Annotated in this window: 101 protein-coding genes, 1 tRNA gene and 2 pseudogenes (2 of these 104 only partly in view); 54 read left to right on the top strand and 50 right to left on the bottom strand. The window is 65.4% G+C overall.

Annotated features, from left to right (window positions below; genetic code table 11):
* From pgm to G6N33_RS04880, 3 genes are all read left to right on the top strand, one after another.
* Positions 1 to 51, top strand: partial view of a phosphoglucomutase (alpha-D-glucose-1,6-bisphosphate-dependent) gene (gene pgm / locus G6N33_RS04890; RefSeq protein ID WP_101528839.1) — the 3' portion only. The gene continues 1,581 nt to the left of window position 1, outside the view; the window shows 51 of its 1,632 coding nt (coding positions 1,582–1,632); its start codon lies beyond the left edge, outside the window; it ends in the stop codon at positions 49 to 51.
* Between the two features lie 92 nt (positions 52 to 143).
* Positions 144 to 1,313 carry an MFS transporter gene (locus tag G6N33_RS04885; protein ID WP_044513031.1) on the top strand — a complete coding sequence of 390 codons (1,170 nt, stop codon included), beginning with the start codon at positions 144 to 146 and terminating at the stop codon, positions 1,311 to 1,313.
* Positions 1,314 to 1,366: 53 nt separating this feature from the next.
* A tRNA-Ala gene (locus G6N33_RS04880) sits at positions 1,367 to 1,439 on the top strand.
* Positions 1,440 to 1,655: 216 nt separating this feature from the next.
* On the opposite strand, the gene fmdA is transcribed toward G6N33_RS04880, so the two are convergent.
* From fmdA to G6N33_RS27970, 3 genes are read right to left on the bottom strand one after another with little or no spacing between them, the layout of a single operon-like run.
* A complete protein-coding gene (fmdA, locus tag G6N33_RS04875; protein ID WP_044510402.1) occupies positions 1,656 to 2,903 on the bottom strand; it encodes a formamidase in 1,248 nt (415 codons plus the stop codon).
* A 14-nt stretch (positions 2,904 to 2,917) separates the two neighbouring features.
* A complete protein-coding gene (locus G6N33_RS04870; protein ID WP_231382585.1) occupies positions 2,918 to 3,145 on the bottom strand; it encodes a zinc ribbon domain-containing protein in 228 nt (75 codons plus the stop codon).
* Between the two features lie 4 nt (positions 3,146 to 3,149).
* Entirely contained in the window at positions 3,150 to 3,530 is a 381-nt protein-coding gene (locus G6N33_RS27970) for a hypothetical protein (RefSeq protein ID WP_456299194.1), read from the bottom strand.
* 617 nt (positions 3,531 to 4,147) lie between these two features.
* Between G6N33_RS27970 and G6N33_RS04860 the strand changes: the two genes are divergently transcribed.
* Together G6N33_RS04860 and G6N33_RS04855 are read left to right on the top strand one after the other, a co-directional pair.
* Positions 4,148 to 6,082: a putative alpha/beta hydrolase gene (locus G6N33_RS04860; RefSeq protein ID WP_044510404.1), complete on the top strand. Its 1,935-nt coding sequence runs from the start codon at positions 4,148 to 4,150 to the stop codon at positions 6,080 to 6,082.
* The gene (locus G6N33_RS04855) at positions 6,063 to 6,641 is read left to right on the top strand and encodes a hypothetical protein (protein WP_044510405.1); all 579 of its coding nucleotides are present in this window, start codon (positions 6,063 to 6,065) and stop codon (positions 6,639 to 6,641) included. The genes G6N33_RS04860 and G6N33_RS04855 overlap by 20 nt, the downstream gene beginning before the upstream one ends.
* 242 nt (positions 6,642 to 6,883) lie before the next feature.
* Here the strand turns inward: G6N33_RS04855 and G6N33_RS04850 are convergent, their stop codons facing one another.
* The 5 genes from G6N33_RS04850 to G6N33_RS04830 form a co-directional block, all read right to left on the bottom strand.
* Positions 6,884 to 7,834 (bottom strand): VOC family protein, encoded by a 951-nt coding sequence (locus G6N33_RS04850; protein ID WP_044510406.1) that lies wholly within the window; start codon positions 7,832 to 7,834, stop codon positions 6,884 to 6,886.
* A 13-nt stretch (positions 7,835 to 7,847) separates the two neighbouring features.
* The gene (locus tag G6N33_RS04845) at positions 7,848 to 9,194 is read right to left on the bottom strand and encodes an FAD-binding oxidoreductase (RefSeq protein ID WP_101528840.1); all 1,347 of its coding nucleotides are present in this window, start codon (positions 9,192 to 9,194) and stop codon (positions 7,848 to 7,850) included.
* A 340-nt stretch (positions 9,195 to 9,534) separates the two neighbouring features.
* Entirely contained in the window at positions 9,535 to 11,070 is a 1,536-nt protein-coding gene (locus G6N33_RS04840; protein WP_044510407.1) for a GMC family oxidoreductase, read from the bottom strand.
* Positions 11,071 to 11,211: 141 nt separating this feature from the next.
* Positions 11,212 to 11,913 carry a helix-turn-helix domain-containing protein gene (locus G6N33_RS04835; RefSeq protein WP_163771473.1) on the bottom strand — a complete coding sequence of 234 codons (702 nt, stop codon included), beginning with the start codon at positions 11,911 to 11,913 and terminating at the stop codon, positions 11,212 to 11,214.
* A gap of 313 nt (positions 11,914 to 12,226) precedes the next feature.
* Positions 12,227 to 13,420, bottom strand: coding sequence for a flavin-containing monooxygenase (locus G6N33_RS04830; RefSeq protein ID WP_101528841.1), 1,194 nt, complete (start codon positions 13,418 to 13,420; stop codon positions 12,227 to 12,229).
* Positions 13,421 to 13,991: 571 nt separating this feature from the next.
* On the opposite strand from G6N33_RS04830, the gene G6N33_RS04825 reads away from it, so the two are divergent.
* The 4 genes from G6N33_RS04825 (at position 13,992) to G6N33_RS04815 (ending at position 22,274) form a co-directional block, all read left to right on the top strand.
* Entirely contained in the window at positions 13,992 to 14,804 is an 813-nt protein-coding gene (locus G6N33_RS04825; RefSeq protein WP_044510408.1) for an alpha/beta fold hydrolase, read from the top strand.
* 338 nt (positions 14,805 to 15,142) lie between these two features.
* Positions 15,143 to 15,271: a hypothetical protein gene (locus G6N33_RS27720; protein WP_269473934.1), complete on the top strand. Its 129-nt coding sequence runs from the start codon at positions 15,143 to 15,145 to the stop codon at positions 15,269 to 15,271.
* Between the two features lie 329 nt (positions 15,272 to 15,600).
* Positions 15,601 to 20,670, top strand: a complete 5,070-nt coding sequence (locus tag G6N33_RS04820; RefSeq protein ID WP_163771471.1) for a WXG100-like domain-containing protein — start codon at positions 15,601 to 15,603, stop codon at positions 20,668 to 20,670.
* 1,394 nt (positions 20,671 to 22,064) lie between these two features.
* Positions 22,065 to 22,274, top strand: a complete 210-nt coding sequence (locus tag G6N33_RS04815) for a hypothetical protein (RefSeq protein ID WP_155945953.1) — start codon at positions 22,065 to 22,067, stop codon at positions 22,272 to 22,274.
* Between the two features lie 18 nt (positions 22,275 to 22,292).
* On the opposite strand, the gene G6N33_RS27965 is transcribed toward G6N33_RS04815, so the two are convergent.
* The 6 genes from G6N33_RS27965 to G6N33_RS04790 form a co-directional block, all read right to left on the bottom strand.
* Positions 22,293 to 22,415 (bottom strand): hypothetical protein, encoded by a 123-nt coding sequence (locus G6N33_RS27965; protein ID WP_456299189.1) that lies wholly within the window; start codon positions 22,413 to 22,415, stop codon positions 22,293 to 22,295.
* 251 nt (positions 22,416 to 22,666) lie between these two features.
* Positions 22,667 to 23,920 carry a hypothetical protein gene (locus G6N33_RS04810; protein WP_044510417.1) on the bottom strand — a complete coding sequence of 418 codons (1,254 nt, stop codon included), beginning with the start codon at positions 23,918 to 23,920 and terminating at the stop codon, positions 22,667 to 22,669.
* On the bottom strand, positions 23,917 to 25,263 hold the full coding sequence (locus tag G6N33_RS04805) for a condensation domain-containing protein (RefSeq protein ID WP_231382590.1): 1,347 nt from the start codon (positions 25,261 to 25,263) through the stop codon (positions 23,917 to 23,919). Before G6N33_RS04805 ends, G6N33_RS04810 begins: the two co-directional genes overlap by 4 nt.
* 21 nt (positions 25,264 to 25,284) lie before the next feature.
* A complete protein-coding gene (locus tag G6N33_RS04800) occupies positions 25,285 to 26,679 on the bottom strand; it encodes a condensation domain-containing protein (RefSeq protein WP_044510419.1) in 1,395 nt (464 codons plus the stop codon).
* Positions 26,680 to 27,319: 640 nt separating this feature from the next.
* On the bottom strand, positions 27,320 to 28,171 hold the full coding sequence (locus G6N33_RS04795) for a PNPOx family protein (protein ID WP_044510421.1): 852 nt from the start codon (positions 28,169 to 28,171) through the stop codon (positions 27,320 to 27,322).
* A 70-nt stretch (positions 28,172 to 28,241) separates the two neighbouring features.
* Positions 28,242 to 28,427 (bottom strand): hypothetical protein, encoded by a 186-nt coding sequence (locus tag G6N33_RS04790; protein WP_044510422.1) that lies wholly within the window; start codon positions 28,425 to 28,427, stop codon positions 28,242 to 28,244.
* Between the two features lie 197 nt (positions 28,428 to 28,624).
* Here G6N33_RS04790 and G6N33_RS04785 point away from each other — a divergent pair, with 197 nt between their 5' ends.
* The 3 genes from G6N33_RS04785 to G6N33_RS04775 all read left to right on the top strand — a co-directional run bounded on the left by G6N33_RS04785 (position 28,625) and on the right by G6N33_RS04775 (position 30,686).
* Positions 28,625 to 29,503, top strand: coding sequence for an HpcH/HpaI aldolase/citrate lyase family protein (locus tag G6N33_RS04785; protein WP_044510423.1), 879 nt, complete (start codon positions 28,625 to 28,627; stop codon positions 29,501 to 29,503).
* Complete coding sequence (locus G6N33_RS04780; RefSeq protein WP_044510424.1) at positions 29,500 to 30,306, top strand: SDR family oxidoreductase; 807 nt, start codon at positions 29,500 to 29,502, stop codon at positions 30,304 to 30,306. The genes G6N33_RS04785 and G6N33_RS04780 overlap by 4 nt, the downstream gene beginning before the upstream one ends.
* 173 nt (positions 30,307 to 30,479) lie before the next feature.
* Positions 30,480 to 30,686 carry a hypothetical protein gene (locus G6N33_RS04775; RefSeq protein ID WP_044510425.1) on the top strand — a complete coding sequence of 69 codons (207 nt, stop codon included), beginning with the start codon at positions 30,480 to 30,482 and terminating at the stop codon, positions 30,684 to 30,686.
* A gap of 46 nt (positions 30,687 to 30,732) precedes the next feature.
* Here the strand turns inward: G6N33_RS04775 and G6N33_RS04770 are convergent, their stop codons facing one another.
* The 3 genes from G6N33_RS04770 to G6N33_RS04760 all read right to left on the bottom strand — a co-directional run bounded on the left by G6N33_RS04770 (position 30,733) and on the right by G6N33_RS04760 (position 35,324).
* Positions 30,733 to 33,168: a glycogen/starch/alpha-glucan phosphorylase gene (locus G6N33_RS04770; protein ID WP_044513042.1), complete on the bottom strand. Its 2,436-nt coding sequence runs from the start codon at positions 33,166 to 33,168 to the stop codon at positions 30,733 to 30,735.
* A gap of 240 nt (positions 33,169 to 33,408) precedes the next feature.
* Complete coding sequence (locus G6N33_RS04765) at positions 33,409 to 34,473, bottom strand: NAD(P)-dependent alcohol dehydrogenase (protein ID WP_044510428.1); 1,065 nt, start codon at positions 34,471 to 34,473, stop codon at positions 33,409 to 33,411.
* Positions 34,474 to 34,592: 119 nt separating this feature from the next.
* Positions 34,593 to 35,324 carry a cysteine peptidase family C39 domain-containing protein gene (locus tag G6N33_RS04760; RefSeq protein WP_044510430.1) on the bottom strand — a complete coding sequence of 244 codons (732 nt, stop codon included), beginning with the start codon at positions 35,322 to 35,324 and terminating at the stop codon, positions 34,593 to 34,595.
* A 73-nt stretch (positions 35,325 to 35,397) separates the two neighbouring features.
* On the opposite strand from G6N33_RS04760, the pseudogene G6N33_RS27830 reads away from it, so the two are divergent.
* A pseudogene (locus tag G6N33_RS27830) lies at positions 35,398 to 35,550 on the top strand (alpha/beta hydrolase); the annotation flags it as partial.
* A 46-nt stretch (positions 35,551 to 35,596) separates the two neighbouring features.
* On the opposite strand, the gene G6N33_RS04755 reads toward G6N33_RS27830, so the two are convergent.
* Positions 35,597 to 35,920 (bottom strand): DMT family transporter, encoded by a 324-nt coding sequence (locus G6N33_RS04755; RefSeq protein WP_044510431.1) that lies wholly within the window; start codon positions 35,918 to 35,920, stop codon positions 35,597 to 35,599.
* A gap of 74 nt (positions 35,921 to 35,994) precedes the next feature.
* On the opposite strand from G6N33_RS04755, the gene G6N33_RS04750 reads away from it, so the two are divergent.
* On the top strand, positions 35,995 to 36,414 hold the full coding sequence (locus G6N33_RS04750; RefSeq protein ID WP_044510433.1) for a DoxX family protein: 420 nt from the start codon (positions 35,995 to 35,997) through the stop codon (positions 36,412 to 36,414).
* Position 36,415: 1 nt separating this feature from the next.
* Here G6N33_RS04750 and G6N33_RS04745 read toward each other — a convergent pair whose 3' ends face one another.
* On the bottom strand, positions 36,416 to 37,051 hold the full coding sequence (locus G6N33_RS04745) for an HD domain-containing protein (protein ID WP_044513046.1): 636 nt from the start codon (positions 37,049 to 37,051) through the stop codon (positions 36,416 to 36,418).
* 167 nt (positions 37,052 to 37,218) lie between these two features.
* Between G6N33_RS04745 and G6N33_RS04740 the strand changes: the two genes are divergently transcribed.
* Together G6N33_RS04740 and G6N33_RS04735 are read left to right on the top strand one after the other, a co-directional pair.
* Positions 37,219 to 38,019, top strand: a complete 801-nt coding sequence (locus G6N33_RS04740) for an SDR family NAD(P)-dependent oxidoreductase (protein ID WP_044510435.1) — start codon at positions 37,219 to 37,221, stop codon at positions 38,017 to 38,019.
* Positions 38,019 to 38,966 carry a phosphotransferase family protein gene (locus tag G6N33_RS04735; protein ID WP_044510436.1) on the top strand — a complete coding sequence of 316 codons (948 nt, stop codon included), beginning with the start codon at positions 38,019 to 38,021 and terminating at the stop codon, positions 38,964 to 38,966. The genes G6N33_RS04740 and G6N33_RS04735 overlap by 1 nt, the downstream gene beginning before the upstream one ends.
* Positions 38,967 to 38,978: 12 nt before the next feature.
* Here G6N33_RS04735 and G6N33_RS04730 read toward each other — a convergent pair whose 3' ends face one another.
* The gene (locus G6N33_RS04730; protein WP_044510438.1) at positions 38,979 to 39,236 is read right to left on the bottom strand and encodes a hypothetical protein; all 258 of its coding nucleotides are present in this window, start codon (positions 39,234 to 39,236) and stop codon (positions 38,979 to 38,981) included.
* 184 nt (positions 39,237 to 39,420) lie between these two features.
* Between G6N33_RS04730 and G6N33_RS04725 the strand changes: the two genes are divergently transcribed.
* A complete protein-coding gene (locus G6N33_RS04725) occupies positions 39,421 to 40,107 on the top strand; it encodes an MspA family porin (RefSeq protein ID WP_176234804.1) in 687 nt (228 codons plus the stop codon).
* A 22-nt stretch (positions 40,108 to 40,129) separates the two neighbouring features.
* Here the strand turns inward: G6N33_RS04725 and G6N33_RS04720 are convergent, their stop codons facing one another.
* From G6N33_RS04720 to G6N33_RS27355, 5 genes are all read right to left on the bottom strand, one after another.
* Positions 40,130 to 41,425 carry an acyl-CoA dehydrogenase family protein gene (locus G6N33_RS04720; protein ID WP_044510440.1) on the bottom strand — a complete coding sequence of 432 codons (1,296 nt, stop codon included), beginning with the start codon at positions 41,423 to 41,425 and terminating at the stop codon, positions 40,130 to 40,132.
* Between the two features lie 95 nt (positions 41,426 to 41,520).
* Positions 41,521 to 42,309 (bottom strand): enoyl-CoA hydratase/isomerase family protein, encoded by a 789-nt coding sequence (locus G6N33_RS04715; protein ID WP_044510442.1) that lies wholly within the window; start codon positions 42,307 to 42,309, stop codon positions 41,521 to 41,523.
* 2 nt (positions 42,310 to 42,311) lie between these two features.
* Positions 42,312 to 43,517 (bottom strand): acetyl-CoA C-acetyltransferase, encoded by a 1,206-nt coding sequence (locus tag G6N33_RS04710; protein ID WP_044513050.1) that lies wholly within the window; start codon positions 43,515 to 43,517, stop codon positions 42,312 to 42,314.
* A gap of 154 nt (positions 43,518 to 43,671) precedes the next feature.
* Positions 43,672 to 44,619 carry a glycoside hydrolase family 15 protein gene (locus G6N33_RS27360; protein ID WP_231382591.1) on the bottom strand — a complete coding sequence of 316 codons (948 nt, stop codon included), beginning with the start codon at positions 44,617 to 44,619 and terminating at the stop codon, positions 43,672 to 43,674.
* Entirely contained in the window at positions 44,595 to 45,371 is a 777-nt protein-coding gene (locus G6N33_RS27355) for a trehalase-like domain-containing protein (protein ID WP_231382592.1), read from the bottom strand. The genes G6N33_RS27360 and G6N33_RS27355 overlap by 25 nt, the downstream gene beginning before the upstream one ends.
* A gap of 187 nt (positions 45,372 to 45,558) precedes the next feature.
* On the opposite strand from G6N33_RS27355, the gene G6N33_RS04700 reads away from it, so the two are divergent.
* Entirely contained in the window at positions 45,559 to 46,515 is a 957-nt protein-coding gene (locus tag G6N33_RS04700) for an LLM class F420-dependent oxidoreductase (protein WP_044510444.1), read from the top strand.
* Between the two features lie 49 nt (positions 46,516 to 46,564).
* Here the strand turns inward: G6N33_RS04700 and G6N33_RS04695 are convergent, their stop codons facing one another.
* Entirely contained in the window at positions 46,565 to 47,533 is a 969-nt protein-coding gene (locus G6N33_RS04695; protein ID WP_163771469.1) for a helix-turn-helix transcriptional regulator, read from the bottom strand.
* Positions 47,534 to 47,837: 304 nt separating this feature from the next.
* On the opposite strand from G6N33_RS04695, the gene G6N33_RS04690 reads away from it, so the two are divergent.
* Together G6N33_RS04690 and G6N33_RS04685 are read left to right on the top strand one after the other, a co-directional pair.
* Entirely contained in the window at positions 47,838 to 49,019 is a 1,182-nt protein-coding gene (locus G6N33_RS04690) for an acyl-CoA dehydrogenase family protein (protein ID WP_044510446.1), read from the top strand.
* Positions 49,020 to 49,073: 54 nt separating this feature from the next.
* Positions 49,074 to 50,645, top strand: a complete 1,572-nt coding sequence (locus G6N33_RS04685) for an AMP-binding protein (RefSeq protein WP_101528516.1) — start codon at positions 49,074 to 49,076, stop codon at positions 50,643 to 50,645.
* 19 nt (positions 50,646 to 50,664) lie between these two features.
* Here the strand turns inward: G6N33_RS04685 and G6N33_RS04680 are convergent, their stop codons facing one another.
* The 4 genes from G6N33_RS04680 to G6N33_RS04665 all read right to left on the bottom strand — a co-directional run bounded on the left by G6N33_RS04680 (position 50,665) and on the right by G6N33_RS04665 (position 57,087).
* Positions 50,665 to 51,492: an oxidoreductase gene (locus G6N33_RS04680; protein WP_044513054.1), complete on the bottom strand. Its 828-nt coding sequence runs from the start codon at positions 51,490 to 51,492 to the stop codon at positions 50,665 to 50,667.
* 206 nt (positions 51,493 to 51,698) lie between these two features.
* Positions 51,699 to 53,204: an Hsp70 family protein gene (locus G6N33_RS04675; protein WP_044510450.1), complete on the bottom strand. Its 1,506-nt coding sequence runs from the start codon at positions 53,202 to 53,204 to the stop codon at positions 51,699 to 51,701.
* A gap of 37 nt (positions 53,205 to 53,241) precedes the next feature.
* A complete protein-coding gene (locus G6N33_RS04670) occupies positions 53,242 to 55,506 on the bottom strand; it encodes a carbon starvation CstA family protein (RefSeq protein ID WP_044510451.1) in 2,265 nt (754 codons plus the stop codon).
* A 42-nt stretch (positions 55,507 to 55,548) separates the two neighbouring features.
* Positions 55,549 to 57,087, bottom strand: coding sequence for an ATP-dependent DNA ligase (locus G6N33_RS04665; RefSeq protein WP_101528518.1), 1,539 nt, complete (start codon positions 57,085 to 57,087; stop codon positions 55,549 to 55,551).
* Between the two features lie 109 nt (positions 57,088 to 57,196).
* Here G6N33_RS04665 and G6N33_RS04660 point away from each other — a divergent pair, with 109 nt between their 5' ends.
* Together G6N33_RS04660 and G6N33_RS04655 are read left to right on the top strand one after the other, a co-directional pair.
* The gene (locus tag G6N33_RS04660) at positions 57,197 to 57,964 is read left to right on the top strand and encodes an SDR family NAD(P)-dependent oxidoreductase (protein ID WP_044510453.1); all 768 of its coding nucleotides are present in this window, start codon (positions 57,197 to 57,199) and stop codon (positions 57,962 to 57,964) included.
* Positions 57,965 to 58,089: 125 nt separating this feature from the next.
* Positions 58,090 to 60,255, top strand: a complete 2,166-nt coding sequence (locus G6N33_RS04655; protein ID WP_044510455.1) for an acyl-CoA dehydrogenase — start codon at positions 58,090 to 58,092, stop codon at positions 60,253 to 60,255.
* Here G6N33_RS04655 and G6N33_RS04650 read toward each other — a convergent pair.
* Positions 60,252 to 60,599 carry a Zn-ribbon domain-containing OB-fold protein gene (locus G6N33_RS04650; protein ID WP_408632764.1) on the bottom strand — a complete coding sequence of 116 codons (348 nt, stop codon included), beginning with the start codon at positions 60,597 to 60,599 and terminating at the stop codon, positions 60,252 to 60,254. The two genes, G6N33_RS04655 and G6N33_RS04650, sit on opposite strands and share 4 nt — an antisense overlap.
* A gap of 69 nt (positions 60,600 to 60,668) precedes the next feature.
* On the opposite strand from G6N33_RS04650, the gene G6N33_RS04645 reads away from it, so the two are divergent.
* The 3 genes from G6N33_RS04645 (at position 60,669) to G6N33_RS04635 (ending at position 64,475) form a co-directional block, all read left to right on the top strand.
* A complete protein-coding gene (locus G6N33_RS04645; RefSeq protein ID WP_044513055.1) occupies positions 60,669 to 61,862 on the top strand; it encodes a thiolase family protein in 1,194 nt (397 codons plus the stop codon).
* Between the two features lie 6 nt (positions 61,863 to 61,868).
* Positions 61,869 to 63,350: a FadR/GntR family transcriptional regulator gene (locus G6N33_RS04640; RefSeq protein ID WP_408632763.1), complete on the top strand. Its 1,482-nt coding sequence runs from the start codon at positions 61,869 to 61,871 to the stop codon at positions 63,348 to 63,350.
* 135 nt (positions 63,351 to 63,485) lie between these two features.
* Positions 63,486 to 64,475: a sensor histidine kinase gene (locus tag G6N33_RS04635; RefSeq protein ID WP_044510459.1), complete on the top strand. Its 990-nt coding sequence runs from the start codon at positions 63,486 to 63,488 to the stop codon at positions 64,473 to 64,475.
* A gap of 655 nt (positions 64,476 to 65,130) precedes the next feature.
* Here the strand turns inward: G6N33_RS04635 and G6N33_RS04630 are convergent.
* Entirely contained in the window at positions 65,131 to 65,313 is a 183-nt protein-coding gene (locus tag G6N33_RS04630; RefSeq protein ID WP_044510461.1) for a hypothetical protein, read from the bottom strand.
* A gap of 397 nt (positions 65,314 to 65,710) precedes the next feature.
* On the opposite strand from G6N33_RS04630, the gene G6N33_RS04625 reads away from it, so the two are divergent.
* The gene (locus G6N33_RS04625) at positions 65,711 to 66,133 is read left to right on the top strand and encodes a 2-isopropylmalate synthase (RefSeq protein ID WP_231382593.1); all 423 of its coding nucleotides are present in this window, start codon (positions 65,711 to 65,713) and stop codon (positions 66,131 to 66,133) included.
* Between the two features lie 30 nt (positions 66,134 to 66,163).
* Here G6N33_RS04625 and G6N33_RS04620 read toward each other — a convergent pair whose 3' ends face one another.
* A complete protein-coding gene (locus G6N33_RS04620) occupies positions 66,164 to 67,645 on the bottom strand; it encodes a cytochrome P450 (RefSeq protein ID WP_044510464.1) in 1,482 nt (493 codons plus the stop codon).
* A 147-nt stretch (positions 67,646 to 67,792) separates the two neighbouring features.
* Here G6N33_RS04620 and G6N33_RS04615 point away from each other — a divergent pair, with 147 nt between their 5' ends.
* Both G6N33_RS04615 and G6N33_RS04610 read left to right on the top strand, forming a co-directional pair.
* Entirely contained in the window at positions 67,793 to 68,434 is a 642-nt protein-coding gene (locus G6N33_RS04615; protein WP_044510466.1) for a TetR/AcrR family transcriptional regulator, read from the top strand.
* Positions 68,435 to 68,461: 27 nt separating this feature from the next.
* Entirely contained in the window at positions 68,462 to 69,385 is a 924-nt protein-coding gene (locus G6N33_RS04610; RefSeq protein WP_044510468.1) for an SDR family oxidoreductase, read from the top strand.
* A 61-nt stretch (positions 69,386 to 69,446) separates the two neighbouring features.
* On the opposite strand, the gene G6N33_RS04605 is transcribed toward G6N33_RS04610, so the two are convergent.
* Positions 69,447 to 70,499, bottom strand: coding sequence for a DNA polymerase IV (locus G6N33_RS04605; protein WP_044510470.1), 1,053 nt, complete (start codon positions 70,497 to 70,499; stop codon positions 69,447 to 69,449).
* 9 nt (positions 70,500 to 70,508) lie between these two features.
* Positions 70,509 to 71,120, bottom strand: a complete 612-nt coding sequence (locus G6N33_RS04600) for a TetR/AcrR family transcriptional regulator (RefSeq protein WP_044510472.1) — start codon at positions 71,118 to 71,120, stop codon at positions 70,509 to 70,511.
* Between the two features lie 92 nt (positions 71,121 to 71,212).
* Between G6N33_RS04600 and G6N33_RS04595 the strand changes: the two genes are divergently transcribed.
* Both G6N33_RS04595 and G6N33_RS04590 read left to right on the top strand, forming a co-directional pair.
* Positions 71,213 to 71,770, top strand: coding sequence for an NAD(P)H-dependent oxidoreductase (locus G6N33_RS04595; protein ID WP_231382594.1), 558 nt, complete (start codon positions 71,213 to 71,215; stop codon positions 71,768 to 71,770).
* Positions 71,771 to 72,306: 536 nt separating this feature from the next.
* Positions 72,307 to 72,546: a redoxin NrdH gene (locus G6N33_RS04590; RefSeq protein WP_044510476.1), complete on the top strand. Its 240-nt coding sequence runs from the start codon at positions 72,307 to 72,309 to the stop codon at positions 72,544 to 72,546.
* Between the two features lie 60 nt (positions 72,547 to 72,606).
* Here the strand turns inward: G6N33_RS04590 and G6N33_RS27350 are convergent.
* Positions 72,607 to 72,717 (bottom strand): annotated as a pseudogene (locus G6N33_RS27350) (hypothetical protein); the annotation flags it as partial.
* Here G6N33_RS27350 and nrdI point away from each other — a divergent pair.
* The 7 genes from nrdI (at position 72,669) to G6N33_RS04555 (ending at position 82,630) form a co-directional block, all read left to right on the top strand.
* Positions 72,669 to 73,148 (top strand): class Ib ribonucleoside-diphosphate reductase assembly flavoprotein NrdI, encoded by a 480-nt coding sequence (gene nrdI, locus G6N33_RS04585; RefSeq protein WP_044513057.1) that lies wholly within the window; start codon positions 72,669 to 72,671, stop codon positions 73,146 to 73,148. The pseudogene G6N33_RS27350 and the gene nrdI overlap by 49 nt on opposite strands.
* Entirely contained in the window at positions 73,118 to 75,283 is a 2,166-nt protein-coding gene (nrdE, locus tag G6N33_RS04580) for a class 1b ribonucleoside-diphosphate reductase subunit alpha (RefSeq protein WP_081662217.1), read from the top strand. The genes nrdI and nrdE overlap by 31 nt, the downstream gene beginning before the upstream one ends.
* Positions 75,284 to 75,583: 300 nt before the next feature.
* On the top strand, positions 75,584 to 77,071 hold the full coding sequence (locus G6N33_RS04575) for an FAD-binding oxidoreductase (RefSeq protein WP_081662218.1): 1,488 nt from the start codon (positions 75,584 to 75,586) through the stop codon (positions 77,069 to 77,071).
* A gap of 239 nt (positions 77,072 to 77,310) precedes the next feature.
* Positions 77,311 to 78,213: an SAM-dependent methyltransferase gene (locus G6N33_RS04570; protein ID WP_044510478.1), complete on the top strand. Its 903-nt coding sequence runs from the start codon at positions 77,311 to 77,313 to the stop codon at positions 78,211 to 78,213.
* A gap of 64 nt (positions 78,214 to 78,277) precedes the next feature.
* Positions 78,278 to 78,721: an MmpS family transport accessory protein gene (locus G6N33_RS04565; RefSeq protein WP_044510480.1), complete on the top strand. Its 444-nt coding sequence runs from the start codon at positions 78,278 to 78,280 to the stop codon at positions 78,719 to 78,721.
* Positions 78,722 to 78,798: 77 nt separating this feature from the next.
* On the top strand, positions 78,799 to 81,579 hold the full coding sequence (locus G6N33_RS04560) for an MMPL/RND family transporter (protein ID WP_408632785.1): 2,781 nt from the start codon (positions 78,799 to 78,801) through the stop codon (positions 81,577 to 81,579).
* 127 nt (positions 81,580 to 81,706) lie between these two features.
* Positions 81,707 to 82,630 carry an NADP-dependent oxidoreductase gene (locus G6N33_RS04555; protein ID WP_044510484.1) on the top strand — a complete coding sequence of 308 codons (924 nt, stop codon included), beginning with the start codon at positions 81,707 to 81,709 and terminating at the stop codon, positions 82,628 to 82,630.
* Here G6N33_RS04555 and G6N33_RS04550 read toward each other — a convergent pair.
* Positions 82,614 to 83,105 (bottom strand): alpha/beta fold hydrolase, encoded by a 492-nt coding sequence (locus G6N33_RS04550; protein WP_155945955.1) that lies wholly within the window; start codon positions 83,103 to 83,105, stop codon positions 82,614 to 82,616. The two genes, G6N33_RS04555 and G6N33_RS04550, sit on opposite strands and share 17 nt — an antisense overlap.
* Positions 83,106 to 83,221: 116 nt before the next feature.
* On the opposite strand from G6N33_RS04550, the gene G6N33_RS04545 reads away from it, so the two are divergent.
* From G6N33_RS04545 to G6N33_RS04525, 5 genes are all read left to right on the top strand, one after another.
* Positions 83,222 to 83,425 (top strand): hypothetical protein, encoded by a 204-nt coding sequence (locus tag G6N33_RS04545; RefSeq protein ID WP_163771467.1) that lies wholly within the window; start codon positions 83,222 to 83,224, stop codon positions 83,423 to 83,425.
* A complete protein-coding gene (locus G6N33_RS04540; protein WP_044510488.1) occupies positions 83,422 to 84,393 on the top strand; it encodes an AraC family transcriptional regulator in 972 nt (323 codons plus the stop codon). Before G6N33_RS04545 ends, G6N33_RS04540 begins: the two co-directional genes overlap by 4 nt.
* Before the next feature lie 111 nt (positions 84,394 to 84,504).
* Complete coding sequence (locus G6N33_RS04535) at positions 84,505 to 85,245, top strand: TetR/AcrR family transcriptional regulator (protein ID WP_044510490.1); 741 nt, start codon at positions 84,505 to 84,507, stop codon at positions 85,243 to 85,245.
* 165 nt (positions 85,246 to 85,410) lie between these two features.
* Complete coding sequence (locus tag G6N33_RS04530; protein WP_231382709.1) at positions 85,411 to 86,949, top strand: flavin-containing monooxygenase; 1,539 nt, start codon at positions 85,411 to 85,413, stop codon at positions 86,947 to 86,949.
* 122 nt (positions 86,950 to 87,071) lie between these two features.
* Positions 87,072 to 87,530, top strand: coding sequence for a universal stress protein (locus G6N33_RS04525; RefSeq protein WP_044510494.1), 459 nt, complete (start codon positions 87,072 to 87,074; stop codon positions 87,528 to 87,530).
* Between the two features lie 22 nt (positions 87,531 to 87,552).
* On the opposite strand, the gene G6N33_RS04520 is transcribed toward G6N33_RS04525, so the two are convergent.
* Positions 87,553 to 88,479: an SDR family NAD(P)-dependent oxidoreductase gene (locus G6N33_RS04520; RefSeq protein WP_044513062.1), complete on the bottom strand. Its 927-nt coding sequence runs from the start codon at positions 88,477 to 88,479 to the stop codon at positions 87,553 to 87,555.
* A gap of 101 nt (positions 88,480 to 88,580) precedes the next feature.
* On the opposite strand from G6N33_RS04520, the gene G6N33_RS04515 reads away from it, so the two are divergent.
* Entirely contained in the window at positions 88,581 to 89,165 is a 585-nt protein-coding gene (locus G6N33_RS04515) for a TetR/AcrR family transcriptional regulator (protein ID WP_044510496.1), read from the top strand.
* Here G6N33_RS04515 and G6N33_RS04510 read toward each other — a convergent pair.
* The 5 genes from G6N33_RS04510 to xsc form a co-directional block, all read right to left on the bottom strand.
* On the bottom strand, positions 89,155 to 89,694 hold the full coding sequence (locus G6N33_RS04510; RefSeq protein WP_044510499.1) for a helix-turn-helix domain-containing protein: 540 nt from the start codon (positions 89,692 to 89,694) through the stop codon (positions 89,155 to 89,157). The genes G6N33_RS04515 and G6N33_RS04510 overlap by 11 nt on opposite strands.
* Positions 89,678 to 90,124 (bottom strand): SRPBCC family protein, encoded by a 447-nt coding sequence (locus tag G6N33_RS04505; protein ID WP_044510501.1) that lies wholly within the window; start codon positions 90,122 to 90,124, stop codon positions 89,678 to 89,680. The genes G6N33_RS04510 and G6N33_RS04505 overlap by 17 nt, the downstream gene beginning before the upstream one ends.
* A 69-nt stretch (positions 90,125 to 90,193) precedes the next feature.
* Entirely contained in the window at positions 90,194 to 90,526 is a 333-nt protein-coding gene (locus G6N33_RS04500; protein ID WP_044510503.1) for a DUF202 domain-containing protein, read from the bottom strand.
* Positions 90,523 to 90,894 (bottom strand): YidH family protein, encoded by a 372-nt coding sequence (locus G6N33_RS04495; protein WP_044510505.1) that lies wholly within the window; start codon positions 90,892 to 90,894, stop codon positions 90,523 to 90,525. The genes G6N33_RS04500 and G6N33_RS04495 overlap by 4 nt, the downstream gene beginning before the upstream one ends.
* A gap of 73 nt (positions 90,895 to 90,967) precedes the next feature.
* A complete protein-coding gene (gene xsc / locus G6N33_RS04490; protein WP_044510506.1) occupies positions 90,968 to 92,767 on the bottom strand; it encodes a sulfoacetaldehyde acetyltransferase in 1,800 nt (599 codons plus the stop codon).
* Positions 92,768 to 92,954: 187 nt separating this feature from the next.
* Here xsc and G6N33_RS04485 point away from each other — a divergent pair, with 187 nt between their 5' ends.
* The 4 genes from G6N33_RS04485 to G6N33_RS04470 are packed head-to-tail and all read left to right on the top strand — an operon-like array spanning position 92,955 to position 97,085.
* Positions 92,955 to 93,788 (top strand): IclR family transcriptional regulator, encoded by an 834-nt coding sequence (locus G6N33_RS04485; protein ID WP_044510508.1) that lies wholly within the window; start codon positions 92,955 to 92,957, stop codon positions 93,786 to 93,788.
* Entirely contained in the window at positions 93,785 to 94,720 is a 936-nt protein-coding gene (locus G6N33_RS04480; protein WP_044510510.1) for an AAA family ATPase, read from the top strand. The genes G6N33_RS04485 and G6N33_RS04480 overlap by 4 nt, the downstream gene beginning before the upstream one ends.
* The gene (locus tag G6N33_RS04475; protein WP_044510512.1) at positions 94,717 to 96,393 is read left to right on the top strand and encodes a cobaltochelatase CobT-related protein; all 1,677 of its coding nucleotides are present in this window, start codon (positions 94,717 to 94,719) and stop codon (positions 96,391 to 96,393) included. The genes G6N33_RS04480 and G6N33_RS04475 overlap by 4 nt, the downstream gene beginning before the upstream one ends.
* Positions 96,394 to 96,410: 17 nt before the next feature.
* Positions 96,411 to 97,085, top strand: a complete 675-nt coding sequence (locus G6N33_RS04470) for a phosphonatase-like hydrolase (RefSeq protein ID WP_408632784.1) — start codon at positions 96,411 to 96,413, stop codon at positions 97,083 to 97,085.
* Here G6N33_RS04470 and G6N33_RS04465 read toward each other — a convergent pair.
* The 5 genes from G6N33_RS04465 to G6N33_RS04445 all read right to left on the bottom strand — a co-directional run bounded on the left by G6N33_RS04465 (position 97,059) and on the right by G6N33_RS04445 (position 102,530).
* Positions 97,059 to 98,453: an MFS transporter gene (locus G6N33_RS04465; RefSeq protein ID WP_044510516.1), complete on the bottom strand. Its 1,395-nt coding sequence runs from the start codon at positions 98,451 to 98,453 to the stop codon at positions 97,059 to 97,061. The genes G6N33_RS04470 and G6N33_RS04465 overlap by 27 nt on opposite strands.
* The gene (locus G6N33_RS04460) at positions 98,450 to 99,721 is read right to left on the bottom strand and encodes a hydroxyacid-oxoacid transhydrogenase (protein ID WP_044510518.1); all 1,272 of its coding nucleotides are present in this window, start codon (positions 99,719 to 99,721) and stop codon (positions 98,450 to 98,452) included. Before G6N33_RS04460 ends, G6N33_RS04465 begins: the two co-directional genes overlap by 4 nt.
* A gap of 221 nt (positions 99,722 to 99,942) precedes the next feature.
* Entirely contained in the window at positions 99,943 to 100,725 is a 783-nt protein-coding gene (locus tag G6N33_RS04455) for an IclR family transcriptional regulator (RefSeq protein WP_049919232.1), read from the bottom strand.
* A gap of 38 nt (positions 100,726 to 100,763) precedes the next feature.
* Complete coding sequence (locus G6N33_RS04450) at positions 100,764 to 101,573, bottom strand: IclR family transcriptional regulator (RefSeq protein ID WP_081662220.1); 810 nt, start codon at positions 101,571 to 101,573, stop codon at positions 100,764 to 100,766.
* 30 nt (positions 101,574 to 101,603) lie between these two features.
* A complete protein-coding gene (locus tag G6N33_RS04445) occupies positions 101,604 to 102,530 on the bottom strand; it encodes a LysR family transcriptional regulator (protein ID WP_044510520.1) in 927 nt (308 codons plus the stop codon).
* 116 nt (positions 102,531 to 102,646) lie between these two features.
* Between G6N33_RS04445 and G6N33_RS04440 the strand changes: the two genes are divergently transcribed.
* From G6N33_RS04440 to G6N33_RS04430, 3 genes are read left to right on the top strand one after another with little or no spacing between them, the layout of a single operon-like run.
* Positions 102,647 to 104,191 carry a 4Fe-4S dicluster domain-containing protein gene (locus tag G6N33_RS04440; protein ID WP_044510522.1) on the top strand — a complete coding sequence of 515 codons (1,545 nt, stop codon included), beginning with the start codon at positions 102,647 to 102,649 and terminating at the stop codon, positions 104,189 to 104,191.
* A gap of 14 nt (positions 104,192 to 104,205) precedes the next feature.
* Positions 104,206 to 107,034: a molybdopterin-dependent oxidoreductase gene (locus G6N33_RS04435; RefSeq protein WP_101528613.1), complete on the top strand. Its 2,829-nt coding sequence runs from the start codon at positions 104,206 to 104,208 to the stop codon at positions 107,032 to 107,034.
* Positions 107,035 to 107,041: 7 nt separating this feature from the next.
* Positions 107,042 to 108,166: an Mrp/NBP35 family ATP-binding protein gene (locus tag G6N33_RS04430; protein WP_044510524.1), complete on the top strand. Its 1,125-nt coding sequence runs from the start codon at positions 107,042 to 107,044 to the stop codon at positions 108,164 to 108,166.
* A 374-nt stretch (positions 108,167 to 108,540) separates the two neighbouring features.
* Here the strand turns inward: G6N33_RS04430 and G6N33_RS04425 are convergent, their stop codons facing one another.
* A complete protein-coding gene (locus tag G6N33_RS04425; RefSeq protein WP_081662221.1) occupies positions 108,541 to 109,869 on the bottom strand; it encodes an MFS transporter in 1,329 nt (442 codons plus the stop codon).
* Between the two features lie 334 nt (positions 109,870 to 110,203).
* Between G6N33_RS04425 and G6N33_RS04420 the strand changes: the two genes are divergently transcribed.
* From G6N33_RS04420 to G6N33_RS04405, 4 genes are read left to right on the top strand one after another with little or no spacing between them, the layout of a single operon-like run.
* Positions 110,204 to 111,274 (top strand): phosphotransacetylase, encoded by a 1,071-nt coding sequence (locus G6N33_RS04420; protein WP_231382597.1) that lies wholly within the window; start codon positions 110,204 to 110,206, stop codon positions 111,272 to 111,274.
* A gap of 15 nt (positions 111,275 to 111,289) precedes the next feature.
* The gene (sauS, locus tag G6N33_RS04415) at positions 111,290 to 112,711 is read left to right on the top strand and encodes an acylating sulfoacetaldehyde dehydrogenase (RefSeq protein ID WP_044510530.1); all 1,422 of its coding nucleotides are present in this window, start codon (positions 111,290 to 111,292) and stop codon (positions 112,709 to 112,711) included.
* 2 nt (positions 112,712 to 112,713) lie between these two features.
* The gene (locus G6N33_RS04410; RefSeq protein WP_044513068.1) at positions 112,714 to 113,868 is read left to right on the top strand and encodes a succinate--CoA ligase subunit beta; all 1,155 of its coding nucleotides are present in this window, start codon (positions 112,714 to 112,716) and stop codon (positions 113,866 to 113,868) included.
* Positions 113,869 to 113,871: 3 nt separating this feature from the next.
* Positions 113,872 to 114,786 (top strand): succinate--CoA ligase subunit alpha, encoded by a 915-nt coding sequence (locus G6N33_RS04405; protein ID WP_044510532.1) that lies wholly within the window; start codon positions 113,872 to 113,874, stop codon positions 114,784 to 114,786.
* 9 nt (positions 114,787 to 114,795) lie between these two features.
* Here G6N33_RS04405 and G6N33_RS04400 read toward each other — a convergent pair whose 3' ends face one another.
* On the bottom strand, positions 114,796 to 115,343 hold the 3' portion of the coding sequence (locus tag G6N33_RS04400) for a LysR substrate-binding domain-containing protein (RefSeq protein ID WP_044510534.1). It continues 352 nt past the right edge of the window; 548 of the gene's 900 nt are visible here — the last part of the coding sequence; its start codon lies beyond the right edge, outside the window; its stop codon occupies positions 114,796 to 114,798.

The raw sequence follows: 115,343 nt of genomic DNA, 5'->3' as shown, positions 1-115,343 counted from the left end.
GCCGAGGTGCAGGAAACCGCGCGCGAGGTGGTTAATAAAGTCATCGGGTGACTTGTTGCCTCCGTCTTGCCCGCGCGGGGGGCTGCGGGTCCGCCTCAGCCCGGTTGCCGCGCGAAGTTTGGATTCTCAGCTGGGCGAACATCATGATTGCGCTCGGCTACGGGGTGATCTCGCCGGCACTGCCGACCTTTGCCCGCACCTTCGGGGTCAGCATCAAGGCGGTGACTTTTTTGGTCACCGTCTTTTCGTTGAGCCGCTTGTGTTTCGCCCCGGTCAGCGGCGTGCTGGCGCAGCGGTTGGGTGAACGGCGAATCTATATCGGCGGTTTGCTGATCGTCGCCGTTTCGACCGCGGCGTGCGCGTTCTCGCAGGCGTATTGGCAATTGCTGGTTTTCCGGGTGTTCAGCGGCATCGGGTCGACGATGTTTTACGTCTCGGCGCTGGGACTGATGATCCACATCAGCCCACCCGACGCGCGCGGGCGGATCGCGGGGCTGTTCACCACGTCATTCATGGTGGGCGCGGTCGGGGGTCCGGCGGTCGGCGGCCTGGCGGCCGGGTGGGGCCTGACCGCGCCGTTCGTCGTCTACGGCCTCGCCATGCTGGGCGTGGCGACGGTGCTGTTCTATAGCCTGCGGAACTCTGCGCTGGCCGCGCCGCCACCGCCGACCCGCTCGACGGTGACGATGCGCGAGGCGCTGCGGATTCGGGCTTATCGGTCGGCGTTGCTGTCGAACTTCGCGACGGGCTGGTCGGCGTTCGGGCTCCGCGTCGCGCTGGTCCCGCTGTTCATCTCCGACGTGATGGGTCGGGGTGTGGGCGTCATCGGCGTCGTGCTCGCGGCGTTCGCCGGCGGTAACGCGCTGGCCGTCGTCCCCAGCGGCTACCTGTCGGACCGGATGGGGCGGCGCACGCTGTTGATCGTCGGACTGGTGACGTCGGGGCTGGCGACCGGCTGGCTGGGCTTCGTATCGACGCTGCCGACTTTTCTGGTCGCGGCCGCTGTGGTGGGCGCGATGACGGGTATCTTCATGTCGCCGCTGCAGGCGGCTGTCGCCGACATCCTCGGCAGCGAGGCGCGCGCCGGTCTTCCGGTGGCGACGGTGCAGATGATGTCGGATCTGGGCGCCATCATCGGGTCCCTGGTGGTGGGGTGGGCCGCCGAACAGTGGAGCTACACCTGGGGCTTTACCATCAGCGGGCTGGTTCTGCTGATCGCGGCCATCGGCTGGATGGTGGCACCGGAGACGCGGACGATGCTGGATGCTGACGAGGAATTCTTTGCGGGGGAGGCGGACGTCGAGCCGGTGTGACCTGCAACTTTGAAGGACAGGTAGCGGTGGTGTAGCTTCGATGGGCACGACTTGGGGCTATGGCGCAGCTGGTAGCGCACCACACTGGCAGTGTGGGGGTCAGGGGTTCGAGTCCCCTTAGCTCCACCCATTTGAATAGACGGTTCGCGACGATCGGGGCGTGATAATTCCGTCCAACCGTCGGTCTGACGACAGCATTGACGACAGTCCTCGTTCGAACGACGGCGCCACACTCGAACACTCGGTTGTGACGACACCGCGGGTCAAGCCTGGACTTAAGCGGATGCATTCCGCGGCTCGATGAAGCCGCCGTGCGCGGTGGTGAACACCAGGCCGCTCGTTTCAGGACGACACGGCACAGCTGCCGCGATCTGCTCGCACCGGACCACTCGCCGTCGGCCGGATGTCGAAATCGAAGATGGCAGTGGGCAAATACAACGAGCAGCAGGCGTTCGGGATGTCGACAACACCACTGACCCGGCCCTCGATCGGTGCCGCGCCGAGCAACAAGTACGCCTGCGCGCCCGAGTAGCCGAACTTCTGCAGGTATGCGACCGCATTCAGGCACGCGTTGCGATACGCCACCGTCGCGTCGTTGTACAACTGCGTATCGGTGCCGTGGTCAACGCCGATGCCGATGAAAGTCAGGAACTCCGAATAGCGCGGTTCGACGTTGCCCGGCATCAGAATCGGATTCGTCGTCACCCCATACGTTTCCATTCCGCCCTTGATCAGGTCGATGTGGAAGTCGATGAAGCCGCCCATCTCGATGGCGCCGCAGAAGGTGATCTCGCCGTCGCCTTGGCTGAAATGCAGGTCGCCGCCGGAGAATAAGGCGCCCGGCACGTGAACCGGATAGAACACCCGCGAGCCGCGGGTGAAATTCTTGATGTCGTGATTGCCGCCGTTCTCCCGGGCGGGCACGGTGCGTGCGCCATCCCGGGCGATCGCGGCCAGTGCTTCGCCAGTTGCGGTGCCACCCAACGTGTTTTCTTCTAGCGGCGGCAGTGCCAACGGCGGCACCCGGGTCGGATCGGTGTCGATCAGCGCCCGCTCGCGGGCATTCCACCTACCCAGCAGCTCAGGCGACGGCGCCGTGCCGAACAGCCCCGGGTGGGTGATCCCCGTGAACTCCACTCCGGGGATGTGCCGCGAGGTGCACTTCTGGCCCGCGAAATCCCAAATGGCTTTGTACGCATCGGGGAAGTGGTCGGTGAGGAACCCGCCTCCGTTGGCCTTCGCGAAGATGCCGGTGTAGCCCCAGCCCTGACCGGGAACGTCGCCGACCTCCTGCGGCACTGGGCCGAGGTCGAGGATGTCGACGATCAGTAGATCTCCGGGTTCGGCACCCTCGACGTAGAGCGGCCCGGACAGCATGTGCGCATGCGTCAGGTCGACGTCGCGCACGTCGTTGGCGGAGTCGTTGTTGCCGATCTGACCGTCCGTCCATTCCCGGCATTCGATTCGAACGTGTTGTCCGGGGCGGACATTGGCCGCTGGCGGGATATCGGGGTGCCACCGGTTGTGACCGGGCACCGCCTGGTCGCGCATCGAGCGTGCCTGGTCAACCGAGAAGACGACGTCGGGCATGACAACCTCCAGATTCAGGGACGGGGCAGACGGGCGTGTCGCGGGTCGGACGTGATAGGGGTGGCGCGCCGCGAACGCCCAGGCACCGACGAAACGACCTGCGGGGCCTCGGCGCTTCTCTCGCTGGCGTTGTGTGCCCGGCGTACGTCCGTGTCGAGCGCACGCAATGCAGGCGACCCGAACACCCTGCGGGCGGCATCGCCGCAACCGGGGCAGTCCGCCAGCGACCGCGCCTCGGCCATCGGCCTAACAAGGGTGAACGGCCCGCAGTCGCCACACTTGTAGCCGTACGTCGGCAACGCCCACCTCCGGAGACAACCCTGAAAGACCGGTGGCAGCGCTGCAGGCACCAGTCGTCATGGTAGCGATGCAACCTGGGTGACGCTTGGCAAGTCCTGGGGGCGCCGCCGGCCTCTGGCCGCCAAGCCTCCCGCTAAGACGGCTGATCTGGATCCGTTCGGTAGCGACCAGCCACTCATACCAATAAGCATGCGTCAGCGGCCAACTCAGCGACGCGTCAGCACGATTGGTCGCATACCCCGCTGAGAGCGCCACGATCCGCGCGACGCGCGCTGGGAACAGGGCCTCCACCACGTAGGCGGCGCGTGCACCCCAATCGTGGCCCACCACAACGGCATCCTCGACAGCCAGCGCATCCAGGAGATCTGCGAGGTCCTTGCCTAGTGCACCGATCTAGCCGCTGCGTGGCTTGTCGGCGCGCCGAAAGCGCGTCGAGCCGAAACCCCGCAACCAGGGCCGAAACACCCGGTAGCCGTCGTCATGCAGCGCCGGCAGTACACCGTCTCAGCAATGTGGTGTGTCCGGCCACCCATGGAGGGCAACCAACGGCCGCCCGCCCACGGATCCGCTGACTTCACCCGCCACCCCTAAGTCCGCGGTTGCAACCACTTCAGCCATACCAGAGCGCTGCCCGATAGCCATGTCGATAAACGTCATGTTCTCTATTGCCGGCGCGATGTCCGGACCATGGAACCGAAGTCGCTTGGCGATACCACGGATGTGCACCCGATGGCCGCCCGCTGGGATGCTGCAGCGGGCATGCCGCCGATTCCCTGACAGCAGCCAATTCTGCTCGTTCCCGGACGGTCTGGCAGGCCTCGTGAACGGCGCAGCGCGCCGTGAGGTGCGTCGCAGAACGGCAGTAGTAGCGTTGTCGCCAGCTCGGACAAGGGGGTGGCGATCTTGACCGGAAGCGCTTCCCCGTACCGGGGACGGGTGGGGCGGTGCAGCTGCGATACATAAGCGTCCCGGCGCTGATCGCTGAAGCCGGTGGCGATCCGTGGGCAATCAACCAGAGCCTTCAGGTTGGTCGTCCGGCGCAGATCGCCGATCTGGCGGAGGCGTTTCACGCCGCCGGCCGATACACGGCCGAGTCCAGTGCCGCGTTCGCCGAAGCGCGCCGCCGGTTCGAGGCGTCGTGGAATCACGAAGACGGCGTGCATCCGATCAATGACGCTGCCGAGGTGCAGCGGGTGACCAAGGCATTGGGCGCGCAATCCTCGCTGTTGCCCAAAATTGGAGTGGATCTGGAAAACATCGCGGCCGCCCTGGCCCAGGCGCAGCGAACCGGCACGGTGCTGATCTCGACGCTGGAAGCACAGCTGCAGCAGCTCGACGATGAAATCGGTCTGGCGGTGACTGCCGAGAAAGACGCAAACCTCACCGCCCGCGAACGAAAACTACTGGATACGCACATCACCGAGCTCGAAGACGAAGCCATCGAGGACACGAAATCGGCTCTGGGGCAGGTCGAGTCGGTACGCGATGGGTATTCCGATTACCTGGACAAGGCCCTCGCCACGCTGCGAACCGAGGGGTACGACCCGGGAATTCTGCAAGCGACCGATGCAAGACCGCAGATTCCGCACCCGGATACCAGTCCCGAGGAGGTGCACAAGTGGTGGACGTCTTTGACACCCGAGGAACGCCAGCAGCTCATCGCCGAGCACCCCGATCAGGTCGGTAATCTCAACGGCGTCCCGGTCTCGGCACGTAACAACGCCAATCTCGCGGTGATGACGCAGGACCTCAACCGGGTCCGCGATGCCGCCGGCCGCTTTGGCGTATCCCCGGACGACGTGATGCGCGACCCGGCGAAATACGGTCTGTCGGCCAGCGATATCACCCGCTACCAGAACGCCGACCAGACTAAGCAAGGTCTCGACCACGACGCCGATCATGGCCACAACCCGGTGTTCCTGTTCGCCTACGACCCGCTGGCCTTCGGGGGCAAGGGGCGTGCCGCGATCGCGATCGGAAATCCCGACCTGGCGAAGAACACCGCGGTGATCGTGCCGGGCACCAGCAGCAGCGTGAAAGGCGGCTGGCTGCACGAGGGCCACAACGACGCGCTCAATCTCTACGGCCAGGCCAACGCGGCCGACCCCCGAAATCCCACGGCGGTGATCGCGTGGATGGGCTACGACGCACCGAATGATTTCGACGACGTCCAGCGCATTTCCACGCCGGCACTGGCCCGCACGGGTGGTCAGGCTTTGGCGCAGGATGTCAACGGCCTGTGGGCCACCCACCTCGGTGGTGGCCAGCACGTCACCGTGTTGGGTCACTCGTACGGTTCGACCACCGTCGCCGACGCGTTCGCTTTGGGACATATGCATGCCAACGACGCGGTGCTCATCGGTTGCCCAGGAACCGATCTCGCTACCAACGCCGCAAGTTTTCATCTGGACGGCGGGCACGTGTACGTCGGAGACGCCTCGACGGATCCGGTGGGCATGCTCGGTCAGCTCAATGGCCTCAGCCATTACCTGAACCGGGACAACATTGGCGGTCAGGTGCTCGGCTTGGCCCCGGGGCTGGGCACCGACCCGGCCGCGGACGGCTTCGGGTCGGTGCGGTTCCGCGCGGAGGTGCCGGGTGCCGACGGCATCAACCCGCACGACCATTCGTACTACTACCACCCGGGTAGCGAGGCGTTGTACAGCATGGCCGACATCGCCTCGGGCCATGGCGACGCGCTGGAATCCGACGGCATGACGGCCGAGCATCGGTACCAGCCGGGCAAGGTCGACATCCCTGGCCTCGGTCCGGTCGGCATCGGCATACCCGGCACACCCGCCGTCGTCGACCCGGAGTGGGGCCGCCCGCCAGAATCTGTTACCGATGATCATGTCTTCGATGACCAACACCATCACTGAACGGCAACACGTTTCGTTCCGGCAAGTGCGCCTTGCGACGGTAGTGGCTGTCGTCGCGTTGCTGTTAGGAGGGTGTTCGCTGATGTTCCCCAAACCGCATTCCTCGGGTCCGGCCAACCCATTTGATGATTCCGCGCATCCGATGACTGACGATCAGACCAAATCACAGGTGATCGAGCCGGCCAAGCAGATCGTCGCCGTCGCCGGCCTGCAAGGCGTCGACGGCGGTTTCTCGTTCGCGTCGTGCAACGACCAAGGTGATCCGCCCTATCAGGGCAGGGCCACGATCGGCTTTCTGCTGCAGGGCGACCCGGACTCCTACTTTCAGCACGTGCGGTCCGCGATGCGCTCGAGCGGCTGGAGCGAGGGCGCCCCACCGGGGCAGCGCTATCACGGTGCAGCATTGAATAAGAACGGCGTGACCGCGACCATCGGCTTCGTGCCGTCTGATCACAGTCGCGGCCAGATAATTCTGTACGGCGAGTGCCGAAACACCAGCGACCACCACCACGACCCGGGCGCCGGATTCGATATCACCAACCAACTAACCGGGCGGTGAAGGTTCGAGGCGGTAAGAAGTCATCACCGCTGACGGGTAAGCGATGTGGCCCTTCCGTTCTACCGGCTTGCATCGCGGTGCAGTTCTTGGCCAAAGCAGCGTTCGCCATTCTATCGCGATGATGTGCGCCTGATTGGTGACCGCGCAGAACGGCCAAGACGGCGGATTGCCCAGCCGCACAACCAGATTGTCGGCGTCGTCACACGAATACCTCGTTCTGCGGTGCTCTTCAGCGCGGCACCTCACGGCCTGATTGGCTCGAGGCGGCCGATAATTTCCTCGCGGCGCGCCTCGAACTTGTCCGGCAGCTGGAATCGCTGGCCGAGTTCCCGCGGTGACTCATCGCAGTCCCAGCCACCCTCGCGGTGTGTCACAGCCAGCTCGAAAAGGGCACCGCCGGGCGATCTGACGTAGACCGACTTGAAGTACTTGCGGTCGCGGACTTCGGAGATATCTGTATAACCCGCCGCCTCGATCTCGGCTTTCAGTTCATCCTGGTTTTCGAGAGTGTCTGCGTTCCAGGCAAAGTGGTGGATAGTTCCGGCGCCGTAGATCCACGTGCCCGGCTCGTCGGCGCGGTTGACAACAAGTTCGACTGCGCCGCCGAGGCCGAACTTGCCGGCTTGCAGCGCGAACCGATCACGTTCCGTCAGGCCTGCCTGAGCGCCGAGGTGGCTGGCCGCGAATTCGACGGCGGTGTCGGGCCCCGTCACGTGGATGCCGACGCCGTAGATGCCATGGATGGCGTACTCCTCGGGTACGTCGCTGCCGCTGTAACCACGACGTGGGTCGTCATCGACCTCGACCAGCTGGTACTCGATGCCGCACGGATGCCGGAAGAGCACACGACGCCGATCGAATACGGTCGCGTCGCGGACGTCGGCGGCCCGCTGCCGCAACCTGGCGGACCAGTAGTTCAGTGACCCTGCCGGAACGGCGAGCAACACTTCCCGCGCTTGGTTGGTGCCGCGTCGGCCGTAGACGCCGGCCTGGGCGAAGGGAAAGGTGGTGAGCACCGCGCTCGGGTCACCGTCGGCGTTGCTGTAATACAGGTGATAAATCGGGATATTCCCGTCGAACAGCACCGTGCGCTTGATCAGTCGCAATCCGAGCAACTTGACGTGGAAGTCGACGTCTTCCTGGGCCCCGTTCACCGACATGGTGACGTGATGACTATCGACAATGTAGGACATTCTTTCTCCCCTTCTAACCGGAGTTGGGCAGCGGGATGGCGGTGAACAGCCCGTCCGGGTCGTAGTGATTTTTGGCGGCGATGAGTCGTGTGGCGTTGTCGCCGTAGGCGTTCTCGATCTGATCATGGTCGCCAGGCCCCAGCAGATTGGCGTATCCGCCGGGGAACGCATGCGGCGCAAGCGCTTCCGACAATGCCGCTGCCCAGGCCCGGTGAGTGCTGCCGTCGCCGACCGCCCAGCAGGCGCCGATCTCGACGACGAAATGCGGGTGGCGGTTCGCGAACGCGGTCTGATCGGTGGCCACGCGGGTCGATGCGCCGTGACAGTGGTGGATGGAAATCAGGCTCCGCGGCGAGGTCACCGTGCGTGCGGCCTCGACCAGCGCATCGATGACGTCGGGTGTGTACCCCGCGACCGTGCGAGTGTGAAACGCCCAGCGCAGTCCAGGGACACAGCCCGCGTCGAACAGGCCCAGCACTTCCCGGTAGGAAATGGGCCCAACCTGTGTGGTCAAGGGCGTCCCGAGCGTTGCGAGCAGATCGGCGGCCGCTTCGCCGCGACGAAGATCGCCGCTCCAGGCTGGCTGAAGATAAACTGCCAGATTGCCGTCCGGCCCGGACATCAGTCCGCTCTGCACCGTCAGCTCGTCCGGTGCTGTTGACAACAGCTCAGCTAGCCCGCGCCATACGGTCGCGGCCTGCGCCCACGGAAACATGATCATTCCGCCGATCAACCGATCCAACGGATGCAGCCGCACACGCATCGAAGTGACCACTCCAAAGTTGCCGCCACCACCACGCAGTGCCCAGAACAACTCTGGCTCCCGAGTCGCGTCGGCTGTGACGATTCGGCCATCTGCCAACACAACCTCGGCGCTGAGCAGGTTGTCCAAGGCAAGGCCGAACCTCCCGTTGAGTGGTCCGTAGCCGCCGCCGAGTGTCAGACCGATCATGCCAACACCACCGCAGTTGCCGGTGGCGGCAACCAACCCGTACCGCGCGACCGCGTCGATCAGTTCGCTCGCTACGAGCCCGCCGCCGACTGTTGCGACCCGCGTCCCGGGATCGACGGCGGCACTTCGCAGCCCGGACATGTCGATCACCAGACCGCCGTCGCGCACGGCGCGGCCCGCCCAGTCGTGGCCGCCGCCGAGCACCGAGAGCGGTAGCTCGTGGTCGCACGCCACGCGGATTGCTTCGCGTACGTCGCGTGGTGACTCGGCCTGCACGATCAGCGCCGGAAGATGTTGCACCGCCGCGTTCCAGATCGACGGCGCAGCGTCGGGCACACGCACCTGAGTAGCCTTGATCCGGCTAGCCAGGTCGTTCGCTGCCGCGGTTGTCACACCGGTTGTACTCACTTGTCTCCTATGGGTTTACGACCGTGTCGAGCAAGACGTCGGCGCCGAGGTGAGAGCTTCTGGCGCGTTGTGGCGCGGCCCGCAGTGGCGGGCGTGAGTTCCGGGCAGCGCTTTGGCTGGCGGCGCCGTCACGGCGATCGAGACGCGAAATGCATGGCACGCCGTAAGATTTCATCCGCGCTATCCGCGGCAGCATGTGCTTCGGTCACCCTTGTGACGTTAAGAAACGACGAAACTAACTGCGAGTCCGCGCCCACTGAGTGGGCGGTTGCCCTTGCCCGCTAATTCGCGGGCATGACAGAAACAATCCAGGGACAGCCGACAAAACCGCGCCGCGTTGTTACCTATGCAGCAGCAGATCAGCTGCGTGCTCACCGATCATGATGGCGGGTGCGTTGGTATTGCCGCTGGTGATCGCCGGCATGATCGAAGCGTCTGCGACTCGCAAACCCTCCACGCCGCGGACTCGAAGGTCCGGCTGGACAACGGCATTCGGGTCATCGGCTGCTCCCATCTTGCAGGTGCCGACCTGATGGTGGTACGTGCCCACCGCCCGGCGGACGAAGACGCGTAAGGCGTTGCGAGTCGCAGCCGCGGGTCCTGGAGTGACTTCGGCCTTGCGCCACGGCGTGAATGCCGCTGCCGCTCCGATGTCACGACAGATTTCGACCGCATCGACCATCGCTTCGAGATCGGTGGGGTCGGCCAAAACATTGGGATCTGCCAGCGGCGGGTCGCTTGGGTCGGCGGAAGCCAGCCGCAGCGTTCCGCGCGCTTTCGGCGCCACCAACCCCGCGGCGATCGCATATCCATGCTCGGGGACGGGGCTCGCGTCCGCGGCGTAGGGAATGTGTATGAACAGCGGCTGCAGGTTCGGTGCTGCTCCTTGCCACCCGCTGCTGCGCGCGTACAGCTGTGCTTCGAGCAGGTTGTTAGCACCGACCGCCACCGACTCTTTGGCCGCATAGACGTTGCTAACCAACAGATGATCGTGCAGATTATTTCCGACTGCAGGGAGGTCCACGATCGTGGTAATACCGACCGATTGCAGATGGGCACTCGGTCCGATCCCGCTGAGTAGCAGTATTTGTGGTGAGCCCAAAACACCTGCGCTGAGCACCACCTCCGCGCGGGCGTACGCACGCTGGAGGGGTTGGTTTCCTTGCGAGTACTCCACCCCCACGGCTTGACCCTTGCTCAGGAGCACCCGATGAACGAGGGCCTTAGTGGTCACCGTCAACCGAGGATGAGCCTGCATCGGCGCGACGAAGCTCTTCCACGCACTCATTCGCTCGCCGCGCAACGCAGTGATGTGGTTGTATCCGACACCGACCATCTCCTCGGCATTGAAATCGTCGATCCATTTGTGGCCGAGGGCTAATGCCCCCTCGACGAATGCTTCGGAGAGTGGGTGCGGGTCAGAGATGGTGGAGACCGGTAGCGGTCCAAAAGCACCGTGGTATTCGTCGCCGCCCAGTTGGTGTGCCTCCGAGCGCTTGAACAATGGCAACACCTTGTCCCAGCCCCAATTGGGATCGCCGGTAGTTTGCGCCCAACCCTCGTAATCGCTGGCATGTCCACGTATGTAGATCATCCCGTTCAATGAACTGCTTCCGCCCAGGACTTTGCCCCGAGGCCAAAACAGCCTGCGGTTGTTGGCATGTCGCTGCGGCGTGGTGAAGATGCCCCAGTCCTGCGGGCCGCCCAGTAACTTCGGCCAGCCCTGCAATGAGTGGATCGCGGGGTCGGTATCTGGCGGGCCAGCCTCGATGACGTGCACACTGCGGTCAGCCTCGAGCAGCCTGCGGACAACCACACTCCCGGCCGACCCCGCACCTACCACGACATAATCCGCCACCGTGGACGCGAAATGCATTGGCGTTCCTCCCTTTACGTCACGTCGGGGTGCCGTCTTTGGTGGATTGGTGGCTGTCACCGCGATGACGATGACGCTGAGAAGCCGCGCGACCAACGGCCAATCTGTGCCTACTCGGCGGGTTTTCTCGCTGCTCGCCGGTCACGGTGCGCGAAGGAGGCCCGCGATGCGGGCACCGGTAGCTTTGGTGGCAGCCAACAGCCCAAACGGAGGATGCGGCCCAGCGACAAGAGCCGAAACCGCTGCCGCCGCATTGTCCCCCAGTGGAATCGCTACCGCGACACAACTCACGCCTGCGATCACCCCACCGGCGTCCACGATCGGTGTCGCGGCGCCCAACGCCTTAAAGGCACGCGAGGAAGCACATTCCGGCGGTACCCGCGTTCCGGGTTCAACGAGGAATCCCAGTGGACTTCGACCCTCCACGGCGTCCAGATAAACCGCATCACCGCCGATCAGTGCAGACAACTGCACCGCGGCTCCGGTGGCGGTAGCGAGTTCGGCGATCGGCCGGCGGGCGGCCACCCGCAGTCGACGCTCCGGGCTTACCCGTGAACCCAACCCCAGCAGGCTCGCGCCGAGCCGATAGCGGGTACCGTCGCGGCTGACCGCCCCAACGGCGATCAACTGCTGCAGTAGTCGACGCACCGTCTCCCGCGGGATCCCGCTGGCGTTCGCCAAGTCCAGCAGCCGTACGGGCTCCAACGCACTCACGTGATCTAGCAGCTCAAACGCGCTCTCGATGACTCCGCGACCGTCGTTGCGAACCGAGCCGCGCTGCGCGCCCGCACGCCTGCAGCCGGCCTTACGGTCGGTCAATCGATCCAACTCGGCTTGGTCCACCATCGACCCCTTCATGCTCTGATGCCGACACCGAAGTCACGAACATCCCCGAGCTGATCGCGCAAACACAGCAAAATATTCCGAATAGCGAAAACAACACCCTGTTGTTCACGGGGCGACGCATTCGCTTTGGAGCAGATGCGGCCGAAGTGTTTGGGCATACCTGAACACAGTGGTCTGCGGCCTGAACGGCACCGTGTCCGACTGACCCGCGATTTGACGTGCCGACGCGACGATCGATCGTGTGACCTGCCCGTGGACGCCGTCAGCAGGCATGCCGGCAACTGCATCCGTGTTGCTATGGCGTAATCGATTAGGTGCCGTATTGCGGTTGTTGGGTGCGCGATGCCTCGGCCAGTGCGGCGGGCCGGCACAGGCAGTACGGCGGCGGGCAGCCCTGCGCGATGCGCTTGGCCAGCTTTCGGGATTGTTTGGCTACATGGCCAAGCAGCGCGGGGCGGCTGAGCAGACCATGGAAGTAGAGGCCGTCGGCAGCGGGGAACGGTGCCAGCGCGGTGGGTGCGCCTTCGGGCGTGAGCACGTCCAAGTGTCCGACCAACGGATGCAGGCCGGGGCGATATCCAGTGGCGCAGATCATCACGTCCGGCTGCACCCGTGCACCGTCGGCCAGCGCCACCATGGCGCCCTCGAGTTCGCTGACCGCTCCGACGACCTCGACGGACCCGTCGCGCACCGCGTTGATGACGTCGGGGTCAACGACGGTGGGTGCGGCCCGCAGCCGGTGGGCTCTTGTGAACGGGCCCTCAGCGGGAACGGGCAGACCGAATTCCTCGAGGTCGCCGAACGCTCGGTGGCGGGCGACGGCAGCGATCCGGTCGGCCATCTGCGCGGGCAGGTGAAACAATGGGACTGATACGACGTCATTGGGCAGTCCGGCAGGGCCTCTGCGCGGCATGATGTTTGGCGGCGTTCGCACCGATAGCCACACTTTGCTTGCTGCGCTCGTGGTGAGGTTATGGGCAATTTCCATACCGGACGAGCCGGAGCCGACGACCAGCACGCGCTTGTGCGCGTATCGCGCCGGGTTTCGATAGCTGCTGGAATGTAGCAACTCGCCGGTGAAGATGCCCGGCCAGCTCGGGATAAACGGAGTGTGCTCGTAACCGGTGGCGACCACTACGATTCGGGCGTCAAGGTCCCCGTTCGACGTCGTCAATCGCCAGCCCGGGCCATGGTGGTCGATGCGGTCAACCGTGGTATTGAGCAGGAGCTGGATACCATCCTCGCGAGCATGCCGGTCAAGGTGAGCGACAACTTGGTCACGAGTCGGATAGACCGGAGTGCCTCTCGGGTAGCGCCGCCCGGGCAGGTGGGAGAACTGTCGACCGGTGTTGAGCCTGAGCCCGTCGTACCGACCGCGCCACGACGCCGCCACCACGTCGGCTCGGTCGACGAGTAATGACCGAATTCCCTTGTCTCTGAGGCTTAGTGCGGCAGATATGCCGGCCGGGCCGGCGCCGACAATCACAATTAACCGGTCAGGCATCCGTTGGTCACCTCTCGCTCGATTGGCACGGACGATTCGTGTTCGACAAAGCCGCTGCGCCGCAACGGTCGGCGATACCGGTAAGCGCAGCGTTGTGCCTGCCCATGGTCTACGACGTTACGAAGGGGCGGGCCGTGCAGCGAAACGTGCGCCCACTGAGTGGGTTTCCCGATGACTGACAATTCGGGGCACTTGACCTGCATGACCTGCTAGGCCGTGTGGCGGTCAGGCCATCAGCGGTCCACCGAACCCTGGGACGGCACCGATTGGGAACAGCGCAAGCGCGATGACCAGAAAGTTGCGCCTGGTCGCCAATTCATGGTGAAGGAACGTTCCAGGGGAAGAGGCACAATCGCAACACGTTGTTACCCATCGAGCAGCAGATCAGCTGCGTGCTCACCGATCACAATGACGGGTGCGCTGGTGTTGCAGGGTCGCGATCGTCGGCGTTGGCAATCTCTGATGTCAGGTAGTGCACCAGCACCCCGAAGGCAATCGCAAATCGCGTATACAACTACGGTGCGGGGAATCACCGCCCAGCACCGACGTGCGACGCTCAGTTAGGACGGGTATGCCCACATTCACGCACGGTTCAGCGACTATTTCCTACTCGGACACCGGAGCACCGCCGGGACGCCCTGACGCGCCGACCGTGTTCTTCGGCCATGCCCTGCTGTTCGGAGGCTGGATGTTCAATCCACAGATCGCCGCGCTGAAAAGCCAATACCGCTGTGTAGCAATCGATTGGCGCGGCCAAGGCGACAGTCCTGCCACGAACGACGGCTATGACATGGACACGCTGACCGATGACGCTATCGCCCTGATCGAGTCGCTCGGTGTGGCGCCCGTACACTACGTCGGATTGTCGATGGGGGGATTCGTCGGCCAGCGCATCGCCGCCCGCCGTCCGGAATTGATTCGCACGCTGGTGCTTCTAGACACCAGCGCCGGTCCCGCGCGCGACGCCGCCAAATACAAATTGCTGAGCACAATCTTCCGGTTGACGGGCATTGGGATGCTGCGAAAACCGGTGCTGCCAATGGTATTCGGTCCCACGTTCCGCGCAGATCCTTCAAACAAGCCGGTGATCGAAGGATGGGAGCGGGCGCTGCGCCGTAGTCGACGCTCGGGTATCAGCAAGGCCACCATTGCTGTTGCAGACCGACTGCCGATGGAGAACGAGATTGGACGCATTCAGGCGCCCACGCTGGTCATCGTCGGCGCCGACGATGTCGCTACGCCGCCTGACGAGTCACAACGCATCGTCGAGCTCATCCCGGGGGCCCGCCTGGTGACCATCCCGGACTCCGGCCACTCCACCACGCTCGAGCGGCCGGACATCGTTACCGAACTGCTCCGCAGCTTCCTGACGGCGGCCACCTAGAGACCGCCGACCCCGTCGGGGTTGTCTCCGAACCGAGCGGGTGAGATGCCCGGTGCGGATTGCATGGATCGGCTTATTTCGCCAGGCAGCTCGTCGCGGTAGTACGCCTGTCGGTTGAGGCCGTCGATGTTGGGATCGACGATGCGTTTTCGCCTCAGTGATCGGCACTTTTTCGGTGTAGCAGGTTGGCAAACTCACCTGCGGCCGGTAGGGGGTCGGTTTGGTGTTGGGGGTGGCGTGGTGGGGCGGTGTTTGTGGCGTGGGTGTTCTAGCGGTGGGGGTGGTGGGCGGTGATGCTGGCGGCGGTGGCTCGTGAGCGTGGTGCGAATAGTAGGGGAATGAGCACTATGGGTGCGGTGGGTTTTGTGGTGTCGTCCGGTGGGGTTGCTGGGCCGCGGGATCGATTCTCCGTGCCGGGACCGCAGGTCGAGTTCTTGTGCACCGGTGGGTTGCGGCGCGCGCGGTGACCGGTGGGGCCGATCAGGGGTGTTGAGGTCGGTGGGGGGTGACTGCGCACGGGGTGACCGATCGCGTCGCGGGGAGTTCGCATCCGGCAGCTGTGCGGGCGACGGGGTCGTTGATGCGGCTGTCCTCGCGTGGAGAGCTGTGCTGGCTTGGTGTGGTGGGTTGCGCCGGTCTGCTGGTGGCGGGATGGGCGACGCGGTGATGGTGGGGCTCGTGGTGGAAACGCCTCTGTGGGGTGGGGGGGTGTGGGGTGGGTATTGAGATTCCGCCGGAGTTGCAGTGGGTTGCGTATTTGACGGGTCAGCAGTGGCCTCAGGGTGATGAGACGGCGATGTTTGCTCTTGCTGGCGATTGGAATGGTGCGGGCGAGCAGTTGTCGGATGTGGTGTCGGGGTTGGAGCAGGCGCAGTCGCAGGTGTCCTCGTCGTTGACCGGTCAGACGGCGAATGCGGTGGCGGGGGTGTTTGCGTCGTTGTTGTCGGGGGATTCGTCGGTGTCGTCGGTGGCGGGGTCGATGACGTCGTTGGGGAATTTGGCTGAGCAGACCGGGACGCAGATTCAGTACACCAAACTGCAGATTTTGAGTTCGTTGGCGATTGCGGCGTATGAGATTGCGACGGCGTTGTGGGAGGCGGATTTTACGTTTGGTGGGTCGTTGGCGTGGATTCCGGCGATTGAGGCGATCACGGTGGCCGCGGTGCGGGAGTTGGTCGAGCAGTTGTGGGATCGGATCGCGGCGTTGTTGTCGCAGGTGGTGACTAAGGAGGGGTTGGCAGCCTTGGGTAAGGCTGCGTTGGTGCAGGCGGGGCATTTGCTTCCCGGTATTGCCGAGTCGGTGGCTGAGGGGGTGGTGCAGGGTGTGGTGCAGGATTTGTTGATTCAGGACTTTCAGATATTGGAGGGGGTTCGTAACGGTCTTGATGTGCAGCAGACCATCGACATTGGGGTGAGTGGGCTTGTCGGTGGGGTGGTGGGTCCGGTTGTGCATCATGGGTTGGCTCATGTGGTGGGGCAATCGAGCAGCATTGTGGGGAAGGCGCTCAGCGGGGTGGGGACCCATTTCGGGGTGGGGGTGGTCGCCAATGTCGCGGGGACGGTGGCCACGGGGGGCAGTGTGGATGCGGCCGATATTTTTGGGGGGGCGGCCGGGGGAGCGCCGTCGGGAGGAATCCGCAGTTTCGAACACGGCGGGGCTCACGGCGCAGGGGATGACGAGGCCCACCCGGTGGCGGTGCCCGACACCAAGCCCACCACCCCCCACACCGACACCGACTTCCCTGCCGGTGGTGGGGGGTCGGGTGATCGGCTATTCCGGCCACCGCCAGACGAGCAGGCCCCGTCGAACACCTCGAACACCTCCGACGAGGGCGCTGGTGCTGATCCTGCTGGGGCGCAGGGAATTTCGACTGACATCAACGGGGCCGGCTCACTAGCGCAGACCAATACCACCCCGACCGCCAAGGGCCCAACACCGGCGGGCACGGCATCACCCAACGGTGCCGGGTCGTCCGCGCGTGGGGAGGTATCGGCTGAGACTGGCGGGTCGGCGGCCGGTGCCGGGTCGGGCTCGCAGCGTGATCTGTCGGCTGTCGGCGGTACCTCGGTGGCTGGTGCCGGACACGATGCCGGTGGTAGTAGCGGGGTGTCGGCGTCCTCAACGGTGGCGGGTGGGGGAGAGAACACCTCCACCTTTACTCATGGTGCGGGGCAGGGCAGTGTGGGGCAGTCCTCGGGCCTGGTTGCCGATGCGGCGACGACTGCTGGGGTATCCAAGTCGGCGACGACTGGGTCGGTGTCGTCGGGTCGGGGGTTGGTGAGCGGGTCGGCAGGGGCGGCGGCCAGCACGTCGGTGGCCGATTCCTCCCACCATTCGTCGGCGGCGGGGTCGGCATCGTCCTCGGCGTCGCGGTTGGCCCATCAGCCCGCGGCTGCCCCGTCCGCGACATCGGGTGTGGCCCAGTCGTTTACCCACACCGCAGGCCGCGCCGAAGGTGGGGCCGCTGCGGCGGGGGGTCAGCACTCTGAGGGTCATGCTGTGTTGGGTTCGGTCAGTGCGGGCTCTTCGACCGCCGCCTCGTCGTCGGTGGCCGCCGACCCGCCGCCCCCGGCGCCCGCGGCGGTGGATGGTGGGACGGGTGCACCTGATGCGGGTCCGGGTGTGGTGTCGGCGTTGGGTTCTGATCAGGGGGATGCCGCGTCGCCACCGCCCGTTCAGTTTTCCCTCGGGCATGCGGCTTCGCCCGCTAATGCCCAGGGGTTGGCCACCCCCAACGGGGATGGCGCCGGGGGTCTGTCGGATCGGCCGGGAAGTGTGGGGTCGGATAGTTCGGCACCGGCGGTGGTGTCCTGGGAGCAGCTGGCTGGTGATACCTCGCCCGCCGGCGCGGCGGGGGCCGCGACGGCCTGGGCAGGCTTCGGCGTCGCGGGTGGTGGTGATGGCGGTGTTGAGGGTTTCTTGGTGTCTGACGGTGCTCAGCAGCGCGAGGAGCACCTCGATACAGCGATGGCGGTGCCGGATGCGGGATTGTCCGTTCCGGGGGGCAGCGGTTCGGGTGTCCTGGACGGCCCCGTTGTGGGGGGTGGCGCGAGTGTGGCTGGCGGCAAGCCGGATTCGGAAATCCTGCAGGTGCGGGGTTTGGTCGGGTTGTCGGAGTCGGGGGCAGCAGGTGGTGAGGCGCGGGTGTCGGGGTCGGCGACCGAGGCCGCCGGTGGTGGGTCGCGGGGGACGCCGGCGGACAGGCCTAGTGGTTCGTCGGCGGTTCCCGGTGGTGCTGGGCGGTCGTTGCGGTCGGAGCCGGTGGTGGTGGCGCGGTCTGCTCAGGGGCCGGTGGCGGGGGCGGGTAAGGCGTCGTCGGAGGGTGGTGGGGGGTCCCATGCGGGTCGGGGGTCCACGACCGAGCACCTCGGTGATGACACCGAGGCGGTCGGTGCCGGGGACGGTGCCACCAGGTCCATGGCGGGCGCCCCGCCGGCGGGGACTGACCATGTGCAGCGAGCAACCACCACTGTTAAACCCCCGCACGACAGTGCGAACGGTGTTAAACCGCCGCGCGACAGTGCGAACGGTGTTAAACCGCCGCGCGACAGCGTGAACGGCGATGACGTACACCCGTTCCCCGGCAACGACAGTCATCGTTCAACCGAGGGATCATCGACTGCTGGCGACCACGACCACGACCACGACAGCCAAGACAGCCAAGACAGCCAAGACAGCCAGGGGCACCAGGGCGGCCATGATCCGGTCGAGCGATCCGACACCGCACATCCCCGCTCCATCGAGCCCGTGGCCACCCACGCGACCGACGGTGGCGGGGAGGGGGTGGGTCGTGGCGGCGAGCCGGACTCGGAGTGGGTGGAGCAAGGCGACTCTGGTGTGGATTCTCATTGGGCGGCTTTAGCGGGGCAGGGCAGCGGGGCTGGTTTGCCGGTGGCGCGGGCGGTCCATGACGACGACGGTGGGTCCCACCAGTCCGTTGATCGGGGGGCTTTAGCACCGCACAGCAAGAAAAGCGATTCTTCTGTTGAGTCTGATTCGGTGGCTTCTGCGGGTGGGTGGCGGGGGGTGAGGACGCCGTTTGATCAGTGGCAGCGGTTGGTGCGGGCTGATCCTGAGCGCGCTGCGGCGGTGTTGGCCGATGCCTCAAAGATGTTGGAGGCCACCGGGATCGAGGGGGAATGGGTTCAGCGGGCTTATGGCGGGCTTAGCGAGGGTGAGCGTCGGCTCAATACCCGGGCGTTGGCTCAGGTGTTGGTCCACCGAGTGCTCACCGGTGAGTCCTATCCCGGCGGTAAAGGAGGCGCCCGAGACCAACACGGCCACCACGACGATGCCGAGAACCCCGACCACGAACCCGGACCCAGTGACCACGGCGATGCCGAGAACCCCGACCACGAACCCGGCCCCAGTGACCACGGCGATGACCCCGGCAATGTAAGCATCCGGGACTTCACGGTCTACGAGCAAGGCCAAATCGCATTCCGGTTGTACAACCAGAGTCATTACGTGTATGTCGGTGTGGAACACGCCAACACAACGGTGTGGGTGCGGTTTGTTGAAGATCATGACGTTGACGATCATGCCGTTACCGTCGTGACGGTCTTTACTTCCGCGGCAAACCCGATAGGTCACTCTGTCACCATCGATCCCCGCAGCGACAAGACCTATCACACCACCCGTGATCCAAACACCCGGGAGTTAATAGTCAACCCCCACGGCGTGATCTCAGTCTCGTTGAAGGGGCAGCCTCATTACGTGGGTGTCGGTAAGAAACACGCCGGCACAGAGGTGCGGGTGGAGATTGTTGAGGATCATGACGTTAGGGTCGTGACGGTTTTTGACTCTGCGGGAAACCAGATAAATGAGTCTGTCACTATCGATCTCAACAGCGACAGACGCAGCCACACCACCCTCCCGCCCCGTGATCTAAGCACCCGGAAGTTAACGGTCAACCGCTACGGCCAGATCTCGCTCTCGTTGCACGGACAGCCTCATCGAGTGGGTCTCGGTATCGACAACGCTGACACAGAGGTGCGGGTGGAGATTGTTGAGGATGATCACGGCGTTGCGGTCGTGACGGCTTTTGACTCTGCGGGAAACCAGATAAATGAGTCTGTCACTATCGATCTCAACAGCGGCAAGACCAGCCACACCACCCTCCCGACCCGCGATCCAAGCAACCGGGAGTTAAAGGTAAGCAAGGGAGGCAAGCTCTCACTCTCGTTGCACGGACAGACCCACAAAGTGAGTGTCGGTAAGAAACACGCCGGCACACACGTGCGGGTGGAGATTGTTGAGGATCATGACGTTAGGGTCGTGACGGTCTTTGACTCTGCGGGAAACCGGATACGTACGGTCACTATCGATCTCAACAGCGGCAGGACCAGCCACAGCGACCTTCCGCCTCGGGGCGGCGCGGCGGGCGGTGGCGCGGTGGGTGAGGGCTCGGATGTGGTGGTGGGTGAGGGTTCTGGTGTGAAGCGGGAGCGGCCGGGGTCGCCGCTTGTGGAGCCGGTGGCGGGGGTGGGTGCGTGGCATGAGCAGCCGCTGGATCAGTCCCGGACAGGGTTTCAGCGTCTACTCCCATGGCATGGCGATTTGACCGGTGATACGACCCAGTGGGAACCACCGCGTTTTGATGTGGATAACCAGTTGATTGTTCATCATCGGATGGAGCCGATCCCGTGGTTGGATGACGTGTTTCCGCTGCGGGATCTTGATGATCCGTTGGGGCGGGTCCATCGTGATTTTGCTGATGTCGACGGGTCAGTTCATCCGCGTGTGCAGGTGCAAAGTGTGCAACTGGGTTTCTCCGTTCGCGAGACGCAGCAACGACTGCGTGGTCTGCCGGCGGAGGCGGTGGAGGCCTTGCCCGCGGTGGTGCGGGCTGAATGGAGCGGTTGATCAACAACTCGCGGCGGGGGGCGCCGCCTCCGCCGCCGGGAGTCAGGCGTACCGAGGTGCGCCAGTTGACGGCCGCCGACGTGCAACCCCATGAACAGGTTCTGATAGGCCAGTACGGTTTGTTCGCTACGCCTCAGGTGGGCACCGGGGGCCAGGGACAGATTTTGGGTATGTATTTGGGGGCGTTGCTTCATGGACCGGACGACCTAGAGCGAGCAGAGGACCTTCACCCGGGTGCCAGCCAGTACATGATGGATGTCGACGGTGGCTCCAGTCGCCGGGTGTCGTCCTATTCTGCTGATGGGGGCGGTAATAGCACTGCTTTTGCTAATACCGCGGTGTTGCCTTTTAGATCAGGCCAGACCCCTGCCCTGGATCGTGGTCGGGTTAATGCCGCGTTTGTTTCGTTTCGCGTCAACCTCACCGATAACCAGGGCAATCTCACCCATGAATATGTTCCGGTGCTGGTGGGATTTGACAACCTGCGCCCCGGGGACCAGGTGATTGTCAACTACGGTAACCGGTTCCAACTCGAGCCTTCCGCTCGTGCGCAACGCGCTGCACGGCGTGCAGCCGAGCCGGAACGCAAACGCATCAAAACAGAACACCCCGCCACCGACTCGATGGACACCGACCCCCCACCCCCACCACAGCCCCGACCCCGGCCAGCCCCAGACCCGGCCCCGGCCCCGGCCCCGGTGGCAGGGCCCTCCCACCCTCGGGGCCTCCCGCCGCAAGCACCTGCCGCCTCCTCACAGCGGCCCCCGGCCCCGGCGCCGTCGGGGGGTGGGCTGTTTCGGCGACCCGCCCCGGCACCGGCCGCGGTGGCAGGGCCTTCCCACCCCCGAAACCTCCCCCCAGCACCGCAAACACCGGCCGCCTCCTCGCACCGGCCCCCGGCCCCGCCGCCGTCGGGGGGTGGGCTGTTTCGGCGACCCGCCCCGGCACCGCCTCCGGCCGCGGGGCCCTCTCACTCCCGAAACCTCCCACCGCAATCTGCCTCCTCCTCGCACCGGCCCCCGGCCCCGCCGGGGGGTGGGCTGTTTGGGCGACCCGCAGCGCCACCGGCACCGGCCGCGGGGCCCTCCCAGCCCCGAAACCTCCCACCGCAATCTGCCTCCTCCTCGCACCGGCCCCAGCCGCCGCCGGCGGCCGGGTTGTCTGGGCGACCCGCAGCGCCACCGGCACCGGCCGCGGGGCCCTCCCACTCCCGAGGCTTCCCCCCGCAATCTGCCTCCTCCTCGCAGCGGCCCCAGCCGCCGCCGGGGGGAGGGTTGTTTGGGCGGCCCGCAGCGCCACCGCCTTGGGTCGCGGACCTAGCCCACCAATTCAGCCAGCCTGGTGGCCCCCCGGCAAACGTCTGGGCGCAATTTACCCGTCAGGCCCTGCAGCCGGTGCCCTTCACCACCGCATTCATCGATCAGTTTTCGGAAAACATCCGCAGGCAAATAGGTTCACAAAGGCCCGAAGACCAGCCCGACGCACTGGTGCAGTACCTGCGGGACTGGCTGGAACGTTCGCAACAGTATCCTGAAGTGTCCGCAGTCTTGCGGCGCTTACTCGACGCGGCTAGAGATCTGCGCGCCAACATCCCACGACAATGAACACCCACAACGAACTCCTCACACCATCTCCACATGAGCAGCCCCCCACACCAGGGTGGTCTTCTCGGCGCCGTGCCCACGACATGTCGGTGGACTGAAAACCGCAATTCCCTTGTCCTGCAGGCCCAGCGCGGCAGACATCCCTGCCGGGCCGGCGCCGATAATCACGACCGGTCAGGCGTCCGTGGTTACCTCTCGCTCGATTGGCACAGACGGATTCGTGCCAGACGAAGCCGCTGCGCCGCAACGGTCGGCGATACCGGTGAGCGGCGCGCTGTATTTGTCATGGCGTACGACGTTAGGAAGGACCGGGCCATGCAGCGAAACCTGCGCCGACTGAAGGGGTTCCTGACGCCGGAACTTCGCAGGTCTACTGACTGAAAATGCGGCGGTTACGTCATCAGCGGTCCGCCAAACCCTGGGACGGCACCGATCGGGATTAGCGCCAGCGCGATTACGAGAAAAGCGAAGAGACGCAATGTCTTCGGGCCGCGCTGTTGCTCGATCTCCGGCCTCCCTGCGGCGAAGAGGATGAACACGATGCCCACGTCGAAGGCAAGGATGGTCAGCCAGCGCGTCCAGTCGTAGCCGGTGAGGAATACTGGGACGATCAACATCGCCCCCGCCAGCCCCCACGTCGTCCGGCCCTGCAGCGTCTCGGCGAACGCGCGCAGCGGCACGCCGGACACCGCGCTGATACCCCACAACGTCACGACGAGCCCGGCAACGCCGAACACGAACGACGCCGTGAGGCCGACCACCCCGATATGGCCGACGCTTCGGAGCGCATCGACGATCCCGTGGTCGTAGCTCGGCATCACGTTGCGGCAGACCCAGTCGTGGTAGTCGGTGTGACGCGGCCGCCCGTCGATCACGTAGCCGACCAACGTCGACGGTGAGGTGATCGTGGCGAATGGATTGGGCAGCATGCGATGCGGAACCGACGCACACAGTTGGGGCGCAATGTCGTGACGGCCGAACACTGCCACGGCGGCAGTAGTCAACACACCCGGTACCACCGCCAGCAGCGCGCCGGTACCCTGGCTGGCTGAAAGCACACCGCCGAGGACGAGCACCGCCAGCACAGCCCCCAACGTAAATTGCAGCCCCACCGCCTCGTGCACCAGCGTCAGTGCCGCGGTCGCGACGCCGTAGACCAGGCACAGGCCCATCGCCGTCGGACGGGAACGTGCGAACGTCAACCCCGTGGCGAACAGCGCCAGGGCCGCCCCGCCGAACAGGTCGGGTCGAGCGGAGTAGGCGGCGAACGGAATGCCGAAGGGCAGCAACGGAATCAGCATTACAGCCATCAGGCGACGTTCGGACCGGTGCCGCCGCACCAGCGCCCCGGCGGCGACAGCCGCCAGGCCGCACAAGTAAACCGCGGTGGACATCCACCGCAGACCGAGGGTGACTGCGAAGTAGCGGCCGGGAAACATGCCCACCAATTGACCGGCCAGACCGCGCCGGACGAATCCGTGTGCGTAGCTGGCCGAGTAGTACGACATCCAGTACACGTCCAGCGGCACGACGGCTATGGCGAACCACAGCACCACCGCCGCCCACAGCGCTAAAACCACGCCGAGCCCGACATAAAGTCGTTGGCGGGCAGGGGGATTCACGCGGAGACGCGGGTTCGTCGTCAGGACTCCTCCCCATACACGGCAGTGGTGCCCAGGCCAAGGTCCGCGAGCGCATCACAGGCGAGCTCGCGGGTGGCGGCAGCACTGTTGTCGACGGCACACTGATAGGCGGCGACGGCGATGAACCGATCGCCGTTGACAGTCCCAGTAGCGCCGAATAATTGGCCGCCGACCTGCTCGATCCGGTGGCAGGTGAGGCCCGGCTCAACGAGCCGGATCGACATGTTGGTCGCCGCGTCGCCGTCGATGCGGGCGATGGCGGCATCGAACCTGCCCATGTTGGAGCACCCCACCGGCAGTCGGTCGGCCGCCATGGCGATGCATTCGGCCCGCCGCGCCAGCCATCGGGGCGTGAACGGGACGAGCGGCAGCCCCGCCAGCATCTCGTGGGGCTGGGTGCCCAACGAGATCAGCCGGTTCCTAATGTCCGCACGCACGGCGGTCAGGTCCTCGTTCACCCGCCGGCCGTCGACGGTAAGTGTGATCGAGGTCAGCGCGTTGGCGCGGTCGTCGTCGACCCCGCGGTCGCTGACCGGCAGGACCACGGTCACGGACTTTCCGTCAGCGTGCACTCGGCCCATCCGCTGCGCCAGTGCGGCCATGTAGGCGACGAAAAGGCTGTTGCCGCTTCCGTTGAGGCTGCGCGCCCGGGCCTCCCACGCCGCAGCGTCGGTGTGCAGCGTCACCGCGGGCAGCGCGGTCAGGTCATCGTCGACCCGTATGGGTGGCCGGCGCCCCCGCGGCGGGCCCTGCTGACTCGACTTAGCCTCGATCGCTACCCGCAGGGTGGCGATCAGCGCGCGAATGGCCGCGGGCAGGGCCGCGACGGCGTCGACCAGATCCTCGACCACTGCACGATATTGGGTGCGCGAATTCGGTTGTGGATAACCAAGATTGCGCCGTGTTCCGCCAACCGCGTCGGTGATGGCCGTTGCCAACCCGAGTCCGTCGACGATGCAGTGTGATGTCACCAGTGTGACGGCCGCGCCCCCGTCCTCCAACGGCAGCACGCCCAGATGAAATGTGGGCCCGTGCTCCGGGTCGACGGGAATTCGCGCACGGGTCTCCATCCACGAACCGACCTGCGATCGTGGCCGTCGCGTCTCGACGACGATGTCCGGGGAGCGGTGGTCGACCACCCAGCGGTGGCGCCCGAACGGCAACCGCGAACGCTCGATCCGCCGTCCGAGCAAGCCGGCGCCGAGGAGGTCGTTGAAGCGCTGCAACGCATCGAGGTCGACGTCGCGGTCGTACACCCAGGTGCATTGCACCGCGCTACCTTGGCCATTGGCCCGCAGCCGCAAAAAAGCCGCTTGATCCAGCAGCGCCAGCCTCGCGACGCTCACCCCGCGCCGGCCGTGCCTTCCTCAGCCATCGGTGTGCGGCTGGTCGCTGTCGCATACGCGGACGAACTCGGCTCGCATCGCCTCGACATAGCGGCGAACGGAACTGCGGGCCAATTCGGTGCCCGGGTAGGCGACCACCACCTGCGTTTTGCCGTGCATGCGATTGACCCACATGCACACCGTCTCCGGCAGCCGGTTATCACCCCAGATGCCGGCCCGCAGATCGTTGTAGTCGTCCCCAAAGGGCAGCTTGCGAATGTCGATGTAGGACAGCATCGGGACGGGACGTTCGGGAACCGAGATGCCACCCGACGATCCGTCCGGCGTCTCGAGCAGGTGATAGAACGGCACCCCGCCGAGGGCGGCGTTGGTGTCGAACGACGCCTGTGCGGCCCGGACAACCTCCTGGAACGAGGCGTCCGCGGTGGGAATCGTCAACGGGACGAAACTCGCCAGCCAACCGACCGTGAGGGCGTGGGCGGGCTCGCGGCGATTGTCGAACGGCGTGAGGCCGAAGTACGTCGCGGCGCCGGTCAATCGATGCTCGGCCAGGGCCGCGCAGGCGAACACACCGCCGCTGAATCGCGCGCCGGCCGCTCGGCACGCCGCCTCGAAACGTCGGCCCTGATCGGCATCGATGAGGTCGAACACGTCGATGGCGCCCGGCGTGTCCGGGGTCGCGTCACCAAGCTCCAACGGGAACTGGGGCAGCGCACCGTCGTTCGCGGCGACGAAGTCGCGCCAGGACTGAATTTCGGGAGAGGCCTCATCCAGGCCGGCGGTGTACGCACGTTGTTTCGCGCTGTACTCGCGGTAACTGGCCGCGGGTATCAGTGTCGCCTCCCCGCTCTGCAGCGCGCTGAAGTACATCGTCTGGATGTCGAGGAAAATCACACCGGCCGACATCCCGTCGGCTCGCAGGTGGTCGATCGCAATCAAGACGGTGAAGTGGCCGTTCCCCTGAATCACGCCGAACGTGAAGCAATCCCATTGCATCGGATCCGGAGTGTTCAGCAACAGTTTTCGGATCTGCGCCGCCTCCATCCGACCGAGATCCTTGGGCGCTAAGGTGATCGCCTCCGGCTCTGCGATCACGTAGCGATGGATTTCGTCGTTGTCGCAGAAAGAGAACCGGTCGTGATAGGTGTCGTGGCGGCGCACGTGGCCGTTGACCGCCTGCGTCATCGCGTCGATATCGCAGGTGCCTCCGATTTCCCACGCTCCGATGCACAACCGTGGAATATCGCGGCCGAGGCCGACCTGACGCCGGTAGTAGTGAAGATGTTGCGACTGCTGGTAACTCACCGGTGCGGGGTGTGGGTATGCTGCGGCCGCGCAGGCGTACGTCGACGCGGTGGGGCACCAGGACACGACCTCGCCCTCAGCCGTCCAGTCGTCAACTGTGCCCAAGAACACGCCCGCACGCCCTTCATGCCGACAATGAGCGACGCCACCCCCCGCTCGATAACGTGACGACCCTAACGTGACTGTGCAATTCGTGCAGACCAAGGTCCGGCCGGATGAACACTCGCTAAACAATCCCGTGTCCGCTTGACGGGTGAACCAAATGGCTACTCGCGCGCAAGATCTCGCAATCAGGCTGATTCGAGACCCGCGCCGGTCTGAGATCTACATCACTGATAGACACAGCCTCGCTGAGCTCTGAGGATGACGACGGCGAGCAAGGCGGGGTCGCTGTGTCTGGCCACGGCGGCCCACCCGATTTGGCTCGCGCCAGGGCTGACATGGGCCCCACCCACGGGTCAGCTCCGCGGCTGGACACCCCGATCGCCGACACGCTCGCAACCTTGGTGGTCTTCGTGCTCAGTCCGGCGTTTCGCGTTCGAGCTGCTCCGACACCGACGGTTGACCGACTGCGGTTCTAGCTCATAGCCGTCGTGGCCGTGCTGTGAGCGGTGCGGCTGACCGCACATTGAATTTTTGCGTTTCCGGGTCTGTCGCATGTGGGACCGGCGTTACCGAATGTTCAAGCAACGAGGGGGTGGGTGGCTTGCCTTCGTGCCGCGTCCGCCGCGAAAAGCCGAGGTGTGCAGAGTTACCCCGCCGATGACGACGTGACGACATCGTCGACCTCGAACACGACACCCCGTCCCGCGCCATCGTCGGCTTCGGGGATACTCCACTGCACTTGGGCGGATCCGGACAGCTGGATGCTGGCGCCGGTGGCGAAGTTGACGAACAGCAGAGCTGCCTCGTTGTCGACCGTCAAGTTGCCCAGGCTGTTGAACATGTTATTACCCGGGTAGTCCGGCCACCACAGCCTGGTGGGGGAGTCGACTTTCACGAATCCGGCGGTGCCTCCTCGGTGCGATGCATCGCTGCCCCGGCTCGGGTGCGTGGTGCCCAGGAAGAACGTATCCGCGGTCGCGATCATCGCCTGCTCAGCCGCGCTCAAAGTCGCTGCATGCCTTGATGCGCCGAACGGGTTGGCGATCGCGGGGACGTTGATATGGCGACGGTGGATGTACTGGGGGCAGTTCCCGTAGGCCTGGTCGACCCGGATCGACATGCCGGTGTCGCCGTTGACGAGCAGGGTGCCGTTGACGCGCATCCGCCGCCGGGTAGCGAAATCGATGGCGACCAACCCGACCTGTTGGCCGGCCGTAATTCGGTGCAGCGGATCCCCATCCCGCGGGGCCTGTGAAATCTGCACGATGTCATCGGCGCCGCGCAAGAAGCCCGGCGGCCCGGCCACCGGGGAGATCCACAGCACCCCCGCGTGATCGCGTCCGGTCAGCGCGGCGAAACGCTGCGTGGAAAGAAATTGTGTAGCGCCCGCGGATATGCGGTTTGCACGCAGCATATTCTCCAGTCGTTTTGCGGTGGCTTCGACGCCGGCACGCCGTTGCACCGCGACTTCTCCCTCGTGAAAGCCCGTTGGTGCCACGGATCGGACAACACCCCGGCCACGCCGAAACTTCCCGGTGACGTGATCGGACGACACGACCAGGGCAGGCTCAGTGCCTGCGGGGCTTGTGACCGCTCACCGCGTCCGCGACGACCAGTCCCAACAAGGCCGCTACGCACAGCGGCACGTACAGCCTGAAGTTGGATGAGGCATGGTCGTAGAGGGCGATGTAGGCGATGGTTCCGATCGCCACAATGGTGAGCAGGATGCCGCGGTTGATTTTTTCCGTGCTCATGCTTCGACCTAACTCTTTGCGGTCGGCACTATGCCGCGAATATCAGCATAAACCTCGCCGCGCCGTTTGCCACGGACCGATTTGAGGATGGTGGCAATTGCGCGATATATCCGCGAAAATCACGACGATTCCGCACGGAGCACCCCGATTATTGCCACCGAGGATTCGACGGGAGTGAGCTCCTCTACGCTATCGGCATGGCACCGACGCCGCGGCCGCGCCGATCCGCGCTCTACTTGCCCGGTAACAAAGATCGAGCACTCGAAAAGGCGAAGTCCTTACCGGCCGACGTGCTGATTTTCGACCTCGAGGACGCCGTCGGACCGGATGCGAAGGCCGAGTCGAGAGCCAGGGTGTGCAGCGCGGTCGCCTCGGCGGGATACCGGCCCCGGGAGGTCGTGGTGCGCATCAACGGCGCCGGGACCGACTGGCATGACGACGATCTGACGGCGGTGGCCGCCTCGGCCGCTGACGCGGTGCTGGTGCCGAAGGTGGAGACGGGACACGAGGTTGAGGCGCTGGCGAACACGCTCGACCGGCTCGGCGCACCGCGGTCGTTACAGCTGTGGGCAATGATCGAAACACCGCGGGCTATCTTGCGGGCGGAGGAGATCGCCTCCGCCAGCGAGCGGTTGACGGTGCTGGTGGTCGGAACCAATGATCTGGTGAACGATCTGCACGGACGGCACGTGCCGGGACGCGCGCCGGTTGCACCGGCGTTGTCGTGGGCGGTGCTGGGCGCCCGAGCGGCCGGTAAGTCCATCTTGGACGGTGTTTACAACGCGATCGACGACGAGGCGGGGTTCCGGGCCGAGGCTGCGCAGGGTCGCGAAATGGGCTTTGATGGCAAGACCTTGATCCATCCTGGCCAGGTTGGGCCCGCGAATGAACTGTTCGGCCCGTCGGAGAAGGAGTTGGCCGACGCGCGCCGAATCGTGTCGGCCTACCAGGAGGCGCAGGCGGCGGGGGCCAGCGTCATCACCGTGGACGGCCGCATGATCGAAAGCCTGCACGTGCGCGACGCCCAGCGAATCCTGGGCCTGGCCGACCTCATCTCCCAGCTGGAATCCCCGTGAGTGTCCGGCCGAGTCCGTTCCGGACCGATCTGTTGCAGGGGCAGGTGGCGCTGATTACCGGCGGCGCAACGGGCCTCGGTCTGGAGGTTGCCCGGGTTCTGGGCAGCCATGGCGCTCGGGTGGCGATCTGCAGCCGCAAAGAGCCCAATCTGCAAGCCGCGGTTGAGACCCTGCGCGGCGAGGGGATCGAGGCGGTCTACGGTGTCTGCGATGTCCGGCGGGCCGAAGAGGTCACTGCCGTCGTCGAGCAGGTGCTGAGCGCCTTTGGGCGACTCGACGTGGTAATCAACAACGCCGCTGGAAACTTTCCGGTGCCGATCAGTGAACTCAGCCCCAATGGATTCAAGGCGGTCGTCGACATCGACCTGGTCGGCACGTTCAACGTATCCAAAGCGGCATACGACCTTTGGCTGCGCGAACATGGCGGTTCCGTGGTGAACATCAGCGCGGCGATCCAATACCGCGGCATGGCGTTGCAGGCACACGTCGTTTCGGCCAAGGCCGGGGTCGACGCGTTCAGCCGCGCCTGCGCGATCGAGTGGGGCCCCGACGGGGTCCGCGTCAATGTGGTTGCCCCCGGCGCAATGTCGGGTACCGAGGGCGTGCGCCGAATCGCCGGCGACAAGCAACACCGGGCGATCCAGAACCCGCTGCGGCGTCCCGGCTCAACCACCGAGATTGCCGAAGCGGTGCTGTACTTGGCCAGCGACGCCGCTTCTTACGTGACCGGTGCGGTGCTGGTGGTCGACGGCGGGGGCTGGCTGACCGCCAGCGGGGTGCCTGATCTGCCCGGATATCGCTGAGCTACGGAAGCGCAACGGTCGTATCACAACCGAGGCTCGCACTCTGCCTGCGGATTAGGTGTTTTGCCCCAGTTCGCATTATTCTTGCCCGCGGCTCATTGTCGACTCAGGAAAAGCAGATGCTTATTCAGTCCACTCTGCGACGGGTGCAGTCGCCGCGCAGCTCTTCCCGTGTGACCTTTCCCAAGGTCGGTCAGTGCTTCGACGTCGAGATCACCCGCGAGACCGACGGGTGGCTCATCCGAATTCCGGAGATCGCCGCCATGGCCCGCGCCAGTCGCCGTGCAACGGTCGACCAGGTGGCCCGGGAATGCATCGCCGCCCGTACCGGAATCCCGATGGGCTACATCATCGTCTACGTCACGAAAGAGACCCGCTAACACCGCGATTCGCGGCCGCGCCGCCGGCGATCGAGCTGGCCGCGCCTCACAGGGTCACGGTCAGCGGCCACACCTTCCAGATGTCGTCGCAATATTCGGCGATAGCGCGATCTGACGAGAACTTGCCGCTGCGCGCGGTATTGAGGATCGACATCTTGGTCCACGACTCCCCGTCCTGCCACGCGGCGCTCACGCGCGCCTGGCAGTCCACATAGGACGCGTAGTCGGCACAAACCAGGAACGGGTCGTCATAGCGCAGGTTGTCCACCAGCGGCCGAAACACCTCGGTGTCACCGTGCGAGAACGTTCCGTCGGCGATCAGATCCAACACGGCGCGCAGCTCGTCATTGCTGTCGATGTAGTTCGCGGGGCGATAACCCCCAGCCTTCAACGCTTCCACCTCATCGACGGTGAGACCGAATAGAAAGAAGTTCTCCGCGCCGGCCTCCTCGCGAATCTCCACGTTGGCCCCGTCGAGGGTGCCGATCGTGAGGGCGCCGTTGATCATGAACTTCATGTTGCCGGTGCCCGACGCTTCCTTGCCCGCCGTCGAGATCTGCTCGGAGACGTTGGCAGCGGGGTAGATCAGATGTGCGTTCTGTACGTTGAAGTTCGGGATAAACGCGACCTTGAGCGACTTGTTGACCTCCGGGTCGTTGTTGATCGTCTCGCCGACGGCGTTGATCAACTTGATGATCCGCTTGGCTAGAAAGTAACCGGGAGCGGCTTTGCCGCCAAAAATGAACGCCCGCGGAGGAATCGAGAGTTCCGGATTCTGCTTGAGCCGGTAGTAGAGAGCGATGATATGCAGCACGTTGAGGTGCTGGCGCTTGTACTCGTGGATGCGCTTTACTTGAATGTCGAAGATCCATTGCGGGTTCAGGTCCACACCTGTTGCCTGACGGACAAAGGCGGCCAGCCGTGCCTTGTTGTTGCGCTTGATGTCTCGCCACTGCTCCCGGAATGACGAGTCTTCGACGAACGGCTCCAGGTTACGCAGCCGTCGCAGATCGGTCAGCCAGCCGTCGCCGACGGTGCGGTCCAAAAGCTCGCGCAACCCTGGGTTGGCCAGCGCCAGGAAGCGGCGCGGCGTTACACCGTTGGTCTTGTTGCTGAACCGTTCCGGCCACATCTCGTAAAAGTCTTTGAGCACACTGTCTTTGAGCAGCTCGGTGTGCAACGCGGCGACACCGTTGATGGCGTGGCTGCCGACGGTGGCCAGGTGCGCCATCCGGACGTTCTTGCCGTTGTCCTCGCCGATCAGCGACATCCGGCGGACGCGGTCGGCGTCGCCGAGGAATCGGGTGCGAACCTCGTTGAGGAACCGCCGGTTGATCTCGTAGATGATCTCGAGATGGCGCGGCAGCGACTCGCCGAAGATTTCCAGCGGCCAGGTTTCCAGCGCCTCCGGCAACAAGGTGTGGTTGGTGTAGCCGAACGTGGCGGCGGTGATCTCCCACGCCTCGTCCCATTCCAGGAGCCGCTCGTCCAGCAGTAGTCGCATCAGCTCGGCCACCCCGATCGACGGGTGAGTGTCGTTGAGCTGGAGGGCGAATCGCTGGGGCAGTTCCCGGACCGACACGTCGGCGAGGTCGTCCATGATGTGCAGGACGTGCTGCAACGAGCAGGACACGAAGAAGTGCTGTTGCAGTAGGCGCAGCCGCTTGCCGGCTTCCGGTTCGTCATTGGGGTAGAGCACCTTGGTGACCGTCTCCGAGGTGACTTCGTCCTCGACTGCTTTGTAGTAGTCGCCGGTGTTGAAAGCGTCCAACGCAAGAGATTTGACGGCCCTTGCGCTCCACAGGGTCAAGACGTTGCAGGTGTTGACGCCGTAGCCCTGGATCGGGGTGTCATACGCGACGCCCTTGAGCAGCAATCCCGGTACCCACCGGGCGCGCTCGCGTCCCATGTCGTCGGCGTAGCGCTCGACGTGGCCACCCCACTTGACCAGGTAGTTGACGTCGGGTTTGGGGATCTCCCAAGGGTTTCCGCTGTCTAACCAGTTGTCGGTCTGCTCGACCTGCCAGCCGTCGTGGATCTCTTGATCGAAAATGCCGAATTCATAACGGATGCCGTAGCCGATAGCCGGGCGCTCGAGGGTGGCAAGCGAGTCCAGATAGCACGCGGCCAGCCTGCCCAGACCGCCATTGCCCAGTCCCGGCTCCTCCTCGCATGCCAATACTTCTTCGTAGTTCTGGCCCATCGCCGCCAGCGCGGCCCGGGCAGCGCGCTCCATGCCCAGGTTCAACAAGTTGTTGCCCAGCTGGGGGCCCATTAGAAACTCCGCCGACAGGTAGCAGGTCACCTTGCGGCCGAGGTCGAGGGACGTCTGTGTCGAGGCCACCCGGCGGTCCTGCATCCGGTCGCGTACGGCCAGCGCGAGCGCCCGGTAGTAGTGCTCGGGGCGCAGCGCGGCGGCCGGTCGGCCGATCGAGTAGCGCAGGTGATCAGCGATTGCCCGCTGCAACGCGGCGGCCTGCATGCCGGTGCGGGTGGGTTCGACCAAGTCGACGCGCACGCTGGCAGACGCTCCGTCCGAGGGGTTCTGATTCTGATCGAGATCGGTCATAGGTGTCCTAAGTCGGTAGATGTGCTGGCAGTATCGCATCGATCCGCCCGGCCCGGCTCGGTTCGCGAATCGGGCAGCGGCCTATGCGTGCTCGGGGTGTAGTCGACCATCGTCGGGTGTGGGCTGGCGCACTGTGGTTTGGGACGGGCCTGCCTAGTCGAAGACGAGCACGGCGCGTCCCACCATGTCGCCGCGGCCCAATGCCTCCAGGTTGTCGTTGATGTCGTCGAAATCGACCGGAATGATGTGATGCTTGATCAGCCCCTGGCCGGCGAGCGCGAGTACTTCGGTCAGATCGTTGTGATTGCCCCAGAACGACCCGGAGAACGACTTCTCACCACTGACGAAGGGGAAGACGGGAACTTGGGCGCTCTGCCCGATCAAGCCGACGCAGGTCAGCGCGCCTTCCCTAGCCAGAATCGAAAACCCAAGTTCCAGTGATTCTTTGGCGCCCGCGCAGTCCAGTACTGCGTCGACTTCCCTGCGGCCGGTCAGGTCTTGCAGCTCGTTTTGCACCTGTTCGGCGGTCTTATCCCGGGTGTTGACGGTGTAGTGGGCGCCGTTCTCCCGGGCAACCGCGAGCTTGTCGTCGTTGCGGGCGAAGGCCACCACCGTTGCCCCACCGCCGAGCAACCTGGCGTACTGCACCCCGTAACCGCCCAGACCGCCGATGCCATTGACGACGAGCGTGCGCCCGGCGCCGAGTTTGCCGGCGGCCAGCAACTTCTTCATGCCGCGGTAAGGGGTCAGGCCGGCATCGGTCAGCGGGGCCTGCGTTTGCGGTGCGTGACCGTCCTGTTCCGGGACGGGGATGACGTGCCGATATTGGACCGGCATGTATTCGGCAAAGCCGCCGGGTGGGCCGAACCCGGCGAGCTGGCCGTCAGCGCACAGCTGCTCGTTGCCTTCGCGGCATTGCCGGCATCGCCCGTCACCCCAGTTGGGGTTTACCACGACCCGCGTCCCCTCGGCCAGGCCGGACGATGCGGGCACGTCGGCGCCCACCGCATCCACGCGTCCGGCCACCTCGTGACCCGGCGTGATGGGAAACGAGAGCGGAAAGCCTGCCTCGAAGTAGCCGTCGACGAGCTGAAAATCGCTGCGGCACATGCCCGCCGCTGCTACCTTGATCAAGACCTCGGTAGGGCCGAAGCGGGGTACCTCGATCTCCTCGAGGCGTAGAGGTTGGTGGTATCCGTGCATCCGGGCCGCCCGCATCTTCACGAAGATCCCCTCTCGGCGCGCTCGCAGCAGACCGCGGCCGGCGCGATTGAGACATGTTGCGAGGCAGCAGCTTTGCTGCTGACAATGCCAGCAAATCATCGCGGTGGCAACCTCTAATTTGGGACGCGGCGTGCCTCGTCGGTCACCGTCATCTGGTCGTCACTGCTATCCCAGGAACGGATGAAAACGTCGATCGGGACCCGCTCGTCTCGGCCCTGCTCGCTGCCGCTGTCGTTGAGGTGCACGATGCCGGTCGCCGTGTCGACGCCGGTCACCACCACGGCATGATTGGCTTGGGGATCGCCGTTGGAATTTCTGTCCTCGACGGGTTCACCCCAGATGATTTCGGCGTTGACCGCGGCAATTACCTTGCGGCCCATGGCCAGGTCCTGTTCCAGCTCCGTCATCGGGGTCGGCGGATGCGTTTTCGCGACGCTGCCCTGGTCGGTGGTCACGGCGTGAATGCCATAGTGCGCCAGCAGCGTCGGTTCGTCGTCGAAAGACGTGCCCGCGCCGCTGTGGTGCTTCCCGGGCGTGGTGTAGATCGGGCCGGGGTGGACGCTGCTGGGCGTCGATTGAGCCAGCGTGACGATCTCGTGTTCGGACGGCTCTCTGCCGGTCAATTCACCGACCACGTCGGCGACGGCCATCTCGACGCAGTCGTCGTCGTAACGCTGGTAGCGCCAGAACAAGGCCGCCGCGGTGGGGCCGCCGTAGCGCGTGCCGCTCGGCTGGCCGGGAGCATCGGGGGTGGCCTGCGCGGTGCCCGTCGTCAGTGCGAGGGCGGCTGCACCGGTCAGGACGGCAATGGTGGCGGTGCGCGCCACAATCGCGATCCGGATCATTCGCCGAGCTTCCCGTGCCGGCCTCTACGAATTCTTGGAGTGCTGGTCTGCGCACCGGTCCCCTTAACAGCCCGCCGGCGAGCACTTACACGGTTGGTTTCATCTCGACGATGTTCCGGCCGATGGTGCCCAGGCCGAGTCGGTGACCGCTAAATCGGTGGCGCCGCGGATATTCGGCACGGCCGTGGTGCCGGGGGTAGTCGTCGAGCATGCGGCATTGATCGACCCGACCCGGTTGTGGCGGCGACTGCTTGGCTGGACGGACGTCATCATCAATGGGCGCCGGACAGATTCAACGTGACCACCCCTGCGATGATGAGCGCGACCCCGACCACCTTGGCCAACGAAATCGGGGAGCCCAGAAACAGCACCGCGATCAGCACGATGACGGCCGTGCCGATCGCCGACCACAACGCATACGCGACATCGGTCTGCATGCCGCGCTGGATCGACCACGCCAGCAGTGCGAATGACGTGCCGTAGCCGGCCAGGCAGAATAAGGTCGGCGTCAGCCGGGTGAACCCTTCGGTGCTCTTGAGCAGGCTGGTCGACACCACTTCGGTGAAGATCGCCCCGAGCAGGAGCAGATACGTCAACGCGCCTCCTTGCGTGGATCGTGCATGAATCTGTCTACACCACGCGTGGGCGTTGCGGCCGTAACGTTAGTCAGATGACGACGAATCTCGATGATCGCCTGGGTCGCTTGACGCCGGCGGTGCTGAGCCTGTTCCGACTGGTGTACGGCTTCCTGTTCGCAGTGTCCGGCTCGATGAATCTCTTCGGCTGGCCTATCCGCACGGGCATGCCCATCGTGGTGGGCGGATGGCCCAGCTGGTATGCCGGACTCATCGAGTTCGTCGCGGGACTATTGATTGCGGTCGGATTGTTCACTCGCCCAGCCGCATTCATTGCTTCCGGTGAAATGGCCGTCGCCTATTTCTGGATGCATCAACCGCACGCCCTATGGCCGATCGGCGCACCGCCCGCCGGTAACGGAGGGCTTCCGGCGATCCTGTTCTGTTTCGGTTTCTTCTTGTTGGTCTTCGTCGGCCCGGGTCGCTACTCGATCGACGCCCGGCGTCGGCGCTGAATCAGTCGCCCCAGCGGCCCTGCGCCGCCGCCAATTCCAGCAGCGTGACGCCGTCGGTATCGCGCTCCCGCAGCACCTGATAGGGGAACGTGTACGGGGGAGCAGCCTCCGGGCTGCGCTGTGCCTGCACGGCGATCGCATCCAGCAGGGTGCGCGCCATGGATAACCGGGGATAGCGGTCGTGGATCGCCGCGGCGATCCCGTCGTCGATGAAGTCGGCATCGCGGCCGAAATCGACGCCGACGCCGCTGCGGACCAGGTGGCACAGCGCGCCGCGGCGATCGGCAATGCCCATCGAGGTGTGCAGCGCGATGGCCTCCCACACCGCGTCGACAAGCGCGCGATCGCAGCCGTGCTCGCTCAGCAGGGCGGCCGCCAGGTCCGCGCCCTCGACCTCGAACCGTTGTTTGCCGGGCGCCGCGGAGCCGGCGCCGAGGTCGTGCAGCACGCAGCCGAGGAACAGGGCGTCCGGGTCGTAGTCCGCCCGCGGGCGCATCCCCTCATGCTCGGCCACCAACTCGCCGAACAGGTAACTGCGCACGCTGTGGTTGAAGATTGACGGCGACTCGGTCGACTGCGCCAACCGGATGGCGGCGTGGGCGATCGGTGTGTCGGGAAGAGCTGAAATTGCGTGCATGCCGACCACGCTAGGGTCGATGCCACCAAATCGTGACCGGGTAGAAAGACACGCTTCCCACGATTTAGGCCACGACACCTGGGGCCGATCGAACCCGTCTCGCCCAGCGGTGGTAATAACATTCTCTGTATTGGAGAAGTCATTTCCGTTAAGGGTCGGGAGGCCTGATGAGCGCGAGCCCGCGATGTGACGGCTTGGTCGCTTTGGTCACCGGGAGCAGCCGGGGGCTGGGCAAGGCGATCGCCCAGCGGTTTGCCGCGCAGGGCGCCACGGTGGCGCTCACCGCCCGCACGATGGACCCCGATCCCAAGTACCAGGGATCACTGCGCCAAACCCTCGAGGAGATCGTCGCCACGGGCGGCCGGGCCTTCGCGGTCCAGGCGGATCTGTCCCATGCCGACGAGCGTGAGCGGTTGTTCGGCGAAGTGGTGGATTCTGTCGGCGCCCCGGACATCCTCGTCAACAATGCCGCGGTCACCTTCCTCAGATCCCTGGACGGATTTCCGGACCGGCGCGCCCGGCTGATGATGGAGATGCATGTCCTGGGGCCATTGCATCTGTGCCAGTTGGCAATTCCCGCGATGCGCGAGCGGGGGCGAGGGTGGATTCTGAACCTGACCTCGGTGGGCGGCGAATTGCCGGCCGGACCGCCGTTCTCCGAGTTCGACCGGAGCGCGGGCTTCGGGATCTACGGAACGGCTAAGGCCGCGCTCAACCGACTGACCAAAAGCCTTGCCGCAGAGTTGTACGACGACGGCATCGCGGTCAACGCCGCCGCGCCGTCCAGCCCCGTGGCGACCCCCGGGGCGGGCGCTCTCGATCTGGCGAAGACCGACACGGAGGACATCGAACTGATCACCGAAACCGCGTACCGGCTGTGCACGGGCGACCCGAAAACCCTGACCGGGCGCATCGCGCACACCCAGTCCTTCCTCGCTGAGTCCGGCTGGTTCCAGCCTGCCGGCTGATGGTCGAGGTCGATCTGGGCGAGCTGCGGCGGCGACTCGCGGCCATCGGCGTCACCGATGTCGTCGCGCTGACCGGCGGGGCGTCCAGTTTCAGTTTTCTAGGCGCGCAATCCGGCCGGCCGGTGGTAATCAAGCTCGCTCCGCCGGGGGTGGAGCCGATCGGACACCGGGATGTGTTGCGTCAGGCTCGGATCCTCAAAGCCCTTGCTGCTACTCGGGTTCCGGTTCCTGAGGTGTTGTGGGAGGAGCCGGGCGATCCGCCGTTGTTCGTGATGTCGCACGTCGAGGGGGACTGCGTCGAGCCGCTGTTCGACGGCTGCGCGCCGGGGCCCGATCTGGCCGAGCGCTACCGCAATGCGTGCAGGGTCATGGCGGCGCTGCACAGCGTGGTGCCCGCAGATCTCGGGCTGGCCGATGAATCGGTTGTCGGTCCGGTCGCCGAAGTCGAACGGTGGTGTCAGACACTGCAGACCGTCGATGCGGCTCTGGCGCCACGTTGGCGGGAGGTGCGTGAGGCGTTGCTGCATTGCGCGCCAACTGATTTCGTCCCCACTGTGGTGCACGGTGACTTTCGGCTGGGTAATCTGCTGGCGCAGGGCGCCGGCATCAGTGCGGTGATCGATTGGGAGATCTGGTCGATCGGTGATCCGCGCATCGACGTCGGCTGGTTTCTGGTCAACTGCGATCCCGAGACCTACCAACGCGTTCCGGACGCGTCGGGTATGGCGCCGCCGCTCACCGAGCTTGTCGAGATTTACCAGCACGCGCTGGGGCACGAGGTGACCGACTTGGCGTGGTTCACCGCGCTGGCGTGCTTCAAGTCGGCGGCGACCTGGTCGCTCATTGTCAAACACAACCGCCGGCGGCGCTTACCGCGCGACGAATGGGAAGCGATGGCCGCAACCATCCCGAGGTTGCTGAGCCGCGCGCAGGCGATGGTGAGCTAAAACCTGGGATGGTCAGCCACACCGGATGAATATGTTTTGGCAGTACATTCCGACGCCGTCCCAGTTCTTTTCCACTGGACGACCCCGGTTGGCCGGATTGGTAAATATCGACGGACCTTCCACCTTCAACCATTCGTTCAGGGTTGGCGGCACCATCGGAGTGCCGGGGTCGTCGCCGGGATCCGCATGCGCGGCGCCGGTGCCGCACCCGAGGATCGCGATGCCGACCGCGGCGGCAACCACCCCGCGAGCGTAGGAACGAGCTTTCACCGCCGCTCCTTTCCGTCGTCTGCCGGCAATTTTAGCGGCGCAGCCGCCGCGGGGGGCAACGCCAGCGTGCCCAACGGACATCGCATAACAGTTACGAACGCACAACGACTTCACCCGACCACGCACCGCGTTCGCTGAGTTACCCGTCGTGGCCCATAGGTTGATGCGTGTGAGGGGGATCACCCTGGTGGCACGGCGCGCCGCGGCACTTGCTGTCTGCGTCGTCATGTCAGTGACGATCGCTCCACCGGCGGGGGGTGATCCGGAGGCCGAGCCCGCCGGCGCCGCCGCACCAGCAAACGATGGGCGGGTGCCCTCCAACCCGCCCACCATCATCGATACGCCCGACGGCTGGCGCCTGGGCCTGGGCGCCAGGGACGAGTCGCACGTTCCCATCGCGCCGCTGACCACCGCCCTGTCATCGCGCGAATACCTCTCCAGCGGGACATTCGTCGGCTCGCTGACCGGACCCGAGCAGGCGCAGGGCCTCCTCGAAGTGGGGTTCGAAATCGGGTGCGGCATCGACATGAGCACCTCCAACGGCGTCGAGATCGGTGGTGCGGCCGGCATTGGCCCGTCACTCGGCACGACGGCGTTGTTGCCCGGTGTAGCAACGGGGCTTGTGCCCCTGGTTTCGGCACCGGTGGAAGGAACCATCAACGTGGGCCTCAAACCTGGCTTCGTGGTCGTGGTGCCGGTCAACAAAAAGCAGTTCAGGGGGTCGAATCCGTGGGTGATGATCAGCAACTTCCACGTCAAGATCGACGGTTGCGTGGGCCAGTCGTTCATTCGCTCCTACGCGACGCTGACCCGGGTGACTGATCTGTCCGACGTGGTGCTCTCCTACGTCGGTGTAACGACCGCAGTCTAGGCGAGCGGGCGAGCTGCGCAGTCTAATTGCGGGGGATCCCGGCAAGCTTGTCGGCGAACTTCGCCTCAGCGGCTGCCCGCAGCCGCAGCAGATGTTCGGAAGGAAATAGATCGGGCGCCGGCTCGCGGTCTTTGAGCAGGAGGCGAGCCAAAGTCACCTTGTGGACCTCGGTCGGGCCGTCGGCAAGGCCGAGGACGAACGACTCCACCAGGTACTGCACGAATGGCATTTCGTGCGTGGTGCCCAGCGACCCGTGCAGCTGGAGTGCGCGCGCCGACACGTCGTGCAGTACCTTCTGCATCATCGCCTTGACCGCCGAGATGTCGGCGCGTACCGCCTTGTAATCGTCGAATTGATCGATCTTCCAAGCGGTTTGGAGGGTGAGCAGCCGGAACGCCTCGATTTCCATCCACGAGTCGGCGATCATTTCCTGGACGAGTTGCTTGTCGGAAAGCGCCTCACCCTGGGTGTAACGCGACACCGCCCGCTCGCAGATCATGTCGAAGATGCGGCGAACCAGGCCGACAGTGCGCATCGCATGATGAATGCGCCCGCCGCCGAGCCGGGTTTGCGCCACCACGAAAGCCCCCCCGCGGGGACCCAACATGTGATCGGCGGGCACCCGCACGTTCTCGTAGCGGACGTAGCCTTCGCGGCCGCCGCCCAGCGGCTGATATCCCAGTCCGACGTTGCGCATCACATTGATGCCGGGGGTGTCGCCCGGGACGACGAACATCGAATACCGCTGATAGGGAGGCGCATCGGGGTCGGTCATCGCCATCACGATGATGAACGACGCCATCGACGCAAAGGACGAGAACCACTTCTCGCCGTTGATGATCCAGTGATCGCCATCGGGGACCGCGCAGGTGGTGAACACCTTCGGATCGGCACCGCCCTGCGGTTCGGTCATCGAGAAGCAGGACACGATTCGGTTGTCCAGCAACGGCTCGAGGTAACGCGCTTTGAGTTCGGGTGTGCCGTAATGTGCGAGAATTTCGCTGTTGCCCGAGTCGGGTGCCTGCGAACCGAACACGATCGGTGCGCACTCCGAGCGGCCCAGAATCTCGTTGAGCAGGGCCAATTTCACCTGGCCGTATCCGGGACCACCGAGATGCGGGCCGAGGTGGGTGGCCCAGAGCCCGCGCTGCTTGACGATCTCCTGCAGCGGCGGGATCAATGCCCGGCGCACCGGATCGTTGAGATCGTGGGACTCCTTGACGATCAGGTCAATGGGCTCGCACTCGGTGCGCACGAAGTCCTCGACCCATCCCAGCTGTTGGTTCCACTCCGGGTCGGTGGAGAAATCCCACGCCATCAGTCATCCCCTTCGTTGGTCACTGCGAGCCCAGTGGTTGCGGCGGACGGTGTAGTCGAGCGGCAATGCACCGTCGACACCGGCCAGTGGATTGCTCACGGGATTTGGCCCGAGGGCCGCCTTTGTCGACGCGCGGCCGCCTCTGGGGTGGCGTGGGTGATCACCTGGTTGCGGTTCTCCAGCTCCAGCGCCGCGGCCAGGTCGCCCGCGTCGGTGTTCACCTGCAAGGCCCGCTTGGTCAACTGCACACCGAGCGGCGCGAGATCCGCAAGGTGCGAGGCCAACTCGAGCGCGCGGTCACACAAACGATCCGGTTCGACGACTTCGCTGACCAGTCCGCGCCGGTCGGCTTCGGCGGCTGACACGGTGCGGCCGGTGAGCATCCAGTCGGCGGCGACGCTGGTCCCGACGATGCGGGGCAGGTGGTAGCTCATGCCCATCTCGGCGCCCGAGAGCCCAAGCAGGATAGCGGCATTGCCGAATGATGCGACAGCCGAACATATTCGGATGTCCGCTGCCAAGCACAAGGCCAGCCCCGCACCAACACACGGGCCGTTGACGGCGGCGATGACGGGCGCCGGCAGTGCCCGAACAGCCTCGCCCAGCGCAGCCATCCGCGCCTGAAAGCGCATCCGGTCCAGCGCCGGCGCGCTCGCCTCGAGCATGCCGGGCCCGAAATCACGCACATCGATCCCGGAGCAGAAGCCGCGACCGGCGCCGGTCAGGACGACGGCCCGGACCGAGTCGTCACCGGCCAAATCGCTCAGGCGCCCGGCCAATTCGTTCCGCATGGCCTCGTTGATGGCGTTGAGCCGCTCGGGACGGTTCAGCCGTAGGACGACGACACCGTCACGCGGTCGATCCAGTTCGAGGGTGCCGGGCATGCTTACACCCGTTCGATGATCGTGGCGGTACCCATGCCGCCGCCGGTGCACATCGTCACCAACCCCGTTGCGAGGTCGCGGCGTTCGAGCTCGTCCAGGACCGTCCCGATCAGCATCGCGCCGGTGGCGCCGATCGGGTGGCCCAGAGCAATTGCGCCCCCGTTGACATTGACCCGGCTGGAATCGAGCTCGAGATCACGGATCACCTTCAACGGGACGGCGGCGAAGGCTTCGTTGATTTCCCACAGGTCGATGTCATCGACGCTCATCCCGGCGCGCTGTAGGCAGCGCTGGGCGGCCGGTCCCGGCGCGGTGAGCATGATGATCGGTTCGCTGCCGATCGCGGCGGCCCCTCGCAGCTTGGCGCGCGGCTGCACGCCGTTGGCCTGCGCCCAGTCGGGCGAGGCGAGCAGGACGGCCGCCGCGCCGTCGACCACTCCGGAGGAGTTGCCGGCGTGGTGGACATGGTCGATGTGGTCGATCGCGGGATAGCGCTGTAGACAGATTTCGTCGAAAGTCCGCTGCTCGCCCTGGACGCAGGTGCCGCCCATCGCCGCGAACGCGGGCGTGAGCCGGGCCAGCGTTTCCACCGACGTCGCGGGTCGGGGATGCTCGTCGCGGCGCAGCACCCCGCCGGCGGTGTGCACTTCGACAAGGGAACGTTCGAATCGTCCCTCGTCGATCGCCGCGGCGGCCCGGCTTTGGCTCTGCGTGGCATATGCATCGACAACGTCGCGGGTGAAGCCCTCCAGGGTCGCGATCAGGTCCGCCGAGACACCTTGCGGGACCGTCGGATAGAGCGCACGCAAGTCGGCATTGTTGCCGTCGATCGTGGGCACCCCGGCGGTGACGTCCCATCGCGACATCGATTCGACACCGCCCGCAATCACCAGGTCTTCGGCGCCGGCGGCGATCGCGGCCGCGGCGACGGTGACGGCCTGCTGGCCCGATCCGCAGAAGCGATTCAACGTCAGCCCCGGCACGGTCTCGGGCCAGCCCGCCAGCAGGACCGACAACCGCGCAATGTCGTCGCCGTGGTCGCCGGACAAGATGCCGTTACCGGCGATCACGTCGCCCACCTCGGCCGGCGCGAAACCGATCCGGTCGGCGAGCGCGGTGAGGCAACGGGCGAACAGCGCCTGCGGATGGACTGCATGTAGCCCGCCGTCGGGGCGGCCACGGCCGCGGGGCGTGCGGACCGCGTCCAGAATCCAGGCGTCGATGACCAACTCCCATCGTCGGGCGGAACCGTGCGACCATCGGTATCGTAAGCCGTCTCTCGGCACCGGAGAACCACCTTCTCCAAATTAGCGAAGCTGCTCTCGCTCCCTGCTGGTTGGTCCCGGTACGGGCTGCACACGCTCAGGAGGTGAGATCAAGGGCCGCGCCGATCAACGCGAGGTGGCTCAATCCTTGCGGCAGGTTGCCCAGGAAGGCGTGATCGTCGGCCCCGATCATCTCGGGCAACACGCCGACGTCGTTGGTCAGTTCGACGAGTTCGGTCATCAGCTGCTTGGCCTCGTCCCGCCTGCCGACATGATGCAGCGCAGACACGACCCAGAAGGAGCACGCGACGAACGCGCCCTCCTGTTCCTCCTCGCGGGCCCCGCTGAAGCGGAAAAGCAGTGGCCCACAGCCCAACTCTCGACGCAACGCGTCGATGGTGGCCGACATGCGTGGACCGCGGTCGAAACCGCTCCCGGCGTGCAGCAGGATTGAGGCGTCGAGCTTTCCGCTGCCCGGGTACCACTCGTAACTACCCAAGTGGTCGGACCAGCAGCACCGTTGCACCCACTCGCGGATCCGGTCGGCCTCGCCGGCCCACCGGCCCGGATCGCCCGGGATCTGGCCCAGCTCAGCCAGATACACGGCGCACCGCAACGCTTGCCAGCAGCCGAGTTTGGATGTGGTGTAGTGCTCGGCCCGCCGCAGTTCCCACATGCCGGCATCCTGATGCCGCCACGCATCGCAGGCCCGATCGGCGAATCCGGCAAGCAGGTGGCCGGTTTCGGTGTCGAGCACATGACCACTGTCGACGTAGAGCCGAACCGTGTCGAAGAGATCGGCGAAGATGCTGAGCTGCAATTGTCCGTCGGCGCGATTACCGGTGACCACCGGACCGATGCCGCGCCACCCGGCCACTTCGTAGTGGGATACCGGGGGTGGCGACGAGCCATCGAGGCAGTAAAACACCCCCATTTCCGGGCCGTGTCGGCGCACCGTGCGCAGCAACCAACTGACGGCGGCATGGGTCTCTTCGCGAATCCCAAACCGGCGCAACGCACTCAGGGTGTACGCGGTGTCGCGCACCCAGGCGTAGCGATAGTCCCAATTCTTGCCGCCCGATAACCGCTCGGGCAGGTCGTCGCGGCCGCGGCGATCGCGCCCGTCGGGCTGAAGATGAGCAGCTTCAGCAGTAGCGCGCTGCGGCGCACCGCCTCGGACCAGGCGTCCGGACACGAGAATTGGCTCGACCAGTTTTCCCAGAATGCGATGGTGGTGTCGAGGCCGTCGTCGATGTCGCAGGCCCGCGACAGCATCAGCGGTTCGGACTCGGACGCCACCACACCGATCAGCTCACGCTCGCCCGGCGCGGTGGTGAACGTCCCGGACGCCGTTTGGTCGGTCCAGTCCACGGCGACGTTATCCGATACGCAGACCCCGAGGTTGAGAGTTCCGGCCCGCAGTACCGCACCGTGTGGAGTGTGGCGCGCCCATGGCGACGTGGAATTGAAGCAGGTGCCAGGCGCTACCCGCCAGCGCATCGGCACGGCGCCGTCGAGGCCTTCTACCCGACGTGCCAACTCGGTCCACGGCAACCGCCCGCCGAATCCGATGTTCAGCGCGTCGGTGACGCGGACCCGCCCGGAGTCCGTAACGAAAGTTGTTTGCAGCACGTTCGTTTTCGGCAGGTACCGTCGGTCGGTGCGAAACGGAACCGTCGGCATCAAGTCCAGCCGTCCGCCGTTCGGCCGGTCGACCACCGCCGCGAATACCGGGAGCGAGTCCAGGTTCGGGATCGGCAACCAGTCGATGGCACCGTCTTGGGCAATCAAAGCCACCGTGCGGCCGTCGCCAATCGGCGCGTAGCCGCGCAGGTCTGTGAAACCGTCTGTCCGGCAAAAAGATTCGGAAGGCTGTGAAACGTCGGGGTCGAGCTCTGGGGCCGGGCACACGAGCCGACGAGTTCCCGCGACCGGCGGCGAATAAACGGCGCATAACGTCGCGCGTAGCGGGTAGCCCGTCGCCATGACCAAGATCGGATACTTCCTGTCCTGCGAGCAGTACGGGCCAAAGGAACTAGTGGACCAGGCCAAGCGAGCGGAGGCCGCTGGCTTCGACGCGTTGTGGATCTCCGACCACTTTCACCCCTGGAACGACGAGCAGGGCCAAAGCCCCTTCGTGTGGGGCGTCATCGGTGCGTTGTCGGAGGTGACGTCGCTGCCGGTGAGCACGGCCGTGACCTGCCCGACAATCCGGATACATCCGGCGATCATCGCGCAAGCGTCCGCCACTGCCGCCGTGCAGCTCGACGGCCGCTTCGTGCTGGGCGTGGGCAGCGGCGAGGCGCTCAACGAGCACGTGCTCGGCGATCCCTGGCCGTCGGTCGGCGTTCGCCAGGAAATGCTGGAAGAGGCGGTGGAGGTCATCCGGCTGCTGCACCGTGGCGACGAGGTGAGCCACCATGGCAAGTACTACGAAGTGCAGGAGGCGCGCATCTACACCCGACCCGAGCGACCGGTGCCCATCTACGTTTCCGGGTTCGGCCCGCAGGGCGCGGCACTGGCGGGACGCATCGGCGACGGCTACGTCCTGGTGACGCCGGAGCCCGAGTTGGTGAAGGCTTTCCGCGAGGCTGGCGGCGGCGACAAGCCGGTGCAGGCAGGCATGAAGGCCAGTTGGGACGCCGATCCCGACGCCGCGCTCAAGGCAGCGCACCGATTGTGGGCCAACGACGCGTTGCCCGGGCAATCCGCGCAGACCTTGCCCCGTCCCAAGGACTTTGCCGCACTGATGTCCCTCGTCACGCCGGACCAGGTTGCGGACACCATTACTTGCGGCCCAGACCCGGACACCCACGTTGCGCGCGTGCGCAAGTATCTCGACGCCGGAGTCGACGAGCTGTACGTGCAGCAAGTCGGCCCGGACAAAGAGGGCTTCTTTGCGGCCTACCAGCGCGACGTGCTGCCCGCGCTGCGGGACTGACGGCCGCCGCGGGCCGGTCGCACAGATACCCCGGCGTCTGGCTGTTGCTTTATACCGCGGCGACCCCAGCGCGGCGCAGCGTGGCCGCGGGACTCTCGCCATACCGGGCCGCATGCGCCGCCGCGAACCGGCCGGGGTTGGTGTATCCCCAGCGCCGGGCAATTGAGGCGACGGTTTCGACCGACGGATCGGACTCGAGCAATTCGCGGTGCGCGCGCCTCAGCCGCACCTGGCGCAGGTACGTCATCGGCGACATGCCCATATGACGCGAAAAGCTTTGCTGCAGCGCGCGCGAACTGACATGGCATTCGGCCGCCAGGCCGGCCAGCGTCAGGGGAAGTTGCGGCTCCGACTCGATCATCTCGACCGCGGGCCGGATACGTTGGGGCGCAATGAGTTTAGTCTTCTCTGCCAGAGCGCTCTGGTACGGATGCTTGGCTGCGAGCAGCAACGCCCGCAACAGGCTGTCCACGAACGGCGCCGCCACCAGCGGTTGCACCAAGGTGCTGTCCGGCCGGAAGAGCTCTTGGGCGAACACGGTGAACATGTGCAGCCAACTGCGTGCGGGACCACTGCCGGTCACCATCGACGGCTCGAACTCGATTTGCGTGGTCAATGGACGACCGAGTGCTTCGCCGAGCGTGTCTTCGAGCGCGTTTCTGGCGACGCGTAATGCAAGCAATCGAGAACACGCCTGCCAGCGCGGAACGATCAGTTCCCCCTCGGGCAGGCAAATTGTGGCCAGCCCTGGGCCGGAGTTAATGGTGGACCCGCGGTGGACCAGCTGCATTTGTCCCGACGCCAACACGTTGACTTGGTAGAACGGCCGACCGTGCGTGCTAGCGAGGCAGGCGTCGACGCTTAGCGCCAGGTCAAACACGGTGATTGGCCCGACGGTACTGACTCGGTGGGTGGGAGAAAACGGCTTGCGGCGATCGAGGGGTCCGATCGGTTTCAGGCAAGGGAAGAATTCGGCGAGTTGATTGGCTGCGTCGGTGGATTGAAATTCTGCAGTCATCGACGGCTGGCATTTGTCGCCCATTTCGAACTCCGCTTCTCGCGCTTCGCGTCTACTGGCCGGAACTACTCGGGCATTCGCGGCGGGGGGCGGCACGGATCGCATTATGTGGCGGACGTCACATAAAGTGTGGATAAACCGGGAAGACAGGTCTGCACTGCACCCGCGAATGGGTGGCGTCGGTAGCAAAGTGTCTCAAACGTTGCGCGATCTGTACTGAGCAAAGGTCCTCCCGCTCTAGCGGCCGTACCCTCGCTGTGAAAGCGTTATCCGACAACAGATTTCGATTAGTGATCGGAGTAACATGACGACGACGCCGGTGGACTGCGACGCAGCGCACCAAGAACTTTTGGCGAATGCGGTGCGGTTGCAACCGCTGCTTCGCGAGAGCGTGTTGTCCAGCGAGGCCATGCGCAGACTGCCGGACGAGACCGTCGAGACGTTAACCGACGCCGGCTTCTTCCGGTTGCTCAAGCCGCACCGATTCGGAGGTCTCCCGGTCGGGCAGCGGACCATGCTCGAGCTCACCGAAGCTCTTGGAGCCGCCAACGCGTCGGCAGCGTGGTTGGTGAGCATCACTGCCGGTGGCACGGCCGTGGCCAAGCATGGATCGGAGCGGGCGCAATCCGAAGTCTTCAGCTCACCCGATAGCCGGATCGCGGGCGGGCTCGCCCCCGGCACGGCGTGCCGGGTCGACGGCGGGCTGTTGATCAACGGCAGCTGGTCCTATGCCTCGGGGGCCCCACACGCGGATTGGGCGGCCATCCATGCCGCGGTGCCGGGGCAGCATGATGGCGACACGGAGTCCTACCTGTGTTTGGTGCCCGCGGCCGAGGTGCGGTTGCGCGACACTTGGCACACAGTCGGTATGCGCGGCACGGCGAGTCAGACATTCTTGGCTAACCAGGTTTTCGTTCCGGACTACCGCACCATCCCATTCAGCACCCTGCTGGGCCGTTCGGTAGCGCCAAGCGAGCCCGAAGCCCAGCCACCGTTGGCGACAGCGGCTCCTCTGGTGCTGGTCGGACCCCTGCTCGGTATCGGCCGAGCGGCCGCGGACCTGGCGATTGAGCAAGCCGGGGCAAAGCCGTTGACCAACACGTTCTTTGCCCGGCAGAGTGGCTCTGTCGGCGTACAGATCCAGATCGCCGAGGCGGAACTCAAGCTGCGCAGCGCCCGGCTGCATGCCTTCGAAGTCGCCGACGCCTTGGACGCTGGCGAGATCGGCCACGGCGATGCTGGGTACGCCCAGCGTGCCAGAGCGCGTGCCCAGTGCGGCTATGCCGCGCAACAAGTGCTGGAAGCCATCCAGATATTGGTCAATGTCCATGGCGCGGGTAGCTTCGCCGATTCCAATGCGATGCAGCAACATTGGCGGGATGCGAACGTCGGTGCGCGACACGCCGGACTGAATTCCTATGTCGGCTACGAAATTTATGGCAAGTCGCTGTTGGGCGTGGCTGAACGGATCTCGCCGCTGGTGTGACCAGCGGTAGGTGTCGAGAGTAGCTCGCCGTGATCGAACCATCCCGGAGGAATCATGAAGTTCGCCAGTCCTTTTCCTGACGTGGTCATTCCGAACACGAGTGTGTACGACTTCGTGTTCGGTAACCTCGACCAGGCCGACCGGGATCGCGTCGCGTTGGTGGAACTCGCCACCGAGACCGAGCTGAGTTACGGCGCGCTGGTCGCTCGCATCGACTCATTCGCCGCGGCGCTGGCCCAACGGGGCATCGGAGTCGGCGACGTGGTGGGGCTGTTGGCACCCAATAGTGCGGCGTCGGCGGTGGCATTGCACGGCATCTTGCGGGCGGGTGCGACGGCTACGCCGATCAATGCCCTGTCCACGGTCAACGAGATCGCCGGCCAGGTAGGGCATTCGGCGGCCCGGCTATTGATCACTGCCCCACAGCTGTGGGACCGGGCCGTGGCAGCGGCGTCCGTGGCGGGCCTGTCCGTCGATGAGGTGCTGCTGGTCGACGATAAAACGCTGCTAATCCCCGCGGCCGGTCCCGACGTCGACTTCGATCCCGCGACGCATCTGGCGGTGCTTCCGTACAGCTCGGGCACGACGGGAAAACCCAAGGGCGTCATGTTGACCCATCGCAACCTCGTCGCGAACGTAGCCCAATTGCACCCCGTGGCAGGGCTTGATCCCGATGAAACACTGATGGCGGTGATTCCCTTCTTCCATATTTACGGGTTGACCGAGCTGTTATGTGCGGCGTTGCAGGCGCGGACGCGGCTGATCGTCATGCCCAAATTCGACCTTGCTGCGTTCCTGGCCGCCATCGAAAAGTACCGCTGCTCACAGGCATTCATCGTCCCGCCGCTGGCCGTGGCGTTGGCCAAAGACCCAATGGTCGATTCGTTCGACCTGTCATGCCTGCGGGTGCTTACCTCGGCGGCGGCGCCGTTGGACGAAGAACTGGCCAATGCGGTGATGCAACGACTCGGTTGTCGTGTCGTGCAGGCCTACGGGATGACCGAGTTGAGTCCCGCCAGCCATGTGACCCCGCACGCGGGCAGGCATCCGGAGGGGCTGGTCGCCCCGGTGAGCTCATGTGGGTGGACGTTGCCGAACGCGGAAAGCAAGATCGTCGACGTCGAAACCGGGTCCGAAATACCCCTTCCCGCGTCGGGCTTGAGTGAGCCGGGGGAGTTATGCGTCCGCGGGCCCAACGTGATGGCGGGTTACCTGAGAAACGATGCAGCGACCGCGGAGATCATCGACAGCGATGGTTTCTTGCACACCGGCGACTTGGCGCGGGTGGACGCGCACGGGTGCGTCTACATCGTCGACCGGCTCAAGGAGCTGATCAAGTACAAGGGATACCAGGTAGCACCCGCAGAGCTCGAAGCGCTGTTGCTGACTCACCCCGACATCGCGGATGTCGCGGTGGTCGGTGTGGTCAATAACCGCTCTGGCGAAGAGATTCCGAAGGCGTTTGTGGTCAGGCAGCGCGGCGCCGTCCTGTCGAAAGGTGAGGTCGTTGACTTCGTCGCTCGGAAAGTCGCGCCGTACAAGAAAATCCGCCAGGTCGAGTTCGTCGAGAAGATCCCGAAGTCGCCGACCGGCAAGATCCTGCGCCGGGAGCTGCGCTCGCATTGAGGCTGCCGGCGCCGCCGGATCAGTCGAAATCGGTGCTGGCAGTCAGCTGTTCCCAGTTCGCTATTTCGTCGGCTCGGGCGTCGGCGGTGTAGCGGTACAGGGCAAGGGCGTCGGGGCCCAGGAGCAGGAATGCGGGTGGTTCGCTGGCTTCGACCGCCGCGACGATGGCCTCGCCGGCCTTGGCGGGGTCACCGGCCTGATTGCCGTGCATAGTGTCGTTCTCCTTGCGGCGTTGGCCCGCGGTGCCGGCGTAGTCGCCGATGGGAACAGCCGACTGGTGCAGCGAGCGCCCGGCGAAGTCGGTTCGAAAGGCGCCCGGCTCGACGACCGTCACCGAAATGCCCAGGGGAGCCAGCTCGCCACGCAACGCACCGCTCATGCCCTCTAGCGCCGCCTTGGCGGCGGAGTAGTAGCCCGATCCCACCGGCGTCACCTGCGCTGCGATTGACGAGATGTTGACGATCGCGCCGCGGCGACGCTGCCGCATGCCGGGCAGGACGGCCTTGATCATGGCGACGGCTCCGAAAAAGTGCGTCTCAAATAGGGCTCGGACCTCGGCGTCGTCCCCCTCTTCCACCGCGGCCCGGTACCCGTAGCCAGCATTGTTGACCAGCACGTCGACGACGCCGAACCGGTCGAGGGCCTGTCGGGTCGCCGAAGCGATCTGATCGGGTCGGGTGACGTCCAGGGTGACGGGCAGCACCCGATCCGGCGCGCGGTTGGTCAAATCCGCAACGTTGGCAACGTCGCGAGCAGTGACGACGGTGTTGTGGCCGGCGCCGATCACGGCCTCGGCCAAGGCGCGTCCGAGACCGGTCGAGCAACCGGTGATGAGCCAGGTGGGCATGGTGTCCTCGTTCCGTCGTGGCGCGAGCCGCGCCGCCATGGTTGCCGCTCAGTCGGCCAGGGCGCGGCCGACGGTCTGCGAATCCGGCTGGCCCATCACGACACCGTAATCCTTGTCGTCGTAGGCGCGTTGAGCCAGGACATAGCGCATGGCGATGATTCGCCCCGCTTTTTTTGGTCGCCGCTGCGCACCGACGGCATGGTCGGCTACGCGGAAGTGCAACGCTCTAGACGGAAGGTGCGCATGAAGCCGCCGGGCTGCGTCGTGAGCGTCACCTCCACCGCGCCGCCGGGGGCGACGACGTAGCGCTCCTCGACGTCGGGTCCATCCGTGCACCGTCCGACGGGTTGGCGCCCGAGGTCGTCGCGGCCGTAGAGGGCCGGATCGAAGGGAAACAGCACCGGATCGTAGGGCGTCACGTCGCCGTCGGGCCGCCCGTTGACCAGGCGGCTGCATTCCACGAAGCGGAAATGTCCGATATTGTGCGCGGCCCGATAGGTCCGCCTGACGACGAGGGGGGAGTGCCCGTCGGCCGGGAGCGAAGCGTCCTTGCACACGATTGGGTCGAAGACGATGCCGGCGCCGGCCTCGGCCTCGCGGAAGACGCCGAAATGCCGCGAAAAGCGTTCGGACAATGCGAAACCCGACTCTTTGTCCAGGAAGACGGCAAGTCCGATGGCGGTGGCGGCAAACGGGTGCGGTGAACGTTTGACGCGCTTGTCGCCGAAGGCGCTGCGCAGCATCCGCGGGACGAGCGGGAAGCCTCCGGCCCCGCCCACCACGTAGATGCCGGCTACGTCGTTCCATGCCACGTCGGTGTTGCCGTCGCGCAAGATGCGGTCGAGGAGTTCGATGGTGAATTCGACGAGCGGCGCGCACGCGGAATAGATGTCGTCGATGGCGCAGGAGAACGGCGGCCGGTCGATTGCCGTCATGTCCACCAGGAAGCGGCGCGTCTGCGGGCCGACGCTCTCCTTGCGGGCCGCGCAGTCTTCCCGTAGCAGGGCGAGCGCGCCGGCGTCGACGTCCGGCAACTTCGCTCCGTCCAGGACCAACCGCAGAATGGCGTCGTCGAAGTCGTCCCCGCCGAGCCGCTGGATGCCTTCGCTGATCACCACCTCGTTGGAGTGCCCGGTCATCTTGAGCAGCGAGGCGTCGAAGGTGCCGCCGCCCAGGTCGTAGATCAGGACGTATTCGCGTTTCGTCGTGATCGTGGACCGGTACCGGTGGGCGTACTCCAGGCTCGCGGCGGACGGCTCGTTCAACAGTGCGACGACGTGAAAACCGGCCGCGACGAAGGCATCCAGCGTCAGCAAGCGCTGCGCGCTCGAGGCGTTCGCCGGCACACTGATGGCCGCCTCGATGGGTTCACCCGGGGTCAGGCAGCCGTTCGAGCGCTGCAGCAGGTCGGTTTTCAGCTGGGCCAGCAAGCCGGTGAGCAGGTCGGCCAAGCGGTAGTTGCGCCCGGCCAGCGTCACCTCGGTTTGTGGGCCGGCGTCGTTGAGCAGACGCTTGATCGACCGCAGTACGGACCACTGCGGGTCGTGGCGGACGGCGCTGGCGTCCACGCCGAAGCGCAGCTCTCCGGCGGCGTTGGCCGCGATCAGTGAGGGCCACGTGTCGACGCTGTCAAAGGAGACGACCGGGTAGTTGCCCCGGTCGACCAGCGCGACGACCGTGTGGGTGGTGCCGAAGTCGATACCGACTCTCATTCCGCACAATCTTAGGGCGGCGCGCCGAACTTCGGGACTACTGCATCATTCCGGCGTGGCGCTGGTCAGCCGGCTCCGGCCGGGGCGCGTCCCACTGCCGTTGCACCTCGCGCTCAACGGCGGTGGCAATCAGGCCCGAGGGGGCGAACAGCTTCGACGGGACCGGGTCCTCCTCGGTCAACGGCCGGCCGTTGCCACGAATCGCCTTGACCGAGGACACAATTCCGACCACCAGCACGATGAGCACCACAACCGCGAAGAAAATCGACAGGGTCCCCTGGATGAACGTGTTCCGGATGACCGCGTCGAGCTCGTGGGCGTTCTTGGCCGAACCGAAGGCGGTCTTGCCGGCCGCCCGGGCGGCCGCGTACTTGAAGTGTTGCGCCCAATAGCCGATGTTCGGGTCCGCGGAGAAGATCTTCTGCCACGACGCCGTCAGCGTCACCACCAAGTCCCACGCGAGCGGGACGCCCGAAACCCACGCCCAAGCCAGCAGACCCTTCTTGATGACGATGACCGTGATGACCGTCAGTGCGATCGCGGCGAGTAGCTGGTTGGAGATCCCGAACAGCGGGAACAGGGTGTTGATGCCACCCAGCGGATCGGTGACGCCCATGAGCAGGATGCTGCCCCAGCCGGCGGCCACGACCAGGCTGCACACCCACACGCCGGGCCGCCAGCTGGGGTTGCGCAGCTTCGTCAGCGGTCCGCCGAGGTTGCCGAGCGTGTCGGACAGCATGAACCGCGCGACTCGGGTGCCGGCGTCAACGGCGGTCAGGATGAACAGCGCTTCGAACATGATCGCGAAGTGATACCAGAACGCCTTGAGGGCGGTGCCGCCGAAAGCGCGGTGCAAGACCTCGGACATGCCCACCGCAAGCGTCGGGGCTCCGCCGGTGCGGGACACGATCGACTTTTCGCCGACGCTGGTGGCGGCTCCGGCGAGTTCGTCGGCGGTGATGGGGCCGCCCGACAGCCCGAGAGTGTTGACGTAGTGCGCGGCGGTGGCGGCCGTGCCGCCGGTCTGCGCGGTCGGGGCGTTGAGGGCGAAGTACACGTGCTGGTCGAGGACCGTCGCGCTGATCAATGCCATGACGGCGACGAACGATTCGGTCAGCATGCCGCCGTAGCCGATGAAGCGCATCTGGCTTTCCTTCTCCAGCAGCTTCGGCGTGGTGCCCGATGAGATCAGTGCGTGGAATCCGGACAGCGCGCCGCAAGCGATGGTGATGAACAGGAAGGGAAACAGCGAACCCGGAAACACCGGCCCGTCGCCGGTGTGAGCGAATCGGGAGACGGCGGGCGCCTGGATGAGCGGGTGCGCGACGAAGATGCCGAGGGCCAGCATCGCGATCGCGCCCACTTTCATGAAGGTGGACAGGTAATCGCGCGGCGCGAGCAGCAACCACACCGGCAGCACCGACGCGACGAAACCGTAGCCGATGATCAGCCAGCAGACGGTGACCGGGGACAGGTTCAACCAGGAAGCACCCCAAGACGTTTCACTGACCCAGTTGCCCGAGGCCACCGCGGCCATCAGCAACGCGAAGCCGATCAGCGACACCTCGCCTACCCGCCCGGGCCGCAGGAACCGCAAGTAGCAGCCCATCAAGATGGCGATGGGAATGGTCATCGCGATGGAGAACACGCCCCACGGGCTCTGGGCCAGTCCGCGAACCACCACCAACGCCAGCACGGCGATGATCATCACCATGATGACGAGCACACCGACCATTGCGGCGGCCCCGCCGGTCGGGCCGAGCTCGTCGCGGGCCATCTGTCCCAGCGACCGGCCGCGGCGGCGGGTGGAAATCCACAGCACCAGGTAGTCCTGCACGGCGCCGGCGAACACCGCACCGATGATGATCCAAATGCTGCAGGGCAAGTAGCCCATCTGGGCGGCCAGTACCGGGCCGACGAGCGGCCCGGCTCCCGCGATCGCGGCGAAATGGTGACCGAACAACACCCGCCGGTCGGTGGGCACGTAGTCGGTTCCGTCGTCGATGACTTCGGCGGGGGTGGCGTGGTCGTCGCGCGGGAGCACAACCTTCAGCTCGATCAATCGGGCATAAAACCGGAACCCGATGATGTAGGTGCAGATCGCGGCCACCACAAACCAGACGGCGTTCACCGTCTCACCGCGCACGAATGCGATGATCGCCCAAGCGATCGCGCCAACGATTGCGATGACCCCGAAGATGATCTTGTGTCCGACCGAGATGGGGGAGCGGTCGATGATCGCCACCGGCGGCAAATCGTCGTCGGTCCGGATATAGCTGACATCCTTGTCGCGCAGAGTCACCCGGAAACCCTATGATGCCGGGGACGAAGTCGGTTGTGAGATTCAGTACAGGGAACGGACGTTGTCGATCGTGTCGGCCTCGGCCGGGCTCTTGTCGTCGCGATACCGAACGACCCGGGCGAACCGCAGCGCCACCCCGCCGGGATAGCGCGGCGAGCGCTGAACGCCGTCGAGGGCAATCTCGACAACCTGTTCGGGGCGCAGCTGCACGACCTGGACGACGTCGGCATCGGTCGGTCCGACGGCGAGTTCGCGGAATCGGGCCGTCTGCCAATCCAGCATGGCGTCGGTCATCCCTTTGAAAGTCTTTCCCACCATGACGAATTCGCCGGTGGCGGGATCGCGCGCGCCCAGATGAATGTTGGAGAGCTTGCCGCGGCGGCGTCCAGAACCCCACTCGACGGCCAGCACCACCAGGTCGAGGGTGTGCACCGGCTTGACCTTGAGCCACCCCGCCCCGCGGCGGCCGGCCTGATACGACGCGCCGGGCGCCTTGGCCATTACTCCTTCGTGGCCAGCGGCCAGGGTGGCCTGGAGGAAAGCGGACGCGGCCGCGGCGTCGGACGTCACCAGCCGGTCGACTTGCTGTGGTGCCGGTACCAGCGCGTCCAGCACGGCCAGCCGCTCGGTGGTCGGCGCGTCGAGCAGGTCGACACCGTCGCGGTGCAGGATGTCGAAGAAGAACACCGACAACGGCTGCGCGGCTTGGTTAGTGGCCACATCGACGGATCGCGCGAACCGCGACGCGGTGACCTGAAAGCGGTGCGGCCGGTTGTCGGGCCGCAGCGCGATCGCCTCGCCGTCGGCGATGAGGTCGCGCACCGGCAGCGCCAGCGTGGCCTCCACCACCTCGGGCAGCCGAGCGGTGACGTCGTCGAGGCTTCGAGTGTAGACCGTGACCGCCTCCCCGGCCCGGTGGATCTGCACCCGCGCGCCATCCAGCTTCGCCTCGAAAATCGTTGTGCCGCCATGCCGTTCGAGCGCGTCGGCCACACTGGCCGCCGGCTGGGCCAGCATCGGCCCCACCGCCCGGCCCACCCGCAGCGTGAACGCATCAAGCGCGGCCGCTCCGCCGGACAGGGCAGCGGCGGCGACGGCGGGCAGATCCCCGCCGAGCATCGCCGCGCGCTGTACCGCGGCGGCCGGGATGCCCGCGGCCTTGGCGACGGCGTCGGCCATGATCCCGGCCAGCGCGCCCTGCCGCAGCTCGCCATTGAGCAGCCGCGCCAGAAAGGTCTGCTCGGGGTCGGTCGCGGCGGCGAACAGCGATCCGAGCAGTGCGGCGCGGCGGGCCTGCGATCCTTTGCCGGAGACCGCGCCGATGTCGGTGAATGTGGCGTGCACGCCGGCGACGGTGAGCGTGGATCGCGCGGCCGGGGGCGGGCGGGTGCGCAGCGACGCCCAGCCCACGCCGATCTGGCGTTGCGGCAGCTCACCGGAGAGCCAGGAGACGACGATTGCCGCGACAGCGGGGTCGGGTGCGGTGCGGGTGAGCAGGTCGGCGATGCGCGCGATCTTGGTCAGCCGCGACGACGTGGCGCCGACGTCGATCGACGTCGCGACCACCTCGTGTAGGAGCACGGTCGCCAGCTTGGCATGGCTCGGTGACAACCCTGCGACACAAACACGCTAGCGTGCCTACGTAACGTTACAGATTGCGCAGGATCTGACAACCAAAGGAGAAGTCCGGATGGAGATCAATGGGAAGAAGGCCGTCGTCATCGGCGGTGCGTCGGGGATGGGCCGCGCCACGGCCGAGATGCTCGCTGAACGTGGCGCGGACGTCGCCATCTTCGACCGCGAGGGTTCCGACGGCAAAACGGTCGCCGAGGGCCTCAGCGGCGGGGGCGGCACGTTCTACCCGGTCGACGTCACCGACTTCACCGGCACCGAGCAGGCCTTGCAGACGGCGGTCGACAAGCTCGGCGGCCTGCACATCACCGTGACTACCGCCGGCGGCGGCATCGCCAAGCGCACCTTGACCAAGTCGGGTCCGCACGACCTCGAATCCTTCCAACAGGTGATCGACCTCAACCTGATCGCCACGTTCAACATCAGTCGGTTGGCGGCCGCGCACATGTCCAAGAACGAACCCGAGGACGAGGAGCGCGGTGTCATCATCAACACGGCGTCGATCGCCGCTTTCGAAGGACAGATCGGGCAGGTCGCCTACACCGCCGCCAAGGCGGCCGTCGCCGGCATGTGCCTGACGATGGCGCGCGACCTGGGATCGCTGGGTATTCGGGTGCTGGCGATCGCTCCGAGCCTGTTCCTCACCGGCCTCACGTCGATGGTTCCCGACGAGATGGCGGCGACGCTGACCCGGGACGCGGCCTTCCCCAAGAGGATGGGCCGACCCGAGGAATACGCCAAGCTGGCGGTGGCCATCGTCGACAACCCGATGCTCAACGGCCAGTGCCTGCGGCTGGACGCGGGCCAGCGGTTCGCGCCCAAGTAGAGACCCTCGGCACCGGCCCGTTCGCAATAAGTACACTCTTTAGGCAGCCGCCCCGCTCTCCCTCGGAGCGGGGCGGCTGACCACCCGGCGACGATGCGGGGCGGGCACGGGCGCGAGGAGGTCCCATGGGTATCGCACTGACCGACGATCATCGCGAGCTCGCCGAGGTTGCTCGGTCTTTCCTGACTTCGCAGAAGGCGCGTGCCGCGGCGCGGGCGCTGCTCGACTCGCCGGAGGAAGCCCGGCCCGCGTTCTGGCCCGGCATCGTCGAGCTCGGCTGGCTCGGCCTGCACATCGACGAGGAACACGGCGGCTCCGGGTTCGGGTTGCCCGAACTCGTGGTGGTCGTCGAGGAGCTCGGCCGCGCGGTGGCCCCGGGTCCGTTCGTCCCCACGGTGATCGCCTCGGCCTTGATCGCCAAAGACGGTACCGCCGAACAAAAGTCGCGGTTGCTGCCAGGCCTGATCGACGGCTCGGTCACCGCGGGCGTCGGCCTAGGCGGCCAAGTGCAGATCACCGACGGAGTCGCCGACGGTGACGCCGGAGTCGTGTTGGGCGCGGGTCTGGCTGATCTGCTGGTGATCGCCGCCGGCGACGACGTGGTGCTGTTGGACCGCGGCCGTTCCGGCGTATCGGTCGAGGTGCCCGACAACCTCGACCCGACGCGGCGTTCCGGGCGGGTCCGGTTGCGCGACGTCAGCATCGGTGCCGACGACATCGTCACGGGGGCGCGGGATTCGGCGCTGGCTCGGGCGCGGGTTCTGCTGGCCGCTGAGGCAGTGGGCGGGGCGGCCGACTGCGTCGACGCCGCCGTCGAATACGCCAAGGTGCGCCAGCAGTTCGGCCGCACCATCGCGACCTTCCAGGCCGTCAAGCATCACTGCGCCAACATGCTGGTGGCCGCGGAGTCGGCGACGGCGGCAGTATGGGATGCCTCGCGCGCGGCGTCCGAAGACGAAGCGCAATTCCGGCTGATCGCCGGTGTTGCTGCCGCACTGGCCTTTCCGGCTTACGCCCGCAACGCCGAGCTCAACATTCAGGTGCACGGCGGCATTGGGTTCACCTGGGAGCACGATGCGCATCTGCATCTGCGCCGCGCTCTGGTGACGGGGGCGCTGTTCGGTGGCGACGCGCCGGCCCGCGATGTTTTCGACCGCACCGCCGCGGGCGTCGTACGCGACAACAGTTTGGACCTGCCGCCGGAGGCCGAGCAGATGCGGGCCCGGATCCGGGCCGACGCCGCCGCTATCGCGTCGCTGGACAAAGCGGCGCAGCGGGACAAGCTGATCGCGACCGGCTATGTCATGCCGCACTGGCCCAAGCCGTGGGGCCTGGCCGCGGACGCGGTCGAGCAGTTGGTGATCGAGGAGGAGTTCCGTGCCGCCGGCATCAAGCGGCCCGACTACGGCATCACGGGGTGGGTGATCCTGACCCTGATTCAGCACGGAACTGACTGGCAAATCGAAAGATTCGTCGAAAAGGCGTTGCGTAAGGACGAGATCTGGTGCCAGCTGTTCTCCGAACCCGAGGCAGGCTCGGACGCCGCATCCATCAAGACGAAGGCCACTCGGGTCGAGGGCGGCTGGCGGATCAACGGCCAGAAGGTGTGGACCAGCGGTGCGCATTACTGCGCCCGGGGCCTGGCCACCGTGCGCACCGACCCCGATGCGCCTAAGCACGCCGGTATCACCACGGTCATCGTCGACATGAAGGCGCCCGAGGTCGAGGTGCGGCCGTTGCGGCAGATCACCGGCGGCTCGGACTTCAACGAAGTGTTCTTCAACGACCTGTTCGTCCCCGACGAAGACGTCGTGGGGACGCCCAATTCGGGGTGGACGGTCGCGCGCGCGACGCTGGGCAACGAACGGGTCAGTATCGGCGGCAGCGGGTCTTTCTACGAGGGGCTGGCGACCGCCCTGGTCGAGCTCGCCCGCCAACACCCAGAGCGGTTGGCGGGGGCCGATGTTCGGGTCGGTTCCTACCTGGCCAACGAGGCCGCGCTGCGGCTGCTCAACTTACGCCGGGTGGCCCGCAGTGTCGAAGGGTCGGGCCCGGGCCCGGAAGGCAACGTCACCAAACTCAAGCTCGCCGAGCACATGGTGGAGGGCGCGGCGATCATGGCCGCCCTGACTGGCGCCGAAGTTGCGCTGGTGGACGGGGCCGGTGCGGCACCGGGCCGGCTGATCATGGGCGCCCGCGGCATGGCGATCGCCGGTGGCACGTCGGAGGTCACCCGAAACCAGATCGCGGAGCGGATTCTCGGCATGCCGCGCGACCCGCTGATCAACTAGCCAGCGGGTGCGAACCGGGGTGCCCCGCCGGCGCCCCGGTCCGCGCGAAGCTCGACTGCCATCCCGCAGGTCACCGAATCCGGTTCGCAGTCAACGATATTGGCGGCCACGCGCAGTCCACTCTGCTCGGCGAGCTCCACGATGGCGATCACATACGGAACCGGAATCTCCGGGTTGTACGGATGATGGTTCACCGTATAGGTGAACACCGTGCCCTGTCCCGATACGGGACGCGCGGCCAGCGTGGCGCCGCACTGCCGGCAGACCCCGGCCGCGGGATGCACCCAGCGGCAGCAGTCGTCGCAATATTCGATCAGTAGCGGTGAGTCGGCTGACACGGGCAATACAGTACACTCTATTGTTTGCGGTGCGTACAGGTGCGTAGAGCGGTTCTCCTCTGGCGGGCGGTGCAGGTGACGTATTTCGAAAAAGACGCGATCGTGTCCGGTCTAGGCATTTCCCGGATCGGCCGCCGTACCGGCATCCCGGGCCGGGACCTGACGATGGAGGCGGTGCGGGCCGCGATCGCCGACGCCGGCCTCGCGCCCGCCGACATCGACGGCATCGCCACGCTGGGCGACACCCCGGCCGCCGAGGTCAACGCCGAGTTGAGGATCGACGCGGCCGACTGTGGCAGCGGTTTCGGCACCGGCGGGCTGCTGAGCCCGGTCATGTCGGCCTGTCGCGCGGTGTCGGAGAGACGGGCCCGGCACGTGGTGGTGTACCGAACCATTCAGATGCTCGGCGGGACGGTGCCGGTCAAGCAGGAAGAGAACGCCCCGGCCCCGCCGTTGGCGCGGATGTTCGAGACGCCCGAGGGGGAGGAGCGCCCGGCCGTCGGGGCGATGGACGACGTCAACGATCTCGTTGCGGCCCAAGCGTATTCGGCCGCAAACTGGCTGGCGCTGAACTGCCGTCGCCACATGGAGCTGTATGGGACCACCAAGGAACAGCTGGGGTGGGTGGCGCTCAACGGCCGACGCAATGCCGCGCTGAATCCGCGCGCGGTGTACCGCGACCCGATGACCATGGCCGACTACCTGGGGTCACGGCTGGTGTCGACGCCGTTCGGGCTGTTGGACTGCGACGTGCCGATCGACGGCTCGATCGCGGTGGTGGTGTCGAACGCCGAGTACGGCCCCGATTGTCCGTACCGGCCGGTGCGGGTGGAGGCCGTCGGCGGAGCCGACGGTGCCGGCGGCTGGTTTCACCGTGACGATTACCCGAAGATGGCGATGTCGGACGCCGCCGCCCAGATGTGGTCGCGTACCGAGTTGACGCCGGCCGACCTCGCAATTGCCGAGCTTTACGACGGCTTCACCTATCTCGCCCTCGCGTGGCTGGAGGCGCTGGGAATCTGCGGTGACGGCGAGGCCGGTCCGTTCGTCGAGGGCGGCGCGCGGATCGCCAGGGACGGCCAGTTGCCGCTGAACACCTACGGTGGCCAGCTATCGGCCGGACGCATGCACGGCTACTGGGCGCTGCACGAAGGGTGCCTGCAGCTGCGCGGCGACGCGGGGGAGCGGCAGGTGACTCGACGTCCCGAGGTCGGTGTGGTGTCCGTGGGTGGCGGCCCGGTCGCCGGTTGCATGCTGCTCACGTGTTGACAGCGGTTGCGGGAGTCCAGCATTGAGCTTCAGGTAAGCCCAGCGCCGCGCCTGGGCGAGACGAAGAAGCTGGCCGCGACGATTGCCCGCGAGATCGAGGCGGACATCGTTCGCCGCGGGTGGCCCGTCGGGGAATCGCTGGGTTCAGAACCCGCGCTGCAACAGCGCTATGGAGTGAGTCGCTCGGTGCTGCGCGAGGCCGTCCGGCTCGTCGAGCACCATCGGGTGGCTCGGATGCGGCGCGGGCCGGGTGGCGGGCTGCTGATCAGTGAGCCCGACGCGGGGCCGGCGACCCGGGCGGTGGTTATTTATCTCGAGTACCTGGGTACCACGCTCACGGATCTGCTCAACGCGCGTCTGGTGCTCGAGCCGCTGGCGGCCTCGCTTGCGGCGGAACGGATCGACGAGGCCGGCATCCAGCGGCTGCGCGCGACGCAGCACTGGCGGCCGGATCTGCCCGCGCCGCGCGACGAGTTCCACATCGCGCTCGCCGAGCAGTCGAAAAACCCGGTGTTGCAGTTGTTTATCGACGTACTGACGAGGCTGACCGCGCGCTACGCTCTTCGGTCTCGAACCGACTCGGACAGTGAAGCCATCGAAGCCCTCGACCACATGCACAGCGATCACGCCGAAATCGTCGCCGCGGTAACCGCCGGCGATGCTGCCCGCGCCATGACGCTGTCGCAGCGACATGTCGAAGCGGTGACCGCCTGGCTGCAGCAGCACTACCCGGGCGGTTCGGTGCGCCCGCGCGACCGCGGCGGCCGCAGGCGCCGGCCGGCCGACGCGGAAGTCCCGCACGGCAAGCGTGCTGAGGTCCTGGCGGCCGCCATTGGCGACGAGATCGGCTCCGGCGGCTGGCGTGAGGGTGAGGTCTTCGGCACCGAGACCGGGCTGCTCGAGCGCTATCGGGTGAGTCGTGCGGTGCTGCGGGAAGCGGTGCGGTTGCTCGAATACCACTCGGTCGCGCACATGCGCCGCGGACCCGGCGGCGGTCTGATTGTCACCACTCCCCATGCGCAGGCCAGCATCGACACGATCGCGTTGTACCTGCAGTTCCGCCAACCGAGCCGCGACGACCTGCGGTGCGTGCGGGACGCGATCGAAATCGACAACGTGGCCGCTGTCGTCGAGCGGCGGGCCGAACCCGAGGTGACCGGCTTTCTGCGGCTGCACCGGTCCGCACTCGATCACGGCGCCCGCGGTGGCGATGACGTGCATCAGGCGAGCTGGGAAGAGGGCCGGTTCCACGTCGGGCTGGCCCAACTGGCCGGCAACGCGCTGTTGGACCTGTTTTTGCGGATCATCGTTGAGCTGTTTCGCCGGCACTGGTCCAGCACGGGTCAGGAGCCGCCCGCCCACACCGACCTCGTCGCCGTCGAGCATGCCCACCTGCGGATCATCGAGGCGATCGAGGCCGGCGATGACAGCTTGGCGCGCTACCGCATGCGTCGTCACCTCGATGCCGCCGCGTCCTGGTGGCTGTGAGCGAGGCCCTGCCCGTCGAGGCCGGTTTGTGATGTGTTCCCTGCATAGGGACGGCGCGTGCGGGGTACTGGGATGGGTAATGGGGCGCGACATACGCAGCAAGACGGCCGGTCCGGCAGGGGGTTGGCATTGGTAATGATGGAAAGCGGGAGCGCCGAGGTGACGACGGGCACGGGAAACGGATATCGCGCCTTCGTCCACTCGGCCTTTCTTTTCCGCTCTCATTTGGAGTACGTAGACGCGGTCGTGCCCTTTATTCTCGAGGGCCTGGCAACGGATGAACCGGTACTCGTCGCGGTTCCCGGTGAGTACCTGGCGTTGCTGAGAAAGGCGTTGGGCGGGCACGGGTCGACGTCTGGTCTACAGCTGGTCGACATTGCCGAGGTTGGCCGCAACCCGAGTCGTTTCTTGGCGGTGGAAGGCTCTTTCGCGCAGCAGAATGTCGACCGGCCCGCGCGGATCGTCAGCCAGGTGTTCTGGCCCGGCCGGAGCGCGGACGAATTCGTGGCGTGCACACAACACGAGGCCTTGGTCAACAGCGCGTTCGACGGGCGGCCGCTGACCGTGTTGTGTCTGTTCGACGCCCAACGGCTGGGCGACGACATCCTCGCGAGCGCACGCGCCACGCACCCGACGCTGTACGAAGGCGGTGCCCTCCACGACAGCCCCGACTACGCACCCGGTGAGGTGTTGGCGCGGTGCAACCAGCCGCTGCCGGCGAACCCGGGGGCCGTGACGTACATGGTGCGTAAGTCGGACGACCTGAAACCGGCGCGGTCGTTCGCCGTGAACTACGCCGGCTGGGTAGGCCTGTCCCAAGACGGCATCGAGGATCTGCAACTGGTCGCCACCGAGCTGGCCACCAACAGCCTGATGTACACCGACGGCGCATGCCGGCTGGCTTTTTGGCGCGACGACGACTATTTGGTGTGCGAGGCGCGCGACAGCGGCCGGCTCGACGACCCACTGGTGGGACGCCTGGACCCCGGCCCGACCGGGCCGGCCAGCCGCGGATTATTTCTGGTCAATGCCATCTCGGATTTGGTGCGTACCCACACCGGGAGTACCGGGACGACGATCCAGGCCTATCTGCGGATGACTCCCTCGTCCGGGCCGGTGGGCTGAACAGGAAGACGGCCCACCAGGAACCGAAGTTCCCGGCGGGCCGTCTTGCCCGCACAGTTAAATGCAGACGATCAACACGCAAATACCGCCGCCGCTGCCACCACCGATTACGCCGCCACCGCCGGCGCCACCAGCCGCCGTCGAGCATCCGCTGGATGCCAGCATTATTCCAGCTAGACCGAGCGCAGCTGCGGCCGTCTTCACAGTAGTTTTCGCGCGGTGCGACTTCATCGTCGTGCCTTTCCGAGAGGGGGGACAAAATCGTCGTACGGTCAATGACAATAGGCCATGTACCCGCTGTTACACACGTGTAAACGGGAATTTTTCGCCAATTTGGTATCCGGCACGCGCTGGCCATACCCGCTGTGCCGCAACGGCATTCAGCAAACTGATCACGACGATGGGAACGGGCGCGCACTACCGTCGGCGACACCCTGCGAGGGGCCGTCGAAACGCCCCGCTAGCTCACTAAATCGGGAGACTGATAGTCAGCCCACCGTCGCCGCCAGCGCCGCCCACTGCTGAAGAACAACCGGGAATCAGCAACACCGCGATCAGGACCGTCGCTGCCACGAGGGCTCTGCCGGTTCTCCTGGCACTTGCCGACTTCATTGTCGTCGCCCTTTCATCAGGGAGCTGAGTAGTCGGGTGGACATCACGCCGCAGGTTGCTGGGGCGGTTCGGAGCGAGGCAGCGGTGGGCATGTCGGGGGTGCGTCGTCGGCGGCTGCCACCCGCCGCCGTGGCCATGCGAAGCGTGCCGGCACCAGCAGCACCTGAAGCAGCCCGATGGCCACCTCTGCGGCCTCGCGGACCTTCTCGACTCTCGTCGACGTCATTGTCGATGCCTTTCATCGGAGGGGATGCGTCGTCATGTGGGAGACCAAGGCGACAAACCGGGTAACCATTATTCGACACATGTAAACCTCCCCAGTGAAAACAATTTGCGCAATCGCGGCTTTGAGGTCTAGTGTCGCGCTCGTGCGTCTTCTGAAGAGTGCCGTAGTAGCCAGCACCCGCAGCGGGGTCTGATCCAGACCGACCCCCCGCTGTGGGTCGGAAGCTACTACCGTCGGTCGCTCCTACTGACCAGAGAAGACCGACACCATGCCTCTTACACAGCCTCTCACCGGGCCTCTTTCCCAGCCTTTCGCCCCCGCTGAGCTGGACCCCTCCTGCGTGGCCGGGCAGCCGCGCGACGCAGGCACGTGGTTCGGCGACCACTTCGGGGTCCCGATGCCGCGCAGTCTTCGACATCGGGCCGACGCGATGAGCTGGGAGAGCTTCGTCGCGACGTACGGCCAGGCCGCCGGCCGACTGCGGCTGCGGCACTGGAAGTGCGCCGACGCGGAGCGACCCGCGGCGCGTCTGGGCACCCAGGCCCGCAACTTCCGGGCGATGATCTCCGTCGGCGAGTCCGTCAGCACCTGCACCGCGGCCGCCAGCGGGCCGATCGCCGCACTCACCGCAATGCTGCACGAGCGCGGCATCGCCATCGAGACACTCAAGTTCCATCAGATGACGTCGACCGACTGCACCGCCACGTTCATCTGCGGCAGCAACGGCACTCGCGCCGAGTGGGCGATGGGCCTCGCCGAGGACCCGACCCAGTCGGCGCTGTCCGCGCTGATCGCATGCGCCAATCGGCTGACGGACTGAATCCGGCCCTCCAGCGCCGTCTAAAGAAGGTCAGAGCGGACGCAACACGATCGGCATGCCGTCTTTCGGCACGGGCATGCCGCCGTAGTCCCACTCGCACTTGTAGCCCGGGCGGGGCGGCTCCAACCGGTACCGGCGCAGCAGGCGATGCAGAATCGTCTTGATCTCTAACTGCCCGAAGGTCATCCCGATGCACTTGTGGGCCCCGCCGCCGAACGGTGTGAAGGCGTAGCGGTGCCGTTTGTGTTCGTTGCGCGGCTCGGTGAACCGCTCGGGGTCGAACTTCAGTGGGTCAGTCCACAATTCGGGCAGTCGATGATTCACGCCGGGGTAGGCGATGACGTTGGTGCCCTTCGGGATGTAGTAGCCCAACAGCTCGGTGTCGCGCACGGTCTGTCGCATGGCCCACTGTACGGGAGTGACCAGCCGGATCGACTCGTTCATCACCAGATCGAGCGTCTCCAGCTTGTCGAGGGCATCGATGTCCAGCGGTCCGTCGCCGAGCCGGTCGGATTCTTCGCGGCAGCGCTGCTGCCACTGCGGATGCGTGGCTAAGTTGTAGGCCATCGTGGTAACCGTCGACGTCGAGGTGTCGTGGGCGGCCATCATCAGGAAGATCATGTGGTTGACGATGTCGTCGTCGCTGAACTTGTTGCCGTCCTCGTCTTCGGTTTCGCATAACACCGACAGCAGGTCGGTCCCGGGATTCGCGCGTTGTTCCTTGACCCGCTCGCGGAAGTAGTTCTCCAGTAACTCGCGCGCCTTGAGGCCGCGCCACCAGGTGAACGGCGGCACGGGCGTGCGGATAATCGCGTTGCCGGCGCGCGTGGTGATCGCGAACGCCTTGTTGACCTTGGTCACCAGCTCGTGGTCGGTGCCCGGCTCGTGGCCCATGAACACCATCGACGCGATGTCGAGCGTCAGTTCCTTCATTGCCGGGTAGAGCAGGAAGCGTGCGTCATTGGGCACCCAGTCGTTGGCGATCGTCTGCGAGACCACTCGGTCCATCTGCTCGACGTAGCTGATCAGGCGGGAGCGGATGAAAGCCTCCTGCATGATCCGCCGGTGAAACATGTGCTCTTCGAAGTCGAGCAGCATCAGGCCGCGATTGAAGAACGGACCGATTACCGGCACCCAGCCCTGCTGGGAGTAGTCCTTGTTCCGGTTGGAGTAGATGACCTGGGCGGCGTCCGGGCCCAGGGCCGCAATGCCCGGCAGCACCGGGGAATCCCCGAACACCACCGGGCCCTTGGTCTGATACAGGTGCAACAGATAGTCCGGGCCGCCGCGCAGCATCTCGATGATGTGCCCGATGACCGGCAGGCCCGCGTCGCCGACGGCGGCCTTGAGCCCGCTGCCCGGCGGCGGCTCGGCGAGCTTGCGCTCCGGGAAGTCGGTGTTCAGCAGCCTGCGCTCGACGATCCCCATGCCGGGAAAGTTGTTGATCGACGGCGTGAACCGGCGTCGTGCCTGGTCGAGCAGGTAATGCGGGGTGCTGATGGTGGCGGGCATGGACGCTCCTTTGCGGACCCTGAATCGGTGATATCCGTCACTTGACACTAACCTTCGACAAAAAGTTGACGGCTGTCAAGTTTGCTTTTTGTGCGCCGTGGTGCAAGGTCAGGGAATGCTTCGGACGCCATGGCGCAAGGCCGCGGGATGAGCGGCCATGCGGAGCGGGGCGAGCCAGCCACGCGGCGTCGCGGCGACAAACACCGGCAGGCGATCATGCAGGCGGTGCGGGAACTCCTGGAGGAACGCCCGTTTTCCGAGCTGTCGGTCAGCACCATCAGTCTGCGCGCCGGAGTGGGCCGATCCGGCTTCTACTTCTACTTCGACTCCAAATACGCCGTGCTCGCACAGATCGTCGCCGAGGCCACCCAGGAGCTGGAAGAACTCACCCAATTCTTCGCCCCCCGCGGGCCCGACGAGTCACCCGAGCAGTTCGCGAAGCGGATGGTGGGCAGTGCCGCCGCCGTCTACGCACACAACGACCCGGTGATGGCGGCCTGTAACGCCGCCCGCTACACCGACGTCGAAATCCAGGGCATGCTTGAGCAGCAGTTCGAGGTCGTGGTGAACGAGATCGTCGCCGTCGTCGAGGCGGAGATAAAGGCCGGGACCGCCAATCCGATCAGCGATGACATCCCGACCCTGGTGCGCACCCTCACCGGTACCACCGCGATGTTGTTGACCGGCGACCCAGCCTTCATCGGCCGCGGCGACGACGACATCGACCGTCGCGTCCGCCTTCTCGAGCAGTTATGGCTGAACTCCCTGTGGGGTGGCGGCCGGGGGTAGCCCGGTACCGTCGGTATCGTCACCGTCATGGCGCAGCGGAGATCCTCGCGTTACTTCGCGGGCAAGCGCAGTCTGGTCACCGGCGCGGCCAGCGGCATCGGCCGGGCCACGGCATTGCGGCTGGCGGCCCAGGGCGCCGAGCTGTTCCTCACCGACCGCGACGCCGACGGATTAGCGCAAACCGTGGCCGATGCCAGGGCGCTGGGTGCCCTGGTGCCGACACACCGGGCGCTGGACATCGCCGACCACGACGCGGTCGTGGGCTTCGCCAGGGACATCCACGCCACGCACCCGAGCATGGACGTGGTAATGAACATCGCCGGGGTATCGGCGTGGGGAACCGTGGACCGGCTGAGCCACGAACAGTGGACCAAGATGGTTTCGATCAACCTGATGGGTCCGATCCACGTCATTGAGTCGTTCGTCCCGCCGATGATCGCGGCCGGCCGCGGTGGGCACCTGGTCAACGTGTCGTCGGCGGCCGGGCTGGTCGCGCTCCCGTGGCATGCGGCCTACAGCGCCAGCAAGTATGGGTTGCGCGGCGTGTCCGAGGTGCTGCGTTTCGACCTGGCCCGACACCGCATCGGGGTGTCGCTGGTGGTGCCCGGTGCCGTGAAGACGCCGCTGGTCGACACCGTCGAGATCGCGGGCGTCAACCGCGACGATCCCAAGGTTGCTCGGTGGGTCGACCGATTCAGCGGGCACGCGGTGTCGCCAGAACGAGCGGCCGAAAAAATCCTCGCCGGCGTCGCGAAGAACCGATACCTCATATACACCTCCCAGGACATCCGGGCGCTCTACGCGTTCAAGCGGCTGGCTTGGTGGCCCTACAGCGTCGTGATGCGCCAGGTCAACGTCGTCTTCACCCGCGCCCTGCGGCCCAGCCCGGTGACGATGCAGGCCGCATGGCGGCCTGAGGAGGAGGCGGGCAATGAACTTCCAGCCCGGTGACGATGCAGGCCGCACGGCGGCCTGAGGAGGAGGCGGGCAATCAGCTTCCAGCCCGGCCCAGCTAGGCCGGCATCAGTAACTCGAGTCGCACCCCCAGTAACCGGACCGGCCGGTCGAGTTCGAAAAGGCCCAGGACGGTGCGCGCTGCCGCCACGATCACGGCAGGATCGGTGGTGGGCGCGGGCAGCTTGCGAATCTTAGTGCGGGTGTAGAACGTAGCGGTGCGCACGGTGACGGCTACCCGCGTGACGACACGGCCCGAAGCCACGACTTCCTCCAGTGCCCGACTCGCCAATTCCGCGATCGCGGAATCCATTTCGAAACGCTCGGTCAGATCGCGCGGGAACGTGACGACGTGGCTGCGGGAGCGCGGGACCCACGGTTCGGCACTGACCTCCGCGTCGCCGCCGCCCTTGGCCAGCAATAGTAGCCACAGGCCGGTCCGTGGCCCGAAGGTGGACGTCAGCAGCTCGGCGTCGCTGTCGGCAAGTACTCGGACCGTGTTAATATCCAGCGCCGCAAGCTTTTTCGCAGTCTTCGTGCCCACCCCCCACAACGCGTCGACCGGACGGTCGGCCATCACGTCCATCCAGTTGGCGTCGGTGAGTACAAAGACACCGTCGGGCTTCGCGAACCCGGTGGCTACCTTGGCGCGCTGCTTATTGTCGCTGATGCCGATCGAACAGGACAGCCTCGTTTCTGAAAAGATAACGGCGCGAATCTGTTCGGCGACTTCGACGGGATCGGCTGCCGTCACCGACATGTAGGCTTCGTCCCAGCCCCACACCTCGACCGGGTGGCCGAAATCCCGCAACAATCCCATCACTTGATCCGACGCCTCGTCGTAGGCGGCCGGATCCGACGGCAGGAAGGTGACTCCTGAATCTGGAGGACAGCGCCGGGCCGCGGTACGCAGCGGCATGCCCGCGTGCACCCCGAACTCACGGGCCTCGTAGGAGGCGCACGTGACGACCTTGCGCGCTTCGGTGGGATCGCCGCTGCCACCGACGATAACGGGCAGCCCGGCCAGCTCCGGATGGCGGCGCAACTCGACTGACGCGAGAAACTGATCGAGGTCGACGTGCAGGACCCATTTCGGTGCCGGTGCGTCCATGTGATCAGATCACCGGCCACATAGCTTGCGCGCCAAGCTCTCCCAGGCGTCGCCGAGGGTGTCGAGAGTGTGCCCGCCGTAATTCAGTTGGTGTTCAACGTAATCCACATCGAGCAGGGCCAGCAGCGCATCGGCCTGTACCTCGAGATCGCCGCTGGTTTGTGCAGCCTGTAATAGCACCCGCACGTGGGTGCGCTGCACCGCGGCCGCCCCGATGTGGCGGTTCAGCGGATCGCCCCTACTCGCCAACAGCAGTCCGTGGTGGGCGTGCACAAAGCACAGGCGAGATCGGCCGAAGGCGACCAGCCGATCCATCGGCGGCGCGTCGGGCCCCAGCGGCGGGGGACCGAAGAGGAACGCCTGCTGGCTGGCGCGTTCGTCCTCGTCGAGTAACACCATCATCAGGCCGGCCCGGCTGCCGAACCGACGAAACAGCGTGCCCTTGCCGACGCCGGCGGCCGCCGCAACGTCGTCCATCGTGACCGCGTCCGCACCGTACTGGCTAACCAGCCGCCGCGCCGCGTGCAGCAGCAACTCACGGTTGCGTGCCGCATCGCCCCGTTCCTGTGGCAGCTCGCGAGCCGACAGGGGCAAGTCGCCCAGCCGTTGGACACCGCTCATCACTGCACTTTAACGCCGATGGAATAAAACGGACTATAGTCCGCTTTATCCGTGCGAAGATGGCGACCAACAATCGAAGGGAAGATGGAGCAGTGGCACAGATCAAGGTCTTGGCGTTGGTGGGAAGTCTGCGGGTGGCGTCGCTCAACCGCAAGATCGCCGAACTTGCGGCTGAAGTCGCTCCCGACGGTGTCACCGTCACCGTGTTCGAGGGGCTGGGGGAGCTTCCGTTCTATAACGAAGAGATCGACGACGCGATGAACGCCGACGCCACGGCCCTGCCGCCGGTGGTGGCGCTGCGTGAAGCGGCGGCCGGGACGGACGCGGCATTGGTGGTGACGCCCGAATACAACGGGAGCATCCCGGCGGTTGTGAAGAACGCGATCGACTGGCTGTCGCGCCCCTTTGGCAACGGCGCGCTGAAGGACAAGCCGCTGGCTGTGATCGGCGGGGCCTTCGGTCGTTACGGCGGAGTTTGGGCGCACGACGAGACGCGCAAGTCCTTCGGGATCGCCGGGGCGCGGGTCGTGGAGTCGATCAAACTGTCGGTGCCGTTCGGCAGTTTGGACGGCAAGGCGCCGGCCGAGGACGCCGAACTGGTGGCCAATGTGCGCGATGCGCTCGGCAAGCTCACCGCCGAAGTGGGCTGACTTGGCCGTATCCAACAAGCCGGTCACCGGATGACCAGCAGCGTTCCCGCAAGTTAATAGCTAAAGCCGCCAGTTGGTGCTGGCGGCTTTGCTAGCGGTCGGCGGCGGCGGTGTCCCGCGCGAACCCCGGCGGGGTTGTCGGTGGCCCCTGCTATATCCGTAGTCATGAACGGGCCGAACCAACTTTGTGATCTGCGACACGCCGGGGTGGCAACACGCGGTAGGGCTTACGACCTGGGAATTTCAAAATTGTTATTCAGAACATCTTGTATCTCGAGATCTTGTCAGCCACTAGGTGTAGTGTTTCGAAGGCCGACAGATCCCAGGTTCAGCAAGCCAGTCAAGGCAGTCAGGGCCCAGAGAACCTCCCGTAATCGGCTCGAAGGTGCGAAGCCGAGCGCTTCGGTCCCCAGGGCCGTAGGACGGGAATCCTGGGGCTTGGCGGATCGCTGAAGATAGCGGAGATGCGGTGCCCCCAGCAGTTGCCAGTCCATAGCAAACGTCTCGACCTTCTTTCCCGCAGAGGAGCGGCTCCTATGACCATCACCGTGTACACCAAGCCGGCATGTGTGCAGTGCAGCGCCACCTATAAGGCGCTCGACAAGCAGGGCCTCGCCTACGAGACGGTCGACATCAGCCTGGACACCGAGGCGCGCGACTACGTGATGGCGCTGGGTTATCTGCAGGCGCCCGTCGTCGTGGCGGGCAACGAGCACTGGTCGGGGTTCCGGCCCGATCGCATCAAGGCGCTCGCCGGAGCCGCGCTGAGCGCCTAGCGCAGTAGATGAGCAAGTAAGGGGGTTGCGGTGCGATGGAGGTCACCGAACGCAACCTGAGTTGGATGGGTGACGACCCGCAGCGCCCGGCAGCGCCGGGCTCGCGATCGTCACTGGGTTGGATGGGTGACGACCCGCAGCGCCCGGCAGCGCCGGGCTCGCGATCGTCACTGGTCTACTTCTCCTCCGTGTCGGAGAACACCCACCGCTTCGTGCAGAAGCTGGGTGTTCCCGCCACGCGGATCCCCCTGCATGGCCGCATCGAGGTCGACGACCCGTATGTGTTGATCTTGCCGACGTACGGCGGCGGCAAGGCCACACCGGACATCAACAACGGCGGCTATGTCCCCAAGCAAGTCATCACGTTCTTGAACAACGAGCACAACAGGTCGTTGATCCGCGGCGTCATCGCGGCGGGCAACAACAATTTCGGCGCCGAATTCGCGTACGCGGGCAACGTGGTTTCCCGCAAGTGTGGCGTCCCCTATCTCTACCGTTTTGAACTCATGGGCACCCCGGACGACGTGGACGCCGTCCGGGCGGGCCTGATCGACTTCTGGAAGGAACAGACGTGCCACCAACCGTCGCTGCAGAGCCTGTAACCGCCGGCCCGCACGTGTTGCCCGAAGAAACGGACTATCACGCGCTGAACGCGATGCTGAATCTGTACGACAAGGACGGCAAGATTCAGTTCGACAAAGACGTACTGGCGGCGCGGCAGTACTTCCTCGAGCACGTCAACCAGAACACCGTCTTCTTCCACAATCAGGACGAGAAGCTCGACTACCTGATCCGCGAGAACTATTACGAGCGTGAGGTTCTCGACCAGTACTCGCGCAACTTCGTCAAGACGCTGCTGGACCGGGCCTACGCCAAGAAGTTCCGGTTCCCGACGTTTCTGGGTGCGTTCAAGTACTACACGTCCTACACGCTGAAGACCTTCGACGGGAAGCGTTACCTGGAGCGCTTCGAGGACCGCGTCGTCATGGTGGCGCTCACCCTGGCGGCCGGCGACACCACGCTGGCCGAGAAGCTGGTCGACGAGATCATCGACGGGCGGTTCCAGCCGGCCACCCCGACGTTTTTGAATTCGGGCAAGAAGCAGCGCGGCGAACCGGTGAGCTGCTTTTTGCTGCGCATCGAGGACAACATGGAGTCGATCGGGCGGTCGATCAACTCGGCGTTGCAGCTGTCCAAGCGTGGCGGGGGAGTTGCGTTGCTACTGAGCAACATTCGCGAGCAGGGTGCGCCGATCAAGAACATCGAGAACCAGTCGTCGGGTGTCATCCCGATCATGAAGCTGCTCGAGGACTCCTTCTCCTACGCCAACCAGCTGGGTGCGCGCCAGGGCGCCGGTGCGGTGTACCTGCATGCGCACCACCCCGACATCTACCGCTTCTTGGATACCAAGCGGGAGAACGCCGACGAGAAGATCCGCATCAAGACGCTGAGCCTGGGTGTGGTGATTCCCGACATCACCTTCGAGCTGGCGAAGAAGAACGAGGACATGTACCTGTTCTCGCCGTACGACGTCGAGCGGGTGTACGGCGTTCCCTTCGCCGACATCTCGGTGACCGAGAAGTACTACGAGATGGTCGACGACGCGCGCATCCGTAAGACCAAAATCAAGGCGCGGGAGTTCTTCCAGACGCTCGCCGAGCTGCAATTCGAGTCCGGCTACCCCTACATCATGTTCGAGGACACGGTGAACCGGGCCAACCCCATCGACGGCAAGATCACCCACTCGAACCTGTGCTCGGAGATCCTGCAGGTGTCGACGCCCTCGGAGTTCAACGACGACCTGTCGTATGCCAAGGTGGGCAAGGACATTTCATGCAACCTCGGCTCGCTGAACATCGCCAAGGCGATGGACTCACCGGATTTCGCGCAGACCATCGAGGTGGCGATCCGCGCGTTGACCGCGGTCAGTGACCAGACGTCGATCAAGTCGGTGCCGTCAATCGAGCAGGGCAACAACGAATCTCACGCGATCGGTCTCGGGCAGATGAACCTGCACGGCTACCTGGCCCGGGAGCGCATCTTTTACGGTTCCGAAGAGGGCATCGACTTCACCAACATCTACTTCTACTGCGTGCTGTATCACGCGCTGCGGGCGTCGAACCGCATCGCGATCGAACGGGGAAGGGCGTTCGGTGGTTTCGAGCGGTCCAAGTACGCCTCGGGGGAGTTCTTCGACAAGTACACCGAGCAGGTGTGGGAGCCGGTGACCGACAAGGTGCGTCAGCTTTTCGCCGATGCGGGGATTCGCATTCCCACCCAGGACGATTGGAAGCGGTTGAAGGAGTCGGTGCAGGCGCACGGCATCTACAACCAGAACCTGCAGGCCGTTCCGCCGACGGGGTCGATCTCCTACATCAACCACTCGACGAGCTCGATTCACCCGGTGGCGTCCAAGATCGAGATCCGCAAGGAAGGCAAGATCGGGCGCGTCTATTACCCGGCGCCGTACATGACCAACGACAACCTGGAGTACTACCAGGACGCGTACGAGATCGGCTACGAGAAGATCATCGACACCTATGCCGCGGCCACCCAGCACGTGGACCAGGGGCTGAGCCTGACGCTGTTCTTCAAGGACACCGCCACCACTCGCGACGTCAACAAGGCGCAGATTTATGCCTGGCGCAAGGGAATCAAGACGCTGTACTACATCCGCTTGCGGCAGATGGCGCTGGAAGGCACCGAGGTCGAGGGCTGCGTGTCCTGCATGCTGTAGGACACGCGGGCTCGAATCGCCGAGCCTGATCGCGGGATAACACCTCATCGCGGATACCTGCTGCCCGGTCACACTTCCGGTGCGGCTCCAGGTTCCTCCTGGCCGACCGTTTCCTCGTCGCACCCGGAGCGGCATGCATGGTGGTTGTCCGCGCTGTGCGGACAACCAGCGCGCTATCTGGGTAGACCGGCGGTGGCGACATCCCTAGCTTTGCAGCGGACAGTGGCTGCCGAAAAACGGCGCCTCGATGGTCCCCGCCATGGCGGTGTCCGCCCGGCTCGATCGCGCAAGGAAAAGAGGATGTACGCCGTGGTTTTCGGTTGTCCCCGTCTCTCGCCCGTACAACCGGAGGATGCCGCAGCCCTGGCTGCGGCGGTATCGGGCTCGGTTCTGCTGCCTGATGTCGCGGAATATGACGACGAACGCGCTGTTTTCAACCTCAACCACGAACTCAAGCCCGCTGTGATCGTGGTGGCGCAGTGCGCGACCGATGTCGTCGCGGCGGTCGCCTTCGCCGCGCGAGCGCATCGGCCGGTTGTCGTGAAAGCCACCGGTCACCAGGTCGTCGGCATGGCAGAGGGCGCCGTCCTGATCACTACCCGCCGGATGAACGACGTCGAGATCGACGCCGTCGGCCGCACCGCCAAAGTCGGCGCCGGGACGGTATGGGCAGAGGTGGTCCAGCAGGCCGCCGCGGCGGGGCTGGCGCCGCTGAACGGATCCAACCCCACCGTGGGAGTTGTCGGTTACACCCTGGGCGGCGGTCTGAGCCCTACCCTCGGCCGCTCGCACGGCTACGCAGCGGACCACGTGCGCTCGCTCGACGTGGTGACGGCAGACGGTGAATTGCGCCATGTCGACGCCGAATCCGATCCCGAACTGTTCTGGGCGCTGCGCGGTGGCAAAGGCAACTTTGGTGTGGTCACCAGCCTGGAGTTTGCGTTGTTCCCGGTGTCTCGCCTCTACGGCGGCGCCCTCTACTTCCCGGGGAAGCACATGGCCGACGTGCTGCGCGCCTGGACCGTTTGGCATCCGAATACACCGGAAACGATGATCTCCTCGTTCGCGGCCCTGCGGCTACCGCCGTTGCCCGAAATCCCCGAGCCGCTGCGTGGTGTGTTCACCGTGGCGCTGCGGATTGCCTACAACGGGACGGCCGAGGACGGCGAACGGATGATCGCGCCGCTACGGGCGGTCGCACCTTCCGTCCTGGACACCGTCGCGAAGATGCCGTACACGGCAGTCGCGTCGATCCACGACGAACCGACCGAACCATTGCCTTACTACGAGCGCAGCATCATGCTGCGAGAATTCCCTGCAGAGGCGCAGGACAAGATGGTGGAACTTGTCGGCCCGGACTCCCCAACCACCATGTGGATCGCCGAACTGCGTGCCCTCGGGGGAGCCTGGGACCGAGAGCCGTTGGTGCCCAACGCCGTAGCCACCAGAGGCCTGCCGTATGTCTTGTTGGGCGTCGAGGTCGGTCCGCTGGCCGAGGAACGGCGGCTCAAGGAATCGGTCGCGGAGCTGCTCGGCGGCATGGCGGCCTGGCAGGGCGAGCGGCGGCTGGTGAACAACCTGGCTCCTGAAGAAGCGGCCGACGCCGTCGCGGTCTACGGTCCGGAATCCTACGAGCGCCTGGCGCGCGTGAAGAAGATGTACGACCCGACCAACATGTTCCGCTTCAACCACAACGTGGTGCCGGCTGCCTGGACCGACGGTCGGGCGCATCCCGCGCGTCCATACTCCCACTATCCCACCGGTTTTCACCGCGGCACTTGTTCGTGATGTGACCCTCAATCGGTCGCCGGGTTCATGATGCAGCCGCATCGAGTTCTCCTGCGCGCGGTATCACGCGCTGGGCAGTGTCGAACCTAACTCACCCGCGCTTTCCGGCTATCGACCGCGCCATCCGGGTAGACCGACCCTCGCCGGAGCCCTAACTTTGCACCAGAAAGCGGCCTGAACGAGGGGAACTCGTTCAGGCACAAGGTGATTCCACAAGGTTATTCGAAGGGGGCGAACAAATGCCACGCAGCCACAACGATAGTTGGGACCTCAAGACCAGCGTGGGCGCGACCGCCACGCTGGTCGCTGCGGCGCGGGCGGTTGCCAGTAGACAGCCCGATCCGGTCATCCGCGATCCGTTCGCCGAGGTGTTGGTTCGGGCGGTCGGACTGAAACTGTTCACCCGAATAGTGGACAACGAAATCGATTTCTCTGACCTCGAAGTCGAGTGGATGCCGGACTACTTCGGCGTGCGGACCAGAACACTCGATGACTTTGCCCGCGACGCGTGCCGGGCTGGCATTCGGCAAGTGGTGATTCTGGCCTCCGGACTGGATTGCCGGGCTTACCGATTGGACTGGCCGCCGGCCACGACCTGCTACGAGATCGATCAACCCCAGGTCATCGATTGGAAACGACGCGTCTTGACCGGCTTGGGCTGGGCGCCAGCCGAGGGGCACCATTGCGTGGGCATCGACCTGCGTCAAGACTGGCCAACAGCGCTGCGGCAAAGCGGTTTCGATGACGCCCAGTCGACCGTCTGGATCGTCGAGGGACTTCTGATCGGATATCTCCCGCCGGAGGCGCACGACCGAATTCTCGACGCAATCACCGATTTGAGTGCTCCCGGAAGCCGACTCGGGGCAGATTACATCGATACCCCCAAAACCGATGCACTCGGTGAAAATCTGCGAAGACGCCACGCGGTATGGAATCAGTTGGACCCCGAGATCGACCTGCGCAGTGTGACTTTCGCCGGGCAGCACACAGACGCGGCCAAGTATCTGGCCGAGCGGGGGTGGACGACGCGCAGTGGCGAGATCGCCGACGTCTTCGCGGCGATCGGACGCCCGGCTCCCACCGCCGACGGATTGGTCGAGGTGGCGAGTTTCACCCGGATGCTGAGCGGAGTTCGCATTTAACGCGTCGCGCGGCGGTTGAATTCAGTCCGATTTTCGCTGTGAGTGCCCGAGGAGGGTCATCGTCATGGTCGCGTCTCTACGTCGGCGACTGGTCACCAAGCTGTGGCTGCCAACGCTGGTGGTCGTCGTCGCCGTGTTGGCGGGGTGCGTCATCGATTCCGCGCACAGAGTATTCGGCTCCCAGGACCGGACACGCAGCCCGGGCAGCAAGTTTTCGATAGCGCAATTCAATCCCAAACGCATCGAATACGACGTCTTCGGCGAATTGGGCGGGTGGGGGCGGGTCAGCTACTGGGACGTGAACTCCCACGCTATCGCCGTCGACCTGGCGACGCTGCCCTGGAGGCACACCGAAGTCACGGTGTTGACGACGGCGACCGCCGATATCACCGCGCAGGTGGCCGGAGGCAACGTCGGCTGCCGCATCATCGTCGACGGCCAGGTCCGGTCCGAACACACCGCCACGGGTGAGCACGCCGGGGTGTGGTGCCAGGTGCTGTCCGCATGAGGCGCAACGGCGTCGACGTCAAGGTCGCTAAACCCTTCCTTGTGCGGACCCTCCGCAAGTTCGCGGTGCCCGTAGTGATGGCGTGGGTCGGGCTCATGGTGGTGCTCAACGTGACCGTCCCGCAGCTGGAACCCGTCACCGAAGCGAACCGCGGACCACTGGTCCCGGTCGATGCGCCCTCGTCGCGGGCGCTCATCCACATCGGGGAAGTGTTCCACGAGTCGGACAGCAACAGCCTGGTGATGGTCGTGTTGGAAGGCGATCACAAGCTCGGCGAAGCTGACCACCATTTCTACGACGACCTGATCGCAAAGCTGCAGCGAGACAAGCATGTTCAATACGTCATGAATCTGTGGGGCCAAGGAACCACCGCCGCCGGTGTGCAAAGCAACGACGGAAAGGCGTCCTACACACTGGTACGGATTGCCGGTAACCTCGGCTCGGCGGTCTCCGACGAGTCGATCAAGGTTGTCCGAGATCTTGTCTCGCAGGCCAAGACTCCGCCCGGCCTGAAGGTGTACGTCTCGGGATCGGCTCCGCTGTCAGCGGACATGCTGCAGGCCGGTAACGAGAGCCTGATAATGATCATGTTCGTCACCATCGTCCTGATCACCGTGATGCTGCTGGTCGTCTACCGCTCGATGAAGACGGCGTTCCTGGTGTTGTTCATGGTGATGCTCGAGTTGAACTGCGGACGGGGCATCGTGTCCTTTCTCGCCTTCCACAAGGTCATCGGCATATCCGAGTTCGCATCGAACCTCTTGGTGTCGCTGATCCTCGGTGCGGGAACCGATTACGCGATTTTCTTGATCGGTCGCTACCACGAAGCGCGGCACGCTGGCGAAGACCGGGAAACTGCCTACTATTGCGCCGTCAACGGCGTCTCCCACGTCATCCTTGGCTCGGGTCTCGCGATTGCCGGCGCCACGTTTTGTCTGAAGTTCACCCGGCTCAACTACTTCAACACCTGCGGTATTCCGTGCGCGGTGGCCATGCTCACCGCCGTCGCGGCCGCTCTGACCTTCGGCCCGGCGGTGTTGGCGCTGGGCAGCCGGGTCGGGATATTCGAGCCGAAACACCGTTCCGGGACTGGGATTTGGCGGAAAGTGGGCACGCTGACGGTCCGGTGGCCCGGCCGGGTCCTGGTGGCGAGTTGCGTGGTGGCGCTGGTGGGATCGCTCACGCTGCCCACCTACCATCCCAATTACGACGACCGGATCTACATCGCCGACGACAGCCCATCCAAACAGGGGTACGCGGCCAGCGACCGGCACTTTCCGGTCAGCAGGCTCAACGGCGACATGCTGATGGTCGAATCCGATCACGATATGCGCAACAGCACGGACATGATCGCGCTGGACCGAGTGGCCCGCAGTGTGTTTCACACGCCCGGTGTGGGATTGATCCAAAGCGTCACCAGGCCGCTGGGGACCCCGCTCGAACATTCGTCGTTCACCTACACCATGGGCTCGATGGGAACGAAGATCAAGGAAATCCTGCCGTTCCTCACCGACCTCAACACCCGGCTCACCGAGATGGCCGACATCACCGAACGCATGACGGGGCTAATGCGGCATCAACAGGAATTGACGTCTCAACAGGCCGGCGCGGCTCATATCGCCGCCGAAGCGGCCCAGGGCATGAAGGACGTCACCGACGCGATGCGCGACAATATCGCCGACTTCGACGATGTCTGGCGTCCGATCCGCAGCTACTTCTATTGGGAGAAACACTGTTTCGACATCCCACTGTGCTGGTCGTTGCGTTCGCTGTTCGACGTGACCGACAAGTTCGACCAGCTCGACGAGCAGATGGACACAAACCTGAAAGCCGCGATGATCCAGGACTCGGTGATGCCGCAGTTGGTCGAACTCCTCGGTCGCAACGTCGACCAGCTCGAGCAGCTACACCGGGTGATCCTGGCCGAGCACAGTACGATCACGCCGCAGCTGACCCAGTTGGACGAGCTGAGCCGGCAAATGATGGATATGGGCTACGCGTTCGACAGTGCGAAGAATGACGAATTCTTTTATCTACCACCAGATGCGTTCAACAACCCGTCGTTTCGCATCGACCTGAAATTCTTTATGTCGCCCGACGGCAAAGCCGCACGGTACATGGTCTATCACGACGGCGAAGCACTCACGGAAGACGGCATTCACCACGACCAGACGTACCTGCCCGCCGCCGAGGAGGCGTTGAAAGGCACCACGCTCGCCGGCGCGCGGGTCTACCTCGGCGGCGCAGCGACGACATACTGGGATATCCAGGATGCGGCCGCGACGGATCTGATCATCGCGGCCACCGCGGCATTCGCATTGATTTTTTTGGTGATGCTGCTCATCACCCGGAGCATGATCGCGGCGCTGGTCATCATCGGAACCGTGGCGTTTTCATATTCGGGAGCGTTCGGTCTGTCGGTCCTGATCTGGCAACATCTGCTGGGTATCCCGATCAGCTGGCTGGGTCTGCCGCTCACCTTCATCGTCCTGGTGGCGGTCGGCTCGGACTACAACCTGCTGCTGATCGCCCGTTACCTGGAGGAAAGCAAGGCGGGCCTGAACACGGGTCTGATCAGAGCGGTCGCCAACTCCGGCAAAGTGGTCACCACCGCCGGTCTGGTGTTCGCCGTCACGATGATGGCCATGATCTCCGGCAAGCTGATCTCGGTCGGTGAAATGGGATCCACGATCGGGATCGGCCTGCTGCTCGACACACTGATCGTGCGTTCGTTCATCACCCCTGCCCTCGCCCGGCTGCTCGGGCCATTCTTCTGGTGGCCCCGCCTGATTCGCGCTCGACCGGCGCGTCTGCACGCCCAGCGGGCAGCGCCGGCCGAGTACGCAGTTGTCCCATGACCGGCGCGTTGTCGCATTTCGTGGACCGCGTGGCTCAATGGCCCTGGTGATCGCGCCGCGGAGGTGCAAACGTTATCGGCGTGATCCAACGAGGTCCATAGGGGGTCGATAGGGGAGTGAGAAGACGATGCAAGCGATCACCGCGCGCGAGCGCGCCGCCGGTTTCCGTGGGCTTGCTCTGGCCGAGGTGCCCTACCCGCATGCCGCCGAAAACGACGTCGTCGTCCAAGTGCATGCCGCCAGCTTCACCCCGGACGAGCTCGACTGGCCGGCCACCTGGACCGACCGCTCCGGGCGCGATCGGACTCCCGTCATTCCGGGGCATGAAGTCTCCGGCGTCGTCGCGGAATTAGGCTACGGCACAACCGGACTGACGGTGGGACAGCGAGTTTTCGGGATCACCGACTGGGCCCGTGACGGCTCACTCGCGGAGTACGTCGCGGTGGAGGCCCGCAATCTCGCGCCATTGTCGGCAGATGTCGACCACGCGCTGGCCGCCGCGTTGGCGCTGCCCGGGCTGACCGCATGGCAGGGGCTGTTCATCCATGCGCGCCTGGTCGCCGGCCAGACCGTTCTGGTTCATGGCGCCGCCGGTGGCGTCGGTTCCCTGGTGGTGCAGCTTGCTCGCGACGCCGGCGCGCGCGTCATCGGCACCGGCCGCGCCGAGCACCGGGACGTGGTCCTGGGCCTCGGCGCCGACAGTTTCGTGGAGCTGCGATCCGATCGCCTCGAGGAGGCCGGCCCGGTCGACGTGGTATTCGACGTCATAGGCGGCGAGATCCTCGACCGCTCAGCGCAACTGGTGCGCCCGGACGGCGTGCTGATCACCATCGCCGAGCCGCCCCGGGTCCGACCCGAGCACGGACGCGCCGTCTTTTTCGTCGTCGAACCCGACCGGCGGGCCCTTACCAGGCTGGAACGCAGGGTTCGCGATGGGCGACTGCACCCGGTCGTCAAGACGGTATGTGCGCTGGCCGAAGCTGCGGGGGCATTCGACCCGGCGCATCGGGGCGGTGGCAAGACCGTCATCACCATCACCGATGCGGACTAGTCGAGCTCAAGTCGAAATCGAGTACCGCCCGTGCGAATTGCGGTGGGTCGTAGTCGACCGCCTGGTGCCCTTGGCCGCGCAACGCGCCCACCGTGGCTCCCGGTACCAGCTCGGCGACGGCCGTCGCGGCCACCCGGAAATACGCGGGACTCTGGGTACCGAACAAGATCCGCAGTGGGGCGGTGATCTGGGCTAGCCGACTGGTGGCACGGTAGCCGCGAGCCACCGCGAGTTCGCGCCCGGCGGTGTGTGCGAACGAGGCGGCCAGATACGGAAACTCGCGCTCGGCAAGGTCTTTGACGGCTGCCCGGGGAAGGTGCAGGGTTTTGACGTAGAACGCTTCGAGTAATTCGCGCGGGTCGGTCGTCGTAGTGATGCGTGCGAGACCCTCCGGCGACCCGACGTCAAGGCCCGGCGACGGGATCGGCGGCCCCAAATACTCTGGCGGCGAACCACTCTGGTAGCAGCCGCGCACCGCTCACAATGCGCCATCCGCTCCACAGAAAAGGACACCGCTGACTCTCGACGGCATGGGTGGCGCCGAATGGTTGTTCTTTTTCCTGACCGTGACGACTCGACGGAAGGTACCGAATGAGACTTGGACTTCACCCGCCCCGGTGGACTTGCGAACGACCGCTCTTCGCGGGACCGCAACATTGGCATCGGGCCGCCGACCCGTTGACCGTCCGCACCGCATCGCCTGCCGCCACCGAGAGCGCCGGCCTGGACACCTGGGTGGTCGTGGCAGCGCCGCACACTGCGGTGCGGATCCGCGAACGGGGCGCGGCCTCATGATCGACGGATTGCGCGTCCGGACCGACACCACGGATCCCGACGACGCGCGCAGTCAGATCGCCGCTGTCTACTGTCCCCACCGCCTCACCGTCCGGGGCCGCGTGTCGGCGTTTCGCGCCCGGCATGCGGAGGGCGGCGGCAGCGGGCTTGGCGTTTACTCCCTGTCGTACGGCGCTGCCACCACGGTGCTCGAGTCGTCGACATTCGACGACTTCGTCTTAGTGTCCGAGCAGATCAGTGGGCGGTTCGTGGCCGGCGCGGACCACGGGGAGCGGGCCGTGTTGCCCGGCGGTTTCGTTGTGCTGGACGCCCACACGGCGTTTCGGCTGCGGTGGGAGGAGAACTGCAATATTTTTCACGTGCGCATTCCGCGCACGGATTTCGAGGCGGCGGTCGCCGAGTTCACCGGTGCGACCGAGCCGAGCCCGGTCCGAATCCCGACGAGCTGGCAGCCGTCCACACCGGGAACGTTGGCCGTGGCGAAGGTGATGAGATTCCTGCTCCGCAATGCCGGGCCGACCGGGCTGCTGGCATCGAGGTCATTGGTATCGGCACAGATGTCTCGAATGTTGGTAGCGAGCATCGTCGAGGCCTACCCCGGCCTTAGTCACACGGCCGACGCGGGCGGCGGTGCCGTGCGGCCGCCGGCGGTGCGGCGCGCGCTCGCTTACCTCGACGACTTCGCGGCCGAGGACATCCGGATCAGCGACGTGGCGGCCGCCGCGCGGTTGAGCACTCGTGCGCTTCAGGAAGCCTTCCGTAAGCACCTGGACACGACTCCGATGGCCCATCTGAAATCGATCAGACTGGCTCGGGCGCACGCGGATCTGCGGCGGTCGGCTGTCGAGGACGGGACGACCGTCGCGGCCGTCGCATACCGCTGGGGGTTTGGCAATCTGGGCCGGTTCGCGGCCGACTACCGGCGGGAATTCGGCCGCTCGCCCAGTGAGGTACTGCGTGGGCGGTAGTGACACGGCCTAGACACGGCGCAGTCACTCGGACGCAACGCCGCGTCGCGGGGACGCGCGGTCTGCCCAGGTCAGCGGCTCTCGGGGGGTATGGTTCTTGATGTGGTGAGAATGCCCCGACCTCCTCGGCCCCATTCGAGCGTCAAGCCGGGCGCGAAGGTCGACGCGCGCAGCGAGCGCTGGCGGGAACACCGCAAGAAGGTGCGCGGTGAGATCGTCGAGGCGGCGTTTCGCGCCATCGACCGGCTGGGGCCCGAGCTGAGCGTGCGAGAAATCGCCGAAGAGGCGGGCACCGCCAAGCCCAAGATCTATCGCCACTTCCAGGACAAGTCCGACCTATTCCAGGCGATCGGCGAGCGGCTGCGGGACATGTTGTGGGCGGCGATCTTCCCGTCGATCGACTTGGCCACCGACTCCGCCCGGGAGATCGTCCGGCGCAGCGTCGAGGAATACGTCAACCTGGTGGACCTGCATCCCAACGTACTGCGGGTGTTCATCTCGGCGCGCTCCGGAGCGACCGCCGAGTCGACGGTCCGCACCCTTAACGAGGGCCGTCAGATCACGCTCACCATGGCCGACATGTTCGACAACGAGCTCAAGGACATGCAGCTGGACCACGCTGCCTTCGAGCTGGCCGCGCACGCGGCGTTCGGATCGGCGGCCTCGTCCACCGAATGGTGGTTAGGGCCCGAACCGGGCAGCCCCCGCCGCATGCCCCGCGACCAGTTCGTTGCTCACCTGACCACGATCATGCTGGGGGTCATCGTCGGCACGGCCGAGGCGCTGGGCATTGTCGTCGACCCCGACCAGCCGGTCCACAGCGCCGTACGCAGGAGCCCCGCCGCCAGCTGAGCAGCGCCGACGACGTTGACATCGGTGCGGGGATCTACAACACTCGTTGTAGCCGGTACCGAGGGTACCGGGTATCCACGGGGTATCCACCGTAGCCCCGTGCGGTACCCACCAGAAGCGCGAGCTGACAGGCAATAGGAAGACCGATCCGCAGTGACCGATGCAGTGATAGCAGCCCAGGAGAAACCAGCTCCGCAGCCCGCGGCCCCGACGCCGGTGCGAACCCGCGCCCTGATCATCGGGACCGGATTCTCCGGTCTGGGTATGGCGATCAAGCTTGCGCAGCAGGGGGTGGACTTCGTCATCCTGGAGAAAGCCGACGACATCGGCGGCACCTGGCGGGACAACAGCTACCCCGGTTGTGCCTGCGACATCCCGTCGCACCTGTACTCCTTCTCCTTCGAACCCAAGCCGGACTGGAAGAACCCGTTCTCCTATCAGCCCGAGATCTGGGACTACCTCAAGGGTGTGACCGAGAAGTACGGCTTGCGCCGTTACATCGAGTTCAATTCGCTGGTGGACCGCGGCTATTGGGACGAAGACGAGTACCGCTGGCATGTGTTTACCCAGGACGGGCGGGAATACATCGCTCAATTCCTGATTTCAGGCGCCGGCGCGCTACACATCCCGAAGCTGCCCGACATCGAAGGACGCGACGAATTCGCCGGTCCCGCTTTCCATTCCGCGGAGTGGGACCACAATGTCGATCTGACCGGCAAGCGGGTGGCCATCATCGGGACGGGCGCCAGCGCAATCCAGATCGTGCCGGAGATCGTCGATCAGGTCACCGAGCTACAGCTGTACCAACGCACGCCGCCGTGGGTGGTACCGCGGTCCAATCCCGAGCTTTCCCCGGCGCTGCGCAAGGCCATGCAACGCGTTCCCGGGTTACGGGCACTGGTGCGGCTGGCCATCTATTGGGGCCAGGAAGCGTTGGCGTTCGGCATGACCAAACGGCCCAACGCGCTGAAATTCATTGAGGCCTACTGCAAATACAACATCCGCCGCTCGGTCAAGGACCGCGAGCTGCGCCGCAAGCTGATTCCGAATTACCGCATCGGGTGCAAGCGCATCCTGAACTCCTCGACGTACTACCCCGCCGTGGCGAACCCGAAGACCAAACTCATCACCGACGGCATCGTGCGGATCACCCGCGACGGCATCGTCACCGCCGACGGCAGGCAGCACGAGGTCGACGTAATCGTGTATGCGACCGGATTCCACGTCACCGACTCCTACACCTACGTCGGCATCAAAGGCCTGCGCGGCGAGGACCTGGTCGACCGGTGGAATCGCGAGGGCATCGGCGCCCATCGCGGCATCACCGTCGCCGAAATGCCGAACCTGTTCTTCCTACTGGGGCCCAACACCGGGCTAGGGCACAACTCCGTGGTCTTCATGATCGAGTCGCAGATCCACTACGTGGCCGATGCGATCAAGACCTGCGACAAATACGGCGCGCAGGCGCTGGCCCCCACCCGCGCGGCACAGGACAAGTTCAACGACGAGCTGCAGGAACAACTGAAGGGCTCGGTGTGGAACAGCGGCGGTTGCAGCAGCTGGTACCTCGACGAGCACGGCAAAAACACGGTGTTGTGGGGCGGCTATACCTGGCAGTACTGGCGAGCGACCCGCTCGGTCAAACCCAGCGAGTACCAGTTCTTCGGTGTCGGCACGGGCAAGCGTGCCAAGCGCACGGCGTGACCGCTCGGGCCTGAGGCGCCGGGTGCGGCGTACCGACGCGGTGGCGAACTGGGGGACTCGTCAGGCGAATTCCTCTTCATTTCCGGTGCTGAGCAGACATCGGGCTCTACACTCACTGGGATATGAGCGCCTATCAGACCGTTGTGGTCGGCACCGATGGCTCGGACTCATCGCTGCGCGCGGTTGAACGCGCGGCCGCGGTCGCTGCGGACCACGGCGCGAAATTGATCGTGGCAACGGCACATCCGCCCATTCCCGAGGAAAAAGGTCGCTACGCGATCCCGCCGGGGAGCGACCACGGTGCGGACTACCGCACGGTGGGCGAGGCCCCCTACTACGCGATTCTGCAGAACGCTCGGGAACGGGCGCACCAGGCCGGGGCCAAAAACGTCGAGGAGAAGGCGATCGTCGGTGCTCCCATCAACGCGCTGGTGCAGCTTGCCGAGGACGTCGGTGCCGACCTGCTGGTCGTCGGCAACGTCGGCCTCAGCAGCGTCGCCGGGCGGCTGCTGGGCTCGGTCCCATCCGAAGTCTCCCGCAGGTCCAAGACCGACGTGCTTATCGTTCACACCGCCGACTGACGCCGGCCGCCTGGGCGTGGGGTTAAGCCATTGCAGCGTCGGCCTTTTCATTCTTTTCACTCGGCCGCGGACCTTTCGCGAAGGATCGAAGATTCAGCCGCACAATGCGGTCCAGGACCCGGTCGGATGCCAGGCGGCTGATTCGCACCAGGACCGCGGCGTCGCGCCCGATCGTGTAGCGAGTTCGTGGCCGAGATGCGGTGGCCGCCTTGGCGATTACCTTCGCTGCGTGCTCCGCCGAAACACCGGCCTCACCGAACGACCGGGCTTGTGCCGTGACGGCCGCGGCCAGATCGCCATAGCGGGTGAGTTGCGGGGCGCTCATGTTCGCCAGCAGCTCCTCCGCGGTGGCGATGCCACGGTCGACCATCTCCGTCTTGACCGCGCCGGGTTCGACGACGACCACCTTGATGCCGAGGTGGGAAACCTCGCGTCGCAGGGCGTCACTGACCGCCTCGAGCGCGAACTTGGACCCGGCGTAGGCGCCGTAGGTCGGCAACACCACCTTTCCGCCGACGGAGCTGATGTTCACGACGGTGCCGCCGCCGAGTAGCAGCGCCGGTAACAACGCCTGGGTCATCGCGACGTGGCCGAACAGGTTGACCTCGAACTGCTTGCGCCAGTGCGCTATCGGCAGGGCTTCCACCGGCGCGTTGACTGCGATCCCGGCGTTGTTGATCAGCGCCCGCAGCGGCCGGCGCAGCGGGTCGCGCGCGACGCAGTCGGCAATGGCGGCGACGTCCGATTCCATCGTGATGTCGAGGATCACCGGTTCTAGCCCCTCAGGTCCGTCGGCCACTAGCGCGTCGGCGTCGGCGTCGCGGCGTACCCCGGCGAGCACGTGAAATCCCCTGCGGGCCAGTTCTTTCGCCGTTGCGGCGCCCATCCCGGTCGACGCGCCGGTCACGACGATCAGCTCCTGACGGGTGGCGCGAGGTGAGGAATTCATGGCGGTCTCCATTCGGCGACGAGAATTTGGGTTAACGTTGTTAACTGAACGTAGGACGTTGAGTTAACATTGTCAACTGACCGCCTGGCTATGCTCGCCAGGTGACAACACGCGCGCAGAGTGCTGCGGCCACACGCCGCTCGCTGCTCGAGGCTGCGGGCCTGCTACTCGATCTGGGCGGAGTCGAGGCCGTCACGTTGCGCGAGGTGGGCGCACGGGCCGGTGTCTCGCACTCGGCCGCCTACCGGCACTTTGCCGACAAGGAAGCCCTGCTGGCGGTGTTGGCCGCCGACGCGTTGCGTGGGTTGGCCGACCTACTCCAGGCCTTGGTCGACAGCGACGACTCGGCCGAGGAATCCCTGCGCTCGGGTCTGCTGTCGTTGATAGATCTCGGTCGTACCCGGCCGCACCTGTACCGATTGATGTTCACCCCGCCGGCGGGTGACCCGGGCGAAGCGATGCGGGTAGCTGAACGAGCGCAGGAGCTGTTTCTGGACCTCGTCGGTCGCATCACCGGCCCCGAGCAGGCGCGGCGGTACGGGGCCTTGCTGTTGACCAGCGCCCATGGGATCACCGGATTGGATTTGAGTGGTCATATGGATCTGGACAAGTGGCACACCAACGCCGAGGAACTCGTCGACACACTTATCTCGGTGTTGCCGAGGGGGACGGAGCTCAGCGGCTGAGCAGGCGGGTGAAGGCCGCCGCGGCCGCGTCCACACCAGCATCGTCGTTGGTGGCGACCAGATCCAGTAGCAGCCCGCGCGTGACCGCCAGCCCCAGTCGGACCAGCGCAGGGTCTAACGAATCGCCGGCTGCCGCCTCGACCGCGCGCAGCCAGCCATCGACGGCATTGGGAACCATTCGGGCGAAAGGCTTTTCGCCCTGCGCGGCGCGGGCATAGCACTCGAAGAAGAGACGCTCCAGCCGGCGAAGTCCTGGACGCCGCACGTCGGCCCACATGGCGGCGAAGCCACCGGCGGCATCGGTAGGCAGTTCGGCCAGCACGCCCAGCTGGCGGCGCTCCACCTCCTCAACGACGGCGAGGAGAAGATTGTCGCGAGACCCGAAGTGGTGCAGCAACATTCGGTGACTGGTGCCGATGGCGACGGCGACCTCGCGCAGTGAGCGGTCGCCGATGCCCCCGGCCGCGAATTCCTCGATCAGTGCGTCGAGGAGTTGGCCGCGCCGCGCGACGTCAGGGGTGCGCACCATCGGCGCGGCTGAGCTGCTCCGAGTGGGCCTTGAGTCCTTGGGCCTCCAGCTCGAGAAAACGTTTGGTCTTCTTGGCCATCAGTCGTCCCACTAACGCCCCGAGGATGCCGCCTTGGTGAAGCTGCTGGCGGACCAGGGTGCCGCCGGCCGGGGCGGGCGTGACGTCGTGCCGGGCGCTGACCAGCACGCCGGGGGAGCGTTGCACCCATGTCCAGGACGTCCCGGGTTCGATCTCGGTCACCCGCCAGATGAGTTTCCGCATGCCGGGTTGTTTGATCGCAAATCGCTTGCCCACCTCGAGCTTTGGGCCGTCCAACCCGACCAGCGAGGTCACCGAGGCGGTCCAATTCGGCCAATGCTCGACGTCGGTGAAGACGTCCCAGACCAACTGCGGGGGAGCATCGATGGCGATGTGGTCCTCGCTAAACATGTACCAAATGGTACATGTTTAGCGTCCTGTCGAAAAGGGGTGGGCCAGGGGCCGGCACGCCAAACTGCCTCACCCGAGCCCCGCGGCCGCCAGCTCGGCGCCGATGCCCAGGATCACGGCGGTCATCGCGACCGTCGCGGCCGGTACCATCCGACGAGACACCGGGGTACGGTGGGCTGCCATGGCGTGCAGCATGCTGCGGTAGCGTCCCGAGGCGAAAGACACCACCGTGGCGCCGGCCGCAATCGCAAGCACGATGCCGGGCCACATCGGCAGGTGGTCAAGTGCGTCCCAGCGCAACACCAGGGCGGCGACGGCGATGGCACCAATCGCGGTGCGCTGCCAGGCAAGTGCGGTTCGCTCGGCCTGTGCGCCGACATCGATCAATTGCTGCTCCGTCATGTGCTGGTCTCGGCGAGAAATACCAGGATCGCCGCCGCGACGACGGTGATCCCCGCGCCGGCGGCCACCAGCCGCGGCAGTGGGTCGCTCGGCAGCGAGCGGCTCTCGCGTAGCGCACGCTCGGCGCGATCCCACCGTCCATAAGCGCCGACCGTGACGACCAGCGCCAGGATCAACAGAAACACCGTGATCGCGATACGCAGTGAGCGCGGACCGAAGTCGTGTACCAGGCTGGCCAATGCGACCGCGCCGGCGAGCAGCGCCAGCCCGGTACGAAGCCACGCCAGAAACGTTCGTTCGTTCGCGAAGGTGAATCGATAATCGGGATCGGTCCCTACCGATTGCAGTGGCGGCTTGCGGGGGAACATCAAAAACTCCTGCTATTGGAGCGCTAGGAGGCGGTGCCGCAACGTAATTCGCGCGGCACCGCCTCAGCTACGCCTAGACGTAGTCCTTGTACTTGTCGAGTAACCGGACGGGCTTGGATAGTGCGTCGCGGCGGAACGGGTCGCCCAGCTCGCGGGTGCACATGATCTCGACGACCGTTGTCTTGCCCTCCTTCATCTGGGCGGTTACGGCGCGTTGCAACGCGGGCCCGACCTCGTCGAGCTTCTCGACGACGATCCCCTCGGCCCCCATCGCCTCGGCGATGCCCGCGAAGGACTGGCTTTCCAGCTCGGCAGCGACGAATCGACGGTTGTAGAAATCCACCTGATTTTTCTTTTCCGCACCCCATTGCCGGTTGTGGAAAACGACTCCGGTGACCGGGATGTCGTGTCGAACGGCGGTCATGATCTCGCCCATGCTCATGGCCCACGCGCCGTCGCCGGCATAGGCGATTGCCGGCCGCTCGGGGGCGGCCACCTTTGCGCCGATGACCGTCGGCAACGCGTAGCCGCAGTTGCCGTAACTCATCGGGGCCAAAAAGCTTCGCGGCCGCTCGAAGCGCAGGTAACTGTTGGCCACCGAGTTGATGTTTCCGATATCGGTCGACACCATGACGTTGGCCGGCATCGCCTTCTCGAGCTCGCGCAACACCTGCCGTGGGTGCAGCCAGTTGCCTTCCTCCTGGTCCTGTTCGGCGATCATGTCGAGGCTGAACGGGTCACGCTCGTGGATCCACTCGCTGAGTTCGTTTTCCCACGCGTCCTTTTCGGCCTGAATGGTGGCGGCGCGCTGCTCCCGGGTGGCGTCGCTGGCCAATGTCCGGTTCCGGATTCGCTCCATCAGCGCCGTCGTCGCCGCCTTCGCGTCGCCGCAGATGCCCACGCTGATCTTCTTGACCAGCCCGAGCATCTTTTGGTCGGCGTCGATCTGGATGATCTTGGCATCTTTGGGCCAGTAGTCCATTCCGTGCTGCGGCAGGGTGCCGAAGGGTCCGAGCCGGGTGCCCAGCGCGATCACCACGTCGGCCCGCGATATCAGTTTCATCGCAGCCTTGGAGCCCTGGTAGCCAAGCGGACCGGTCCACAACGGGTGGCTGGCGGGGAAGGAGTCGTTGTGCAGGTAGCTATTGACCACCGGGGCGCCGAGGCGTTCCGCGAAGGCCTTGCACTCCTCGACGGCATCGCCCATCACCACGCCGCCACCCGAGATGATCACGGGGAACTCGGCTTCGGCGATCAATTGCGCGGCCTCGTCGAGGCTTTGCGCACCGCCCGGCCCGCGGTCGAGTCTGCGCGGCTGCGGAATCTCGGTCTCGATCTCACCGTAGAAGAAGTCGCGGGGGATGTTCAGTTGGGTGGGACCCATCTCCATGATGGCGCGGTCAAAGCAGCGTCCCGTGAGCTCTGCCATACGACGTGGGTTATTCACGTGCCCTTGGTATTTCGTGAATTCTTGGAACATCGGAAGCTGGTTGGCTTCCTGGAAGCCGCCGAGGCCGATGCCCATGGTGCCGGCTTCGGGAGTCACGATGACCACCGGGCTGTGCGCCCAGAAGGCGGCGGCGATCGCGGTGACGCAGTTGCTGATTCCGGGGCCGTTTTGACCGATGACGACGCCATGACGGCCGCTGACGCGCGCGTAGCCGTCGGCCATGTGCGCCGCCCCTTGCTCGTGTACCACGGGGATGAGCCGGATGCCGGCCGGCGCGAAGATGTCCATCGCATCCATGAAGGCCGAGCCCATGATGCCGAAGATGTCGGTGACGCCATTAGCCGCCATCGTCTCGACGAAAGCCTCGGACGGTGTCATTCGCTGCACGCCTGATGCGGCAGCACGAGTGGTTGCTTGGGTCATCGGCTTGTCCTCCTCGGTCCCGGGTCCCCGAAAAATCGGAATAAACTGTTCCAATTCTGCGGCTTAGAGGCAGACTAGGGGTTATCCGAGGATTGCGTCAATCGATATTTCAGGATCCGGTATAGGTTGTCTTGTTTTTTCGCAGGATTCCCGGTTCTATAGAAGCCGACGTTCGGTGAGGAGGGGTATGGGCGAGATTCACAGCATCGACGAAGCGGCCGCGTTGGCCGAGACGGCGCTCACCGGCGACACGCCGACGCTGCGACTGTTCTCATTGTTGGAGCTGATCGCAACCAAGAACCAGCTGTTCACCCTGCAGGGTCTAGTAGAGCTGACCGGCACGCCCAAGCCGACTCTGCATCGCATGCTGCAACAACTCGAAGGTGCCGGACTGCTGATCCGGGAGAACAACGGCCGCCATTATGTGGTCGGCGCGCGGCTGCGACGGATGGCAGAAAGCCTGCTGCTCAACGACACTCACCACGGTGCGCGTCACTCCGTGCTGCGCAGCCTGGTGGAGGAACTCGGTGAGAGCTGCAACCTGACCGCGTTGTCCGGTGACGAGATTTTGTATGTCGATCGCGTGGAAACTCTTGAGCCGCTTCGCTTCACGCTGCAGCCGGGGTCGCGCGTGCCGGTGCACTGCTCGGCGAGCGGAAAGATGATCCTGTCCCAGCTCGCCCCTGTTCAGCGGCGCCGGCTATTGGAAGCGGCGCCACTCAAGCAATACACCCCCAACACGATCACCGATGTGGACCAGATCGAGGAACAGCTCAAGCAGGTTCGGCGAGACGGGTACGCAATCGACGATCAGGAGTTCCTGCCTGGTCTCGTCTGCGCGGCCGTGCTGGTGCCGTCACCGTCGGGAATCTCCAACCTGGGCATCGCGGTTCAGGCGCCGGTGATGCGCCTGACACCCGACAAAGCCCTGCGAGTCTTGCCCGCGTTGCGGCGGGCAGCCGATGCGATCGGCCAGATCGAGGCCGAGACCGCCGGCGAGTCCTCGCGAGCAAGCTCATGACGCAGCTGGTGTCTGTCCGAGACACCTTCGGCATCGATTCGGAGCTGCGGGTTCCCGCCTTTGCCGAACCGGACGAACACGTGCCGGAGATCGACCCAGCGTACCGATTCGACCCATCGGTCACGCTGGCTCTGCTTGCCGGTTTCGCACACAACCGGCGCGTCTTGTTGCAAGGGCTGCACGGCACCGGTAAGTCGACACACATCGAGCAGGTTGCCGCGCGGCTGAACTGGCCCTGCGTGCGAGTGAACCTCGACGGCCAGCTCAGCCGGATGGACCTGATCGGGCGCGATTCGGTGACGCTGCGAGATGGCCTACAGGTCACCGAATTTCAAGAAGGCATCCTGCCGTGGGCGATCCAGCGACCGGTCGCACTGGTCCTCGACGAATACGACGCCGGCCGGCCCGAAGTGATGTTCGTCATCCAGCGCATCCTCGAACACGAGGGGAAGCTCACGCTGCTCGACCAGAACCGGGTGATCACGCCACACAGGTGGTTTCGGCTGTTCGCGACCGCCAACACCGTCGGGCTGGGCAACCTCAACGGGCTCTACCACGGTGCGCAGCGACTCAACCATGCGCAGATCGACCGATGGAACATCGTCGCGTCGCTCGATCACCCACTGCCCCAGGCGGAGATCGACATCGTCGCATCCAGGGTGCCCGAGGTCGACAGTGCTCTCATTGCCTCGATGGTGGCGGTGGCGAACCTGACCCGCGCCGGGTTCCGCGTCGGTGACCTTTCCACCCTGATGTCTCCGCGCACCGTGATCGCGTGGGCGGAAAACGTCGCAATCTTCGGCGACGTCGGGCTGGCCTTTCGGTTCTCGTTCGTCAACAAGTGCGACGACGCAGAACGACCGATCGTCGCCGAGTACTTCCAGCGCTGCTTCGATCACGAGCTCGATGAGCCCGCGGTGTGCGTCGCGTGAGCGACTCCGCCGTCAACCGGGGCGAGCTACCCGCGCGTGAACTGCGCGCCGCATCCATTCGCGCGCTGAGCGACCAGCGCGACTTGCACTTTCGCGGCACTGCGCTGTATCGCGGGCGGCGACCGGTGCCGATGCCCGCTCCGCACCTGCATCCGCCCGCGGATCGCGGGGCCGCCGATGGGATGGCACTTCGGTTGCGACACCACGATCCCGACGTACATGCCGCGTTGCTGCCCGAGCACACGGCGAGTCGGCTGATTTACGAGATGCTGGAACAGTTCCGGGTGGAGTCGCTGGTCCCCGCGTCGTGGCCCGGGGTGCGGAGCAATCTCACCGCCCGGTTCCGCGAGTGGTCGGTGGCGTTCGAGTCGTCCCGTTCGGCGGAAACGGAGTCCGGTCTGCTGCTTTATACCCTCGCGCAGGTCGGCCGTTCGTGGCTGACCGCGGAACCGATCGCCGAGCGGACGCAAGATCTGATCGAACAAACCAGAATCGAGTTGACCCGAGCGGTCGGCGGGGAACTTGTATTGCTTCGTCGAAATCGACACTGCCAAAGCTCCTTTGGACAGCATGCCCGTCGCATCGCGGAATTGGTCGGCGACCTGCCCCAGCTTCAGGCAGACTCGGGCGAGCCAGGTGCCGACGGCGATGTGTTCGAGTGGCTGTTCGACACCGGGTCGCAGGAGCACGCCAGCGCGCCCGGGGCCGGCGGTGGTGAGCGGCCGCCCGAAAGCCCAAGCGCGCAGTATCGGGTGTTCACCCAGGCTTACGACGAGACACGAGACGTACGGTCGTTGGCGCGTCGGGCTGCACTGCGTGAGTACCGTGAACACCTCGATCGGCTGATCGATGCCAGCGCGCTGAGCGCATCTGTCCTGGGCCGCCGGCTCCGGATGCTGCTGGACGAACGCCGCAACGACGGATGGGAAGGCGGCCGCGATTGCGGGTTCGTCGACGGCCGCCGATTAGCCCGACTGATCGCAACACCGAACGAGCGCAACGTTTTCCAAGCCGAAGCAGTTGTTTCCCATACGGATGCGATCGTGTCGTTTCTCGTCGACTGCTCGGGGTCGATGAAAGCGTTGAGCGAGCCGGTGGCCGTGTTGGTCGACGTGTTCGCGCGCGCCCTGGAGCTAGCCGAGGTCGGCTGCGAAATCCTCGGCTTCACCACCGCCGCTTGGGATGGCGGTCGCGCTCGGCGCGACTGGATCCGCGCCGGGCGCCCGCGAAACCCCGGCCGCCTCAACGAAGTCCGTCATCTCCTGATCAAGAGTGCCGACACCCCGTACCGATCTGCCCGCACGGCGATTGCCGGGCTGCTGAAGACCGACCTCTACCGCGAAGGTATCGATGGCGAGGCGGTGCAGTGGGCCCGCCGGCGGCTGCAAGCGCGTGACGAACAACGACGGATACTCGTCGTGATCTCAGACGGCGGCCCAATGGATGCCGCCACCGTCTTGGCCAACGGTGACAATTACCTGGACCAACATCTGCGCGATGTGCTCGCCGCAGGATCCGACGTCGACATCTGTGCCGTCGGCGTGGGACTGGACCTCAGCGTCTACTACGACCGCTTCGCCTCAGTGGACCTCGCCCGAGGCACGACTCGTCGGGCGCTGTCCGACGTGGCCGACACCATCGCATTGGCATGTAGAGGAGGAAATCACCGGTGACAGAACAGCGAATTGAGATGGTTGCGTTAGACATCGCCGGCACCAGCATCGACGAGGGCGGCGCGGTGTACGTGGCGTTGCGTAAAGCGGTCGAGTCGCACACCGGCAAGCCGATTCCCGACGACCAATTCGATCGGTGGAAGGGCGCGGGTAAGCGCGACGCGATCATTGGACTACTTGGCGATTCGACAGTCGACGAGATCGACACGGTTGAGCGCCGATTCACCGATTCGCTGCTTGACGCATACCGGTCGGTGCCGCCGGTGCCGCTGCCGGGCATCGTGGACGCCTTCGCGCTCCTGCACGAGCAAAAAATCAAGATCGTTCTACAGACCGGGTATTCGCGTGACATCGCCCGCCCGCTGCTCGATCAAGTTGGCTGGCGCGTCGGACGTGATATCGATGCGGTGATCACCAGTGACCAGGTGCCCACTAGCCGTCCGGCCCCGTATCTTGTTTTCCGCGCGATGGAGGCGGTCGGCGTGCAGAGCGTCTCGGCGGTACTTGTCGCCGGCGACACGCCGAACGATCTGCGTGCGGGCACGAATGCCGGCGCAAGATATGTGGCCGGGGTACTCACCGGTGCGCACGACGCGGCCAGCCTGCGGTCCGCGCCGCATACCCATATCCTGACCAGCGCCGCGACCATTCCCGAGGTCCTCAAACTACGCGAGGTGGCCACCCAATTCTGAACGGGGTGTAGCAGCAGATGGCCTGGTGGGACTGAATTCGACTGAGGGCAAAGGTCTTTCATCCGACTCCGGATACGTGTCCCGGCGGCGAATCGCCAAGGTTGCCACGGCACTGATGGTCCCGACGATAAAGAGGTACACCATGATCAGCGAAGTGCCGCCGTTGGCGGCACTCAGGAAGTACGTCAGAAGCAGAGGGGTCAGACCCGAAGCGAAGATTCCGGAGAGTTGATAGACCACCGAAATCCCACTGTAGCGAACCCGGGTCGGAAACAGCTCCGAATACAGCGACGGCTGAGGTGCGTACATCATCGGGTAGACGAGCCCGAGCATGACGATGATCGTGACGACGGCGGCGCCCGCCGGCCGGGCGCTCATCAGATGGAAAGCGGGATAGGTCGCCGCGGTGCTGATCACGACGCCCAGAGCGAAGAGCTTCCTGCTGTCGTAACGGTCCGCGAACTTTCCGTACCTCGGGATGAAGAAGACCATGGTGGCCGCCGCGGCCATGACCGACATCAGCATCCGCTGGCGATCGATTCCCAGCGTGTTGGTGCCGTAGGTGATGACGAACACCGCCCAAGTGTTAAACGCGACGCCCTCGGCCCACCGGCTTCCCATACCTAGCAACAGATTTCGTCTCAGTCGTGGTTCTCTGACCATTTCCAGCGCGGGCAAAGACGATCTGGCTTCCATCTTCTCGAGCGCCCGGAAGGCCGGGGTCTCCATCACCTTGAGGCGGACGAACGTACCCACTGCAACCAGCACCAGGCTGAGCATAAAGGCGATTCGCCAGCCGAATGCCAAGAATTCTTCGCCCGACATCACCGAGTTGAGGCCCGCGAAAATACCTGTGCCCAGCATCAATCCAAGCGCGAGCCCTAGCTGGGGAAGGCTGCCGTAGTAGCCGCGCTTGCCGGGTGGGGCGTACTCGACGGCCATCAGCACGGCGCCGCCCCACTCCCCGCCGATCGCGACCCCCTGCGCCAATCGCAGTAGCACAAGCAGGATCGGGGCGCTGATCCCGATCGTGGCGTAGCTCGGGATCAAGCCGATCAGACAGGTAGCAAGCCCCATGATGATCATCGTGGCGATCAACGTCTTCTTGCGGCCGACGCGATCGCCGATATGACCGAAGATCAGGCCGCCGACCGGGCGAGCGACAAATCCGATGGCGAAAGTCGCGAACGCGAGCAGCGTCCCGACGACGGGATCGGTACTGGGAAAGAACAACCTGTGGAAAACCAACCCGGCCGCGATCCCATAGAGGAAGAAGTCGTACCACTCCACGGTCGTGCCGAGGATGCTGGACGCGATGACCGTGCGAATCTCAGCCCTGGTCGGCGGTGGGACGACCGTGCCGCTCATAGCGATTGCCGGAAGATGTCGGTGAGCGCACTACGGGTCACCGGTCGCGGCACGACGGCCAGCTGCCGGGTCTGCTTCATCGTGCCGTCGACGAGGGTGGGCAGGTGCTGTTCGCCGTAGCCGAAGGCGCGCAACCCCGCCGGCATGTCGATGTCGGTCATCAGCTCACCGAGCACGTGGGGAAGTGCGTCGGCTCCGTCGGTTGCGGTGAACCGTTGTCCGGACAGCAGTTCGGCCGCGCGCAGATGGCGTTGCGGGTTGCTGGGGTAGGTCCAACGGAAAACGGCCGCCGCGGTCGCGGCTACGGCCTGCCCGTGCGGCACCATCGGCATCGGTGGATAACCTTGCGCCCGATAGCTGTCCACCGCTCCGGCGACGGGATAGGCGTTGGCGTGCGGTAGATGCGTGCCGGCGTTGCCGAAGCCGGAGCCGGCCGAGGTGGACGCCAGCGCCATCTGATAGCGCGCTTCGAGGTCACGGCCATTCATGACCGCTCGCCGCAGATACCTGCCCACCAGCTGCAGCGCTTGCTCACACCATAGGTCGCTGATCGGGTTCGATCCGCAGAACGCGGGCCGCATCATCGGGTCGGCGGGCGCGGGCTTTGCGTCGAATCGGATGGCGGTGTAGCTCTCCAGTGCGTGCGACAAGACATCCATCCCGCTGGCAGCGGTTGGCTGAGGCGGCAGCGAGACGGTCGCGAGCGGATCGACGACGGCCAGGGTCGGGCGTAGCTTGGGATGGCTGATTCCGGCCTTCAGGCGTAATCCCAGCAGATCGACCACGCAGATGGTGGTGGATTCCGAGCCCGTGCCTGCGGTGGTTGGCACCGCAATCAATGGTTTCAGCGGTAGCCATGGTGCCCGCCCGGCGCCGATCGGCGCCGTCACAAAGTCCAACAGTTCTGCGGGATGGGTGGTCAGCAGGTTGACCGCTTTGGCGGTGTCCATTGCCGAGCCGCCCCCCACTGCGACAAAGCATTGCCAATCTTGTTGTTTGGCATAGCTCACGGCATCTTCGATGCTGTCATCGGTGGGTTCAACGACGACCTTGTCGAACACCTCCGATTTGATTCCCGCCGCGATCAATTGGTCGAATACCCGATCCGGGATGCCCGCGGCGCGAACCCCGGGGTCGGTAATTACCAAACAGGATTCGATGCCCAGTGCCAGTAGTTCGGGGCCTATCTCGTCCAAGGCTCCCACACCAAATTTCAATGGCGTTGCTGCCCAGGTGAATACGGTTTCGTTCTGGCCCGATCCGAGCATTCTCGGTGCTCCCTTGCCCTTCACAATGTAGGAAGAGTCCCCACATTGTGTGAGACGGTACGCCTCGGTCCGATCGATGAGAAGTGCATCACAACCGGCAACAGGCTCCAGCTAAGCCCCGGGCGGCGGGGTGGTGGGGTGGTGTGAGCGCGGCTACCTACCTCGTTGCGGTCCGAGCGGACGTGCCAAAAAGACTTCGGCAAAACCCAATTGGCGGGAACTCAGAACGACATGGCGCGGTTGACGGGCACGAACTGCGACACATCGCGTGCGGCCTGGGCGACTTGTTTACCCAAAGTTCGCATGCGGTTTCTCGACATCCGGACGCTTGGCGCCTGAATCACCAAGGCCGCTTGTGCATTTCCCTCCGGGTCGAGCACCGGAGCGCCGACACAGCGTAGACCCTCGATGTTTTCCTGTTCGTCGATACTGTAGCCACGGCGCCGGACGCCGGCGAGCTGATCGGCGAGGGCTGCGGGGGTGCTGAGGCTGTGCGGGGTGACCTTGCGGAGCTTGGCCGGCAACGAATTCAAGTATTGATCGGCGTCGGGCGAGAATGCGAGGATGGCCTTGCCGGAAGCCGTGCTGTACAGGGGAAATCGTGCTCCGGTGTGTTGTTCGAACCGCAACGGGAGCGTGCACGGTACCCGCATCATCACCACCGACTCCGTGCCCTGGCGGATCGACAGGTTGATCGCCTCTTCGGTCTCACGGTTCAGGCGTTCAAGGATGGGCAGCGCCTTGTCGATGCCGAACCCACGTTGTGCGGCCTGACCGAGCAGCACCGCCCCGCTGCCCAGGTAGTAGCAGTCCGACACCGGATTGCGCGCCACGAGACCTTCCGCGATCAGTGCCCTGATCAAACGATTCGCGGTGCCCGACGAGAGCCGCAGCGAATTGGCGATTGCGTTGCCGCTCAGTTCATCCGGCGACCCGGCAAGCAACTTCAACACGGCGAGTGCCCGACCCACCGATTGGGTGCCGGCGGGCAGAAGCTCAGTCACCGCACCCAGCGGCGTCGACGGGTCACCGGTGGTCTCATTCAGATCTGGTAGCCCCCGGGCAGCAGGGCGGCGATCTCGTTGGCCGCGCTGACCACGAGGCGACCCAGTTCGTCCAGCCGATCGTCGCGAACGCGTACCTCGGGACCCTGCACCGCAACTGCAGCCACCACCGCCCCCTGCGCATCGAACGCCGGAGCGGCGACACCTCGGACCCCCTCGAGGCGCTCGCCCCGGTTGACGGCGTAGCCACGAACCCGCGTCTCCTGCAGATCCTGCAACAGCGCTCTGTTCGACGTGATGGTGATGGGGGTTAGCTGGCGAAGCTCCCCGAGCCGGGCCACCTCGGCCGCGATATCCGGTGCAAACGCCAGGAACACCTTGCCGCTGCTGGTGCAATGCAGCGGAATTCTGGTGCCCACGGGCTGGATGAACCGCAGCGGGTGTTTCGACTCCACGCGCACCACGACCAGGCCGTGGTCACCGTCGCGGACGACAAGATTGGTCGACTCGCCCGATTCCTCGCTGAGCCGCTCCAGCACCGGGGAGACGCTGTCGAACCCCAAGCTGCGCTCGGCGGCGCGGCCGAGCAGGTAGGCCTCGCGCCCCAGTTGATACCGCTCGGTTCGACTGCTTTGTGCGACGTACCCGGCCGCGACGAGGGCACGCAGGATTCGGTGGGTGGTGCTGGTGTTCAGCGAGAGCGTGCGGGCTAATTCGGTGACGCCCAAGTCGTTAGGGGACTGCCGAAGTATGCCGAGAACCTTCAGGGCGCGGCTGATCGTTTGGGTGCCCATCAGCGGCTCGTCCTGCACCGCCAGGTCGCCGACCGCGTTTGATCCCCGTGCCATGGCACCAGGATAACGACATCGAGCTGGGAGTTAACTGGTGTCGGAGTTTGCGATTACCCTGGTTGCCCCGACGACGTCGCGCAGCATCGCCGGCAACTGCTCGCCGGATCGCAGCACCAGCCGCAGGCTGCGCCGCAAATCCATGCCATCGGTGGGCACCACGATCAGTCTGTGTTGCGCGATTTCATCGGCCAGGGCCAGCGAACTGAGCACAGCGGCACCGATCCCGGCTTCCACCGCCGACTTGATCGCGGTCGTCGAGGACAGCTCCATCATCGGATCAACGGTGACCGGGTAGCCGAGATGGTCGAGCTCGTGCTCGAGCACATATCGTGTGCCGGATCCGGGTTCCCGGCTGATTAGGGCGGTGCGGCTGAGCTCCGCCGCGCCCACCGGAGCCCGGCGGTGGGCCCAGGGATGGGTGTGGCCGACCACCAACACCAGCTCGTCATGGGCGACCACCACCGAATCCAGTCCGTCGCTGACCTTTGCGCCTTCGACAAAACCGACGTCGGCGGCGCCGCCGAGGACCAGTTCGGCGACCTTTGCGGAATTGATCACCTGTAGGCCGATGGTTGCGGTGGGCACCCGTGCGCGCAGTTCGGACAACCAGCGGGGCAACAGATACTCGGCGATCGTCATGCTGCACGCGACGCGAATCCGGCTCGCCTGGTGGCCGCGTAGCGCGGTGATTCCGGCGTCCAGATCGCTCGCGGCGTCGACCACCCGCCGGGCCCAGTTCGCGATCATCGCGCCATGATCAGTCAGCCGTGATCCCGCCGTCGACCGCACAATGAGGGGCACGCCGATCAGCCGTTCCATGTTTCGGATGCGCGACGCCGCGGCGGGCTGGGAGACGCCATGTTCCCGGGCCGCCTTCGCGAGGCTGCCCAGCCTGGCAACGCTGAGTAGCAAGTCAAGCGAACCGATTTCCGGCACCCGTGGCGACAACGGCACACGTTAACCGTACTGCTTGGGATCAAAGTTCGCTTTGGGGGCTTGAAAGTTTGAGAACGCTACCGTCGCTCGGCCACGGCCGTTAACGTCGCTGGCACAACGGAATCGGAGGTGCCATGCGGTATGGATTTGCTATCGATCAGCGCACCTGCATCGGTTGTCACGCTTGCACCGTAGCTTGCAAGACCGAGCACGAGGTCCCGCTGGGCCAATTCAGGACGTGGGTGAAATACGTTGAGTCGGGCGAGTTCCCGGCTACGACGCGCGACTTCGGGGTGATGCGCTGCAACCACTGCACGGATGCGCCGTGCGTCAAAATCTGCCCGACACAAGCATTGTTCAAGCGCGACGACGGCATCGTCGACTTCGACAATGAACGCTGCATCGGGTGCAAGGCGTGCATGCAGGGATGCCCCTACGACGCCATCTACATCGACGAGGAAACGCACACCGCCGCCAAGTGCAACTTCTGCGCCCACCGGGTCGACGAGGGACTGGAGCCGGCGTGCGTCGTGGTTTGCCCGACACATTCCATCTGGGTTGGCGACCTTGAGGATCCGACGAGCGGCATCGCCCGCCTGGTCAACTCCAACCCGGTGCAGGTGCGTGCGCCGGAGCAGAACACCGGTCCCAACGTGTTCTATCTGGGTGCAGACCGGGCGGTCCTCGACCCATTGGCCGCCCCCACCGGCACGTCCTACCTGTGGGCACGTCCCGACGAACATCGCCGGCAGGTGTCCACCGACCTGCCCACCGACCCGGTCAGTAAGGCGCGGACCACCCTGAACACGGCGCATCCACGCCCGTGGGGGTGGCGGGTGACGGCCTATCTCTGGACCAAGGCGGTCGCAGCGGGAGCCATGCTGATCGCCGCGCTTGCGCAATTGGCCGGCATCGATCTGGGCGTACTGGGCTCGGTCGCTGCGCCGGCCATTGGGGTGGCCGGCGTGGGTCTCACCGGGGTTCTGCTCGTATGGGATCTCAAGCGGCCCGAGCGGTTCCTCTACATCCTGCTCAAACCCAACCCTCGCTCGTGGCTGTTCTGGGGTGCGGTGGTTCTGGGCGTAGCCGGTGCACTGTTCACCGCGTGGTTGGCGGTTGGACTGCTCGAGGATGCGGGCGTAGTAAATCCGGACACATCTGGCGTGCTGCGCTCGGCGCTCTCGGTACCGACGATGCTGGCCGCGGTGATGACCACCGGCTATACCGGCTTCCTTTTCGGCCAGGCCGAAGGCCGGGATCTGTGGCAGTCGCCGCTACTGTTCTGGCACCTCATCGTGCAGGCGTTCATGGTGGGCTCCGGCGCACTGGCCGTCGCGGCCACCGCCATCGATCCGGGGTCCCTCGGCTGGAAGTTGTTGCTGGTCACCCTGACGATCGCCACGGCCGGACATGTCGCGATGGTGCTGCTGGAATTCCTCGGTCGGCATCCAACCGGCCACGCAGCGGCCGCCGCGCACATGGTCGTCAAGGGTCGCTACGCGCGCGAGTTCTGGGTGGGCGGCGTTGCCGCGGCGGTGCTGGCCGCTGTGCTTGCCGGGTCCAGCTGGGCCGCAGCACCTTTGGCGCTCGCGGTGGTCGGCGGACTCGTCGTTCAAGGGGCGCTGATCGCCTACGAGAGCGTGTTCGTGCGGGCCGGCCAAGACGTCCCCCTGTCGTGAATTAAGGAGCACCCATGCCCGTCGAACCGCCCCTGCCCGGCTTGCGCTGTCACGAGCACTTGCACAACTTCCCGCCCGTTTCGGAGTGGGACAACCACATTGAATACGACGCCAAGGCGCATCCGCGAAAGGTGCCGCATTCCTACCTGTTGATCCCAACCACGTGCTTCAACTGTGAAAGTGCCTGCGGGCTGCTGGCGTATGTGGACAAAGAGGACCTGTCGGTCAAGAAGCTGGAAGGCAATCCGGCGCACCCCGGTTCACGGGGGCGCAATTGCGCGAAAGGTCCCGCGACGGTCAACCAACTCAACGATCCGGAACGGATTCTCTATCCGTTACGCCGTACCGGCGAGCGGGGCGCGGGCAGCTGGGAGAGGGTGAGCTGGGATGAGGCGCTCGACGATATCGCCGGCCGGATCCGCACGGCGCTGACGGAAGGCCGGCACGACGAGATCATGTACCACGTCGGCAGGCCGGGGGAGGACGGCTTCACCGAGCGGATGCTGAACACCTGGGGGGTGGACGGGCACAACACCCACACCAACATCTGCTCAGCCGGCGCCCGGCTGGGCATGTCGTTGTGGGCGGGCTTCGACCGTCCGTCCGCCGACTACGCGAACGCCAAAGTCATGCTGCTGTTGTCCAGCCATCTCGAGACGGGGCACTATTTCAACCCGCACGCGCAGCGGATCATGGAAGCCAAACAATCCGGCGCCAAGCTGATCGTGCTGGACCCCCGAATGTCCAACACTGCCTCGCACGCGGACGTCTGGCTGGCGCCGTGGCCCGGTAGCGAAGCTGCGATTCTGCTCGCGGTGGCGTCCTATCTGCTCCGCACCCGGCGCATCGACGAGCCATTCTTGCGCCGCTGGCTCAATTGGCGCACCTATCTGCAGGAGCTACACCCCGAGGCGCCAAGGGATTTCGAGACATTCCTGGACCGGATCACCGACGACTACGCCGAATACACGTTCGAATTTGCGGCACGAGAGGCCCAGGTTCCTGCCGAGACGATCGCGGAGATCGCGGAACTCGTCGCCGACTGCGACCACCGGCTTTCGTCTCACATCTGGCGCGCGGCGGCCGCCGGCAACTTGGGCGGCTGGCAGGTCGCCAGATCACTGTGGTTCGTGCTCGCCCTGACCGGCAGCATCGGAACCCGCGGTGGCACCAGCCCGAACGGTTGGCACAAGTTCATCCCGGAGCCGCCCAACAAGCCCAACCACCACGAGCGGTGGAACGAATTGACCTTCCCGCGTGAGTTCCCGCTGTGTACCAACGAGATGTCAATCCTGTTGCCGCACTTCCTCGCTGAGGGCCGCGGCAGGCTGGAAGTGTACTTCTCCCGGGTCTACAACCCGGTGTGGACCAATCCGGACGGCTTCACTTGGATCGAGCAACTGTGCGATCCGGACAAGGTGGGTCTGCACGTGGCGCTGACTCCGACCTGGTCGGAAACGGCCGAATTCGCAGACTATGTGCTGCCCATGGGTCACTCCAGTGAACGCCACGATACGCACTCGTACGAGACGCACGCCGGCCGCTGGCTCGGCTTCCGGCAACCGGTGCGCCGCGTTGCGATGGCGAAGCTAGGGCACGAGTTCACCGACACCCGCGACGCCAACCCCGGCGAGGTGTGGGAGGAGAACGAGTTCTGGTTTGAGCTGTCCTGGCGTATCGATCCCGAAGGGGCGCTGGGCATCAGAAAATACTTCGAGTCACCATACCGTCCCGGCGAGAAGATCACCGTCGACGACTACTACCAGTGGATGTTCGAGCACAGCGTTCCCGGGCTCCCGGAAAAGGCTGCCTCGCAAGACATGACACCGATGCAATATATGCGACGCTACGGCGTGGTCGAGGTGGAACAGTCGGTATACCGCCGCGACGAACGTGTCATCGACGACGCGGAGCTCTTTGACACCACCGTCGACGAGCTGGGTGTGGTGCGCAAACCGGTGACCCTGGACTCCGTCGCACCGATCGTCGGCGAAGCCGGCGCGGTCGGTGTCCGCCACGACGACGGTACCGTGACCTTCGGCTGGCCAACACCGTCACGCAAGCTCGAGGTGTTCTCGTCGGCAATGCGGGACTGGGGCTGGCCCGAGCATGCGACACCGGGCTACATCCGGTCGCATGTGGCGGCCGACGAGATCGACCTCGACGCCGGCGAAATGGTCCTGGTGCCCACCTTCCGGCTGCCCACGCTGATTCACACCCGGTCCGGAAACGCCAAGTACCTCAACGAAATCTCCAATACGCACCCGTTGTGGCTGAACTCCCGCGATGCCGCACGCCATAACGTGAGCACCGACGACTTGGTGCGCATCAGCACCGAGATCGGCTACTTCGTTGCGCGAGTGTGGGTCACCGAGGGCATTCGTCCGGGCGTGTGTGCGCTGTCCCACCACATGGGCCGGTGGCGGCTTCACCCGGGTGAGGGCAGTCGCTGGGTGTCCGGGATGGTCGAAATCTCCCATCCCGGTGGGGAACACACCTGGTTCCTGCGCCACAAGGGCGGGGTTGCCCCGTTCGCCTCCACCGACCCCGACTCGTCGCGCATTTCGTGGGACGACCCCGGTGTGCACCAGAACCTGGCGTTCGCCGTCCATCCGGACCCGCACTCGGGCATGCATTGCTGGTTGCAGAAGATCCGGCTGGAGCCCGCCCATCCGGACGACCGGTATGGGGATGTGTACGTCGACACGCGGCGATCCGCGGTGGTCTACCGACAGTGGTTGTCACGAACCAGGGCCACATTGGGGCCGGGCGGCCAGCGCCGCCCCGAGTTCATGATGCGGCCCCTCGCGCCGACCCGGCGCGGCTACCGGGTCGAAGGATGACAGCGACATGGTGATGATGACCCGGCCCCGACGCCGGCCGCTGGTCGACGAGAACGCGCTGCGCCGGGCGGTCGAGGCTGTCGAAGATCCTGAAATCCACCGTCCGCTAGGTGAGTTGGGCATGGTCAGGCAGGTCGGCGCGCGGCGCGACGGCGTGGCGCACATCGAGGTGGCGCTCACCACGCCGTCCTGCCCGATGCGCGATCGGCTGCGTGCCGAGATTGCCGCCGCGGCCGCGACGGTTGACGGCGTGGTCGGTGTCGAGGTGACATTCTCAGTGCTGAGCGAGCGGGAGCGCCTCGCCCTGGCCGGCCGGCTGCGTGGCTGGGACGGAAAACGACTGGATGGACAGACCCAGGTGTTCGCGATCGCCAGCGGAAAGGGCGGTGTCGGCAAGTCCACCGTGGCGGCCAACGTGGCGGTGGCCCTGGCGGCTGCGGGGAAAAGCGTTGCCTTGCTGGATGCCGACGTGTGGGGCTATTCGATTCCCCAGTTGTTCGGCGTCCGTCGAAATCCGGTGGCGCTCAACGGACTTATGCTGCCGGTCGAGGCTCACGGCGTGCGGCTGATGTCCGTCGGCTTCTTCGTCGACGAGGGTGAGCCCGTCGTGTGGCGCGGCCCGATGTTGCACAAGGCGCTCGAGCAGTTCCTGTTCGACGTCCATTGGGGCGATATCGACGTCCTGCTCATCGACCTGCCCCCCGGAACCGGGGATGTGACGCTGTCGCTGCTGCAGCTCGTGCCGCAGGCCGCATTGCTAGCCGTGACCACACCACAACCCGCGGCGCAGACGGTGGCTTCCCGGGTCGGTCGGATGGCTGCCGACATGCGGATGCCGGTCGCTGGCGTGGTGGAGAACATGAGCGCGCTGGTGTGCGGCTGCTGCGGTGAGCGCACGGCCCTGTTCGGGTCGGGCGGCGGAGCCCGATTGGCAGCCGAACTGGGCACCGAACTGCTTGGCCGCGTTCCCCTTGACGGCGACCTCCGCGCGGCCGGAGATGAGGGTATTCCGGTGGTTATCCAGCAGCCGCTGGCCCCGTCGGCCGTCGTCTTTGCCGACATTGCGACGCGGCTGCGTGCCGTGCGTCGGCCGCTGGCCGGGATTCCGTTGCCGCTGACCGTGACCTCCTGAAGCGGTCGCGCCTACCCGCTGGCGTCATCGTGCCGGGGCGGCGGGGATTCGGTGTTGACTTTCGATGTTGACTTTCGATGTTGACTGGGCCCTGCCCTCAGCCTTCGGCCATCACCTTCCGCACCGCGGGCAGCGCGCCCCGGTCGGATACCAGGAACCCGGTTGACCGGCACCCCTGACGCCGATTCGCCGCGGTGACCCGCGATCGCAGGCGGTCTCGCTGTCGACGCACCCGCCGTGTCGGATGCCCCGCGGGCGACCCCTCGACTTCTCGACGGACATCCGGTCGAGCGCCGTCTGATAAGCCAGCGCGCTCGAATTCAGTTCGACGGCAATCGCATTCAACTCGTGGTACATGCGCTTGGCTGCCGCACTCATCGGACGGCCGTCTCATCCGGCAGCGGCTGCGGATCGATGCGCAGGGCGGCGACGGCTCCGATGAACAGAAGTGCGGCGGAGACGGCGAAGGGGACCTGCCAGCTGCCGGTCGCGTCCAGCAGCATGCCGAAGACCAGCGGGGAAAGAATGCCCGCGATCCCGAAACCGGTGTTCATCAGTCCGCCGGCAGTGCCGGCGTGCTGGGGTGCGATGTCCATGGGGATCGCCCAGAGCACCGCATTGGTCAACTCCAGGAAGAAGAACGACAGCGCCAGGAACGTCGCGTCAAGTAAGAGCCGGTGGGTCACCAGGGTGGGCAGGACAAACAGGAAGGATCCCATCAGGCCCACCACGAGCGTGGCACGCCGCGCAATCTTGGGGTTGCCCGTCCGTCGCAGCAGCGCGTCAGACACCACTCCGCCCATCGTGTCGCCGACCACCCCGGCCAACAGCACCAGCGTGCTGAACATCGCGAAGTCCTTGAGATCCAAGCCGTAGCTGCCCTTGAAGAACGACGGTAGCCAGGTGAGGAACACCCACAGCGTCCAGCCGTAGCAGAAGTCCACCAGGGTCACCGGAAGAATGCGTCGCAGCAGCGGGCCCCAGGGCGTGGGTGTGTGTTGTTCTGTTTGCTGATCTTGCGGTAGCTCGTCGAGCTCTGCCGGCGTCATTTTCGGGTGATCGGCGGGCGAGTCGGTGAACGACCACACCCACGCAATGACCCACAGAAAGCTCACCGCGGCGAAGACCCAGAACGAAAGTCGCCAACCGTAAAGGGCGATCAGCGCCCCGGCGACCAACGGGGTTATGGCGTTACCAAGCCGGGCGGCGGCATGCGTCACGCCTTGCGCCAGCCCACGTTGGTCCGGTGGCATCCATTTCGCCATCGCATGTGTCGCTGTTGGAAAGGACGCTCCTTCGCCGAAACCGAGCGCAAGCCGGGCGGCGAACAGCGATACCAGTCCGACAGCAAACCCGGTGGCCGCCGTCGATACCGCCCAGACAACGCCGACGATGCCGAGCACGATCCGGGGTCCGAAACGGTCACCGATCATCCCGCCGAAGATCTGGAAGAACGCATACGGAAGGGCGAAAGCCGAAAGAGTCAGTCCCAGCTGGGTATTCGTCAATCCAAGTTCACTTTTGATGAACGGCGCCGCCGTCGCGATGTTCACGCGGTCCACGTAGGTGACGAAGTACAGCATGCAGAGCAGCAGTAGCACCTTGCCGCGCACCCGCCCGACGAACGCGCTCCGGAGCGACGGTCTGGTCTTTGCTGTCGGCTGCCCATGCGGGGCGTCGAGACGGAATGCCGGCTTGAGCATCAACGGTCACCACCTAGCTATGGCCTCGGGTGGCAACGCGACACCGGGGCTCGTCATCCCATTATGTGAAAGCTCATCCCAGATCTGGTGTGTTGTGACGCTAGCCACAAGGAGGTGTGATGTCAATAACGTCCGGGCGAAGATCCGCTTCGGAGGCGACCGCATATCTGCGAAAGATGTTGGTCTACAAGGATTTACGTGGTTGTGAAAACCGCGTGCGGCTTACCTCGACAGCGCCCGGTGCCGCCGCTGCAACCTTGACAGGGAACCGCCATCGTGAGAGTTTGGGAAATGATTTCATAAGTTGAAATACCGAGCTCAACTGCGAGGATCGATGACCGTCAGCGATGTCGCCTGTGCCCCGATGACCGCGGTCGGCACCGGCGCCGGCCTCGGGGCGCTACAAGCCCTGCGGGCGTCCTGGCGCAGTGTCCTGGCAGGCCGAAATGTGAGGGTGGCTCTGGCCGACGGCGAAGACCCACGGGTGATCGCCGCGGCGGCGCGTCTCAGCGAATCGGGAGCGGTCGCGCCCTATCTCGTCGGCCGGCGCACGGTGATCCAGGACGTGGCGGTGCACAGCGGAATCCGTCCGCCACGGGAGTCAGCGATCGTAGATCTCGCCTGCCCGACCGAGGCCGAGCGCCTCGCCGGGGCGCTGCGTGACGCGCTGTGTCCCCGCTTGACGGAAACAGAAATTGTTGCGCTGCAGGCCGATCCACTCTACGCGGCGACTGCCTTGCTGCGCATGGGCTCTGTGGATGCCTGCGTCGCAGGTGCGTCGCGTCCGACGGCGGAGGTGCTGCGCGCCGGGCTGCGGGTCATCGGGATGGCTTCCGGCACGCATACCCTGTCGAGTTGCTTCTTGATGGCGCTGCCCTCGGAGCAGTTGATCGGCTACGGCGATTGTGCGGTCATTCCCATGCCCGACGACCAACAGCTCGCCGAGATCGCGGTGGCGACAGCGACGACGTACCGGTCGCTGACCGGGGTGCCGCCCGTGGTCGCCATGCTCTCGTTCAGCACCATGGGCAGCGCGGCACACACCGAGGTCGACAAGGTGCGCAGGGCCGCCCAAATCGCCCGCCGGCTCTGCCCCGAACTGCCGATCGAGGGCGAACTGCAGTTCGACGCCGCTTTCGTAGCCGATATCGGCGCCAGTAAGGCGCCCGGTTCCCTCGTCGCCGGCCGGGCCAACGTGATGATCTTTCCCAACCTCGATGCGGGCAACATCGCGTACAAGATCACGCAGCGGATCGGCGGTGCGGCCGCACTCGGCCCGATCCTGCAAGGGTTCGCCAAGCCCATCAACGACCTGTCCCGCGGGTGCAGCGTCGACGACATCGAGTTTGTGGCGCTGGCAAGCGCCGTCCAAGCCGTCACCGCGGCGGCACCATTGCCGAAGTAGGAGAAGAGAATCAGCATGACGACGTCACCTCCGCACGCAGCCGAGACCGCCGAACAGGTCGTCGCCGAAATGGTGCGGCGCGCCCGCACGGCCCAAGCAGAGTTCGCGGGATATTCCCAGGAGCGCGTCGATCATGTTGTCGCAGCGGTCGCTTGGGCGATCGCCGAGCCGACCAGGGCCCTCGAACTCGCCGAGCTCGCCGTGCGCGACACCGGACTAGGCAATGTCGAGGACAAGACGCTGAAGAATCGACGCAAGACCATGGGGACGTTGCGCGATCTGACGGGAGCAAAGTCGGTGGGCGTCATCAGCGAAGACCCCAAAACCGGCATCACCGAATACGCGAAGCCAATGGGCGTCGTCGCGGCGGTCTGCCCCTCCACCAATCCCGCCGCCACCCCGGCCAACAAGGCGATGATGGTGCTCAAGGGTGGCAACGCGGTCATCCTGTCTCCGTCTCCCAAGGGTGCGTCCACGTGCGCACTGCTGGTGCGGCACATTCACGAGCAGTTCGACCGGCTGGGTGTGCCCCGAGATTTGGTGCAATACACCGCAGTTCCGTCCAAAGCGGTCACCTACGAGTTGATGCGGCAGGCCGACTTCGTCGTCGTGACCGGGTCGCAGAAGAACGTCCGCGCCGCGTACAGCAGTGGAACCCCAGCCATCGGTGTCGGTGTGGGCAACGCGCCCGTCATCATCGACGCCGACGCAGATCTCGCCGATGCGGCGGCAAAGATTCGCGCCAGCAAGACGTTTGACTATGCCACCAGCTGTTCCTCGGAGAACTCGCTGCACATCCACGCCGAGGTCTACGACGCCGCGATCGAAGCGCTGCGGCGTCAGGGCGCGTATCTGGTGAGCGCAGACGAGAAGCGCCGCCTGCAGCAGGTGATGTGGCCGGACGGCAAACTCAGCCCCGAGATCACCGCGCAGCCCCCGGGCAAGATCGCCGCGCTCGCCGGGTTCAACGGGCAGGGCGCACACGACGCCGAGTTCTTCCTGGTCGAAGAGGACAGCTACGGCCCGGATCACCCGTTCAGCGGCGAGAAGCTCTCCGTGGTGCTGACCGTGTACCGCTTCACCGACCTCGACGAGGCGATCGACCGGATCCAGGGGATTTTGGACTTCCAGGGCGCCGGCCATTCGTGTGGCATTCACACCACAAACGATGATCGGGCCCGCCACGTCGCCGAGCGGCTGAAGGTGGCGCGGGTACTGGTCAACCAGGCGCACTGTTTCGGCACCGGGGGCGGATTCGACAACGGGCTCGGATTCACGCTGACGATGGGTGCGGGGACCTGGGCCGGCAACAGCATTTCCCACAACCTGTCGTACCGGGACTTCCTCAACATCACCCGACTCGCGCGGGTCATCCCGGCGTGTGAACCAACCGAAGAGGACCTGTGGGGCTCCTACTTCGCGACCTACGGACGGTGAACGTGAAACTTCTCGAATACCAAGGTAAGCGACTGCTAGCCGACGCCGACGTACGCATTCCGCAGGGAACGGTTGTCGACTCACCCGAGTCGGCGATGCGGGCAGCGACCGCAATCGGCGGGCGCGTGGTACTCAAGGCCCAGGTGCCGACCGGTAAACGCGGCAAGTCGGGTGGCGTGCTGTTCGCCGACTCACCGGCACAGGCCGCCGACGCGGCCCGCCAATTGCTCGGCACCGAGCTAGGCGGATATCGCGTCCAGGAGGTCCTCCTCGAGCAGTGCGTGGACATCGAGCAGGAGCTCTATGCCGCCATCCTCAACGACGCCCAGAGCAAAGGGCCGCTGCTGTTGTTCTCCACTGCGGGTGGTATGGACATCGAAGAGATCAACACCGAATCACCGGATCGGGTGCACCGGTTGCCCATCGACATCTTGTGGGGTCTGGCAGAGGACGTCGCCGGCGACATGCTTGCCGATACCGACCTGCCCGAGAAGTCCCGGCGCGCGGTGGCGCGCACGTTGGCCGCCCTCTACCAGACCTACCGGTCGGCCGACGCCGACCTGGTCGAGGTTAACCCGCTGGCCGTCACGACCTCGGGCGAGCTGGTGGCCCTGGACAGCAAGGTGTCGCTGGATCCGGGTGCGCTGCCCCGTCATTCGTCGCTCGTCGCCGATCTCCGCGCGGATCAGCTGGAGGTCGGGACCGAACTCGAACGCCGCGGCCGCGAACTCGGCCTGCAGTTCATCGAGCTCGACGGTGATATCGGCATCCTGGCCAACGGTGCGGGACTGACCATGACCAGCCTGGACGTGGTCAACCACTATGGCGGTAAGCCCGCCAATTTCTTGGAGATCGGTGGCGACGCCTACACGAAGGCCACCCCGGCCCTCAAGCTGGTCTTGGACAACCCGCGGGTGCGCAGCCTGCTGATCAACTTCTGTGGCGCCTTCGCCCGCACCGACGTGATGGCCGAAGGCGTTGTCGCCGCCATCGAAGAACTGCGACCGGAGATTCCGTACTTCTTCACCATCCACGGCACCGGCGAACAAGAGGCGATACGCCTCGTTCAAGAGCGGCTTGGGGTGCAACCGTACGAACTCATGGACGATGCCGTCAAGGCCGCAGTGGCGGCCGCGGCGACCACAGTGGAGGTGTGAGCGATGTTGATTCGGCGTGGGGAAACGGTTGTCGTCCAAGGCATTACCGGCAAGCAGGGCTCGTATTGGACCGAGCGCATGGTCGAATGCGGGACCCAAGTCGTGGCGGGCGCGAGTCCCGGCCGTGGGGGACGCACGGTCAATTCCATACCCGTTTACGACAGCGTGGTGCAGGCGGCGACCCAACACCCGCTAGACGCCTCGGTGCTGTTCGTCCCACCGATGCAGGCCAGGGCCGCGGCCCTCGATGCAATCGAGGCGGGCGTTCGCAAGCTGGTTTTACTCACCGAACACGTGCCCGCCCAGGACGTCATGGAGATCCTGGCCCGTGCCGCGGCGGCCGGAACCACGGTGCTCGGACCCAACACCGCGGGCCTGGTCGTGCCGGGCGAAACGTCGGTCGGCATCATGCCGGGCTTCGCGCACAACATCTTTCGGCCGGGTCCGATCGGAGTGATCTCGCGCAGTGGCAGCCTGGGAACCCTGGTGTCGATGGAACTGATCACTGCCGGTTTCGGCCAGAGCGCCTTCATCGGCATCGGTGGCGACCCAATCTTGGGCACCACAACGCTTGACGCGGTACGCCTTCTCGACGCCGACGAGCGCACGTCGGCTGTCGTCGTCGTTGGTGAAATCGGCGGTGCGATGGAGGAGGAGGCCGCGGCGTATATCGCCGGCATGACCAAGCCCGTCGTTGCCTTCATCGCCGGCCGCACCGCGCCCCCGGGGCAGCGGATGGGCCATGCCGGCGCGATTGTGACCGGCGCTTGCGGTAGCGGTGAGTCGAAGGTGCGCGCTCTCACCGAAGCCGGTGCCGAGGTCGTGGAAGTGCCCAGTGCCATCGGCGAAGCGCTGCGTTCCTTGGGCGTCGAAGCCACCGCCACGCCGGCCGAGCCCGTCCGCAGCGGATCCGCATAGCACCGCGAGCTAGGCGGACTCGGAGAAGATCAACTTCAGCAACATGGCCGCGGTGCCGTCGAGCCGGCGTGCGCCCCGCCAGACCGCCCGCAGCGACCGGAGCATGCGCAAATCTTTGACCGCAACGACGTTCAACTGACCGGCGCGTACGTCCTCGGCGATGGCCAGCGTACTGAGCACGGCCGGACCGACGCCGTTGAGCGCGGACGTTCGGATCGCCGAGGCGCTGCCGAGTTCGAGCAGTGGGGTCGCGATGTCGTGACCCTGCAGGGCCAACTCGAGTGTGGTTCTGGTGCCCGATCCGGATTCGCGAACCAGCAACGGCGTTGCGGCCAACTCGGCGGCCGTCAGCGGGGCACGGCGTCGCGCCCACGGGTGGTGCGGATGGACCACTACGACGAGTTCGTCACGTGCGACCTCGGTGCTGTGCAGGCCCCGGATCGGATTCGGCGATTCGACAAACCCGATATCGCACGCGCCGCTGCGGACGTCTTCGATCACCTGGGTGGAGTTACGGGCCTGAAGATAGATCGTCACGTCGGCATACTGGGCGCGAA

Source organism: Mycobacterium simiae (assembly GCF_010727605.1).
Lineage (GTDB): Bacteria > Actinomycetota > Actinomycetes > Mycobacteriales > Mycobacteriaceae > Mycobacterium > Mycobacterium simiae.
Note: the sequence above shows the minus strand (reverse complement) of the source record. Positions and strands in the feature narration are given on the sequence as shown.

Excerpts from the sequence above, each read along its gene's own strand:
- G6N33_RS04885 (WP_044513031.1), top strand. The coding sequence starts at position 144 with ATGATTGCGCTCGGCTACGGGGTGATCTCGCCGGCACTGCCGACCTTT.
- fmdA (WP_044510402.1), bottom strand. The coding sequence starts at position 2,903 with ATGCCCGACGTCGTCTTCTCGGTTGACCAGGCACGCTCGATGCGCGAC.
- G6N33_RS04870 (WP_231382585.1), bottom strand. The coding sequence starts at position 3,145 with ATGGCCGAGGCGCGGTCGCTGGCGGACTGCCCCGGTTGCGGCGATGCC.
- G6N33_RS04855 (WP_044510405.1), top strand. The coding sequence starts at position 6,063 with ATGACCAACACCATCACTGAACGGCAACACGTTTCGTTCCGGCAAGTG.
- G6N33_RS04850 (WP_044510406.1), bottom strand. The coding sequence starts at position 7,834 with ATGTCCTACATTGTCGATAGTCATCACGTCACCATGTCGGTGAACGGG.
- G6N33_RS04840 (WP_044510407.1), bottom strand. The coding sequence starts at position 11,070 with ATGCATTTCGCGTCCACGGTGGCGGATTATGTCGTGGTAGGTGCGGGG.
- G6N33_RS04830 (WP_101528841.1), bottom strand. The coding sequence starts at position 13,420 with ATGCCTGACCGGTTAATTGTGATTGTCGGCGCCGGCCCGGCCGGCATA.
- G6N33_RS04825 (WP_044510408.1), top strand. The coding sequence starts at position 13,992 with ATGCCCACATTCACGCACGGTTCAGCGACTATTTCCTACTCGGACACC.
- G6N33_RS27720 (WP_269473934.1), top strand. The coding sequence starts at position 15,143 with ATGAGCACTATGGGTGCGGTGGGTTTTGTGGTGTCGTCCGGTGGGGTT.
- G6N33_RS04820 (WP_163771471.1), top strand. The coding sequence starts at position 15,601 with ATGTTTGCTCTTGCTGGCGATTGGAATGGTGCGGGCGAGCAGTTGTCG.
- G6N33_RS27965 (WP_456299189.1), bottom strand. The coding sequence starts at position 22,415 with ATGTCTGCCGCGCTGGGCCTGCAGGACAAGGGAATTGCGGTTTTCAGT.
- G6N33_RS04790 (WP_044510422.1), bottom strand. The coding sequence starts at position 28,427 with ATGAGCACGGAAAAAATCAACCGCGGCATCCTGCTCACCATTGTGGCG.
- G6N33_RS04785 (WP_044510423.1), top strand. The coding sequence starts at position 28,625 with ATGGCACCGACGCCGCGGCCGCGCCGATCCGCGCTCTACTTGCCCGGT.
- G6N33_RS04770 (WP_044513042.1), bottom strand. The coding sequence starts at position 33,168 with ATGCAGGCCGCCGCGTTGCAGCGGGCAATCGCTGATCACCTGCGCTAC.
- G6N33_RS04765 (WP_044510428.1), bottom strand. The coding sequence starts at position 34,473 with ATGCGGGCGGCCCGGATGCACGGATACCACCAACCTCTACGCCTCGAG.
- G6N33_RS04760 (WP_044510430.1), bottom strand. The coding sequence starts at position 35,324 with ATGATCCGGATCGCGATTGTGGCGCGCACCGCCACCATTGCCGTCCTG.
- G6N33_RS04750 (WP_044510433.1), top strand. The coding sequence starts at position 35,995 with ATGACGACGAATCTCGATGATCGCCTGGGTCGCTTGACGCCGGCGGTG.
- G6N33_RS04745 (WP_044513046.1), bottom strand. The coding sequence starts at position 37,051 with ATGCACGCAATTTCAGCTCTTCCCGACACACCGATCGCCCACGCCGCC.
- G6N33_RS04740 (WP_044510435.1), top strand. The coding sequence starts at position 37,219 with ATGAGCGCGAGCCCGCGATGTGACGGCTTGGTCGCTTTGGTCACCGGG.
- G6N33_RS04735 (WP_044510436.1), top strand. The coding sequence starts at position 38,019 with ATGGTCGAGGTCGATCTGGGCGAGCTGCGGCGGCGACTCGCGGCCATC.
- G6N33_RS04720 (WP_044510440.1), bottom strand. The coding sequence starts at position 41,425 with ATGGCGTGGGATTTCTCCACCGACCCGGAGTGGAACCAACAGCTGGGA.
- G6N33_RS04715 (WP_044510442.1), bottom strand. The coding sequence starts at position 42,309 with ATGCCCGGCACCCTCGAACTGGATCGACCGCGTGACGGTGTCGTCGTC.
- G6N33_RS04700 (WP_044510444.1), top strand. The coding sequence starts at position 45,559 with ATGACCAAGATCGGATACTTCCTGTCCTGCGAGCAGTACGGGCCAAAG.
- G6N33_RS04695 (WP_163771469.1), bottom strand. The coding sequence starts at position 47,533 with ATGACTGCAGAATTTCAATCCACCGACGCAGCCAATCAACTCGCCGAA.
- G6N33_RS04690 (WP_044510446.1), top strand. The coding sequence starts at position 47,838 with ATGACGACGACGCCGGTGGACTGCGACGCAGCGCACCAAGAACTTTTG.
- G6N33_RS04685 (WP_101528516.1), top strand. The coding sequence starts at position 49,074 with ATGAAGTTCGCCAGTCCTTTTCCTGACGTGGTCATTCCGAACACGAGT.
- G6N33_RS04680 (WP_044513054.1), bottom strand. The coding sequence starts at position 51,492 with ATGCCCACCTGGCTCATCACCGGTTGCTCGACCGGTCTCGGACGCGCC.
- G6N33_RS04675 (WP_044510450.1), bottom strand. The coding sequence starts at position 53,204 with ATGAGAGTCGGTATCGACTTCGGCACCACCCACACGGTCGTCGCGCTG.
- G6N33_RS04660 (WP_044510453.1), top strand. The coding sequence starts at position 57,197 with ATGGAGATCAATGGGAAGAAGGCCGTCGTCATCGGCGGTGCGTCGGGG.
- G6N33_RS04655 (WP_044510455.1), top strand. The coding sequence starts at position 58,090 with ATGGGTATCGCACTGACCGACGATCATCGCGAGCTCGCCGAGGTTGCT.
- G6N33_RS04635 (WP_044510459.1), top strand. The coding sequence starts at position 63,486 with ATGATGGAAAGCGGGAGCGCCGAGGTGACGACGGGCACGGGAAACGGA.
- G6N33_RS04630 (WP_044510461.1), bottom strand. The coding sequence starts at position 65,313 with ATGACGTCGACGAGAGTCGAGAAGGTCCGCGAGGCCGCAGAGGTGGCC.
- G6N33_RS04625 (WP_231382593.1), top strand. The coding sequence starts at position 65,711 with ATGCCGCGCAGTCTTCGACATCGGGCCGACGCGATGAGCTGGGAGAGC.
- G6N33_RS04620 (WP_044510464.1), bottom strand. The coding sequence starts at position 67,645 with ATGCCCGCCACCATCAGCACCCCGCATTACCTGCTCGACCAGGCACGA.
- G6N33_RS04615 (WP_044510466.1), top strand. The coding sequence starts at position 67,793 with ATGAGCGGCCATGCGGAGCGGGGCGAGCCAGCCACGCGGCGTCGCGGC.
- G6N33_RS04610 (WP_044510468.1), top strand. The coding sequence starts at position 68,462 with ATGGCGCAGCGGAGATCCTCGCGTTACTTCGCGGGCAAGCGCAGTCTG.
- G6N33_RS04605 (WP_044510470.1), bottom strand. The coding sequence starts at position 70,499 with ATGGACGCACCGGCACCGAAATGGGTCCTGCACGTCGACCTCGATCAG.
- G6N33_RS04600 (WP_044510472.1), bottom strand. The coding sequence starts at position 71,120 with ATGAGCGGTGTCCAACGGCTGGGCGACTTGCCCCTGTCGGCTCGCGAG.
- G6N33_RS04590 (WP_044510476.1), top strand. The coding sequence starts at position 72,307 with ATGACCATCACCGTGTACACCAAGCCGGCATGTGTGCAGTGCAGCGCC.
- nrdI (WP_044513057.1), top strand. The coding sequence starts at position 72,669 with ATGGGTGACGACCCGCAGCGCCCGGCAGCGCCGGGCTCGCGATCGTCA.
- G6N33_RS04575 (WP_081662218.1), top strand. The coding sequence starts at position 75,584 with ATGTACGCCGTGGTTTTCGGTTGTCCCCGTCTCTCGCCCGTACAACCG.
- G6N33_RS04570 (WP_044510478.1), top strand. The coding sequence starts at position 77,311 with ATGCCACGCAGCCACAACGATAGTTGGGACCTCAAGACCAGCGTGGGC.
- G6N33_RS04565 (WP_044510480.1), top strand. The coding sequence starts at position 78,278 with ATGGTCGCGTCTCTACGTCGGCGACTGGTCACCAAGCTGTGGCTGCCA.
- G6N33_RS04560 (WP_408632785.1), top strand. The coding sequence starts at position 78,799 with ATGGCGTGGGTCGGGCTCATGGTGGTGCTCAACGTGACCGTCCCGCAG.
- G6N33_RS04555 (WP_044510484.1), top strand. The coding sequence starts at position 81,707 with ATGCAAGCGATCACCGCGCGCGAGCGCGCCGCCGGTTTCCGTGGGCTT.
- G6N33_RS04545 (WP_163771467.1), top strand. The coding sequence starts at position 83,222 with ATGAGACTTGGACTTCACCCGCCCCGGTGGACTTGCGAACGACCGCTC.
- G6N33_RS04540 (WP_044510488.1), top strand. The coding sequence starts at position 83,422 with ATGATCGACGGATTGCGCGTCCGGACCGACACCACGGATCCCGACGAC.
- G6N33_RS04535 (WP_044510490.1), top strand. The coding sequence starts at position 84,505 with ATGCCCCGACCTCCTCGGCCCCATTCGAGCGTCAAGCCGGGCGCGAAG.
- G6N33_RS04525 (WP_044510494.1), top strand. The coding sequence starts at position 87,072 with ATGAGCGCCTATCAGACCGTTGTGGTCGGCACCGATGGCTCGGACTCA.
- G6N33_RS04520 (WP_044513062.1), bottom strand. The coding sequence starts at position 88,479 with ATGAATTCCTCACCTCGCGCCACCCGTCAGGAGCTGATCGTCGTGACC.
- G6N33_RS04510 (WP_044510499.1), bottom strand. The coding sequence starts at position 89,694 with ATGGTGCGCACCCCTGACGTCGCGCGGCGCGGCCAACTCCTCGACGCA.
- G6N33_RS04505 (WP_044510501.1), bottom strand. The coding sequence starts at position 90,124 with ATGTTTAGCGAGGACCACATCGCCATCGATGCTCCCCCGCAGTTGGTC.
- G6N33_RS04500 (WP_044510503.1), bottom strand. The coding sequence starts at position 90,526 with ATGACGGAGCAGCAATTGATCGATGTCGGCGCACAGGCCGAGCGAACC.
- G6N33_RS04495 (WP_044510505.1), bottom strand. The coding sequence starts at position 90,894 with ATGTTCCCCCGCAAGCCGCCACTGCAATCGGTAGGGACCGATCCCGAT.
- xsc (WP_044510506.1), bottom strand. The coding sequence starts at position 92,767 with ATGACCCAAGCAACCACTCGTGCTGCCGCATCAGGCGTGCAGCGAATG.
- G6N33_RS04485 (WP_044510508.1), top strand. The coding sequence starts at position 92,955 with ATGGGCGAGATTCACAGCATCGACGAAGCGGCCGCGTTGGCCGAGACG.
- G6N33_RS04480 (WP_044510510.1), top strand. The coding sequence starts at position 93,785 with ATGACGCAGCTGGTGTCTGTCCGAGACACCTTCGGCATCGATTCGGAG.
- G6N33_RS04470 (WP_408632784.1), top strand. The coding sequence starts at position 96,411 with ATGGTTGCGTTAGACATCGCCGGCACCAGCATCGACGAGGGCGGCGCG.
- G6N33_RS04465 (WP_044510516.1), bottom strand. The coding sequence starts at position 98,453 with ATGAGCGGCACGGTCGTCCCACCGCCGACCAGGGCTGAGATTCGCACG.
- G6N33_RS04460 (WP_044510518.1), bottom strand. The coding sequence starts at position 99,721 with ATGCTCGGATCGGGCCAGAACGAAACCGTATTCACCTGGGCAGCAACG.
- G6N33_RS04450 (WP_081662220.1), bottom strand. The coding sequence starts at position 101,573 with ATGGCACGGGGATCAAACGCGGTCGGCGACCTGGCGGTGCAGGACGAG.
- G6N33_RS04440 (WP_044510522.1), top strand. The coding sequence starts at position 102,647 with ATGCGGTATGGATTTGCTATCGATCAGCGCACCTGCATCGGTTGTCAC.
- G6N33_RS04435 (WP_101528613.1), top strand. The coding sequence starts at position 104,206 with ATGCCCGTCGAACCGCCCCTGCCCGGCTTGCGCTGTCACGAGCACTTG.
- G6N33_RS04430 (WP_044510524.1), top strand. The coding sequence starts at position 107,042 with ATGGTGATGATGACCCGGCCCCGACGCCGGCCGCTGGTCGACGAGAAC.
- G6N33_RS04425 (WP_081662221.1), bottom strand. The coding sequence starts at position 109,869 with ATGCTCAAGCCGGCATTCCGTCTCGACGCCCCGCATGGGCAGCCGACA.
- G6N33_RS04420 (WP_231382597.1), top strand. The coding sequence starts at position 110,204 with ATGACCGTCAGCGATGTCGCCTGTGCCCCGATGACCGCGGTCGGCACC.
- sauS (WP_044510530.1), top strand. The coding sequence starts at position 111,290 with ATGACGACGTCACCTCCGCACGCAGCCGAGACCGCCGAACAGGTCGTC.
- G6N33_RS04405 (WP_044510532.1), top strand. The coding sequence starts at position 113,872 with ATGTTGATTCGGCGTGGGGAAACGGTTGTCGTCCAAGGCATTACCGGC.